Origin of the sequence: Curtobacterium sp. 18060 (assembly GCF_902706105.1) — a bacterium.
Lineage (GTDB): Bacteria > Actinomycetota > Actinomycetes > Actinomycetales > Microbacteriaceae > Curtobacterium.
Map to the genome: position 1 here is coordinate 1 of NZ_CACSJV010000004.1, position 115,343 is coordinate 115,343.

The window sequence follows — 115,343 nt, forward strand, 5'->3', positions numbered from 1 at the left end:
GGCGGGGCGCGCGCACGCGGTTTGCGACAGACCACGCGTCGATCGACTCGTGGATTGACGCAGAACGCGCTCCGGTCGTGCTACTTCGCCGCGACCACCTCGACGCTCGCCCCGGGGAACACTTTGTGCGTCTCCTCGGTCACCCGCGCCACGATCGGCGGGACGGCGGCCCCTCGCCCCGGGGTCTCGACGACGATCGACTGGTCGGCGGCGCGGTCCGACGGCGTGCCACCGCGTTCCCACGAGCAGCGGACGGCCGTGACCCCGCCGATGTGGTCGAGCGTGTCCGCCAGCACCAGGCGCTTCGCGGTCACCGTGCGCGAGTCGGAGACGCCCACCTCGAGGGCGCCGAGGTCGGCGATCGCGACGACCCGGACGCCGTTGCCACCGGCCGAGTCGGTCGCGCGGCTCAGCGTCTCGACCAGGTCGGTGCGCGCGGCAGGGTCGAGCGACGGGTCGGCCGTGATCGTCGCGGTGGCGTCGTAGCTCGCGAAGCCGGTCTTCTCGGCCGGGTGGTGGCGGACCTCGGTCACGCCCGGCACGTCGGCGAGCCGGTCGTCGAGGCGGTCGAGTGCCAGGTCCGGCCGGGGGAACACGCCGCCGATGCCGGTCTGCACGCTGCCGATGATGGTTCCGAGCACGAGGGCGATCACCCCGGCGACCACGACGGTGCTGCCGCCGATGACGAGCCAGGTGCGTGCCCGTTGCCCCATCGTGCGGGTCTGCACGCTGGCGGTCTCGGGGCCGAAGGCACGGTCGAGGTCGTCGTCCTGCTGGTCAGTGGCTTGCCAGCCACCCGGGTCGGTTCCGTCGGTCACCATGTCGCCCCCTGGTTCGGGTGCGTCGGAGCCTAGTCGCAGGACGGCCGCGCCGCCCGCTCAGCCCCGGCGTTCCAGCGGGTTCTGGTAGTCGAACGCGTACCGCCCGGGCCCGTCCGAGACGTCGTCGATCGGGTCGTCGAAGCGGACGAGCTCCGCGTGGAAGCGTTCGGGGTCCCAGCGGAACGAGTGGATCGAGCCGTTGCGGATCGGGGTGGCGTGCCGGTCGGCGGTGCCGGGCGCCGCCTCGTTGACCACGCTCCGGATCACCGCGCCGTGGGTGGCGACGACCACGACCCCGCCGTCGAAGCGCACCGCGATCTCACCGAGCGTCTCCGTGATGCGGGCGAGCAGCGCGGACCGGGATTCGCGGCCAGGGATGTCGTCGTGCGGGTACTCCGCCGTGACCTCGGTGTCGGTGAGCCCCTCGGCTTCGCCGTAGGAGCGTTCGGCCAGCCCGGCGTACGTCACGGGTGCCGCGAGCCCGAGCTGGTCGGCGATGATCGCCCCGGTCTCGGCGGCGCGGGACAGCGGCGAGGCGACGACGGCGTCGAACTGTCGGCGTGTGAGGAGTTCGGCGGCCTCGGTGGCCTGTCGCCGTCCGGTGTCGTTGAGCGGGATGTCGGTGGAACCCTGGATGCGGCGCTGCGCGTTCCAGTCGGTCTCACCGTGCCGGACCAGGTACAGGAGCGTCGTCACCCGTCGATCATCCCAGACGCCGCGGGACCGAGCCGCTCGGCCAGGTGTACCAGCGTCTCGGTCGTCCCGCCATCGAGCTTCACGGCGGCACGGCGGTCGCTGCGGGTCGCACCGCGGTTCACGATGACCACCGGGTACTTGCGGCGGGCAGCGTGGTCGACGAGCCGCACGCCGGAGTTCACCGTGAGCGACGACCCCACCACGAGCAGCGCCTCGGCGTCGGCGACGATCGACACCGCCTCGTGGAACTTCTCGGTGGGCACGAACTCGCCGAAGAAGACGACGTCGGGCTTGAGCATCCCGCCGCACACCGAGCAGTCCGGCACCACGAAGCGCTCGACGTCGGTGATCTCGACGTCGCCGTCGGGCTGCAGCTGCACCGAACCGGGCTCGTCGATCCACGGGTTGGCGCGGTCGATGGTCGTGGCGAGGTCGGCGCGGGAGAACACCTGCCCGCACGTCAAGCAGAGGGCGCGGTCCATCGACCCGTGGATCTCGACCACGCGGCGGGACCCGGCACGCAGGTGCAGGCCGTCGACGTTCTGCGTGATGACGCCCGTGACGACACCGGCATCCTCGAGGGCGGCGAGCGCCCGGTGCCCCTCGTTCGGTCGGGCGGCGGCGAAGCTCCGCCAGCCGAGGTGCGAGCCGGCCCAGTACCGCTGCCGTTTGGCGGCGTCGGCGCGGAACTCCTGGAAGGTCATCGGCTTGCGCACGACCCGCCCGGCGCCGCGGTAGTCGGGGATGCCGGAGTCGGTGCTCAGGCCGGCTCCGGAGAGCACGGCGACGCGCTTGCCGGCGAGCACCTCGAGCACGCGGTCGAGGTCCGCCGCGGTCGGCAGACCGGTCGGCTGACCGGTCGTCGCCCCGGTGGGCGGTCCGGTCGTCGACGCAGCATCATCCAGCACCCTGTTCACGGTACCCTCAACAGCCGACCGTCCCGGTCGCTTCCCCCTTCGGCGAGACGCGGCGAGACACCGGCCGGCACGCCAGCCGCGACACCGGCCAGCACGCAAGCCACGACACCGACCGGCGCCCACGAACGACCCCGAAACGAGCCCCGTGCACCCCGTCCGCATCGACTCCCTCGACGACCCCCGCCTCGACGACTTCGCCCGTCTGACCGACGTGGCGCTCCGCCGGGTGAGCGAACCGGAGGGCGGCCTGTACATCGCCGAGTCGAACACGGTCATCGAGCGCGCGGTCCGTGCCGGGCACACCCCGCGGAGCATCCTGGTGCAGGAGAAGTGGCTCGACAGCGTGCTGCCCCTGGTCGCCGACCACGACGGTCCGGTCTTCGTCGGCCCGGACACCCTGCTCGAGGAGCTCACCGGCTTCCGCATGCACCGTGGCGCGATCGCCGCCGTGCAGCGCCCCGAGCTGCCGACGGTCGCCGACGTGGTGCGGGACGCGAAGCTCGTCGTCGTGCTCGAGGACATCGTCGACCACACGAACGTCGGTGCCGTCTTCCGCAGCGTCGCCGGCCTGGGCGCGGACGCGGTCCTCGTCAGCCCGCGCTGCGCCGACCCGCTGTACCGCCGGAGCGTCCGGGTGAGCATGGGCACGGTCCTGCAGATCCCGTGGACCCGCATCGGCGAGTGGCCGGCAGCGGGCGAGGAACTGCGCGCGCAGGGCTTCCACCTCGCCGCGATGGCGCTCACCGACGAGTCGGTCGACCTCGCCGACTTCTCCCGTGACGTCCCCGGCAAGGTCGCGCTCGTCATGGGCACCGAGGGGCAGGGGCTGACGCCCGCCGCGATCGCGTCGGCCGACACCACGGTGCGGATCCCGATGGCGCACGGTGTCGACTCGCTCAACATCGCCGCGGCGAGCGCCGTCGGACTGTGGGCGGTCACCCAGGCCCAGCGGCTCGCCTCCTAGCGCCGCGACGAGCGGACCGGGAGGCGCGGCTCGCGTCAGTGCTGCAGCATCCGTCCGGCGCGGATCACCAGGGCACGGTCGGTGCCCGGTTCGCCGACCAAGCACACGCCGACGGGTGCGCCGTCCACGGTGAGGGCGGGAGCGCTGACCGCCGGCACGCCGCCGACGCTCGCGAGGCTCGTCATCGCCGTCGTCGCGGTCCGGGTGCGTTCGAGTGCCGCCGTGTCGGCGGCGATGAGCGGTGCAGGCCCGGGGACGGTCGGGAACAGCAGGGTCCGGCCGGCGAGGGCCGTGCGGATCGTCGCGCGGACGTCGGCGAGTCGTGCGACGGCGTCGGCGGTGGCTGCGGGGTCGTTCGCCCGGGCGGCGGCGAACCGGTCGCCGACGACGGTGCTCAGGCCGCCGGGGTGGGCGTCGATCCAGGCACCGTGGGCGGCGACGGCCTCGGCGGCCTGCACGAGGCGCAGCAGTTCACGCAGGTCGTCGAGGGGCGGGATCCCGAGGTCGGTGAGCTGCACGGTGCCGATCGGGCGCCCGTGCCCTGCGACGAAGGCGGTGAAGGCATCGGCGACGGCCGGCTCGACGAGGTCCAGGAGCTCGGCGGGCACGAGGAGCTCCGGCTCCGCAGGAGCGTCCGGATCCGACGGCACCGTGGCGTCGAGCGCCGCGAGCAGGACGTCGGCGCTCCGGGTGAGCCACCCCACCGTGTCGAACGACGGTGCGAGGGGGAGCAGCCCTTCGCGGGAGACCGTGCCGTGGGTCGTCCGGAGGCCCCAGAGTCCCTGGTACGAGGCGGGGACCCGCACCGATCCCGCGGTGTCCGTGCCGATCCCGATCTCGGCCGTGCCGAGACGGACGGCCGATGCGGATCCGCTGGACGAGCCTCCTGGCAGTCGGGTCGGGACCGCCCCGTTGGGCGGGGTGCCGTGGTGTTCGTTGCGTCCCGTCAGGTTGTAGGCGAACTCGTCGGTGCGCGCGATGCCGCGGACCGCGGCGCCGGCGTCGAGGAGCGCCGCGACGGCCGCTGCCGGCGTCGCCTGGACGGGGGACTCACGCAGGTAGGTCGGGTTGCCGGCGCCGACGGGCTGGCCGGGGACGGCGTAGAGGTCCTTCACCGCGACGGTGAGCCCGTCGAGCGGTCCGGACGCGGTGGGGGCGACGAGCGGGTCGCCGACGGCGCGCCAGACGGTGGTGTCGAAGGCCTTCGGGCGGCCGGTGACGTGGGCTGCCTCGATGCGCCAGCGCGGACCGGCGTCGCCGTGGTCGCTGTTGCTGTCGCTGTTGCTGTTGCTGTCGCTGTCGCTGTCGCTGTCGCGTCGCCACAGCTGCGTCTGGAGGCCCTGCCCGCCCGCCGCGAACTCGGACACCGACACGACGAGGGCGAGTCCCTCGGCCAGGGGGCGGACCTCGACGCGCGACAGCGACCGGGCCAGGACACCACCCCGTGCACCGCGGAACGCGCTGATCGCGTCGTGCCCGACGAGCAGGCCGCGGTCGTCACCGCGCATCGTGCCGGGGGCGTCGACGAACGCGGCGTCGAGCGCGTCGAGGTCGTTCGCGGCGAGGGCGGCCTCGTACGCGTCGAGCGCGTCGAGCAAGCCCTCCGGTGCCGCGGTGCTCGTCTCGTGCGTGCTCGTCTCGTGCGGGCTCATCGTGCGGGCTCCTCGAAGTCGGCCTTGCGGATGCGGGCGTGCGCGCCGGTGACCAGGTCGACCACCTGCGAGATGTTGAAGTCCGTCGCCGCCGACAGGTAGGCGTACGCCAGGTGCGGCTCCATGCCCCAGCGGGCACCGAGGATCGCGACCGCGTGCCGGACACAGGCGCGGACGGCCTCGTCGAGGTCCGGGTCCATGCCCGTCGGCACGAGGAACTCGTGGGTCTCGACGAGCGGCCAGACCAGGTCGCCGAACTGCTGCGCGGCCTCGGCGGCGGGTGTCACGTCGAACCGGACGGTCGCGCGGAGCGACGCCTCCATCGCGGTGAGCGCGACCTCGCCGTCCCCCTGCGCGAAGTGCGGGTCACCGACGAACGCGAGCGCGCCGGGGACCAGGACCGGCAGGTGCAGCTGCGCGCCGACCTGCAGCAGGTTCACGTCGACGTTGCCGCCGTGCCGGCCCGGCGGCACCGAGTGCAGCCGCTCGCCGGGGGTGGCGACGCCCATGATCCCGAGGAAGGGGGCGAGCGGGAAGTGCGCGAAGCAGTCGCCGGCACCGGTCAGGGGGATGCGGCCCCGCTGACCCGCGGCCGTCTCGACCACGTCGGCGAAGACGCTGACCGTGGTGCCGTCGACCGGGTACTCGCCGTGCAGGGCGCCGCGGCCGTGCCGGTTCGACACGACGCCGTAGTGCACCCGTGGCAGTGTCTCGAGCACCGTCATGGTCAGGACGTCGCCCGGCTCGGCGCCCGCGATGGCGATCGGACCGGAGACGACGTGCGGGCCGTCGGTGGCGGGGTCCCGGTGGCCGCTCCTGGCGATCGCGACGGCGTCGTCCAGCACGTGCTCCGCGGCGACACCGTGCGACGCGAAGTACGCGCGGGGGTCACTGCCCTGGTCGGGCAGGATCCCTTCGTGGCTGACGGTGTCGATCGTGACGTCCTCGCCGGACGCGATCGTGATGACCGGGCGGTCGTCGGCGTTCGGCAGCCGACCCCACAGGACTGTGTCCGGGTCGACGGGGAGGTAGTGGCCGGACCGGATCGGGCCGGCGCCGGGCTGCAGGGTCGGGATCGCGGGGGTGTGCGTGGTCATCGGTCGGCCTTCCGTTCGACGAGGTGGGCGACGTCGGCGAGGTGGGCGGTCATCGCGTCACGGGCGCCGTCCTCGTCGTGTCGTCGGATGCAGTCGAGGATCCGTTCGTGCCAGACGAACGACGAGCGGCGACCTTCGCTGGTGCTGTGCGACCGCGCACGGACGTCCTGCACCCACCCGCTGCTGAGCTCGCACAGGGACACCAGCAGCGGGTTGCCGGAGGTGCGCGCGACCTGTACGTGGAAGGCGACGTCCTGTGCCAGCGACTCCTCGGGACTGAGTCCCGCGTGCGTGGCGGCGAGGATGCGTTCGAGGGCGAGCAGGTCCGCTTCGCCGGCACGGACGGCGGCGAGACCGGCGACCCGGGGTTCGACCACCGTGCGGAACTCGGCGACGTGCTCGGCCCGTCGCGCCAGGTCGTCGCCGTGCGCTGCGCCCGACTGCTGTTCGAGCAGGGCGGTCGCCTCCTCGGAGCGCGGCAGCACGACGGTGCCACGGCCGGGTGTCCGGGAGACGAGTCGGCGGCGCTCGAGCTCCTGCATGGCCTCACGCACCGTGGTGCGGGACACGGCGAGGTCCTCGGCCAGGGTCCGTTCCGGCGGGAGCTTGTCGCCGGGTGCCAGGTCCTCGAGCACCAGGCGGGCCAGGTGCGCGGCGGTCGCGGCGCTCAGGGTGCGGCCTCTCTGCATGGACAGGAGCCTAGGGTCCGTTGGTCCGCTTGGTTCATTGGTACGACCAACTTTTACACGCTCGTCACACGTGGCGTCCGAGTCGGAAACACGGCGGGCGAAGGGTGGGTCACGTCCGAATCCATCCCGATCCGAGGAAGACCCCACCATGGACCTGATCCTGCGCACGGCCCGCCTGACCGACGGCCGCCTGGTCGACGTCCACGTCGCCGACGGCACGATAGTCCGGGTCGCCGAGGCGGGTACCGAGGTCGCCGAAGCGGGCACAGAGGTCGCCGAAGCGGGCACGGAGGTCGAGCCGACCGAGGCGGCGCACGTCGTGGACTGTGCCGGTCGCGTCGTGATCCCCGGGCTCATCGAGGCCCACCTGCACGTCGACAAGGCACTGCTCGACCGCGAACGGCCGAACCCCGACGGCACCCTCGCCGGCGCGATCGCGGTGACGGGGGAGCTCAAACGCGGCTTCACCCACGACTCCGTCCGTGACCGCGCCCGGACCCTGCTCGACCAGGCGATCGCCAACGGCACGACACTCGTCCGGGCGCACCCCGACGTCGACCCCGTCGTCGGACTGACCGGCGTCGAGGTGCTCCTCGCCCTGCGCGACGAGTACCGCGACGCCCTGGACCTGCAGATCGTCGCGTTCCCGCAGGAGGGCATCGCGAAGGCGCCGGGCACGCTCGCCCTGCTCCGCCAGGCGCTCGCCGCCGGGGCCGACGTGATCGGTGGCTGCACCTACAACGAGGCGACCCTGGCCGCATGCCACGAGCACGTCGAGACCGTCCTCGACCTCGCCGAGGAGTTCGCCGTGCCGGCCGACCTGCACGCCGACTTCGCCGACGACACGTCGGACCCGCGGTTCGCCCTCGCCGGGCACATCGCCGACCGTGTCGCCGCTCGCGGGCTACGGGACCGGGTCGCCCTCGGACACGTGACCTCGCTCGCCAGTCTGCCCCCGGTCTCGCGCAGCGCCGTGCTCGCGAAACTCGCCGCAGCGGGTGTCGCGGTGGTGCCGCTGCCCGCCACGGACCTGCACCTCGGCGGTCGCTCGGACGACCGAGACGTCCGCCGAGGGGTCGTCCCGGTGCGCGAGCTCTGGGACGCCGGCGTCACGAGCGCCTACTCGTCGAACAACGTCCGCAACGCGTTCACGCCGTTCGGCAACGCGGACCTGCTCGACATCGGGTTGCTGCTCGCGCAGGTGGGGCACCTGTCCGGCCCGGCCGACCTCGGGCGTGTGCTCGAGATGGCCACGTCGTCCGCGGCCCGCGTCGTCGGGGTCGCCGACACCCACGGCATCCGGCCCGGAGCCGCCGCCGACCTCGTCGTCCTGTCGACGACCGACCCCGCGGGCGTCCTGCTCGACCGCCCCGACCGGAACCTCGTGTTCAAGCGCGGCCGCGTCGTCGCGGAGACCACCAGGACCACCCGACTCACCACCGGGTCCACCACTCGATCGAAGGAGCTCACCCATGCGTGAACGGATCCCCCACGAGATCGTCGCCTCGGTCCTCGCCGGCACCACGGCGTTCATCGGCGGCAACGCGCTGCACCTGCCCACCTGGGCGATCTTCATCAGCTGGGCGGGGATGTTCCTGCTCGGGGCGAAGCCCACGCTTCGGAACGCCACCCGGCTCTGGGCGGCGATGCCGATCGGGTCCGCCTTCGGCCTCGTGATCGTGCTGCTCGACCAGCGGTTCGGCACGGTGCTCGGCGAGGGGCAGGCCGCGCAGAACACCGTGCTCGCGCTGCTCATCCTGGTCGTCAACTGCGCGCTGATGTACACGGGTCGGACGCGGCTGTTCGGGCTCGTGCCCGGCATGTTCCTCGGGTTCGCGTCCTTCTTCGCCACGTGCTTCGGCGGCTTCGGGTTCGATCCGGGCAACGCGTGGGCGGCATGGGCGTCGGTCGTCGTGATGAACGCGCTCGGTCCGGTGTTCGCGTACCTGTCCCGGCGGCTGACGTTCGCGCGGCCGACCCAGCCCGGCGCGACGACGGACACGCCCACGACGACCCCCGCCGTCGAGCAGCCGGTCGCAGCCAGGGTCTAGGCACCGACCGGTACGCTCGGTTCCCGTGTCACGAGTCGTCCGTCGCCCCCGCTCCGCCGTCCGGAGGCCCGTGACGATCTCCGTCGTCGCGGTCCTGGTGCTCGTCGCCGGGTACCTCGTGGCCGCCGCCGTCGTGCCGTTCGGTCCGGCGAGCGCCGCGACCACCACGTACTCGGCCCCGACGTCGAGCGTGCCGGCGCTGAGCTTCCCCGGCTACGGCGCCACCGCGGTCGAGGCCACCGACTTCCCGGAGAGCCTGCGCACCAGCGGTGACACGAAGCCCCGGTCGATCGCGAGCATCACCAAGATCGTCACGGCGCTCGTGGTCCTCGACGAGAAGCCGATGGCGGCGGGGGAGTCCGGGCCCGCGATCACCTTCACGCCGAAGATGGAGTCGCTCTACGCCAAGTACGCGGCGATGAACGGCGAGGTCGCGCCGATGCCCGCCGGCCTGAAGCTCACCGAGCACCAGGCGTTCCAGGTGATGCTCATGAAGTCGGCGAACAACTACGCCGGCGCCCTCGCCATCTGGGCCTTCGGGTCGATCGCCGAGTACGAGCAGGCGGCGACGAAGTGGCTCGAGGAGCACGACCTCGACGACACCACGATCCACGAGCCGACCGGTCTCGACCCGCAGAACACCTCGACCGCGACCGACCTGGTCGACCTCGGGCAGCTCGCCCTCGCGAACCCGGTGGTGAAGGAGATCGTCGGTACCAAGGACGTCACGATCCCGACGGTCGGCGAGATCGAGAACTCGAACAAGCTGCTCGGCCTGGACGGCATCGAGGGCATCAAGACCGGCACCCTCGACGAGGCCGGCGCATGCCTGCTGTTCGCCGCGACCTACGAGCGCGGCGGCCGCGACGTCACCGTCATCGGCGTGATGCTCGGCGGGGTCGACCACGACTCGCTCGACGTCGACGTGCAACGGCTGCTCCGGTCGGTCGCGGACAACTTCCAGGTCGTGCCCCTGACCCACGCCGGCCAGACCTTCGGCTCGTTCTCCACCCCCTGGCAGGACGAGGCCGACGCCGTCACCGCGAAGGCGGCCGAGGTCCTCGTCTGGGGCAAGACGAAGGTCCGGGCGAAGGCGCACCTCGACGAGGTCACCCTCGGGACGAAGGGCGAGCAGGTCGGGAAGGTCCGCTTCACGGTGACGAACCACGACCCGGTCACGGTGCCGCTCGTGCTCGAGCGGACGATCGACGACCCCGGCGTCTGGTGGCGCTGGACGAACCCGTTCCAGGGCTGACGGTGCTCGCGCGCTGACGCGCACCACCCGGAGTCCGTACTGTCGGACGGGTGACGACGACGAAGACGTTCCCCCGGACCACCCCCTCCGCCCTCGACATCGACGCCCGCGGTGTGCTCGCGTTCGTCGACGCCCTCGAGTCGACCCCCGGCGTCGAGCCGCACAGCCTGATGCTGCTCCGCCACGGCCGGGTCGTCGCCGAGGGGTGGTGGCAGCCGTACGCGGCCGACCGGGTGCACCTGCTCTACTCGCTCAGCAAGAGCTTCACCGCAGCGGCGGTGGGCATCGCCGTGCGCGAGGGACTGATCGAACTCGACGCGACCGCACTGTCGTACTTCCCCGAGCTCGACGACGAGATCACGGACGAACGCAGCCGCCGCATCCGGGTCCGGCACCTGCTCGCGATGGCGAGCGGGCACCGCGAAGAAGCACTCGACCGAGCACGCGCCGCCGACCCGACGAACCTCGTCCGCGGCTTCCTGCTCACGCCGCCGGACGAGGAGCCCGGCTCGCTCTTCACCTACAACCAGCCGTGCACGTACACGCTCGCCGCGATCGTCCGGCGGGTCAGCGGCGGTTCGCTGGTCGACTACCTGCGTCCCCGTCTGCTCGACCCGCTCGGCATCGACGACCTCGCCTGGCGCCGCGACGAGTCCGGCGGCGAGCTCGGCTTCAGCGGCTGCTACACCACGACGTCGGCGGTCGCCGCGCTCGGGCAGCTGTACCTGCAGCGCGGCGTCTGGGAGGGCGAGCGGATCCTCGACGAGGACTGGGTCGCGGCCGCCACGCGCAAGCAGATCGACAACCTCGACGAGGAGAACCCGGACTGGTCGCAGGGCTACGGCTTCCAGTTCTGGATGGCCCGCCACGGCTTCCGCGGCGACGGCGCCTACGGTCAGTTCTGCGTCGTCCTGCCGGAGCACGACGTCGTCCTCGCGATCACGGGGCAGAGCCTCGACATGCAGGCGGTCCTCGACGCGGCCTGGCAGCACCTGCTGCCCGCCGTCGACCGTCCGTCCGACACGGGTTCGGACACCGCCCTGGAGGCACGGCTCACCTCCCTGGGACTGCCCGCGGTGAGTGGCGCCGCGGTCCCCGAGCACGTGGCCGGTCGTGCGCTCCGCGTGCTGCCCGGTGCGGCGCTCGACGCCGTGGGCTTCGACCGAGGGACCCACGGGATCCGGCTGACCGTGTCGGCCGACGGAGCGTCGGCGTCGGTGCCGGTCGGCGAGGGGGAGTGGGCCGTCGAGGGTGCCCTCGCAGCGAGCGCCGCGACCCAGCCGGACGGCGCCGTGCTCGTCGCGCTCCGTTTCGTGGAGACACCACACCTGCTGTGGCTCCGCGTCGACCTCGCTGCCGGCACGGTCGGCACGACGTGGGAGACCGAACCGCTGCACGACGGCGCGCTCACGCTGCACCGGCCCGCCGACTGACCTGCGCCGACCACAGGGTGCACGACCCGGTTCGCGCCCCCGGGCCGTCATCGCGCCCTGGGGAGTCGGGGCGCGATGACCGTGGTGGGGCGCGGTCGGGAGGCGTGCGGACTCGGATGGCCCTCGTTCCGCTACGGGGTGTCGGACTTGTGCTCGACGACGTCCTGCAGTTCGGGGCGCTTGGCGGAGACACCGTCGCCCGACGAGGTGTGCTTGATGCGCCGGACGACCCACGGCACCAGGTACTCCTTCGCCCAGCCGAGGTCCTCGGCGCGGGCCTCACGCCACGGCCGCGCCTCGAGCGGTTCGGGGTTGAACGGCTCGAGGCCGTGCGGCACGCCGAGGGCGTCGAGCACCGCGGCGGCGATCGTGGCGTGCCCCGTGGGGGAGTGGTGCAGCCGGTCCGGTGCCCACATGCGCGGGTCGCGGAGCACCCGGAGCGCCCACATGTCCGCCACCAGTGCGCCGTGCTTCAGGGCGATCGCGTGCAGGTTCTCGTTGTAGATCGCCGTCTTGCCGCGCACCATGCCGAGCACCGGCGTCATGCCGACGTCGGGCCCGGTGAACAGGACCACGGTGGCGCCGTCGCTCCGCAGCCTGGACACCATGGCGTCCACCCGCTCGGCGAGTTCGTCCGGATCGGAGCCCGGCCGGATGATGTCGTTGCCCCCGGCGGAGACCGTGACCAGGTCCGGACGGAGCGCGAGCGCCGGTTCGACCTGCTCGTCGATGATCTGCTGCAGCAGCCGCCCGCGGATCGCCAGGTTGGCGTACGCGAAGTCGTCGGACCCGTGGGCGAGCACCTCGGCGACCCGGTCCGCCCAGCCACGGTTCCCCCCGGGGACGGTGGGGTCGGGGTCGCCGATCCCCTCGGTGAACGAGTCACCGATCGCGACGTACCTGGACCACGGATGACGATCTGACACGCTCCGGACCATAGTCTCGTGCCATGACGAAGGCCAACACGGGCGCAGCCGCCGGTGCGGACGCCGGCACGGACGCAGCCGCCTGGACCGTGCCGGACGACCTGCTCGCCCGCATCGCCGAACGCGCCCCCGGGTACGACGCCGCGAACGCGTTCTGCGCCGAAGACCTCGAGGAACTCCGCGCCGCGGGCTACCTGCGCATCGGGGTGCCGGTGGCGCAGGGTGGCTCCGGTCTCGGCCTCCGCGCCACGGTCGGTGTCCAGCGGACCCTCGCCCAGGCCGCACCGGCGACGGCACTCGGCCTCGGGATGCACCAGGTGTGGGTGCAGGCGGCGCGCGCCGTGACCGCGCGAGGTGCGTCGTTCCTCCAGGCCGTCACCGACCACGCGTCGGACGACCACCTGCTGGCCTTCGGGGTGAGCGAACCCGGCAACGACGCCGTCCTGTTCGACTCGTCGACGACGGCGGAGCCGGACGGCGACGGCGGGTACCGCTTCACCGGTACCAAGGTCTTCACCTCGCTCGCACCGGCGTGGGACGTCCTGAGCGTGTTCGGCAAGGACACCTCCGGCCCGGAACCGCGGCTGGTGCACGGCTTCGTGCTCCGGTCCGACGGCGACGTCGAGCACCTGGACGACTGGGACACCCTCGGCATGCGTGCCACGCAGAGCCGCACGACGAAGCTGCACGGCGTGCACGTCCCCGCCGACCGCATCGTGCGGTCGCTGCCGGTCGGGCCGAACCAGGACCCGCTCGTGTTCGGGGTCTTCGCGGCGTTCGAGCTGCTCATCGCTTCGGTGTACGTCGGGATCGCCGAACGTGCGATCACGCTGGCGGTGTCCGGCGTCGGACGTCGCGTCGCGGCCGACGGCTCGCTCCGGTCGCTGGACCCGGACGTCCGGCGTGCGATCGCGGACCTGCGCGGTGCCGTCGACGCGATCACCCTGCAGGTCGACGCGCTCGCCCGGTCGGTGGACGAACAGGACGACCTCGGCGCCCGGTGGTTCCCGCTGCTCGTCGGCACGAAGGCGCGGGCGGTGGACACCGCGCAGCACGTGGTGGACGAGGCGATGCGGGTCGTCGGGGGCTCGGCGTTCCGGTCCTCGAGCGAACTCGCCCGCCTGGCGCGCGACGTCCGGGCCGGCCAGTACCACCCGTCGTCGCGGGACTCGGCGGCGCGCACGCTCGCGGCGTCGGTGCTCGGCCCGCCCGCCTGACGCGGACGCGTGCGGCCTGGAGCGGTCGCGCGCCCGGCCTGGAGCGGTCGCGCGCCCGGCCCGGTGCGGTCGCGCGCCCGGCCCGGTGCGGTCGCGCGCCCGGCCCGGTGCGGTGCGGTGCGACGGTCGCACGGTGCAGAGCGCGTGAGTCCGTGCGAGGTTGCCCGCCTCGTGCAGCCCTGTAGCGCCGCACGGAGCGATCAACCCGGCACGGATCGGCGACGGTAGCACGGTGCTCCGGGGCCAGGGCGACGGCCGCACGGTGCGGGACTTGTGAGCCCGTGCGAGGTTGCTCGCCTCGTGCGGCCCTGTAGCGCCGCACCGAGCGATCAACCTCGCACCGAGCGCCGAAGGCCGCACCGTGCGGCCGCCGCCCGCGCAGCCGGATAGTTAGCATCCGGTACGATTGGCCTCCCGAGCGCAGAGGAGGCGGCCGACTCGTGCCGAGGACCGACACCACGAACCGGACCCCTCCCCGTCGACGGACACGCTCCCGGCGGCTCGCCGACGTGGTCCTCGCGCTCGACCCCGGGCTCGTGAAGACCGACGGTGCCCTCCGCACCCTGGTCGCGGTGCCCGCCGGCATGGCCGTGGGGTACGCCGTCGCGACCGCGTTCGGCCTGCCCGCGATCCTGGGCGTGATGATCGGCGCGATGCCCGCGTTCATCACGTGCCTGGTCATCGTCGACCCGAGCACCGGCCGGACGGCTGCCCGCACGGGAGCCGTCCTCGTGCCGTTCGTCGTCGCCCTGGCCGGCAGCATCGCCCTGCAGCCGTTCCGGCTCCTCGAGCTCGTGCTCATCGTCGTGCTGCTGTTCCTGCAGTTCGCCGCGGCCGCGTGGGGTGCGTGGGCCGCCGACGCCGCGATCGTCGGGTTCGCCGGGTACCTGTGCGGGCTGCTCCTCCCGCTGCCCGAGACGAGCGTCGTGCCGCTCGGCCTCGTCGTGGCCGCCTCGCTCGCCGCGACGGTCCTGGTCCGCTTGGTGCTCCGACCGGACGCGCACCGTACCCTGTTGCGCACCCGCCGTGGCTTCGTCGCCCGTGGCTCGGCCGTGCTCGAGGCCGCTGCCGCCGTCCTCGCCGCGGCGGACGACCCGTCCGCACGACGCCGCACCCTGCGCCGCCTCCGTCGCAGCCGCGACCGGTACCACGAGATCGCGTTGACGGTCGACGGGATGCTCGCCGCGAGCGGGGTGGACGCCGACACCACGGCGGAGGAACTCCACCGGCTCGTGTTCGACACGCACTTCGCCGTCGACGAGCTCGGGCGCGGTGCCGGTGCCCTCGTCGAGCACGGCGCGCCGTCGGACGTCCGGCACGCCGCGCTCCGTGCCGTCACGATCGTCCTGCGCCACGGCGGCGGGCACGGCGAGGACGCCGCGCAGACACTGCTCGCCCGCTACGGCATCACGGCGTCCGCCGGCGACCCCGGCTCGCGCACGACGGCCGTCGTCCGTCGGATGGCCGCCGAGTTCACCGACCTGCAGGGCGCCGGACTGCGGTGGCGCGAGCTCCGCGACGAACTGCCGCACCGCGGCGACGGCGTCGCGTTGGCAGCGCCCTTCGTCACGCCCGTCGTCCTCGCCGGCGGCCGCCCTGCCGGAGCCGTGCCGGTGCTGGCCGACACCGTCGCCGACGGCCCCTGGCGCCGCTGGCGACTCTCCGTCTCGCTGCGCACCGCGGTGCACGCCGCGATCGCCGTCGCGATCGTCGAGCCCCTCGCGCTGCTGCTCGACGGCCCGCGGTTCTACTGGGGCGTGATCGGCGTGATGATCGTCCTCGCCGGCACGAACACCACGCACGAGCGGGTCCGCAAGGGCCTGCACCGTGCCGTCGGCACGGTCGTCGGCGGCGCCGTCGGCATCGTCCTCGTGCACGTCGTCGGCACGGCGCACCCCTGGTTCACGCTCGTGCTCGTCTGCGTCCTGCTCGCGGTCGGCACGTACGGCTTCGGCGGCGTCTACTCGGTCTGGGTCGCGTGCCTGGTCGTCGTCCTGTGCCAGGTGTACGCGTTCTCCGGCAGCTTCACCGACTCGCTCGTCCCGATCCGCCTCGCCGAGAACCTGCTCGGCGCCGCGGTCGCCGTGCTCGTGAGCGCCGTCGTCCTCCCGATCGCCACCCGGGCCGTCATCCGACGGGCCGTGCGCCGGCAGCTGACCGCGGTCCGGGCGTTCGTGCTCGCGCTGGTCGGGGTCGATGCAGACGCCGAGGCGGACGCGACCGACGGTGCGGGCGCGAGCCGGGCCTCCCGGTCCGCCGACACGGCCACCGACGCCGCCGCACCCGACCTGCGCGCACGATCGCGCGCCGTCGACGCGGCCACCTACCAACTGGACGCCGTCCTGCGCCCGATGGTGCGGTTCCCGACGGGCGGACCCGCCCGCGCGGACGCCAGGACCCAGACGTCCCTGCAGGCGGCGGCGACGTTCGCGCGCGAGGCGGCCGGGAGGCTCGGCTCGCCCCCGCAGGACCCGCCCGCCGCCCTGGTCGGTGCCGCCCACCGCCTCGCCGCGTCGATCGCGGACCTGGCCGACGGCATCGTGGCCGTGCCCCGGTCCGCCGCGCCGGCGCCGGTCTGGGCGCGGGTCGGCGACCGGCTCGACACGGCGGTGGACGCGGCGGCGGGTGGTCCGGACCAGCAGACCGTCGAGGTCGCGGCGCACGCGCTGGGCCGCATCGACGAGGCGCTCGCGCTGCTGGCCGACCGACACCGGGCGACCGTGCTCGGCGAGACCGCCACGCGTTCGGCGGCCACCGGCGCACGGTGAGGCCGGCGATGTCGGTGGTCCCTGGCATCATCTCGGTGTGAGCAAGCAGGACGGAAGCAACCGGCTCGTCTCCGACGCACCGGTGGACGACGTCTCGGCGACCGTGCTGCACGTCGACATGGACGCCTTCTTCGCGTCCGTCGAACTGCTCGACCGACCCGACCTGGTGGGTCTGCCGGTCATCGTCGGCCACGACTCCGACCGCTCCGTGGTCACCGCTGCCACCTACGAAGCCCGTCGGTACGGCGTGAACTCCGCCATGCCGATGGCCATCGCGAAGCGCCGCTGCCCGAACGCGATCATCGTCGAGCCGCACTTCGAGAAGTACCGCGACCAGTCCGCCGCGGTGATGGCGGTCTTCGACCGGTTCACGCCGCGGGTCGAACGGCTCGGCATCGACGAAGCGTTCCTCGACGTCGCCGGCGCGCTCCGGCTGTACGGCACGCCGTGGGAGATCGGACGGGCCATCCGGCGCACGGTCCACGCCGAGACGGGCCTGCACTGCTCGGTCGGCGCCGCGTCGACCAAGTTCGTGGCGAAGCTCGCATCGAGCCGGTCCAAGCCGGACGGGCTGCTCGTCGTGCCCGCGGCCGACACCATCGCGTTCCTGCACCCGCAGCCGGTCTCGGCGCTGTGGGGCGTGGGCGGCAAGACGCAGGAGACCCTCGAGCGCCGCGGCATCCGCACCGTCGGCGACCTCGCGAACACGCCCCTCGGGTCGCTCGTGTCCGCGCTCGGGCCAGCCGGTGGCCAGCGCCTGCACGACCTGTCCTGGGGGCGCGACCCGCGCGTCGTCGACACCGGCGTGGGCGAGAAGTCCATCGGGCACGAGGTCACGTTCGGCCACGACCTGACCGAGCGGGACGACGTCGCGCGCGAGCTCCTGCGCCTCGCCGACAAGGTCGCCGTCCGCCTGCGCCACGCCGACGTGCAGGCCCGCACCGTCGCGCTCAAGGTCCGCTACACCGACTTCACCACGCTCACCCGGTCGCGCACCCTCGCCGAGCCCACCGACGTCGCCAAGCGGCTGCACCGCGAAGCCGTCGAGCTGTACGACGTGCTGCACCGACCGGGCAACCGGATCCGGCTCATCGGGGTCCGCGGCGAGAACCTCGTGCCGGCCGCCGCGAGCAACGCGCTCTGGGACGACGACGCGCCGTGGCGCGAGACCGAGACCACGGTCGACGCGGTCGCCGCGCGCTTCGGCGCAGGCGTGCTGCGACCGGCATCCCTGGTCCGCCGGACCCCCGACGGCCACGTCCCGCACGCCAGGCAGGACTGACGGTGGCGGTAGAATCAGGTCCAGTGAGCGCAGCGGAGTACGAACAGCAGCAGCCCGCCACGCTGTGGGCCGAGTCGGGGGACGACCACACGTCGTCGACGTCTTCGTCGTCGGTGTCCGCGCAGTCATCGGCGCACGCCGACGCCGTCGCACGGGACGAAGCCGACGCAGCCGCACTGGCCGAGGCAGCCGGCAACTCGGCCGTCCAGCACCTGTCGCCGGCGTTCCCGGACCGAGCCGCGTGGGGCACCGCGTCGAAGCTCCGGGCGTGGCAGGTCGAAGCCCTCACGAAGTACTTCGAGTCCGAGCCGCGTGACTTCCTGACGGCCGCGACACCCGGCGCCGGCAAGACGACGTTCGCGCTCCGACTGGCCACCGAGCTGCTGGCGCGCGGGACCGTCGACCGCATCGTGGTCGTCGCCCCCACCGAGCACCTGAAGCGGCAGTGGGCGGACTCCGCCGACCGCGTGGGCATCCGCATCGACCCGATGTTCAAGAACGGCGACGGCATGTTCGGCCGGCACTACCAGGGCGTCGCGATCACGTACGCCCAGGTCGGCATGAACCCCGAGGTGCACAAGAAGATCACCGAGGGCGGGCGCACCCTGGTCGTCCTCGACGAGGTCCACCACGGCGGCGACGCACTCACCTGGGGCGACGGCATCAGGGAAGCCTTCTCCGGTGCCACCCGACGGCTCTCGCTGTCCGGCACGCCGTTCCGGTCCGACACCGCGCCGATCCCGTTCGTCCAGTACGCCCCCGACGAGCAGGGCATCCGCACTTCGATCTCCGACTACAACTACGGCTACGGCCGGGCGCTCAAGGACGGCGTCGTCCGGCCGGTGCTGTTCATGGCCTACGCCGGCCAGATGCGCTGGAAGACCCGGATGGGCGACGAGATGTCGGCTTCCCTGGGCGAACAGGTCACGAAGGACATCACCGCGCAGGCCTGGCGCACCGCGCTGTCGCCCGAGGGCGAGTGGATGCCGGCCGTGCTGTCCGCCGCCGACAAGCGCCTGACCGAGGTGCGCCGTGGCGTGCCCGACGCCGGCGGTCTGGTCATCGCGACGGACACCACCACGGCCCGCGCCTACGCCCGGATCCTGCAGCAGATCACGGGGGAGCGGCCGACGGTCGTCCTGTCCGACGAAGCCGCCGGGTCCAGCCGGATCAGCGCGTTCGCCGACGACACCTCGCGGTGGATGGTCGCCGTGCGCATGGTGTCCGAGGGCGTCGACGTCCCACGGCTCTGCGTCGGCGTGTACGCCACGAGCGCGAGCACCCCGCTGTTCTTCGCCCAGGTGATCGGCCGCTTCGTGCGTGCTCGGCGCCGTGGCGAGACCGCCTCGGTGTTCCTGCCGAGCGTGCCCGGACTGATGGCACTGGCGGCGACGCTCGAGCTCGAACGCGACCACGCCCTCGACCGTCCGAAGGACGCCGACGACGGCATGTACAACCCCGAAGACGCAATGGTGGCCGAGGCCAACAAGGAAGACCGCGCGTCCGAGAGCCTGCTCGAGGTCCAGCCGTTCGAGGCGCTCGACTCGCAGGCGTCGTTCGACCGCGTCCTCTACGACGGCGGCGAGTTCGGCACCGGCGGCGAGGTCGGGTCGCTCGAGGAACTCGACTTCATCGGCATCCCGGGGCTCCTCGAACCCGACCAGGTGCGCGACCTGCTCCGGGCGCGCCAGGCGACCCAGGCGAAGCGCTCCAAGGGCCGGGCGGTCAAGGACGGCCAGCCGAAGGCCGCCGAGCCCGAGAACCGCCCGATGTACATGACCATCAAGGAGCAGCGGACCGAGCTCGCGCGACTCGTGTCGATCTGGTCCCGGCACTCCAACGAGCCGCACGGCTCCATCCACGCCGAACTCCGGCGCATCAGCGGTGGGCCGGCCGTGGCACAGGCGAGCATCGAGCAGATCCAGAAGCGCATCGACGTCCTGCGCTCCCGCATCGGCGGGCGCCGGTGACGGGTCCGGTCCGGGCGGTCTGCCCGTGATCGAGTCCGTCGACGACCGCACCTGGTACGTCAAGCGCGACGCGGAGTCCTCCCCAGAGGCGATCATCGACCGGTTCGGCGGTGGGTACCGGTTGCGACGGTTCTCGCTGACCGAGTCCCGACGCACCGCGCACGGGGTCTACATGGGTCTCGACCTCGCCGAGACGGCCTGGTGGCGACTCCGAGAGCGCTGATTCGCTCAGGAAGTGCGGCGTTCATGACGTTGACGGCCCGTATCCGGTAGACCGGAGGAATGGCAGACTCGATCCCTCACGTCCTCGTCCTCGGCGGCGGCTCCGCTGGCTACAGCACCGTCAAGCAGCTGCAGAAGCACGCCGCGACCGTGCCCATGCGCATCACGCTCGTGGACCAGAACACCTACTACACGTACCTGCCGTTCCTGCCCGAGGTCGCCGGCGGCCACATCGCCCCGAAGGACGTGACCGTCGAGCTGCGCCGTGCGCTCCGCAAGACGCGCGTCATCCAGGGCAAGGTCACCGGCATCTCGTCGAAGGACAAGACCGTCTCGATCGCGACCGCCGGTGGCGACGACCGCACGCTCGGCTACGACCAGCTCGTCGTCGCGCTCGGCTCGGTCACCCGCACCTTCCCGACCCCCGGGCTCGAGGAGTACGGCGTCGGCTTCAAGAGTGTGGAAGAGGCCGCCTACGTGCGCGCCAAGCTCCTCGACAACATCGCCAAGGCCGCTGCCACCCGTGACGAGGACGAGCGTCGTCGTCTGCTGACCAGCGTCTTCGTCGGCGGTGGCTACACCGGCGTCGAGGCGATCGGCGAGCTGTTCGACGTCTCGCAGGCCGCCATCAAGACCTACCCGTCGCTCGCGGGCGAGCAGCCCCGCTGGATCCTCATCGACGCGCTCGACCGTGTCGCGCCCGAGGTCGGCCCGGAGCTGTCCAAGTGGACGCTCGAGTCGCTCCGCGCCCGCGGCATCGACGTGCGCCTGAAGACCACCATGCCGAGCGCCGAGGGCGGCATCGTCAAGCTCTCCGACGGCGACGAGATCCCGACCGGGCTGCTCGTCTGGACCGCTGGCGTGAAGCCGAACCCGCTGCTCGACGCCTCCGACCTGCCCCGCGGACCGAAGGGGCACCTCGCCGCCAACGCGAAGCTCCAGGTCGAGGCCGAGGACACGCACGAAGTCGTCCCGGGTGTCTGGGGTCTCGGCGACGTCGCACAGGTGCCCGACCTGACCGCCGACAAGCAGCCGGCGTTCTACCCGCCGAACGCGCAGAACGCCGTCCGTCAGGCCGTCGTCGCGGCGGACAACGTCGTCGCGACGATCACCGGCAAGCCCCTCGAGGAGTACCGCCACCCCTCGATCGGCACGGTCGCCTCGTACGGTGTCGCGAAGGGTGCCGCGAACATCAAGGGCATCAAGATGACGAACCTGCTCGCCTGGCTCGCCCACCGCGCGTACCACGTGTACGCGATGCCGACGCTGAACCGCAAGGCGCGCATCGTCATCGGCTGGGTCACCGGTGCCGTCTCGGGCCGCGACGCGACCTCGCTCATCAAGGAGACGGACCCGCGCCGCAACTTCGTCGAGGCGTCGAAGTCCTAGACGCGACCACCTGACGGACGGGAGGCGCGGTGCCAGCTGGCACCGCGCCTCCCGTCCGTCCGTGCGTGCGCTGTCTTGCTCGCTGCCGGATGCGTGCGCATCTTCCGACGCTCCACTTGTCGATCGACGCGTGCCCCGTCGGAAGATGCGCACGCATCCAGTGCGTGTGCATGTTCCGACAGCACACGCGTCGTTCCCCTGGTGGTCTGTCGGAACTTGCCCACGCATCGGCCGTGAGCGAAGCGAGCTGGCGGGCGGTGGCCGTGAGCGCAGCGAACTGGCCGAGGCGGTGACGCCCTGAGCGCAGCGATGGCGGCACTCGCCGGGAGACGCAACAGAAAATGCCCCCGGACCGAAAGGTCAGGGGGCACCGCATGTTTCTGTGTCCGAAGGGGGACTTGAACCCCCACGCCCTAATACGGGCACTAGCACCTCAAGCTAGCGCGTCTACCAATTCCGCCATCCGGACTGGATGTGTGGCGATTTCCCCGGGTTTCCCCGGCGTCCCTGCCGAGAGAAAACACTAGCACGGGTCTGAACGCCCGATGAACACGGCCGCGCATCCCGGGCGCGTCCAGAGGGCTGAGTTCCGGGCGCGTCCCGCGGCGTCACCGGGCCGGGGCGCGTCGGTGCGGACCGATACCGTGGTGGCATGACGAACCCGGAGCCGACCGCGACCGAGCTCGAGGCCACCGCGGCGATCGCGCGCGACCTCATCCGCATCGACACCACGAACTGGGGCGAGGGGAAGTCGCGCGGCGAGACCGAGGCGGCGCACTACGTCGAGGACAAGTTGCGCGGGCTGGGGCTCGAGCCGCAGTTGTTCGAGTCCGAGCCGGATCGCGTCAGTGTCGTCGCGCGGGTGCCCGGCCGCGATCGTGACAAGCCGGCCCTCGTGGTGCACGGGCACCTCGACGTCGTGCCGGCCGATCCGGCGAACTGGTCGGTCGACCCCTTCGGCGGCGTCGTCAAGGACGGCTCGCTGTGGGGGCGGGGCGCCGTCGACATGAAGAACATGGACGCGATGATGCTCACGTCGCTGTCGGACGTCATCGCGGCGCAGGGGGCTCCCGAGCGGGACCTGGTGATCGCGTACTTCGCCGACGAGGAAGCCGGGGGAGTGCTCGGCTCGCACCACGTCGTCGAGCACCACCCCGAGGTCTTCGCCGGGGCCAGTGCCGCCATCAGCGAGGTCGGCGGGTACTCGATCACCCTCGGCGACCGTCGCGCCTACCTGCTGCAGACGGGCGAGAAGGCGCTGATGTGGATCAAGCTCGTCGCCCGTGGTACGGCTGCGCACGGTTCGCACGTCATCCGCGACAACGCTGTGACGAAGCTCGCCGCGGCCGTCGCCCGGATCGGCAGCGAGGAGTGGCCGGTGCGCCTGTCGGCGACGACGGACGCGATGGTCGCCGAGGTCGCTCGGTTCCTGGGCGTCGACCCGACCGTGACGGGCCCGGACGAGGTCGCGCTCGCCACCGGTTCGGCCTCGCGGTTCATCCACGCCGCGCTGCACACCACGACGAACCCGACGGTCCTGACCGCGGGCTACAAGCACAACGTGATCCCGGACACCGCCGAGGCGCTCGTCGACATCCGCTGCCTTCCCGGTGACGAAGAGTCGGTGCTGGCCCGCGTGCGGGAGCTCGCCGGCGACGAGGTCGAGGTCGTGATGTCCTTCCGCGACATCGGCCTCGAGCAGGACTTCGGCGGACCGCTCGTCGACGCCGTCCGCGACGTCCTCGGTCGCCACGACCCGGGAGCCCCGGTGCTGCCGTACCTGCTGTCCGGCGGCACGGACAACAAGGCGCTGTCGACGCTCGGCATCGCCGGGTACGGCTTCGTGCCGCTGCAGCTGCCCGCCGGCGTGGACTTCCCGGCGATGTTCCACGGTGTCGACGAGCGGGTGCCGCTCGACTCGCTGGCCTTCGGTCGGCGTGTTCTCGGGGACCTCCTGGCCACGTACTGATATTGTTCATGGTCGCCTGCGTGGCGGTGTCCTGACCGACCTCCCCCGAAAGGCCCGTGCGTGCACATCCTCGAGGCGATCTTCCTCGGCTTCGTCCAGGGGCTCACCGAGTTCCTGCCGGTGTCCTCCAGCGCGCACCTGCGCATCGTCGGGCTGTTCCTGCCCGACGCGAAGGACCCGGGCGCGGCCTTCACCGCGGTGACGCAGCTCGGCACCGAGACCGCGGTGCTCATCTACTTCTGGAAGGACATCACCCGGATCATCGGGCGGTGGTTCCGTTCCGTGTTCCGGCGCGACGTCCCGAAGGGCGACCCCGACGTGCGACTCGGGTGGCTCGTGATCCTCGGCACCATCCCGATCGGCATCGCCGGGCTCCTGCTGAAGGACTCCATCGAGACCACGTTCCGCTCGCTCTGGATCGTCGCGATCGTGCTCATCGTCTTCGGCATCGTGCTCGGTGTGCTCGACGTCGTCGGCCGCAAGGAGCGTCGGATCGAACACATGACCTTCGGTGGCGGCATCCTGATCGGGCTCGCGCAGGTGCTCGCACTCGTCCCCGGGGTCTCCCGCTCCGGTGCGACCGTGTCGATGGGGCTCGCGCTCGGTTACACGCGGCCGGCTGCGGCGCGGTTCGCGTTCCTGCTGGCCGTCCCCGCGGTGTTCCTGTCCGGTCTGTACGAGGCTGCGACGAGCCTCGGCGACCACGGAGCGCCGTTCGGACTCGCCGACACGCTCATCGCGACGGTGGTGGCGTTCGTCGTCGGGTTCGTGGTGATCGCGGCGTTCATGAACTACATCAGCAAGCGCAGCTTCATGCCGTTCGTCGTGTACCGCATCGCACTCGGTATCGTTCTCATCGTGTTGTTGTCGCTCGGAGTGATCCAGCCGTGAGGGCCTGGCAGGCCCCGTCCGTCCCCGACGTCCCCGGCGCAGCGCCGCGGCCCGTCGTGCACGACACCGCCACCGGCAAGCCGGTCGACCCGACGCAGGGCGACGAGCGCGCTGCGCTGTACGTCTGCGGGATCACCCCGTACGACGCCACCCACCTCGGGCACGCGGCGACCTACCTGGCGTTCGACACGCTCGGCCGCGCGTGGCGCGACGCCGGCCTCGACGTCGAGTACGCGCAGAACGTCACCGACGTCGACGACCCGCTGCTCGAGCGCGCCACCCGCGACGGCGTCGACTGGCGCGAGCTCGCCGCGTCGCAGATCGACCTGTTCCGTCGCGACATGGAGTCGCTGCGGATCCTGCCGCCCGACGACTTCGTGGCCGTCACCGACGAGGTCGACCGCGTCGCCGAGGCCGTCGCGTTCCTGCAGGAGACCGGCTCCGCCTACGAGGTCCCCACCCCGGACGCCGAGGGCGAGGACCTGTACTTCGACGTGAACCACCCCACCGACGCGTGGTCGCTCGGCGACGAGAGCGGCCTGGACCGCGAGACCATGCTCACGCTCGCTGCCGAGCGCGGCGGCGACCCGGAGCGCCCCGGCAAGCGCGACCCGCTCGACCCGCTGCTCTGGCGTGCGGCCCGCGACGGTGAGCCGAGCTGGGACTCCGAGATCGGCCCCGGCCGGCCCGGCTGGCACATCGAGTGCAGCGTCATCGCCGGCGACCGCCTCGGCCTGCCGATCAGCGTGCAGGGCGGCGGCAGTGACCTCGTCTTCCCGCACCACGAGATGAGCGCGGGACACGCAGCGGCCCTGGCGCACCAGCCCCTGGCACACGCGTTCGTGCACACCGGGATGATCGCCTACCAGGGCACGAAGATCTCGAAGTCGCTCGGCAACCTCGTCACCGTGCGGGGGCTGCTCGACGACGGCGCGGACCCCCGCGCGATCCGGCTCGCGCTGCTGTCGCACAAGTACTCCGACGACTGGGAGTGGTTCGACGCCGAGCTCACGAGTGCCACGACGCGCCTGGCGACCTGGGACGCCTGGGCATCGGGTGCATCCGCCGGGCACGCCGACGATGCGGCCGACGTGGCGTCCCGGATCCGGGCGCGGGTCTCCGACGACCTCGACACGCCGGGTGCGGTCGCCGCGGTCGACACTGCGATCGCCGGGGGCACTGCGTGCACGCCGGAGCTCGCCGACCTGATCGACGCGCTGCTCGGCATCCGTCTGGCCTGAGCTCGGGAGGGGTTGGGGAGCTGGCTGTCGGCCCGCCTCGACAGGTCACGACACGTCGTGTGCGGGCCGCCGGTCGGTCAGGAACTGTCGCGTTGGCGGGCGGCAACCGACAGTTCGCGACCACCTTGCGGAGGTGAGCGGGGTGCCGTGACCGTTCGCGACCCCCGGACGGGAGGCCCGTGGCGGACCCGCCCCGTGCCTCCCGTCCGCTGTGCGGTCGCAACACGTCGCGTGCGTGCCGTCGACAGGTCACGAACTGTCGCCGAGGCTGGCGGCAGCCGACAGTCCGCGACCGCTCGGCGGAAGTGAGCGGGGTGTCGTGACCGCGCGCGCCGCGCCCGCGCCGCGCTACTGCTGGGGCGGCTGCGGGGGCCGCCAGGGCCCCTCGCCACCAGCGGTACCGCCGTCCTTGCCGTCCTTGTGCTCGCGGCGCCGCAGGTACTGCTCGAACTCCTGCGCGATCGCGTCGCCCGAGGCCTCGGGGGAGTCGACGGTGTCGCGGGCCTGCTCGAGCTGCCCGATGTACGAGGCCATGTCCTCGTCGTCGGCGGCGAGGGCGTCGATGCCGTCCTCCCACTCGGTGGCGTCGTCGAGCAGGGTGCCACGGGGCACGGTGACGTCGGTGAGCTCCTCGATCTTGTCGAGCAGCGAGAGCGTGGCCTTGGGTGACGGCGAGTTGTGCACGTAGTGCGGGACCGAGGCCCAGAGCGACAGCGTGGTCAGCCCGGCCTTGTCCATCGCGTCGGCCAGGACGCCGAGGATGCCGGTCGGACCCTCGTACGAGGACTTGTCGACGTCGAACGCGGTGCGGACGCCGGCGTTCTCGCTCGAGACGAAGACCGAGATCGGGCGGGTGTGCGGCACGTCGGCCAGCATCGCGCCGACGAAGACGACGGCGTCGATCGAGTACACGTCGGCGAGGTCGATGATCTCGGCGCAGAAGCCGCGCCAGGTGCGCGAGGGCTCCGGACCGACCAGCACGAACACGTCGCGGTCGGTCGGGGAGCCGGTGGCGCCGATGACCGGACGGCCCTCGGCTCCTGGGCCGTGCAGCACGATGCGGGGCCACTGCACCCCACGGGCTCCGGTCTCGTCGGACCCCATGGTCGGACGGTTGAACTGGTAGTCGACGTACCGCTCCCCGTCGAGCTCGCGCAGCTCGTCGAGCCCGAGGGACTCGACGATGCGGCGGGCGAGTCCGCTCGCGGCTTCGCCGGCGTCGTTCCAGCCCTCGAAGGCGACGACGAGCAACCGGCCGTCGCTGAAGGGGGAGTGCTGTGGCACGGAGCGGACCTCCTGGTGGTGGAGCGGAGCGGGGCGGGCACGACGAGGCGCCCGGCCGGACACGATGCAGGCATCCACTGTAGGCCCCGGCGACGCCCGCGGGCATGCGCGTCCGCGCCCAGCGGAACGGCCAGGCCGCCCGCGCCCGCGCCGCGCCCGTCGTGTGCACGGCTCGCGCCCGCCGTGTGCACGGCCCGCGCCCGCCGTGTGCACGGCCCGCGCCCGCCGCGGCACACGGCCCCGGTAGACTCGTCGCCCGTGACCGCGCATCCTCCTGCCCTCGTCCCGCCCGCAGCCGTGCTGTGGGACATGGACGGCACGATCATCGACACCGAGCCGATCTGGCAGCGCTCCCAGGTCGACCTGACGAACCGCTACGGCGCCGAGTGGACCCATGAGGACGGCCTGTCCCTGGTCGGTTCAGGCCTCGAGCGCTCCGGCGAGCTCCTGCGCGCCAAGGGCGTCGACATGGAGGTCGAGGAGATCATCCAGTGGATGACCGACTACGTGATGGAGCACCTGCGCGCAGGTGAGCTGCCGTGGCGCCCGGGTGCCCGCGAACTCGTCGAGGAGCTCCACGCCCGCGGCATCCCCACCGCGCTGGTGACGATGTCCCGCCGCAAGATGGCACTCGTCGCCGCCGAGGCACTGGGCGAGCGCGGGTTCCGTGTCGTCGTGGCCGGTGACGACGTCGACCGTCCGAAGCCGTACCCGGACGCCTACCTCTCCGCCGCCGCCCAGCTCGGCGTCGAGCCGACCGCGTGCGTCGCGATCGAGGACTCCGCCACCGGCGTCGCCTCGGCCGTCGCCTCCGGCGCCGTCACGGTCGCCGTGGAGCACATCGTCCCGCTCTCCGAGATCGCCGGCGGTGACGTGCACCTGACCACCCTGTCGGGTGTCGACGTCGACCGCCTGGTCGAGTTGACGGGGCCGGCGCTGGCCGCGCGCGCTGCCGTGACGGGAGGCCCGGCTCCTGACCCGGCGCACGCTGCGGACACCGAGGGAGTCACCCGATGAGCCACACCGACGACCCGACAGCGGCCCTGCCGCACACCGCCGGTGGCGCACCGCACACGCCGCCGCGTGGCCCGTTCCGGGCCGGCGACCGCGTGCAGCTCACCGGCCCGAAGGGCAAGCTCACGACGCTGTCCCTCGAGACCGCCGGCGAGTACCACACGCACCGCGGGGTGCTCCGGCACGACGACGTCATCGGCCAGCCCGACGGCTCGGTGATCCGGGCCAGCACGGGCGACGAGTACCTCGCGCTCCGTCCGCTGCTCAACGACTACGTGATGTCGATGCCGCGTGGTGCCGCCATCGTCTACCCGAAGGACGCCGCCCAGATCGTGGCGTTCGCGGACGTCTTCCCGGGCGCCCGGGTGGTCGAGGCCGGCGTCGGTTCCGGTGCCCTCTCCCTGTTCCTGCTGCGGGCGATCGGTCCGACGGGGCAGCTGCAGTCCTTCGAGCGTCGCGAGGAGTTCGCCGCGATCGCACAGGGCAACGTCGGCACGTTCCTCGGCGCCGTCCCGGACAACTGGTCGGTGACCGTCGGCGACCTGGTCGAGGAGCTGCCCGGCGCCGTCGACGAGCAGAGTGTCGACCGCGTGGTCCTCGACATGCTCGCGCCGTGGGAGTGCGTCGATGCCGCAGCCGACGCCCTCGTGCCCGGCGGGCTCATCGTCTGCTACGTCGCGACCGTCACCCAGCTGTCCCGCACGGCCGAGGCCCTGCGCGACACCGGCCGCTTCACCGACCCGATGCCGAGCGAGACCCTGGTGCGCACCTGGCACGTCGAGGGGCTCGCCGTCCGACCGGACCACCGCATGGTCGGGCACACCGGGTTCCTGATCACGGCCCGTCGTCTCGCCGACGGCACCGTCCTGCCGAACCTGAAGCGCCGCGCGGGCAAGGTCGAGTTCTCCGACGAGGACATCGAGGCCTGGACCCCCGGCGCCGTGGGCGAGCGCGCGACGAGCGACAAGAAGCTCCGCAAGGTCGCACGGCAGTCGGCGGCGCAGGCCCGCAAGGTCGCCGCTGCCGAGGCCGGGTCCGCAGCCGCCGCCGCCGAGGGGTCCGAACCCGTCAGCGACGCGTCCGAGCCGACCGACGGCGAACGGTAGGCTGACGGTCGTGCCCGTCCTGCATCGAACGGAAAGAGGGTCCGTGCGCACCATCCCCGCACTCCTGGTCACCATCGGTCTCGTGGCGTCGCTCACGGCGTGCGCCTCGAACGGCGCCGGCACCACACCCTCGAGCTGCGCCGCACCCGGTGCGGCGTCCGAAGCGGTGACCGCCACCGGCGCGTTCGGCAAGGAGCCGAAGGTGTCGATCCCGAGCGGACTCACCACGAAGGGCACGCAGGTCTCCGTCCTGGAGCAGGGCGACGGCCGCACGATCGACGACGGCACCCCCGTCCTGATCGAGTACACGCTCGTCGACGGCGCCACCGGCGAGGTCGCGCAGACCAGCGGGTACTCCGGGCAGACGGCTCCGATCACCGCCGGTGCGAGCAACTACGGCGCCCTCGGCGAGTCGCTCGAGTGCGCGCAGGTCGGCGACCGCCTGGCCGTCGCGCTGCCGAAGAGCGCCCTGAGCAGCTCGGACACCAGCGCGACCACCGACAGCGGCTCGTCGACGAAGACCGAGGACGCCGTCATCGCCGTCATCGACGTCAAGCGGGCCTTCGACGCCCGCGCGACCGGCACTCCGCAGCTCGCCGGCGACAAGATGCCCGCCGTCGTGCTCGCACCGTCCGGTGCACCCGGCATCACGATCCCGTCGTGGAACGCGCCGAAGTCGAACGAGACGCACCTGCTCCGCAAGGGGTCCGGTCGCGTGCTCACCGCCAAGGACACCGCGGTCATCAAGTACACCGCCGTGACGTGGGGCGCTGACCCGTCCGTGGCCGGCTCCAGCTGGACCGACGGCTCGGGTGCGCAGACCGTGCCGCTCACCAAGGGGCAGGTCGACGAGGGCGTTCGCAACGCCATCGTCGGGCACCACGTCGGCGACCAGGTCCTGGCCGTCGTGAACCAGCAGGGCACCGCCTACGCGTACGTCATCGACGTGCTCGGAGCGATGTCGAGCTGACGCTTCCACACCGTCCACCGACCGCGGCGCGGGTGCACTCCGGTGCACCCGCGCTGCCGTAGGATCGCCTCGTGCCAGCGACCCGTGTGCCCCGTGTGCCCGCAGAGGAGCGGCTGTTCAGCCTCGTGCTCGCGCTGCTCTCGACGGAGTCCGGGCTGACCAAGGCGGAGATCCTGACCAACGTGCAGGGCTACCGCCAGCGGTTCACGCCGGGTGGGGACAACGCCTCGCTCGAGCGGCAGTTCGAGCGAGACAAGGACGACGTCCGCGAGCTCGGCATCCCGCTCGAGACCATCGAGACGCCGGGTGCCGCCGGCAACAACCAGACGCTGCGCTACCGGATCCCGAAGGGCGAGTACGACCTGCCCGTCGATGTCCGCTTCACCCCGGACGAGTCCGCCCTGCTGTCGCTGGCCGCCATGGCCTGGCGCGAAGGCGCCCTGTCCGCTGACTCACGTCGCGGGCTGTTGAAGGTGCGGTCCGCGGGCTCGGAGGACGACGACGGCGCACTCCAGCTCGGCGTCGACGCGTACGCCCCGCGACTCCGGGCCCGCGACGCAGCGTTCGAGCCGCTCCGCTCCGCCCTCGACCGCGGTGCCGCCGTCCGGTTCGACTACATCACCCCGGGCCAGCACGAGGCCCGTCGTCGCGAGGTCGCCCCGCTCGCCCTCGTGCAGCACGGCGGCCGCTGGATGCTCGCCGCACACGAGTTCGCCACGGACTCGGACAAGAACTACCTGCTCTCACGCATCGTCGGACCGGTCACGCAGTACGACGTCGGGCAGCACACCGCCCCGGTGGGCGCGGGGGAGCGCACGCTCGCCGAGCTCGAACGGATCTGGTCCGCCCGCACGGCGCGCATCGCGGTGACCCCCGGCTCCGACGCCGAGCGGCGGCTCGCCCGCCGTCGTGACACCGAGACCGACGCCGACGGCGCACTCGTGCTGCACCACGTCGACCCGCAGATCCTGGCCGAGGAACTCGCGGCGTTCGGACCCGAGGTCCGGGTGCTCGAGCCGGAGGACCTGCGGCTGCGCGTCGTCGAGCGGCTCCGTGCGCTCGTGCGCGACCACAGCGACGGAGAGGAGTCCGCCCGTGGCTGACGCCCAGCCCCTGCAGGCGCAGGACAAGCTCGCGTTCCTGCTCGCCCTGGTGCCGTACCTGATCGACCGCGAGCGCGTCTCCGTGGCCGAGGCCGCGCGCCACTTCGGCGTCCCCGAGGCCCGCATCCGCCGCGCCGTCGAGCTCATCGCGGTGTCGGGGGTCCCCGGCGAGACGATGCAGTACCAGCACGGCGACCTGTTCGACATCGCCTGGGACGACTTCGACCAGAACGAGATGATCGTCCTGACGAACCTCGTCGCGATCGACGACTCGCCCCGGCTGTCCGCACGAGAAGCTTCTGCGCTCATCGCCGGGCTGCAGTACCTCTCCGCGCTGCCCGAGGCCGCTGATCGCGACGCCATCCGAGCACTCATGGCGAAGCTGTCGCGCGGTGCCGGCGGTGCCGCGTCGACGGTCGCGGTCGGGCAGGACCTGCACGACGTCGCCCTGGCAACGATCCGTCGTGCGATGGCCGGCGGCCGCGGGTTGTCCTTCGAGTACGCCGGTCCGCGCACCCAGGGCGGCACCCGCCGGGTCGACCCGCTCCGCGTCGAGTCGATCGACACCGACTGGTACCTCCGCGCCTGGGACCTCGACCGGCAGGCGCTCCGGACCTTCCGCCTCGACCGGATGTCCGGTGCACGCGTCGACGACCGTGCGGTGGAGAAGTCGGCGGACCAGGTGGTGATCCCGGACACGCTGTTCCAGCAGTCGGCAGAGGACGTCATCGTCACCGTCGAACTCGACTCGTCGTCGCTGCCGCTCGTGGCCGACTTCCTCGCCGACACCGCGGACGCCCCTGACGCCGAGGCGCGCGTGCGCATCCGGCTCGCGGCGTCGAACGGCTTCGACGGGGTGGTCCGGCTCGTCGCTGGGCTGCCCGGCCGTGCCGTGGTGCTCGACCCGCCAGCGGCGCGGGACGCGGTGCGGGACTTCGCGGCCGCCGCCCTCGCCGCCGGCTGACGTCGCAACCCCGCCGCCGACCGCTCCTGCATGTGCGTTCGCACGGAGCGCGCCGAACTGTCGGTCCCCACCCCGTAGGATCGACCCATGGCTTCGACGACCGCGCGCGGGCGAGCGAGGCGGCAAGGGCGCCGTGACAACGACGCCGAAGGCCGCATGTCGCTCGGGCAGCACCTCATCGAGCTGCGCAACCGCCTGTTCCGCGCAGTGATCGCCGTGGTCATCGCCGCGGTCGGTGGATGGTTCCTGACCCCGTTCGTGCTGGACTCGCTCCGGGCACCGGTGGCCGAGCTCGCCAAGGTCGGCGGGCACACGGCCGAGCTGAACTTCCCGATGATCACGGGTGCGTTCGACCTCAAGCTGCAGATCGCGATCACGATCGGCATCGTGATCGCCAGCCCGGTCTGGCTCTACCAGATCTGGGCGTTCATCGTGCCCGCCCTGGTGCGGCGCGAGAAGCAGTACGTGTGGGGCTTCCTCGGCACCGCGATCCCGCTGTTCTTCGCCGGGTGCTACTTCGGGTGGTACATCCTGCCCCACGTGGTCGGCATCCTCGGCAGCTTCGTGTCGAGCCAGGACACCTCGATCGTCGACGCGAAGGCGTACTACGACTTCGTCATCAAGCTCATCGTCGCGGTCGGCATCGCGTTCGTGCTGCCGGTCTTCATCGTGCTGCTGAACTTCGTCGGCGTCCTGTCGGCGGCGGCGATCATCAAGTCCTGGCGCATCGCGATCCTGTGCATCCTGGTCTTCTGCGCGATCGTCACGCCGAGCGCCGACGTCATCTCGATGTTCCTGCTGGCCGTCCCGATGGTGGTGCTCTACATCGCCGCGTGCGTCGTGGCCTGGTTCCACGACCGCAGGGTGGCGAAGAAGCAGGCCAAGCTCGACGAAGAGTACGGCCTGTGACGGGCGCGGACCTCAGCGCGGCCGAGCGGTTCGCCGCCGCCAAGGTCCGGAACCGCTCCCGCAACCTGGAGCTGTTCCGCGCCGACCTGCGTTTCGACCTCGACCCGTTCCAGTTCGCCGCCTGCGACGCGCTCGACCAGGGCCGCAGCGTCCTCGTGGCCGCGCCGACCGGTGCCGGCAAGACGATCGTGGCCGAGTTCGCGATCTGGCTGGCGATGCGGCAGCCGACGGCGAAGGTGTTCTACACGACGCCGATGAAGGCGCTGAGCAACCAGAAGTACGCCGAGCTGGTCGAGGTCTACGGCGAGTCCGAGGTGGGCCTGCTCACCGGTGACACGAACGTGAACCCGCGGGCGCGGGTCGTCGTGATGACGACCGAGGTCCTGCGGAACATGATCTACGCCGATTCCGACCTGCTCGACGACCTGGCCTGGGTCGTCCTCGACGAGGTCCACTACCTGGCCGACCGGTTCCGCGGTGCGGTGTGGGAAGAAGTGATCCTGCACCTGCCGACCGAGGTCCGGCTGGTGTCCCTCAGTGCCACGGTCTCCAACGCGGAGGAGTTCGGCGACTGGCTGCAGGCCGTCCGCGGGGACACCGACGTCATCGTGTCGGAAGACCGCCCGGTCCCGCTCGAGCAGCACGTCCTGGTCGGTTCGAAGATGGTCGACCTGTTCGACTCGAGCGGTGCGGCGGCGACGAACCGCGTCAACCCGGAACTGCTCCGCATGGTCGGTGGAGCCTCGCGTAGCGAACGGCACGGCGGCGGCCACCGTGGCGGACGAGGGCGTGGGGGATACCACGACCGCCGTGGGCCGCGTACCGAGAAACTGCACCGCGAACGCATCGCGCACATGCTCGACGAGCGGATGCTGCTGCCCGCGATCTTCTTCGTGTTCAGCCGCGCCGGGTGTGACCAGGGCGTCCGGAACGTCCTGCGCTCCGGCCTGTCGCTCACCACGGTCCCGGAGCGCAACGAGATCCGCGAGACCGCGGAGTACCACTGCCGCACCCTGCCGGACGAGGACCTCGCCGTCCTCGGCTACTGGGAGTTCCTCGAGGGCCTGGAGCGCGGTGTCGCCGCGCACCACGCCGGCATGCTCCCCGCGTTCAAGGAGGTGGTCGAGAACCTCTTCCAGCGCAAGCTGCTCAAGGTCGTGTTCGCCACCGAGACCCTGGCGCTCGGTGTGAACATGCCCGCGCGCACGGTGGTGCTCGAGAAGCTCGAGAAGTTCAACGGCGAGGCCCGTGTCCCGATCACCCCGGGGGAGTACACCCAGCTCACCGGGCGTGCCGGGCGCCGTGGCATCGACGTCGAGGGGCACTCGGTCATCCAGTGGACCGACGGTCTCGACCCCCAGGCCGTCGCCTCGCTCGCCAGCCGACGCACCTACCCGCTGAACTCGTCCTTCAAGCCGACGTACAACATGGCCGTCAACCTGATCGACCAGTTCGGGCGGCAGCGCACGCGTGAGGTCCTCGAGACCTCGTTCGCGCAGTTCCAGGCCGACCGGTCCGTGGTCGACCTTGCCCGCAAGGTCCGCTCGCAGCAGGAGTCCCTCGAGGGCTACCGCGAGGCCATGCAGTGCCACCTCGGCGACTTCACCGAGTACTCGACGCTCCGCCGCGAGCTCTCCGACCTCGAGCGCACGAACGTGCCCGGTGGACGCGAGGCCTCGCACGGCGCGCGGCAGGAACGGCAGGCCGCGATCACGGCGGTCCGCCGCCAGATGCAGCGGCACCCCTGCCACGCCTGCCCCGACCGCGAGGCGCACGCTCGATGGGCGGAGCGTTGGTGGAAGCTCAAGCGCGTCAACGACAAGCTGCTCCAGCAGATCCGGTCCCGCACCGGTGCCGTGGCGACCACGTTCGACCGGGTCACCGACGTGCTCCTGCAGCTCGGCTACCTCGTCGACGCCGGCAACGGCGAGGCCACCGTGGCCGCTGGCGGCCGCCGACTGCAGCGCATCTACGGTGACCGCGACCTGCTCGTCGCCGAGTGCCTCGAGGCGGGTGTCTGGAAGGACCTCACCCCGGCGCAGCTCGCCGCGATGGCCGCCACGATCATCTACCAGCCCCGCCGCGACGATGCCCCCGGCACCGAGCACGCGTTGCCGCGCGGCGCGTTCCGTCCGGCGCTCGACGAGACCCTGACGATCTGGTCGCGCCTCGACGACATCGAGCGCGACGCCCGTCTGGCCGGTTCGGTGCCGCCCACCCCGGCGATGGCGGTCGGCATGTTCCGCTGGGCCTCCGGCTCGGCCCTCGACGACGTCCTCCGCACCCTCGACCTGCCCGCCGGCGACTTCGTCCGCTGGTCGAAGCAGGTCATCGACCTGCTCGACCAGATCCGGAACGCCGGTGACGACGACCTCGCCCAGACCGCCCGACGTGCGACCGACGCGGTGCGCCGCGGCATCGTCGCCTACGCCGCGGTCTGACAGGAGGCACGGTGCGGGTTCCGGAGACCGGTGTGCGCGGGGTGCCCGCGCGCGTGGGCCGCGGTGCGGTCGCGGACGGCCCGTTCGCGGCGCTCCCGCTGGGCAGCGCGCTGCCCCTGGCCGTCATCGGCGGGCTGCTCTTCGCGCTCGCGTTCCCGTCGCCCGGTTGGTGGTTCCTGGCCTTCCCGGCGCTCGCGTGCATGCTGCTCGCCGCGATGGGCCAGCGTGCCCGCAGGGCCGCGTGGCTCGGCTACGTGGCCGGTGCCGCGTTCTGGATCCCGGCCATCTCGTGGGCTGGGCGCTACCTGGGGCCCGTCCCGTGGTTCGCACTGGCGTTGTTGGAGGCGGCGTTCTTCGCCCTCGGCAGCGTCGCGATCGCCCTCGCGTACCGCTGGGTCGCGCGCGTGGTGCCCTCGACCGCCGGACGCGTGTGGGGCCTCCCGGCCGTGGTCGCCGCACTGTGGACCGGACGCGAGTGGTTCTCGGGGAGCTGGCCGTACGGCGGTTTCGCCTGGGGGCGCGTCGGCCTGTCGCAGTCGCAGGGGCCGTTCACCCACCTCGCCGCGTACGTCGGCGTCCTCGGGGTGACGTTCGTGGTCGTCTACTGCGTCGCGGTGGTCGTGTCGCTCGCCCTCGTGTCCCCGCGGGTGCCGGGCGCGACCCTGCGGCTGCCGGTCCGGGTCGCGACGGCCGGGTTGCTCGTCGCCGCCGTGCTGGCGGTGCCGGCCTGGCCGACCGCGACCTCCGGCACCATCCGGATCGAGTCGGTGCAGGGCAACGGGCCGGCCGGGTACTTCGACCGTGCGGCGCCGGGCGAGGTCCTGGCGGCGCAGGTCGCGGCGACCGACGTCGAGGCGAAGGGCGTCGACCTCGTCGTCTGGCCCGAGGCCTCCGCCGAGTTCGACCCGCGCCAGCAGCCCGTGATCGCGTCGTCGCTCGACGCCGTCGTCGACTCGGTCGGTGCGCCGCTGGTCGCTGGAGCCATCACACAGACGCCGTCCGGGGTGCTGCACAACACGTCGTTCGTGTGGACCGCCGACGGCTGGCAGTCGTCCTACGACAAGAAGCGCCCGGTGCCCTTCGGCGAGTACGTGCCGGACCGGTGGTTCTTCTCGAAGCTCGCGCCGTCCCTGATCGGCCTGCTGCAGCGTGACTACACGCCGGGCACGAAGCCGAACGTCCTGCCGGTGGCGGGGATCAACGCGGGCATCGCGATCTGCTTCGACATCGTCGACGACGGGCTGGCCCGCGACATGGTGCGCGGGGGAGCGCAGGTGATCCTCGCGCAGACGAACAACGCGGACTTCTCCGGCACCGACGAGAACCTGCAGCAGCTCGAGATCGCACGGATGCGGGCGATCGAGACCGGTCGGTCCCTCGTCAACATCTCGACCGTCGGCGCCTCGCAGGTCATCGACCCGTCCGGACGCACCATCGACCGGGTCCCCGAGTACACCGCGACCTCGATGGTGACCGACGTGCCGCTCGGTACCTCGACGACCCCGGCGTCGCTCGCTTCGGGGTCGATCGCGTTGTTCCTGTCGCTCGGCGGACTCCTCGTGCTGCTCGCCTGCGCACCGTGGGGACGTCGCAAGCGCTCCTGATCCGCCGCCGCGTCCCTGTGCGTCCGAGACCGTGATCCTGTGCATCGGGGCCACGCACTGGGAACGGACTGTGAATGCGCCCAGTCGGGAACGACGGGGCGTGGGACAGTGTTGTGGAGGGCAGACGAGCGAGAGGAGCACACACATGGCTGATCGGAGTCTCCGCGGCATGCGGCTCGGGAGTCAGAGCCTCCAGAGCGAAGAGGGCGTCGAGCTCTCGGACCGCAAGCGCGCGGTCTACCAGACGGATTCGGGGGAGACCTTCGACATCGTCTTCTCCGCTGACGCAGACGTGCCCCAGACCTGGTCGGAGCCACGCTCCGGCCGCGAAGGCCGCCTGCTCGGTGACGACGGCATCCCCGTCGAGGTCGCAGCAGAGGACGTCAAGGCGCCCCGTACCCACTGGGACATGCTGCTCGAGCGTCGCTCGCGCGAGGAACTCGAGGAGCTCCTCGAAGAGCGCCTGCAGGTCCTCCGTGCACGACGCGGTGCCTGACACCACCACCTGACGAACGACGATGCCCGCCCCGGTTCCCCGGGGCGGGCATCGTCGTTCGTGGTGGTGCGGGTCAGCGTCGGCCGGAGCCGTCGCTGGTGCGGTGCCCCGACGCTTCGTCGTTCGGGTGCTGCGCGGCGTCGGCCTGCGGAGCCGGTGCGTCGTCGACCTTCTCGGCGGTCGCGTCGTCGGCGGCTGCGAGGTGCGCGTCGACGCTCCGGTTCGACTCGGCCAGTCGTGCGTCGAGGTCGGACTCGGGGACGATGTCCGCGGCGGTCGCGTCCGCACGCGGCATGGTCGTGCCGGCGGACCCGGCAGCGGCGGTGTTCGCCAGGCTCTCGTTCGCGAGCTTGGAGATGCGGGAGAGGAAGTCCCCGCCCGAACCGGCGCCGGCGACCGGGCCGCTGCCGCTCCGTCCGCCGGAGAAGCCCTTCGCGATGCCGGACAGCGCCTCGGTGAACTCGCTCGGGATCATCCAGAGCTTGTTCGCGGTGCCCTCGGCGATCTTCGGGAGCATCTGCAGGTACTGGTACGAGAGCAGCTTGTCGTCGGGGTCACCGGTGTGGATGGCCTCGAAGACCGTGGCGATGGCGGAGGCTTCACCCTCGGCGCGGAGCACCTGGGCCTTGGCGTCACCCTCGGCCGCGAGGATGGCGGCCTGCCGCTGCCCCTCGGCCTCGAGGATCTGCGACTGCTTGGTGCCCTCGGCCTGCAGGATCGCGGCACGACGGCTCCGCTCGGCACGCAGCTGCTGCTCCATGGCGTCCTGGATGGACACGGGCGGCTCGATCGCCTTGAGCTCGACACGGCCGACGCGGATGCCCCACTTGCCGGTCGCTTCGTCGAGCACGACGCGGAGCTGACCGTTGATGTTGTCGCGGCTGGTCAGGGCCTCTTCGAGGTTGAGGCCACCGACGACGTTGCGGAGCGTGGTGGTGGTGAGCTGCTCGACGGCGCCGAGGTAGTTCGCGATCTCGTAGGTCGCCGCGCGGGCGTCGGTGACCTGGAAGTACACGACGGTGTCGATGGAGACCACGAGGTTGTCCTCGGTGATCACCGGCTGCGGCGGGAACGACACGACCTGCTCACGCATGTCGAGCAGGGGCCGCAGGCGGTCGATGAACGGCACGAGCAGGTTCAGGCCCGGCGAGAGGGTCTTGTGGTACTTGCCGAGGCGTTCCACGATGCCCGCGGTGGCCTGCGGGACGATGCGGATCGCCTTGGCCAGGACGACGATCACGAAGATGACGACGACGAGGATCAGGACGAGCAGTGCGATCGTCCCGGGTGTGATGGTCACGAGGTGGCCCTTTCTGCGAGGCGCACGACCGCGGTCGACCCCTCGATCGACTCGACGACCACGGGGGTGCCGAGTGGCGGTGTGCGGTCGATGGCGCCCACGGCGAACCGTGCGCTCCAGGTCTCGCCGTTGGCCAGGCGGACCTGGCCGGGAGCAGATGATGTGAACGCGACGGCGACGGTACCGGGGAGCCCGATGAGCCCCTCGATGTTCGTGCGGTGCGGGTCGGCGCCTCGGCCGAGCATGAGCAGCAGGCGCGGTCGCACGAGCGACAGCAGCACGAGCGCGAGCACGGCGGAGATGATGGCGGACAGCCACCACGGGGCGCCGAGCAGGGCAGCGATCAACCCACCGGCGGCTCCGGCCGCGAGCATGATGAAGATGAAGTCGAGGGTGAAGATCTCGACCACTCCCAGCAGCAACACGAGTCCGATCCAGACGATGGTCTGGATCCAATCGATTCCGTTCACGCGATCTCCCTCCCTCGGTCGCGCGCCGTGGCTCGCAGCGTCGCGACGGCCGGTACAACTCCGTTCAACATATCAGGAGGGTCGGTCGGCCGTGCAGGCGATTGGTAGGCTCGGTGCGGCCGACCGGCCGGAACACGACCTGGAGAACACGACTGTGAGCAACCCCCTCGCCCCCGGATCCCTCACCGACACGCGCGCCGTCGTCACCGGCTCGTCGCGCGGCATCGGCGCCGACACCGTCGGGTACCTGGCCGAGGCCGGCGCCAAGGTCGTCGTGAACTACCGCAACAAGGCCAAGCGCGCCGAGCAGATCGCCGAGAAGGTCGTCGCAGCCGGTGGCTCCGCCCTGGCGATCGGCGCCGACCTGACCGACCACGAGTCGGTGCAGGCGCTCGTCGACACCGTCGTGCAGGAGTGGGGCGGCATCGACCTGCTCGTCCTGAACGCCTCGGGCGGCATGGAGTCCGGCCTCGGCGAGGACTACGCGCTCCGCCTGAACCGCGACGCGCAGGTCGACATGCTCCAGACCGCCGTGCCGCACATGCCCGCCGGGTCGCGCGTCGTGTTCGTCACGAGCCACCAGGCCCATTTCGTCGAGACCGCCGAGACGATGGACGAGTACGTCCCGGTCGCCAAGAGCAAGCGCGCCGGCGAGCTCGCCCTCCGTGAGCTCATCCCGCAGCTCGAGGCCGCGGGCATCGAGTTCGTCGTCGTCTCCGGCGACATGATCGAGGGCACGATCACCGCGACCCTGCTGAACCGCCTGAACCCCGGCGCGATCGAGGGCCGCCGGCAAGAGGTCGGCAAGCTCTACAGCGTGTCGGAGTTCGCCGCCGAGATCGCCCTCGCCGCGATCGAGCCGATCCCCGCCGACCACACCAAGCTCGTCGGCGACGTCAGCGGCTTCGTCGGCTAGCGTCGGGCGGGTGACTGCCAAGCCCGGCCTGCGCCGAACCTCCCGCATCATCCTGCTCGACCCCGAGGGTCGCGTGTTCCTGATGGACACGAACTCGCCGTCGTCGGACGGTGCACACCGGTGGATCACGCCGGGTGGCGGGGTCGACCCCGGCGAGGACCACCGCGACGCGGCGATCCGCGAGCTGCGCGAGGAGACCGGCATCGTCATCGACGACCCGGGCGAGCCCGTCTGGTCCTGGGACTTCACCGTCGAGTGGGACCTCGCCGACCACGACCGCGGTCACAGCGAGTTCTACGTCGTGCGCACCCCGGGCTTCGAGTTGTCGGACGCCGAGTGGACGGACGACGAGCGGGTCGACATCCTCGCGTCGCGCTGGTGGACCGCCGACGAGCTCGAAGCCACCGATGAACCGTTCGAACCGGCGGAGCTGCCGGAGCTGGTGCGTCGGTTCGCCGTGAGCTGACCCGGCCGCCGCCTGACCCGGCCGTCGTCTGACCCGGCCGTCGTCTGCACGGTGCCGGGTCCGTCGGTCGGTGCGGGGTCGGTGGCGTGGTGCGCGCTTGTGGCGCTGCACGGTGCGTGGAACCGCGCACGGGGTGAGAAGGTGCGCACGGTGCTGACGGGAGGCACGGTGCGGGCGTGACCCGTGCCTCCCGTCCGGTGGTGGGGTGCGTCCACCGCACGGTGCCGGGTCCGTCGGTCGGTGCGGGGTTGGTGGCGTGGTGCGCGCTTGTGGCGCTGCACGGTGCGTGGAACCGCGCACGGGGTGAGAAGGTGCGCACGGTGCTGACGGGAGGCGCGGTGCGGGCGTGACCCGTGCCTCCTGTCCGGTGGTGGGTTGCGTCCACCGCACGGTGCCGGGTTGTCTTGTCGGTGTCGGTACCCGTCGGTACGCTGATCGACATGCATACCAGTTCCGGCGACGACGGCGTTCCGAGCCGGAGCGTGCACGCCGCTGACGGCCACGACCGGATCCGCGTGCGCGGTGCCCGCGCCAACAACCTGCAGGGGATCGACGTCGACCTGCCGAAGCGTCGACTCACGGTGTTCACCGGTGTGTCCGGGTCCGGCAAGAGCTCGCTCGTGTTCGGCACCGTCGCCGCCGAGTCGCAGCGGATGATCAACGAGACGTACAGCGCCTTCGTGCAGGGCTTCATGCCGTCGCTCGCACGACCCGACGTCGACCTGCTCGACGGCCTGACCACCGCGATCGTCGTCGACCAGGAGCGCATCGGCGCCGACCCGCGGTCGACCGTCGGCACCGCCACCGATGCGAACGCGATGCTGCGCGTGCTCTTCAGCCGTCTGGGCGACCCGCGCGTGGGTGGTCCGAACGCATTCTCGTTCAACCTGGCGACGGTCACCGCCGGGGGAGCGATCACCGTGCAGAAGGGCAAGGACGCCAAGGCCGAGAAGGTCTCGTTCACCCGGCTCGGTGGCATGTGCGCCGACTGCGAGGGGCGCGGACTCGTCAACGACATCGACCTGACGCAGCTGTTCGACGACTCGAAGGCGCTCGGCGACGGGGCGATCACGATCCCCGGCTACGGCACCGACGGGTGGAACGTCCGGATGTACGCGGAGTCCGGGTACTTCGACAAGGACACCCCGATCCGCGACTTCACCGAGCAGGAACGCGCCGACTTCCTCTACCGCGAGCCCACGAAGCAGAAGATCGCCGGCATCAACATGACGTACGAGGGGCTCGTCCCCCGGGTGCGCCGCTCGATGCTGCAGAAGGACCGCGAGGCGATGCAGCCGCACATCCGCGCCTTCGTCGACCGTGCGGTGACCTTCACGACGTGCCCGGCGTGCGGTGGCACCCGGTTGAACGACATCGCCCGCTCGTCGAAGATCGCGGGCCGGAGCATCGCCGACGTCTGCGCGATGCAGATCACCGACGTCGTCCCGTGGCTGCGGGCCATCGACGACCCCGGCGTCGCGCCGCTGCTCGACGGCCTCCGCGACCTGCTCGAGTCGTTCGTCGAGATCGGTCTCGGCTACCTCTCGCTCGACCGCCCGACCGGCACGCTGTCCGGGGGAGAGGGGCAGCGGGTCAAGATGGTGAAGCACCTCGGGTCGTCCCTCAGCGACGTCACGTACGTCTTCGACGAGCCGAGCACCGGGTTGCACCCGCACGACATCGAGCGGATGAACGGCCTGCTGCTGCGGCTGCGCGACAAGGGCAACACCGTCCTCGTGGTCGAGCACAAGCCCGAGGTGATCGCGATCGCCGACCACGTCGTCGACCTCGGCCCGGGCGCCGGCTCCGGCGGCGGGACGCTCTGCTACCAGGGTCCGGTGCAGGGGCTGCGGGGGAGCGGGACCATCACCGGTCAGCACCTCGACGACCGCGTCTCGGTGAAGACCGCCGTCCGCCGGTGCGACGGGGCGATCGCGATCCGCGGTGCGTCGGCACACAACCTGCACGACGTCGACGTGGACGTCCCCACCGGGGTGCTCACCGTCGTGACGGGCGTCGCCGGGTCCGGCAAGAGCACGCTGATCCACGGTTCGCTCGCGCATCGCGAGGGTGTCGTGGCCATCGACCAGAGCGGGATCCGCGGCTCCCGACGCAGCAACCCGGCGACCTACACCGGGCTGCTCGAACCCATCCGCAAGGCGTTCGCGAGGGCCAACGGCGTGAAGCCCGCGCTGTTCAGCGCGAACTCCGAGGGCGCGTGCCCCGCGTGCAACGGCGCCGGTGTCGTCTACACCGACCTCGGGATGATGGCGGGCATCGCCACCCCGTGCGTGGAGTGCGACGGCAAACGGTTCGACCAGTCGGTGCTCGGGTACCAGCTCGGCGGCAAGGACATCAGCCAGGTCCTGGGCATGTCCGTCGCCGAGGCCGTGGCGTTCTTCGCCGACGGTCCTGCCGCGCTGCCTGCTGCGCACACGATCCTGGCGCGCCTGGCCGACGTCGGACTCGGTTACCTGACCATCGGGCAGCCGCTCACGACGCTGTCGGGCGGAGAACGGCAGCGCCTCAAGCTCGCGACGCACCTCGGCGAGCCGGGCGGCATCGTCGTGCTCGACGAACCGACCACCGGACTGCACCTGGCGGACGTCGCCCAGCTGCTCGGGCTGCTCGACCGCTTGGTGGACTCGGGCAAGACCGTCGTGGTGATCGAGCACCACCAGGCCGTGATGGCGCACGCCGACTGGATCATCGACCTCGGGCCCGGCGCGGGGCACGACGGCGGCCGGATCGTGTTCGAGGGCACGCCCGCCGACCTCGTCGCAGCCCGCTCGACACTGACCGGCCAGCACCTGGCGACCTACGTCGGCGCCTGAAGCAGGGGACAGGTTCGTGCACGGAACCTGAACGTTGCCGGTGCGATTCGGATAGCGTTTGATCGACGCTCACGATCGGCTACCCGGCCTGGATCGGCGTCCTGATCGAAGGAGCTCTCATGTCCAACCCCGGCAACGCGCCCGCTCAGTCCAACACCTTCGGTGTCGTCTCCCTGGTGCTCGGCATCGTCGGCGTCGTCGGTGGCATCTTCATCGCCCTGATCGGCATCATCGCCGGCATCATCGGGCTCGTGCTCGGCATCCTGGCGCGCAAGCGCGGGGGCAGCCGCGGCACCGTCCTCGCCGGCATCATCCTGTCGGCCGTCGCGATCGTCATCGGTATCGTCGGCTACATCCTGACGGCGGTCATCCTCACCCAGTCGTGATGGAGCCCGTTCGCGGGCGCATTCGGTGCGTCCGCGGGCGTGCATCGTGAGCAGAAGAGGTCGAGTCCGTCATCCGGACTCGACCTCTTCTGCTCACTCGACGGCTTCGCGTCCGGTCCGGTCACCGGCGGTTCGCCCTTCGACAAGGAACCCGGTGAAGGCAGCGCGCACACGGTCGAGATCGGGCTCGAGCCCGGTGATGTGTCGGAGGCTCGCGACCGCTTGCCCGACGGCCATCCAGCCACCGTCGACCACCCGGCATCCGGCCGCACGTGCCGACCGGACGAGCGGCGTCTCGAGCGGGAAGTAGACGGCGTCGGAGACCCAGGCGCCTCGGGGGAGCAGCGCGGGGTCGAAGGCCTGTCGCGGGTCGTCGTTCATGCCGAGCGGTGTCGCGTTGACGGCTCCGTCCGCCGTCGCGAGCACCTCGGCGGCATCGGTCATCTCCAGGACACGGGCGTCGACGGGGGAGTCGATGGGTGGCTCGAGCGTCGCGACGAGGGCCTCCGCGCGGCCGACGTCCGCATCGACGACGTCGAGCCGCCGGGCACCGAGTCCGACGAGCGCGTGGGCGATCGCCGAGCCCGCACCACCGGCACCGAACTGCACGACGTGCTGCCCGGCGACCGAGCCGAGACCGCGTTCCACGGCGATCCGGAAGCCGGTCTCGTCGGTGTTGTACCCGATGCGGCGGCCGTCGCGGAACAGCACGAGGTTGACCGCACCGATCCGGGCAGCCCGTGGGTCGAGCGCATCGAGCAACGGGACGACGGCCTGCTTGCAGGGGTGCGTGACGTTGACCGCGCGGTACCCCTCGGCCTCGGCGGTGGCGAGCAACTCCGGCAGATCGGCCGCAGTCCGGCCCACCACGTCGAGGTCGAGCAGACGGTACTCGTAGTCGAGTCCGAGCAGCCGGCCTTCCGCCTCGTGCATCAGGGGAGTCAGCGACCGCTGCAGTCCGGCGCCGATCAGCCCGACGAGCGTGTGCGGCATCGTTCCTCCCGTGGCGTCGACCGGCCATCCGACAGTAGCGCGCCGTGCACGGAGTCCCGATGCGTCCTCAGCGCGTTCGGCGTACCGTCCGGCGCATGAGCTACAGCCAGCCAGACCCAGCCGAAGAGACCACCCAGAGCGAGACACCGGAGCAGCCGGACACCGACCAGGAGAACCTGGAGGAACAGGGCGGTGAACCGGCGGCGCTCGAGATCGACGCCGACGACGTCCCGACGAAGCCCGTCGACTAACGCTGTCGCCCGGCGATGTGCTTCGTGAGCAGGAAAGGTCGGGTCCGAGAGTGGGACCCGACCTTTTCTGCTCACGAAACGCTCTGGTGCCGCTCGTACCTGTGCGCCGATAATGCATATTATGTCAACTCGGATCCGGACAGGGGCTCCCCGTGCGTGAACTCGTCCTGAAGATGTCGATGTCGTTGGACGGCTTCGTGGCCGCTCCCCGAGCTGAGTCGGACTGGATGTTCCGCGGCGGGAGTCCGGACTCGATGGCCTGGGTGCTCGACGTCGTCGCTGGTGCGGGCGTGCACGCCTTCGGCCGCAAGACCTTCGAGTCCATCTCAGGTTTCTGGCCGACGGCACCCGGGCCGATCGCCGAACCGATGAACCGGATCCCCAAGGTCGTCTTCACCACGCAGCGAGACTTCGATCCGCGAACACTGGCAGTCACCGACCCCGAGTCCCCCGCGGCGGCGACCTGGACGGGTGCACGCGTCGCCGCCGGACCGCTCGAAGCCGAGGTGACGGCGCTGAAGCAGGAGTCGGGTGGGTACGTCCTCGCGCAGGGCGGGACGGAGTTCGGTCGCAGCCTGGTCCGGGCCGGTCTGGTCGATGAGTACCGGCTGGCAGTCCTGCCTGTTGCGCTCGGGTCAGGCGATGGCGTGTTCGCCGCTCTGACGGGCGAGCTGGATCTCGAACTGATCAGTTCTCGAGCCTTCGCAGGCGGCGTGCTCGGGCTGGTCTACCGACCGAAGCGCTGAGCAGTTCAGACGGCGACGTCGTCTGAGCGTCGAGCCGCTCGGACACTGACGGGGTCTCGTGCGTAGCGTCTCCACCATGAGCCTCAGCGATGCCCAGATCGGCCGGAACCTCCGGGGCGTCCGCGAACGACTGGCCGGCTCTGATCAGGACGACCTGGCGTTCCGGATGCGGCTGCGCGGCTGGCACTGGGACGCCGCGACCGTGGAGTCGGTCGAGGACGGCGCACGTCCCCTGCTCCGGTCCGAAGCCGAGGACCTCGTGGGGGTCCTCGGGTACTCGGACGCTTTCCTGACGGCCGAGAGCGACGCCGAGCACGAGGCGGACATCGCTGATCAGATGGTCCAGCGAGCCGAGGGGCACCTGCGGCAGGCGACGAAGTGGTGGCACGAGGTCGCGGACCGCTACCGGGTGTCGGGGTTGACTCCCCCGACCGACATCGACTCCGTGGTCGCGGAGGCGCATCGTGCCCACCAGGCCCCTGACGCTGCGCTGGGGGTCCCGACGATCGAAGATCGCACCACGTTGGCGGACTGGGCGAACCGACCGGAACGGCCCGTACACCCGCTCGACGCGATCGAGGTCGGCGTGCCGTGGACGGACGAGCAGATCGCGATGCAGCTCGACCACGCTCTGCGCGAGGCATCGGACGCCGTCCGGTACGCCACCGTGCAGCTGCTCCGCGTCAGCGCAGACGCCTAGGAGACCGCGGCGGTCAGAAGACGGCGACGGTCATCCCGGTCGACGTGGCGGGACGGTCCATGGCGACGATCGCCCCGGGCAGATCGTCGAAACCGATCGTCCGACCGATCGAGTCGTCCGGACGCAGTCGCCCGGTGACGACGTCGGCGAGCATCGCCGCGTACTCCCCCACGGAGATCCCGTGGCTGCCGAGCAGTTCGAGCTCGTCAGCGATGACGCGGCCCATCGGGATCACCGGCTCGGCCTCGTCGTCGAGCAGCAGGCCGACCTGCACGTGGCGTCCCCGAGGGCGCAGGGAGGCGACCGCTGCGACGGAGGTCGCTCGGCTGCCGAACGCGTCGATCGAGACGTGCGCGCCGCCGTCGGTGCGAGCGCGGACTGCGGCGACGGCTCCGTCGTCCATCGGCACGGTGACGGCACCGAGTGCCGCGGCACGTTCGAGCGCCGCCGACGAGACGTCCACCGCGACGACCTGTGCGCCCGCCGCGACCGCGACGATGATCGTCGACAGGCCGACGCCGCCGCAGCCGAACACGACCACCCACTCCCCTGCTGCGACCCGACCTCGGGCGTGCAGGGCGTGGTACGCCGTCCCGAACCGGCACCCGAGTGCTGCGGCCTCGGCGAAGCCCACGGCGTCCGGGAGCGCGACCACGTTGACGTCGGCGTGCGGGATGACGACCGACTCGGCGTGGGAACCGGGCAGCGTGAACCCGGGTTGCTGCTGGCGCGTGCACACCTGGGTGGCGCCGTCGACGCACTCCGGGCACGTCCCGCAGGCGAACACGAAGGGTGCGGTCACCCGGTCACCGACCGACACCCGGGTCACCGCGTCCCCGACGGACGTGACGACACCGGCGAACTCGTGCCCGGGGACGTGCGGCAGCGAGACGGAGTCGTCGTGCCCCTTCCAGGCGTGCCAGTCACTGCGGCACACCCCGGTGGCCGCGACCCGGACGACGACACCGCGGTCCGGTGCCACCGGATCGGGCAGGTCGACGATCGACGGGGCGGATCCGAACTGGTCGTACTGGACTGCGCGCATCCCGCCATCGTCCCAGACGGTGGTGCCGCGTTGTCCACAGGCGACGGATTGGCCGTTGCCCGCCGATGGCGACCGCCGGTTCACTGGTCCCATGGACGAACCGACCGCACTGCACTTCTCCGCCGACCCCGCCGACCTCGACGTCGACCGCGTGCACCGCTGGCTCAGCGAGCAGTCGTACTGGGCACGGGGTCGCAGTCGTGCCACCCAGGACGCGATCATCGCCGGGTCCCGGAACTTCGGCATCTACGACAGCGCGACGGGTGCGCAGCTCGGGTACGCCAGGGTGATCACCGACGGGGTGACGTTCGGCTGGCTGGCCGACGTGTTCGTCGATCCGGACGCTCGTGGCCGTGGTGTCGGCATCGCCCTCGTGCAGGGCGTGACCGAGGCGATCGAGCAACTCGGGTTGAAGCGGTTCGCCCTGTTCACCGCGGATGCGCAGGCACTGTACGAGCGGTTCGGGTTCCGTCCGCTCCCCGACCCGGAAGGCTGGATGATGCGCCCCGGGCCGGGGTTCGGCGCCGACGTGCACGACTGAACCGGACGCCGTGACCTCAGTACTCGATGCGGCCGTCCCGGTTGTGGAACTCTCCCGTGGGCCCGTCCGGCCCGACGGTGGCGAGCGCGACGGTCGCGTCCGTGCCCTCGGTGATCGTCTGGTGCCCGCCGAACCCGTTGAACTCGGTGGCGGTGTACCCGGGGTCGCTGACGTTGACGCGGAACCCCGGCAGGTTCTTCGCGTACTGCACGGTCAACGCGATCACCGCGGCCTTCGACGCGGCGTAGGGCACCGCCGGCACCGCGTACTCGTCGTGGCCCGGGGTCGTCAACCACCGGGCGAACCCGACGCCCGAGGCGACGTTCACGATGACGGGGTGGTCGGACGCCCGCAGGAGCGGGAGCGCCGCCTGCGTGACCCGGACGATGCCGGTGACGTTGGTGTCGAGCACGGCGGACATGGCCGCGGCGTCGAGGTCGTCGACGCCGAACGACGTCCCGAGGATGCCGGCGTTGTTCACGAGCACGTCGAGGACGGGGATGGTCGCGATCGCGGCGTCGATGCTGTCCTGGTCGGTCACGTCGAGCTGGACGACCTCGGCGCCGAGGGCGCGTGCTTCGTCGCCCGTGGCGGGGTCGCGCATGCCGGCGTACACGGTGTGGCCCGCGTCGACCAGGCGGCGGACGGTCTCGAGCCCCAGGCTGCGGTTGGCTCCGGTGATGAGTGTCGTTGTCATGCCCCCACTCTCCGCCCGAGCGGCTGACTCCCCCAGGCACCGTGCGACGGTGGGACCAGCAGTACCAGGACGGACAGGAGGCGCGGGGCCAGGATGGTGGGCATGAGCGAGTTCGCGAGTGTGTTGCGTTCCTGGCGCGACCGCGTCCGTCCCGAAGAGGTCGGCCTGCCGGCCGGGCCCGGCCGACGCACGCCGGGTCTCCGACGCGAGGAACTCGCCGCGCTCGCCGGGGTGAGCGTCGACTACGTCGTCCGCCTCGAGCAGGGCCGCGCGCTGAACCCCTCACCGCAGCTCCTCGGCGCCCTCGCCACGGCGCTCCGGCTCACCACGGCCGAGCGCGACCACCTGTGCCGGGTCGCCGGCGTCGCTCCCCCGTCGCTCCAGGTCGTCCCGCGGCACATCACCCCCGGGGTGCAGCGGCTCGTCGACCGCCTCGGCGACGTCCCGATCGCGGTGTTCACGGCGACGCACGACATCGTGCTGTGGAACGACCTGTGGGCTGCGTTGAACGGTGACCCGTCCCGGGCGGTCGGGATCGAGCGCAACCTGGTGTGGCGGCACTTCATGCACGCCCACGACGGTGTCGAGTGGGACGACGAGCACCAGGAGGAGTTCTCGAGCGACCTCGCAGCGGACCTCCGGCAGGCATCCGGCCGCTACCCCGCCGACCGCGACCTGGCCGAGCTCGTCGCGCGGCTCCGCCGGGAGTCACCCGAGTTCGAACGCCGCTGGGACACCGGTCGCATCGCCGAGCACCGGGCGAGCCGCAAGCAGGTGCACACGCCCGTCGGCCCGATCGAGATCGACTGCGACGTGTTGACGGTGCCGGGCGGCGACCTGCGGATCGTCGTCTACACCGCGGTTCCCGGAACCGAGGACGCCGCCAAGCTCGACCTGCTGCGCGTCACCGGCCTCCAGCAGTTCACGACGGCGCCGTGACCGCGATGGGCGAGCACGACCGCTGACGTCCGGACGGCGGCTGGTCCCCTGGCTAGTGGTCCGAACGAACGACTGCCGGAGCGGTCCACGCTCGGCTCAGGACGGCGTCGTCCGGTTCGTACATCCGGAGGATCGGGCGGAAGTCCCCGGCGGGGCTCGGGAGCCAGTTGGCGTCCGGGTCCGCTGGCCGCTCGTGGCTGATCGTGATCGTGAGTGCGCCGTCCGGGTCGCGGACGATGCCGGGTGTCCGGTCGCCGACCGAGTAGCGGTCGATGGGGTTCGTGACGAGGTAGAAGTCGGGCATGGAGTACATGGTCAGCGACCAGAACCCGCCGACGGGAGGGGTCGGATCGAGACGGAGCGTGTAGGTCCGGGAACCCGTGAGCTGCTCACCCTGGTCGTCGACATACGTCATGATGTACGCCGCCTCGTACGCGTGGTTGCCCCACAGACCACCGAGTGCCGCTGCGGCACGTTCGACGATGCGCAGTTCCGGATCGGTGATCGTGAATCGGTCGTCGTCGAGCGCACCCACCTCGAAGAAGTCGAGGTTGTAGTCGAAGGCGTGCAGGGTGAGCTTCCAGCCGTTCACCTGCGGGCTCGCACCCGAGGTGAGCGCGTGCTCGAGCGCCGCTCGTCCGGCGTCGAGACCGGCGGCGAGCCTCTCGTGCGCGGTGGTGGACAGGTCGAGGTACGGGCTGGTCGGCGCGGTGGTGCCGGCGGGAGCCAGCGACCGCTGCAGTTCGCGGTCGCGTGCCGCGGGCGGGAACTGCTGGGACCAGACGCGGAACTGCTCGAGGAAGACCAGGTCCTCGGGAACGGCTGGGTCCGGTTCGGCGAGGCCGATCGGACGGGCAGCGGTGTCAGCGTCGTCGCGTCCTGGAGCGCGTGCACGGCGGGCAGGTCGTCGTCGCTGCTCACCGCCCAGCGGCCGACGATGGACGCCACCGTCGTCGGGAAGTGGATGACGGTCGTGCCCGACGGTGCGGAGTCGTCCCACGTCGGCGGCACGAGGACGAACTCTGCCGCATGGGTGCCGGTCGCACGGTGGCCGACGTAGGCGAAGTTGTCCGTCCACGCGGACACGAACTGCAGCACGTAGTACCGCCCCGCCGTGTCGGGCACGCGCAACCGGACCGGTCCGACGCTGAGGTCGATCTGGGCCATCGTACAACGTGTCGTTGTTGATGGTGACGAACGTGTCGTCCGGCCCGGCGAGGGTACGGGCGTGTCCGAAGGAGTTCCACGGTGCCGCAGGAACCGCACCGACACCGGTCTCGACGTACCGCGCGACCTGCGCGAGGTTGAACACCAGCGGGAAGCCGTACAGGTACGCCTTCGTCAGGAGTGCTCGGTCGGCATCGCTGCTCACTGCTGTGTCGGTCATGCAGCGATCCCACCCCGAACCGCCGCCAGTGGCTTCACCCCGAACGGGTGAGCAGGCTGCGATGCGACTTCCGGCATCCCCCTGATCAGAGCTCGTGCCTCACTGCGACGAGCTCGGGCTCAGCGCTTCCTCGTCCGCCGCGACGTCCTTCTGCACGGCGAACTGGGTCCGGTGCAACTCCTCGTACCGTCCGCCGACGGCCAGCAGTTCCTCGTGGGTCCCACGCTCGACGATCGAGCCGTCCTCGACCACCAAGATCAGGTCCGCGCTGCGGATGGTCGACAACCGGTGGGCGATCACCATCGCCGTCCGCCCTTCGAGTGCCTCGCTGAGGGCAGCCTGCACGGCCGCCTCGGACGTCGAGTCCAGCGCGGCGGTGGCCTCGTCGAGGATGACGACGCGCGGCTGGGCGAGCAGGAGCCTGGCGATGGTCATCCGCTGGCGCTCGCCGCCGGACAGCCGGTAGCCGCGCTCGCCGACCATGGTGTCCAGCTGGTCCGGCAGGGAGCGGATGAGCGGTTCGAGCCGCGCGCGCCGGACGGCGTCCCACACTTCGTCCTCGGTCGCCTCGGGCCGTGCGAGGCGCAGGTTGGAGCGGATGGTCTCGTGGAACAGGTGGCCGTCCTGCGTCACCATCCCCATGGTGTGTCGCATGGAGGCGAACGTGACGTCGCGGACGTCCGACCCGGCGAGTCGTACGGCGCCGCTGTCGACGTCGTACAGGCGGGAGAGCAGCTGCGCGATCGTGGACTTGCCGGCCCCGGAGGTGCCGACGAGGGCGACGGTCTGCCCCGGCTCGATCCGGAACGAGACACCGTGCAACACCTCGTCACCGCCGCGGGTGTCCAGCGTGGAGACCTCCTCGAGCGAGGCGAGGGAGACCTTGTCCGCAGCGGGGTAGGCGAAGCGGACGTCGTCGAACTCGACCGCCACCGGGCCGTCCGGGACGGTGCCGGCGTCGGGCTTCTCCTGGATGAGTGGTTCGAGGTCGAGGACCTCGAAGACGCGCTCGAAGCTGACCACCGCGCTCATGATCTCCACCCGGGCGTTCGCGAGGCTGGTCAGCGGCGCGTACAGGCGGGTGAGCAGGAGGGCCAGCGTCACCACATCGCCCGTGTTCAGCTGGCCACCGAGTGCGAGGGCGCCGCCGACCCCGTAGACGAGCGCGAGGGCGAGCGCGGAGACCAGGGTGAGGGCGGTCACGAAGACGAACTGCAGCAGGGCACTCCGCACCCCGATGTCGCGGACCCGGGCGGCGCGGACGCGGAACTCCTCCGCTTCCTCGTCGGGCCGGCCGAACAGCTTCACGAGGGTGGCACCGGGCGCGGAGAAGCGCTCGGTCATCTGCGTGCTCATGGCGGCGTTGTGGTCGGCGGCCTCGCGACGCAGCGCGGCGAGGCGGCTGCCCATGCGCCGCGCGGGGACGAGGAAGATCGGGAGCATGACGATCGCCAGGACCGTCACGAGCCAGGACGTGCTGAGCATGACGGTCAGGGTGAGGATCAGCGCCACGAGGTTCGTGACGACGCCGGACAGCGTGCCGCTGAAGGCCTGCTGCGCGCCGATCACGTCGTTGTTGAGGCGGCTGACGAGGGCACCCGTGCGTGTGCGGGTGAAGAAGGCGATCGGCATCTTCTGCACGTGGTTGAAGACGGCGGTCCGGAGGTCCAGGATCACGCCTTCGCCGATGCGTGCGGAGAACCAGCGCGTGGCGAGCGACACGCCTGCGTCGCCCACGGCGACCAGGGCGATGACGACCGCGAGCCAGGTGATCGTGCCGAGCGCGCCCCGGGCGACGATGACGTCGACCACCCGGCCGGCGAGCACCGGTGTCGCGACCGCGAGGACGGCGCCCACGACGGAGAGGACGATGAAGACCACCAGCTTGGCCCGGTAGGGCACTGCGAACGTCATGATCCGCCGCACGGACGCGCGCGAGATGCCGTGCTTGCCGTCCTTGGCGGTCGAGATCTTGTACAGCGAGCTCCAGGCCACGCCTTCCATGCTCATGGCAGTCAGGATACGTCGGTCCTCGCGCCCCTCAGACCGCGGTGAACACCAACGAGGCGTTCTGCCCACCGAACCCGAACGAGTTGTTCAGCGCCGCACGCATGGCCGCGGTCCGAGCCGTCCCCGCCACCACGTCCAGGTCGATCGCCGGGTCCTGGTGCTGCAGGTTCAGCGTCGGCGGCACGACCCCGGTCTCGAGTGCCCGGACCGTCAGGATCGCCTCGACTGCTCCCGCCGCACCGAACATGTGCCCGATGGCGCTCTTCGGCGCGGTGACGAGCGCACCGGTCCCGACAGCACGACCGATCGCCGCTGCCTCACCGACGTCCCCGACCGGGGTCCCGGTCGCGTGCGCGTTGACGTGGTCGATGTCCGCACCGGTGAGCCCGGCCATCCGGATCGCCGCCGTCATCGCGCGCTCCTGCTCGCTACCGTCCCCGAGCGGGGCGGTGATGTGGAACGCGTCCGACGTGATCCCCCACCCGGCGAGCGTCCCGTGCGACCGCTGTGCGCGGGCGGCGGCGTGCGAGGCTCGTTCCAGGACGACGAACCCGGCACCCTCGCCGAGCACGAACCCGCGGCGGTCGGCGTCGAACGGTCGCGACAACGTGGTGGGGTCGTCACCGTCGGGCTTCGCGAGGGCCTGGGACTGCGCGAACGAGGCCATGGTGACCGGGGTGACCGCCGCTTCGGTGCCGCCCGCGATGACGACGTCGGCCTCCCCCGTGACGATGAGCCGCGCGGCCGTCGCGATCGCCTCGGCACCGGACGCGCACGCCGAGACGGTCGTGTACGCACCGGCGCGGGCGCCGTACTCGATGCTGATCTGCGCCGCGGCCCCGTTGGCCATGAGCATCGGGACGGTCCGGGGCGACACCCGACGCGCGCCCGAGGCGCCGAGCACGTCGTGTGCATCGAGCAACGTCTCCACTCCCCCGATGCCGGTCCCGACGACGACGGCCAGGCGGTCGCCGTCCACCGCGGGCGCGCCGGCGTCGGCCCAGGCCTCGCCGGCGGCGACGAGCGCGAGCTGCTGGCTGCGGTCGAGTCGGTTCGCCCGGACGCGACCGAGTGCGGAATCGGCGTCGAGTGCTGCGTCGGCGCCGACCATGATCGGCACCCGTTCCCAGAGCTGCCCGTCGCGGTGCAGCTCGTGCACGCCGGAGCGTCCGGCGACCAGGGCGTCCCACAGCGGCGCGACGCCGTGACCGAACGGGGAGACCGCGCCGTAGCCGGTGATGGAGATGTCCACGAGTGCTCCTTCTTGTACGTTGAACAAGTTGAGTTGTACCACGTACAATTCAGAGATGGCAACCACCGACGGCGCCCGGACGACCCGCGGCGCAGCGACCCGGGCGAGGATCCTCGCCGCGACCGCCGGACTCCTCAGCGCAGGTGCAGCCGGTGGCGCGGGCGGAGCGAGCACCGCACGCGCCAGTGACGCGGGCGGAGCGAGCACCGCACGCCACGCCGTCACCGTCAGCGAGATCGCCCGTGCGGCCGGGGTCTACCCGAACCAGATCACGCACCACTACGGCTCGAAGGACCGCCTCGTCCTCGACGCCGCCTTCGCGCTCTTCCTCCGCGACACCACGCGCCTGCAGGCAGCCGGTCGGCGCGCCGGGTCCGCCGACGCGTTCCGTCAGGTGCTCGCACGCACCGCGCTCGCCATGCCGTCGACACTCCTCGTCGTGCGCGCGCTGGCCGCCGCCGGTGACGACGACGCCCAGCGCGAGCGCGTGCGACTCCTGCTCGCGGTCCTGTTCCGGCAGTCGGAGCGCTACCTCGAGCGCGTCGTCGCCGAGCACGGCTGGACGAGTCCGAGCGGTGTCGGCCGTGATGCCCGGACGTTCTGGAGCGCGGTGTTCGGCGCGACGCTCCTGGCCGACGCGGGCGTCACCGGCGGGCCGTCGGACCTCGACCTGGCCGGCACGGTGTCCATCCGCTGAGCGCGGGACGACGACCGGCGAGGGCTACTCGCCGAAGCCGCTCCGCACCAGCTCCACCAGTGCGTCGACCGCGATCTGCGCATCGGTCCCGCGCGCCTCGATCGACACGGTGGCACCCTTCGGCAGCGCCAACGCCATGATCGCCAGCAGGCTCTTCGCGTCCACGCCGTTCACGCGCACCGCTGCGTCGTACTTGGCTGCCGTCTTCACGAACTCCGCCGCGGGGCGGGCGTGCAGGCCGGTCTCGTTCACCAGTTCGACGCTCTCGGACGCGGCCACGTCGTCGACGCTGGCCGCCCCGTCACCCGGCCCCGTGCCTCCCGGCTGGTCACCGGACGGACGGGAGGCACTGCTCGCGTCGTCCGCGGACCCTGCGGCGGACGCCGCAGCAGCGAGCACTGCCTCGGCGTCACCACCCGTCTGGGCCGCGACGGCCGCGGCGACCGTGCCCTCGACGAGGGGAGCCTGCGAGACGTGCACGCGTGCACGGACGTCGTCGTCGAGGAAGTCGAGCGCCGTGTCGGTGGTCAGGTAGGCCGAACCGAGGTCGCACAGGACGACGACGGCGTCGGCGTCGCCGAGCTCCTCGATGCCGGCGGTGATCGCCTCGAACGACGTGCCGATGCCGCCGTCGTCGGTCCCGCCGGCCGCGACGAGCGGTACGTCGGCCGCCATCTGTCGGGCGAGTTCGACGGTGCCGGAGGCGATCGCGGCGCTGTGCGAGACGATCAGGATGCCGACGGTCACGCGGCGGAGCCCGTCGTCGCGTCCACCGCGGCGCGCAGGATGTACGCCGTCGACTGTGCACCCGGATCGCGGTGCCCGACGGCGCGTTCGCCGAGGTAGCTCGCACGCCCCTTGTGGGCGACGAGCGGTTCGGTGGCCTCGGCGCCCGAGGCGGCGGCGTCGGCCGCGGCGGCGAGCACCGCTGCCGGGTCGTCACCGGCGGCGGCGGCAGCGGTGGCGGCGTCGACCGCGGGGGTCCAGGCGTCCACCATCGTCTTGTCGCCGACGGCGGCCTTGCCGCGCGAGACCACGCCGTCGCGGGCTGCGGCGAGCACGGCGACGAGCGTGTCGGCGTCGAGCTCGGTCGCGTCGCCAGCAGCCTGGGCTGCCTTCAGGTACGCGGTGCCGAACAGCGGGCCGGCGGCGCCGCCGACGGTCGAGATGAGCTTCGTCGCGACCGTCTTGAGCACGGCGCCGGGCGTGTCGAAGGACCCGCCGTCGATGGCCTCGAGCACGGCGCGGAAACCGCGGTCGAGGTTCTCGCCGTGGTCCCCGTCACCGATCTCGCGGTCGAGTGTGACGAGTTCGGCCCGGTGTTCGTCGATCGTCGCAGCGGTGCGACGGACCCAGTCGATGGCCCATGCGGTGTCGAGCGCCAATGCGGTTCCCTTCGTGTTTCCGGCCCGGTGGGCTCGGTGTCGTGGTCGGTGGTCGAGCGGCCGTACTCGGCCGCTCAGCGGCCCCAGCGCAGTGCCGGGGTCTCCACCGGTGCGTCCCAGAGTGCCGTGAGCTCCTCGTCGAGCACCGTGACGGTGAGCGAGAACCCCTGCATCTCGAGGGACGTGACGTAGTCGCCGACCAAACTACGCGTGACGTCGTACCCGCGGTCCGTCAGCACCTCGGCGGCGCGGCGGTAGGCGATGTACAGCTCGGACAGCGGGGTGCCGCCCATGCCGTTGACGAGCAGGAGCAGCTTCGAGCCGGCCGGGGCGTCGAGGTCGGTCAGGATCGGTTCGAGCACACGGTCGACGAGCTGGTCGGCCGGTGCCATCGGGATGCGCTCGCGCCCGGGCTCGCCGTGGATGCCGATGCCGAGTTCGACCTCGTCGTCGGCGAGCGTGAAGGACGGCTCCCCCGCGTGCGGCACGGTGCCGGATGCCAGGGCCAGGCCCATCGACCGCGTGACGTCGTTGACGTGGCGGGCGACCGCGGCGACGGCGTCGAGGTCGTCACCGCGCTCGGCCGCGGCACCGGCGCACTTCTCGACGACCACGGTGCCGGCCACGCCGCGGCGACCGGCGGTGTAGAGCGAGTCCTGCACGGCGACGTCGTCGTCGACCACGACGGCCTCGACGCGGATGTCGTCCATCTCGGCGAGCTCGGCGGCGGTCTCGAAGTTCAGGACGTCGCCGGTGTAGTTCTTCACGATGTGCAGGACGCCCGCCCCGCCGTCGACGGCCTTGGTGGCCGCGACGATCGGGTCGGGGGTCGGACTCGTGAACACCGGGCCCGGGACGGCGGCGTCGAGCATGCCGTACCCGACGAAGCCCGCGTGCAGCGGCTCGTGTCCGCTGCCGCCGCCACTGACGATGCCGACCTTGCCGGCGACGGGTGCGTCGGCGCGGTGCAGGTGGATCGGGTCCTCGACCAGGACGACGTGTCCGGCGTGTGCCCGGGCGAATCCCCGGACGGTCTCGTCGACCACGGCTTGCGGGTCGTTGATGAGCTTCTTCATGCGCGTGCCTCCACGGGTACGGGGCCGAGCCGAGGCGAACTGCACACCGCCGTCGTCGACCGGAGTGCGCCCAATCTACATCCGACGCCCGGGCGCTCGTTCGTCCGGTCTGCACGTTCGTGCAGTGCGACGGGGACGCGTCACCGGCTCGCGATCCCCCGCAGCGCACGCCGGTTGCACGTTCGTGCACGATCCCGGACTTCCCTCAGGAATTCATCGCCGCGTCGTTCGCCGCGTCACTAGGCTCGGCCTCAATCACTCAACGGGGAGTGCGGCGCAGCACCACCGGACCCCCACCTCACGCACTGGAGGTCACCGATGGACGACATCGGCGTCAAGTTCCTGTCCGAGCTCGTCGGGACGGCGATGCTCATCATCCTGGGTGGCGGTGTCGTCGCCGCCGTCTCCCTCACGAAGTCGAAGGGCTTCGGGGCCGGCTTCCTCATGGTCACGATCGGTTGGGGCTTCGCGGTCTTCGCCGGCGTCCTCGTGTCCTACAAGTCGGGCGGCCAGCTCAACCCGGCCGTCAGCCTCGCCCAGGCCATCCTCGGCAACATCAGTGTCGGCACGATGCTCATCTACTGGCTCGCGCAGATGATCGGCGCGGTCATCGGTGCCGTCATCGTCTGGCTCGCCTACAAGCAGCACTTCGACGAGGAGCCCGACGCCGCTGCGAAGCTCGGCGTGTTCTCCACCGGCCCCGCGATCCGGTCGTACGGCTGGAACGTCGTGACCGAGATCATCGGCACCTTCGTGCTCGTCTTCGTCATCCTCGCGATGACGAACGGCAAGGCACCTGCCGAACTCGGCGCCGTCCCCGTCGCCTTCCTCGTGATCGCGATCGGTGTCAGCCTCGGTGGCCCGACCGGCTACGCCATCAACCCGGCCCGTGACCTCGGCCCGCGCATCGCCCACGCCTTCCTGCCCATCAAGGGCAAGGGCTCGAGCGATTGGTCGTACGCCTGGGTGCCGGTCGTCGGACCGCTCGTCGGCGGTGCACTCGCCGCCGTGCTGTCGCTCGCGCTGCTGCCCGTCGTCAGCTGAACCCACCCAACCCCGGGGTGAGCGGCCCGCGATCGCGGGCCGCTCACCGCACCGAACACCCGTAAGGAGCACCAATGGCCGACTACATCGTCGCCATCGACCAGGGCACGACCTCCACCCGAGCGATCGTCTTCGATCACTCCGGCTCGATCATCTCGACCGGGCAGAAGGAGCACGAGCAGATCTTCCCGCGCGCCGGGTGGGTCGAACACGACCCCGCCGAGATCTGGGACAACACCCGCGAGGTGATCGGTCAGGCGCTGTCGCGTGCCGACATCACGCGTCACGACGTCGCCGCCGTGGGCATCACCAACCAGCGCGAGACCGCCGTCGTCTGGGACAAGACCACCGGCAAGCCGATCTACAACGCGATCGTCTGGCAGGACACCCGCACGCAGTCGATCGTCGACAAGCTCGCCGACGGCGACACCGATCGCTACAAGGCCATCGTCGGCCTCCCGCTCGCGACGTACTTCGCCGGCACCAAGATCATGTGGATCCTCGAGAACGTCGAGGGTGCGCGTGAGAAGGCCGAGGCCGGGGACCTGCTCTTCGGCACCACCGACACCTGGGTCCTCTGGAACCTGACCGGTGGCGTCGACGGCGGCGTCCACAAGACCGACGTCACGAACGCGTCCCGCACGCTGTTCATGGACCTCGAGACGCTCCAGTGGCGCGACGACATCCTCGCCGACTTCGGTGTGCCGAAGTCGATGCTCCCCGAGATCGTCAGCTCCTCCGAGGTCTACGGCCACGTCGAGTCGTCCAACCTGCTCCGCGAGGTCCCGATCGCGGGCATCCTCGGCGACCAGCAGGCCGCGACCTTCGGCCAGGCGGCGTTCGACCAGGGCGAGTCGAAGAACACCTACGGCACCGGCAACTTCCTCATCTTCAACACCGGTACCGAGATCGTCCGCTCCGAGAACGGCCTGCTCACCACCGTCGGCTACAAGCTCGGCGACCAGGCGACGCACTACGCACTCGAGGGCTCGATCGCCGTGACGGGCTCGCTCATCCAGTGGCTCCGCGACAACCTCGGTCTCATCGGCAGTGCCCCGGAGGTCGAGGCGCTGGCCAAGACCGTCGAGGACAACGGCGGCGTGTACTTCGTGCCGGCGTTCTCCGGGCTGTTTGCGCCGTACTGGCGTCCGGACGCTCGCGGTGCCATCGTCGGCCTGACCCGCTACGTCAACAAGGGGCACATCGCACGTGCGGCCCTCGAGGCGACGGCGCTGCAGACCCGCGAGGTCCTCGACGCGGTGAACGCCGACTCGGGCGTGGACCTGACCGAGCTCAAGGTCGACGGCGGCATGACCGCCAACAACGAGCTCATGCAGTTCCAGGCCGACATCCTCAACGTGCCGGTGGTGCGTCCGGTCGTCGCCGAGACGACGGCGCTCGGCGCGGCCTACGCGGCCGGTCTCGCGGTGGGCTTCTGGGCCAACCTCGACGAGCTCCGTGCCAACTGGCAGGAGGACAAGCGCTGGGAGCCGCAGCTCGACGCTGCGGAGCGCGAGCGCACGCTCCGTCTCTGGAAGAAGGCCGTCACGAAGACCTTCGACTGGGTCGACGAGGACGTCCAGTAGCGACGCACGCGCACGCTGACCGCGTGCACTGAACGCACCGACGGGAGGCCCGGTGCCGGTTCCTGGAACCGGCACCGGGCCTCCCGTCAGTTGCGTCTACTCCGCGTCGGTCGCGGTCGGGACCGCGATCCAGTCCGCCAGCTTGCGGGTGCCAGCGCCGGAGTCGATCGCCTCGGCGGCCACCGCGAGTTGCTCGCGGAAGCGCTGCAGGATCGGTCGGTCGGACTCGGCCGGGTCCTGCGCCAGACGGAAGGAGACCAGCCCCGCCGCGGCGTTGAGCAGCACGATGTCGCGCACCGGGCCCGTCTCCCCCGACAGCACGCGGTGCACGACGGCTGCGTTGTGCTCGGGGTCGCCACCGAGCAGGTCCTCGGTGCGTGCACGTGCGATGCCGAGGTCGCGCGGGTCGAGGTCGTGCTCGATGATGCGCCCGCCGGTGACCTCCCAGATGTGGCTGTGGCCGGTGGTGGTGAGCTCGTCGAGGCCGTCGTCCCCGCGGAACACCAGGGCGGTCGCGCCGCGGGTCTGGAACACGCCCGTGATGATCGGCACGAGGTCGAGCTGCGCGACGCCGACCGCGTTCGCTTCGCACCGTGCGGGGTTGACGAGCGGCCCGAGGAAGTTGAACACCGTGGGCACGCCGATCTCGCGGCGGACCGGCCCGGCGTGCGCGAAGCCCGGATGGAACGCGTTGGCGAACGCGAAGGTCAGTCCGACACGCCGGAAGGTGTCCGCGACACGCGCGGCGTCCATCGTGAGATCGAGCCCGAGTGCGGCGAGCACGTCGCTCGAACCGGACTTCGACGAGCTCGCCTTGTTGCCGTGCTTCACGACGGGCACCCCGGCGGCGGCGATGACGATCGCCGCCATGGTCGAGACGTTCACGGTGCCGACGACGTCCCCACCCGTCCCGACGATGTCCAACGCCATCGGGTCGACGTCCAGCGGAACGGCGGCGTCGAGGATCGCGTCGCGGAACCCGACCACCTCGTCGACGGTCTCGCCCTTCGCACGGAGCGTCACGGCGAACGCGGCGATCTGTGCCTGGGTGGCGCGCCCGTGCACGATCTCCTCCATGGCCCATGTGGATTGCCTGATCGTCAGGTCCTCGCGCGCCATGAGCGCGCTGATCACTGCAGGCCAAGAGAGTGCGTCAGGCATGGCTCGATCGTAGTGAATTCGAGAGACCCGCCAGTCTCCTGCGAAAACACTGTCTGGGGTTTCGGCCATAATGGAGGACGTGACTAGCACCCCTCTCTCCAGATCCGCCAGCGGTCCGGCCCTGAACAGGCCGAACGCCGTTGCCGTGGGGACGATCGTGTGGCTGGGCAGCGAGGTCATGTTCTTCGCCGGCCTGTTCGCGATCTACTTCACGCTGCGCAGCACGTCCCCCGAGCTGTGGGCGGCCGAAACCTCCAAGCTCGAGGTGCCCTTCGCCTCGGTGAACACGATCATCCTGGTGCTGTCCAGCTTCGCGTGCCAGTTCGCCGTGTTCGCTGCAGAGCGCTTCCAGGTGCACCGCACGAGCTGGAACCCGCGCCACTGGGGCATGACGGAGTGGTTCTTCGTCACCTACGCGATGGGCGCGATCTTCGTCTGCGGCCAGATCTTCGAGTACGCCAATCTCTGGCACGAGGGCGTCACGCTCTCCTCCAGCGCCTACGGCTCGGCCTTCTACATGACGACCGGGTTCCACGGCCTCCACGTCACGGGTGGCCTCATCGCCTTCCTGCTGACGCTCGGTCGCGGCTTCGCCGCGAAGAACTTCGGTCACAAGGAAGCGACCACCGCCATCGTCGTGTCGTACTACTGGCACTTCGTCGACGTTGTGTGGATCTTCCTCTTCGCCGTCATCTACCTTCTCAAGTAGGAACTGGACACCCCCGAGCACATGTTCAACAGAACCAAGACCAAGAAGGGCCGCCGTTCACCGATGGCGACCGTCTCGCTCATCGTCGTCGGCCTCATGACCACCGGCGGTGCGTACGCGCTCTTCAGCTCCACGGCCAACGCCGACGACAGCACGAGCACCGTCGCGGCGACCAGCCAGTCGAAGGTGAACGAGGGCCAGAAGCTCTTCGCCTCGAACTGCGCGACCTGCCACGGCCTCTCCGCCCAGGGCACGAGCGAGGGTCCGTCCCTCATCGGTGTCGGCGCCGCCTCGGTCGACTTCCAGGTCGGCACCGGCCGTATGCCGATGGCCGCCCAGGGTCCGCAGGCCGAAGAGAAGCCCGCGCAGTTCACGGACGAGCAGGTCGACGCCCTCGCCGAGTACGTCGCCTCGCTGGGCCCCGGCCCGGCCGTCCCGTCCACCGAGCTCACCAACGGTGAGGACGGCGACGCGGCCGAGGGTGCCGAGCTCTTCCGCATCAACTGCGCCATGTGCCACAACGTGGCCGGCGCCGGCGGTGCCCTGACCGAGGGCAAGTACGCCCCGAACCTGTCGACGGTCTCCGGCAAGCACATCTACGAGGCGATGCAGACCGGCCCGCAGAACATGCCGGTCTTCAACGACCTGAACCTCACGCCGGAGCAGAAGGCCGACATCATCACGTACCTCAAGTACGTGCAGGACAACAAGTCGCCCGGCGGGTTCGCACTCGGCTCCCTGGGCCCGGTGGCCGAGGGTCTGTTCATCTGGATCTTCGGACTCGGCGCGGTCGTCGCGATGACCGTCTGGCTGACCGCGAAGTCCAACTGATCGTCCGTGTCGAACGACACTGAAGGGAACACCATGGCAGAGCACGACGACGAGACGCTGAACTCGTCCTCGGCTGTCGAGAAGCACGGCACGACCACCTCCCCCGGGATCGCGGTGCTGCCCACCGACCCGTTCGAGAACCCGGGTGAGCCGCCGCACCGCGCGCGCCGCACCGACGTCGACCCGAAGAAGCAGCGCCTGGCCGAGCGTCAGGTCGCGACCTTCTTCTACCTCTCGATCGTCGGCAGCGTCCTCTCGATCGCGGCCTACGTCGCGTTCCCGATCGACTCGAACGACTTCGGGACGGTCCGCACCGCGAACCTCTTCCTCGGCCTCTCGATCGCCCTCGCACTCATCGCGCTGGGCCTCGGCGCGGTCTACTGGTCGAAGTCGCTCGTCGTCGACCGCGAGATCACCGAGCTCCGCCACGGCACCCGCGGCACGGACGCGACGCGCGCCAAGGCCGTCGAGGCCTTCCAGCTGGCCGACAAGGAGTCCGGCTTCAGCCGTCGCAAGCTGATCCGCAACTCGATGATCGGTGCGCTGGCTGCGTTCCCGCTGCCGGGCATCGTCCTGGTCCGCGACCTCGCCCCGGCCGAAGACCCGAACGAGCTCCTGCGCCACACCTTCTGGAAGCAGGGCCTGCGCCTGACGAAGGACCCGACGGGTCTGCCGATCAAGGCCTCGGACGTGACCATCGGTTCGGTGTTCCACGTCATCCCGGACGGCATGCTCGACTCCGAGCACATGCTCGAGGAGAAGGCCAAGGCCTCCGTCCTCCTCATGCGTCTCGACCCGAAGGACCTCAACCCGTCCAAGGGCCACGAGAACTGGGGCTACGACGGCATCGTCGCGTACTCCAAGATCTGCACCCACGTCGGATGCCCGGTCGCGCTCTACGAGCAGCAGACGCACCACCTGCTGTGCCCGTGCCACCAGTCCACCTTCGATGTCTCGAACAACTGCGAGGTCATCTTCGGTCCGGCCGCACGCCCCCTCCCCCAACTTCCGATCGCGATCGACGACGACGGCTACCTGGTTGCCCAGAGCGACTTCCACGAGCCGGTCGGACCGTCCTTCTGGGAGCGTGAACGCTGATGACCAGCACCCCCACCACCACGGCACCGAGCAGCACGGCCAACAAGCCGGCTCCGGAGCGCGGATCCCGCATCATCGGCGGGGTCGCCAACTACATCGACGAGCGCACCAGCATCTCGGGGCTCGTCAAGGAAGTCGGCCGGAAGATCTTCCCGGACCACTGGAGCTTCATGCTCGGCGAGGTGGCGCTGTACAGCTTCGTCGTCGTCCTGCTCTCCGGCACGTTCCTGACGTTCTTCTTCCAGGCCTCCATGGCCGAGGTCGTCTACAACGGCACGTACGTCCCGCTCAAGGGCGTCGAGATGTCGACGGCGCTCCAGTCCACGCTGGACATCTCGTTCGACATCCGCGGTGGGCTCTTCGTCCGCCAGGTCCACCACTGGGCGGCCCTGCTGTTCGTGGCGTCGATCATGCTGCACATGGCCCGCGTGTTCTTCACCGGTGCCTTCCGCAAGCCGCGTGAGCTCAACTGGGTCTTCGGCTTCCTGCTCTGGGTCCTCGCCATGGGTGAGGGCTTCACCGGCTACTCGCTCCCCGACGACCTGCTCTCCGGAAACGGTCTGCGGATCATCGTCGGCATGATCGAGGGTGTCCCGGTGATCGGCGTCTGGATCGCCTACCTGCTCTTCGGTGGCGAGTTCCCGGGCACCGACATCGTCGGCCGCCTGTACACGCTGCACATCCTGCTGCTGCCGGCGATCCTCGTCGCGGTGCTCGGTGTCCACCTCGTGCTCGTCGTGATCAACAAGCACACCCAGTTCGCCGGCCCGGGCAAGACCAACGACAACGTCGTCGGTGTCCCGATCCTCCCGGCGTTCGCCGCCAAGGCCGGCGGGTTCTTCTTCATCGTCGCGGGCATCATCGCCCTCATCGCGTCGATGTTCACGATCAACCCGATCTGGAACTACGGCCCGTACGACCCCTCGCCGGTCTCCGCCGGTACCCAGCCCGACTGGTACATCGGCTTCGCCGACGGCGCACTGCGTCTGGTGCCGCCGCACTGGGAGGTCGTGTGGTTCGGCTACACGGTGTCGTTCAACATCCTGGCGCCCATCGCGGTCCTGGTGCTGCTCATCCTCGCGATCCTGCTGTACCCGTTCCTCGAGTCGTGGATCACCGGCGACAAGCGCGAGCACCACATCCTGGACCGTCCGCGCAACGCCCCGACCCGCACGGCGATCGGTGCCGCCGGCATCACGCTCTACGCCAGCCTCTGGGCTGCGGCGTCGTCGGACATCATCGCGACCCACTTCCTGGTGTCGATCGAACACGTGATCCACGTGATCCAGGCAACGACGGTCCTCGGCCCGTTCGTCGCCTTCTGGATCACGAAGCGCGTGTGCCTCGCACTCCAGAAGAAGGACCGCGAGATCGTCCTGCACGGCTACGAGTCCGGTCGCATCGTCCGACTCCCCCACGGTGAGTACATCGAGGTGCACGAGCAGCTCGACGAATACGAGCGCTGGAAGCTGCTGCAGTTCAACGAGTACAAGCCGCTCATGATCCGCCCGAACGCCAAGGGGCAGATCACCGTGGTCCAGAAGGCCCGTGCGAGCGTCTCCCGCTTCTTCTTCGAAGACCGCATCGAGCCGGTCTCGAAGGCCGAGCTCGAGGCAGCGCACGCCGCCCACCACGGCCCGGACCTCGAGGGCAGCCACCAGGCCCCGCAGGTCGAGGAAAAGCACTAAGCACGACGACAGGAACCCCCGCCACCACGTGGCGGGGGTTTCTTCGTGCGATGGGCGAAACGCCGCCCCCAGTTCACGGCTGGTTCACCGACACGTGCTGGACTCATCCAGGACGGTGTGGCAACGTGTTGCACCACGCATCCGCCAACGGAATGAGACCCCGATGGACAGCCGGACGGCCGAACACCCCAGGCCGAACCACTTCCTCCTCCACCTCAGCGACACCCACCTCGTCTCCGGCGACGGTGATCTGTACGGCGGGGTCGACTCCGCCGCACGGCTCACCGAGATCGTCGCGGACATCGAAGCATCAGGCACCCGGCCGGAAGCGATCGTCGTCACCGGCGACGTGGCCGACAAGGGCGAACCGGGTGCCTACGCCCGCGTCCGCGAGATCGTCGAGCCAGCTGCCCGCCGGATCGGTGCCCAGGTCATCTGGGCGATGGGCAACCACGACGAGCGCGGCGCGTTCCGTCAGGAGCTCTTCGGGTTGCACCCCACCGACCGTCCTGTCGACTTCGTCTACGACGTCAACGGTCTCCGGGTGATCACCCTCGACACGAGTGTCCCGGGCCACCACCACGGCGAGGTCTCCCCCGAGCAGCTCGACTGGCTGGCCGAGGTCCTGTCCGAGGCTGCGCCGCACGGCACCATCCTGGCGATGCACCACCCGCCCGTGCCGAGCGTGCAGGACCTGACCGTCCTCGTCGAGCTCCGCGACCAGCAGGCCCTGGCCGAGGTGCTGGAGGGCAGTGACGTCCTGTCCATCATCGCCGGCCACCTGCACTACTCGACCAGCGCGGTCTTCGCGGGCATCCCCGTGTCGGTCGCCAGTGCCACCTGCTACACGCAGGACCTCACCGAGTTCCAGGGCGGCACGCGTGGGCGGGACGGCGCGCAGTCGTTCAACCTGGTGCACGTCTACGGCCACAACGTCGTGCACTCGGTCGTCCCGATCGGGCACTACTCCACGGTCGGCGAACCGGTGTCGGCCGTCGAGACCGAGGCCCGACTCGCAGCGCACGGGGTCACGATCCCGCCCGCGGTCGAGCCGGCTCCGGTGACCTCGAGCATCCCGGTCTTCACGCTCGACTCGGTGCCGGTCTCCCCCGTCCACCGGTAGGTCGCCGCACTTCGTGAGCAGCAATGGTCGGGTCCGCAGTGCGGACCCGACCATTTGTGCTCACCATGTGCGGTGGGCGTGCGCCCACGGCGGACGGGAGGCGCGTGGCGGGGCCGCCACGGGCCTCCGCCGTCCGGCCGGTGGTCATGACCCACCGCGAGACGTGTGTCGAGCGGTCAGCTAGCGTCGTCTGCCGGGGCGGGCGCCGACAGGCCGTGACCGGTCGGCGGACGGCGGTCGGCGCCGAGCCCGGAGCCGTGGCTGGGCTTCGGCGCCGGGCTCGCGGGCTCGCCCGGAGCGCATGGCTGGGCTTCGGCGCCGGGCTCGCAGGCTCGCCCGGAGCGCGTCGCTGGGTTTCGGCGCCGGGCTCGCAGGCTCGCCCGGAGCGCCCCGGCAGGACGCTGGCGCGTCCTAAGCGCCGGGGCGCTCCCACGGCGCGGGGAAGGGGAAGTAGCGCTCGAGGAAGTCGGTCACGCGCTGCGTCCGCTCCTCGTCGCTGACCTCCGGGAAACTGCCGTCGTTCAGGCAGAAGAAGTCCGCGTTCCGCTTCTTGAGCAACTCGTCGAGCGACCGCAGCCCGGACTGCATCGTGGTGTCGATGTAGCGGACGTCGGCGTTCTCCTGCGTGATCGCTCGACCCGTGAGCAACGAGTAGTAGTGGTAGAGCGAGTTGGTCACCGAGATGTTCTCGGCAGCACGGAAGCGCGACGCCGCCGTGGCACGGAACTCGTCGGCGAACTCGTGCTCCATCTCCGTCATGATCGACGAACGGAGCGGGGTGGGCGCGTGCTCGAGGTGCCGGGTGGTGACCGCGCCGAACCGCTGCTGCAACAGGCGACGGTTGACCCGTGCGGAGTTCTCGAACCCACTGCGCGCGGCGTTGTTCACGCCGAGCCCGATGCGGGTGGTGGCGAGGATGAACTTCGACACCGACCCCGGGCTGAAGAACACCGAGGGGTCGACGGTGCGGCCGAAGAACATGTCGTCGTTCGAGTAGATGAAGTGCTCGCTGATGCCCGGGATGTGGTGCAGCTGCGACTCGACGGCCTGCGAGTTGTGCGTCGGCAGCACGGACGGGTCGGCGAAGAACTCCTCGCTGCGCACGATGCGGACCTTGGGATGGTCAGCGAGCCAGTGCGGAGCGGGTGAGTCGGTGGCGATGTAGATCTGGCGGATCCACGGTGCGAACGTGTGCACCGAGCGGAGTGCGTACTTGAGCTCGTCGATCTGGCGGAACCGTGCGGGGGCGTCGTCGCCCTCGCCCAGGACGGCCGTCGCCTGCGCAGCCTGGCGGGCGCGCTGGTACTCGATGGCGTTGCCGTCGACCCACGAGAAGACGATGTCGATCGGGAACCGGATGTCGGAGACGTGGTCGTCGAACATGTGCTCGACGGTGCGCCAGGTGCGGCCGTAGCGCTCGATGTCGACGAGCACGAACTCGTCCACCGGCAGGCTGCGGCGCATCAGGGCGTTCTCGACGGGCGCGAGCACCTCGGTGTCGGTGAGTCGCCAGAACTCGAGCTGCACGCTCGTCTCGGCGCCGTAGCGCAGACGACCGAGGGGCTCCAGGCGCGGGCGGAACACGCGCAGCACCGGCTCGTCGACCGGCCCGAGGCCGTCGTCCTGCACGAGCACGGCCGGCTCCCCCGGCGGCTTCGCGTAGAACGGCTCGTTGACGGCGGCGGCCATGACGGCGCTCTCCGCACGCTGGCGGTCGCGCTCGTCGATCGCGATGACCGGACGCTCGTCGTTGCCGCGGATGAGCAGGTGGTCGACGTCGGACTCGGTCAGCGCGTCGTCGAGGAACAACAGGTCCTCGATCATCGACTGCTGCGGCGTCAGGTGGCCGTTGAGCAGCGTCAGGCGCCCCTTGCGGACGACGACGTCGGGCCGGTCGAGACCGCCGGAGGACGGTCGAGGGGTCAGCAGAGGACTCTCGGTCACCGGCTCGGTCTCGTCGTTCATCCATGCCCTTCGGGTCGTGCTGCCGGGTCCTGTACCCGACCCTGCGATCCTACCGTCCGCCCGCCCGGTCGGTTCCGCAGGCGGTCAGCGGAGCCGGTCAGGAGGCCCGGGGTGCGTCCGCCTCGCGCGGCACCTTGACGGCGATGCCCACCACGATGAACAGGGCGGCAGCCAGGATCTGCAACGCGGCCCACACCTGGCCGGGGATCGGCACCGTGACCAGGGGGTTCCAGCAGACGGCGACGGCGGCCATCAGCACGGCGGCCCACCACGTCTTCCCGCGCACCGCGAAGACGAGCACGATGAGGGACAGCACCGTGATGCCCCAGCGGGCGAAGACGAAGCCGGACGAGTCGATGATCGCCACGCAGGCGAGCAGGACGATCGCGGCGATGAGCGACGGCGCGAGTGCCGGCCGGGTGAACCCCGGGGTGGCACGGGTGTTCGTCGTCCCCGCAGTCGGTCGGACCGGTGTAGCGGGCACGCCGTTCTGGGACGACCCCACCGGGGGTCGTCCCTTGCGGGTAGCCATCAGGCGGGGGCCTCGTCGAGGTCGATGGCCGTGAAGGACCGGGACATCGGCGGGAGACCCCGCACACGCTCGAGCGCGGGGACCAGCTCGCCGAGGTAGGCCCGGTAGCCCTCGTCGGTGAGGTGCAGGCCGTCGTCGGTGAAGCGGTCGTCGAGGTGGTCGCCGTCGGCCAGCGCGGGCCAGGCGTCGAGGTACTGCGCGTGGCAGGTCGCGACGAACTGCCGCAGGTGCCGGTTCGCCTCCTCGATCTTCGCCGTGTACTCGGCCTGGCGGGGCAGGACGGAGACGAGCAGCAGCCGGACACCCGGCAGCTCGCGCCGCAGGGTGACGAGGATCGTCTCGACGTTGCGGACGACGTGTTCCGCGCTCGCCCGGTGGTTGCCGAAGTCGTTCGTGCCGATCAGCAGCACGATCACCTCGGGCTGTTCGGCGACGACCGCGTCGAGCCGTGCGAGCACGCCGTCCGTCGTGTCGCCGCTGATGCCCTGGTTCAGGGTCTGCTCGTCGGGGAGCCAGCTGTCCCACGACCCCTGGGCCGTGATGCTGTCCCCCAGGAACAGGACGGGACTGCGTTCCTCGGTCATGCTGCCTCCTCGTTCGCCGGTTCCGGACTCCCATTGTGCTGGGTCCGGTTGCGCTGCGTCGACTCGGTGTTGTCCGACTCGCGCTCGGCGGCCGCGGTGATGCGCTCGACCATGCCGGGGAAGATGATCCCGTGGAAGGGCAGGATCCCGTACCAGTACAGCCGGCCGGGCAGGCCCTGCGGGAAGTAGATCGCCCGCTGGTGGTAGTCGCTGCCGCCCTCGGGGTTCGGGGTCACGGTCATCTCGAGCCAGGCGCGCCCGGGTGACTTGAACTCGGCGCGGAGCCGCAGGTAGTGACCGCGCTCGAGGCGTTCGACGCGCCACCAGTCGAGGGCGTCGCCCTGCTCGAGTCGGTCCTGGTCGCGACGACCACGGCTGAGCCCGACACCACCGGCGACCTTGTCCATCCAGCCGCGGGCGACCCAGGCCAGCGGGAACGAGTACCAGCCGTTCTCGCCGCCGATCGACTCGACGACGCGCCAGACGTCCTCCGCCGAGGCGCTCGAGTGGCGCTTCCGGTCGTCGACGTAGACGGTGTGGCCGGCCCAGTCCGGGTCGGTCGGCATCGGGTCGGCCGAGGCGCTCGACAGGGTGGCGCTCCGCCAGCTCGTCTGCACCTCGCCGGAGCGCATCTTGTTCAGGGCCAGCCGGACGGCGCGGCGGTACGACGTGAGCCCGCCCTCGGGCTGCGGGACGACGTCGTCGATGTCGTGCTCGCGCTGGACGCACTCGAACTGCAGCGACTCGATGATCGGCGTCGCGAGCTTGCGCGGGATCGGGGTGACGGCGTTGAACCAGTGTGCGGCGAGGCGGGGGGTGAGCACCGGCAGGACCGTGATCGGGCGCTGCCGCAGCTTCGCCTCGACCGCGTAGCCGTTGAGCATCTGCCCGTAGCGCAGGACGTCCGGCCCGCCGATGTCGAAGGTGCGGTTGACGTCGGCGGGGACGTCGAGCGCCGCGACCAGGTAGTACAGGACGTCGCGCACGGCGATCGGCTGGATGCGGTTGCGCACCCACCGCGGTGCTGGCATCCACGGCAGGACGTCGGTCACGTGCCGGATCATCTCGAACGAGGTGCTGCCGGAACCGATGACGACGCCTGCCTGGTAGGCGATCGTCGGCACGCCGGAGTGGAGCAGGATCTCCCCCACCTCTTTCCGGCTGCGCAGGTGCTTCGACAGGTCGCCGTCGGGGTGCAGGCCGCCCAGGTAGACGAACCGGCTGACGCCGGCACGCTTCGCCTCGTGCGCCATCGTCTCGGCCGCCTGCCGTTCCGCGGACTCGAAGTCGCCGTCGGCACCCATCGCGTGGGCGAGGTAGTACACGGCCTCGACGCCGTCGACCGCGGCGCGGACCGCGTCGGCGTCCTGCAGGTCTCCTTCGGCGACGTCGACGTCGCTGCTCCACGGGACGTCCTGGAGCTTCCGGGGGTTGCGCACGAACACGCGCACGGAGTGTCCGGCTTCGAGGAGACGGGGGACGAGACGACCGCCGATGTACCCGGTGGCGCCGGTGACGAGGACCTGCATGCCCGGAACGCTACGCGGCACGCCTGACGGGTAGGCTTGCCGGGTGGACAACGCAGCCTTCCCCGTCACCGCCGATGCCGTCCGCGGCCTCATCGACCACGCGATCCTGAAGCCCGAGCTCACCCGCTCGGACGTCGACGCCCAGCTCGACGAAGCCGCCGCGTACCGGGTCTTCAGCGTGTGCGTCCGGCCCAGCGACGTCGCCTACGCCGTCGAGCGTCTCCGGGGCACCGGCGTCGGCGTCGGCACGGTCATCGGCTTCCCGCACGGCACCACGTCCACCGCGGCGAAGGTCGCCGAGTCACTGCAGGCCCTCGCCGACGGGGCGTTCGAGCTCGACATGGTGCAGAACATCGGCGCCGCGAAGTCCGGCGACTGGGAGCGCGTCGAGCAGGACGTCCGGGCCGTCGTCGACGCCGCCGGGTCCACCGTCGTCAAGGTGATCCTCGAGACCGCGTTCCTGACCGACGACGAGATCGTCGCGGCCTCGCGTGCCGCGCAGTCCGCCGGTGCCGCGTTCGTGAAGACCTCCACCGGGTTCGCCGGCGGCGGGGCGACGACCGAGCACATCGCGCTGATGCGGCGCACGGTCGGTGCTGACACGGGCGTCAAGGCCTCGGGCGGTGTCCGCGGGCTCGACACCCTGCTCGAGATGGTGGACGCCGGGGCCAACCGCATCGGCACGAGTGCGTCCGCACGCATCCTCGACGAGGTCGCGCACCGCGTCGAGACCGGTGCCGCGTCGTCGCAGGGCGACGACACCAGCTCCTACTGACCCACCGCGACACGACCTGATCCACCGCACGACGACCTGACCCGACCGACCCACCACCTGCCAGGCCGGGGCCCACCGGACGCGACGCCGCGTCCGGGAGCCTCCACGGGCCTCCAGACCGCCGCATCGGAGCGCGCATGTCCAGCACCGCACCCCAGTCCCCCGCCCTCGCACTCGCCGTCGACCTCGGAGGCACCAAGGTCGAGGCCGCCCTCGTCACCGACCAGGGCGTCGTCCTGCCGGGCACGCGCTTCCGCAGCCCCACCGGGCCGCAGCGCACGTCCGACGAGCTGCAGGCAGCCGTCGACGAGGTCGTGACGAGCACGCTCGCCACGGTCCCGACCGACGCGACCCTGGTCGGAATCGGGGTCGGCTCGGCCGGCCCCGTCGACGAGGAGCACGGCCTCGTCTCCCCGCTCAACATGCCGGTGTGGCGCGGCCACCCGCTGCGCGACCGCATCGCCGCGCTCGTGCCCGAGGGCGTGCCGGTCACGCTGCGCATGGACGGCCTGGCGATCACGCTGGCCGAGCACTGGGTCGGTGCGGCCCAGGGGTACGACCACGTCATGGGCATGATCGTGTCGACGGGAGTCGGCGGTGGCCTCATCCTGCACGGCCGCACCGTCAGCGGCCCGACAGGCAACGCCGGGCACATCGGGCACGTGGAGTGCGGCGGCTACGACGACCCGTGCGCCTGCGGCGGCACCGGCTGCCTCGAGGCGATCGCCAGCGGCCCGAAGACCGTTGCCTGGGCGCAGCGCCATGGGTTCGACGGGTCCACCGGCGAAGAACTGTCCGCGGCGTACGCGGCCGGCGACGAGATCGCGGTCGCCGCGGTCAAGCGCAGCGGCCGGGCGCTCGGGCAGGCGATCGCAGCGGCGACGAGCCTCGTCGACCTCGAGGTCGTGGCGATCGGCGGCGGGTTCTCCCACGTCACACCGGACCTGTTCGAGTACGCACGCGAAGCGGTTGCGGAGCGCGTCGAGTTCGGGTTCGTGACGAAGGTGCGCATCGTGCCGACGGCGCTGTCGCAGGACGGCCCGCTCATCGGCGCCGCGGCACTCGTGCACCGCGCCGACGTCCTGCGCTGAGCGGACCGCGCCGACGCCCTGCGCCGACGCCCTGCGCTGACGTCCTGCGCTGACCGGCGCTGCCGACGCCGACGTGCCCGGCCTCTCCACAGGGGGTGTCGGCCGGGTGTCGGTGTCCGGCAGGATGACGGGGTGCCCGGTTCCCGTCTCCTGACCACGGACGACTGGCCCGAAGCGGAGCTGCGCGCTGCCGTGCTCGCGGGCGAGTTGGTGCCCGTCGGGCCGTGCTGGGCCTCCCCCGCGACGCCGCAGGACCCGGCGCTGCGCGCGACCGCGGCATCGTGGGTCTTCGGCGACGCGCGGCTCGTCGCCTCCGGCCGGACCGCTGCGTGGGTCTGGGGCGCGGCGTCGCGGCCACCGGACCCGATCGAGGCGAGCGTCCCACCGCAGCTGCGCATCGCGGTCGGGCCGGGCCTGCACCTGCGCGAGGTCGCGCTCCAGCCCGTCGACGTGGTCCGGTTGGGGTCCGTGCAGACCGTCGTGACGACGCCGGCGCGCACCGCCGTCGACCTGCTCCGCACCCCGGGTGACTGGGATCTCGAGCGGGCAGCGGCCGTCGACGGCCTGCTGACGATCGGGGCGGTGTCCGTGGACGAGCTGCACGCGCGCCTGAGCGGCCTCGGGACCATCCCGATGGCGCGGCAGGCCGAACGGCGGCTGCGCGGGCTGCTCAGCGCACGCTGACGCGGGCTCGGGCCGTGCTCACCGCGCGGCGACGCGCGCTCGGGTCCTGCTCAGCCCGAGGCGACGCGTGCTCGGGCCGTGCTCAGCCCGCGCTGACGCGGTAGACGTCGTAGACGGCGTCGATGCGTCGGACCGCGTTCAGCACCCGGTCGAGGTGGATGGTGTCACCCATCTCGAACACGAACCGACTGAGCGCCAACCGGTCGGACGAGGTCGAGACCGTCGCCGACAGGATGTTGACGTGGTGGTCGGTGAGCACCCGGGTGACGTCGCTGAGCAGCCCCGACCGATCGAGCGCCTCGATCTGGATCTGCACGAGGAACACCGACTTCGACGACGGGGCCCACTCGACCTCGATCATCCGGTCGGGCTCGTTCATCAGGGACTTGACGTTCGTGCACGACGACTGGTGCACCGAGACGCCCTGGCCGCGGGTGATGAACCCGACGATCTGGTCGCCCGGCACCGGCGTGCAGCACTTCGCGAGCTTCACCAGGATGTCCGGCGCACCGCGCACCAGCACGCCGCTGTCGCTCGTGCGCAGCTGTCGGCTCGTGACCTGGCGCGGGAACGTGAGCTCCGGCTCGTCGGTCTCGGTGTCGCTCTGGACGCTGCCCAGGACCTTCTCGATGACGGACTGCGTCGAGACGTGCCCCTCGCCGACCGCGGCGTACAGGGCCGAGACGTCGTCGTACCGCATCGACGAGGCGACCTCGGCGATGGTGTCCTGGCTCATGATCCGCTGGAGCGGCAGGTTCTGCTTGCGCACGGCGCGGGCGATGGCGTCGCGGCCCTGCTCGATCGCCTCTTCGCGGCGCTCCTTGGTGAACCACTGCTTGATCTTGTTCCGCGCCCGGGGGCTCTTGACGAACTTCAGCCAGTCCTGCGACGGACCGGAGTCGGGGTTCTTCGACGTGAAGATCTCGACGACGTCGCCACTCGACAGCGAGCTCTCGAGCGGGACGAGGCGACCGTTGACCTTGGCGCCCATGGTGCGGTGCCCGACCTCGGTGTGCACGGCGTACGCGAAGTCCACCGGGGTGGCGCCGGCGGGCAAGCCGATGACCTTGCCCTGCGGCGTGAAGACGTAGGTCTCCTTCGCGCCGATCTCGTAGCGGAGCGAGTCGAGGAACTCCCCCGGGTCGCTCGTCTCGGCCTGCCAGTCGGTGATGTGCGCGAGCCACGCCATGTCCTGGTCGTCGGTGGTCGACGAGGTCCCGACGTCTCGGCCGGCGGCACGCTGCTTGTACTTCCAGTGCGCGGCGACACCGAACTCGGCGCGCTGGTGCATCTCGTGCGTGCGGATCTGGATCTCGACCGGGCGCCCCTGCGGCCCGAGCACGCTGGTGTGCAGCGACTGGTACAGGTTGAACTTCGGCGTCGCGATGTAGTCCTTGAACCGGCCGGGCAGCGGTGTCCACCGCGCGTGCACCGAACCGAGCATGGCGTAGCAGTCGCGCACCGTGGGCACGAGCACCCGGATGCCGACGAGGTCGTAGATCTCGTCGAACTCGCGACCCCGCACGATCATCTTCTGGTAGATCGAGTAGTACTGCTTCGGCCGCCCCATGACCTCGCCGCGGACCTTCGCGGCCTTCAGGTCCTTCTTGAGCGTGCCGATGACGTTCTGGACGAACTGCTCGCGCTTCGGCTGCCGTTCCTTGACCAGGCTGTCGATCTCGACGTAGAGCTTCGGGTGCAGGACCGCGAAGGACAGGTCCTCGAGCTCGAGCTTGATCATCTGGATGCCGAGCCGGTGCGCGAGGGGCGCGTAGATCTCGAGCGTCTCCTTCGCCTTGCGGGTGGCGGAGGTGGACTCGACGAAGCCCCAGGTGCGGGCGTTGTGCAGCCGGTCGGCGAGCTTGATGACCAGCACGCGGATGTCCTTCGACATCGCGATGACCATCTTGCGGACCGTCTCGGCCTGGGCGCTGTCGCCGTACTTGACCTTGTCGAGCTTCGTGACGCCGTCGACGAGCATGGCGATCTCGTCGCCGAAGTCGACCTGCAGCTGGTCGAGCTGGTAGTCGGTGTCCTCGACCGTGTCGTGGAGCAGCGCGGCGGCGATCGTGATCGGCCCGATGCCCAGGTCGGCCAGGATCTGGGCGACCGCGACGGGGTGCGTGATGTACGGCTCGCCGGACTTGCGCTTCTGACCGTCGTGCGCGCGCTCGGCGACGGAGTACGCGCGCTCGATGAGCGTGACGTCGGCCTTGGGATGGTGCGAGCGCACCGTGCGGATCAGGGTGTCCACGGCACCGGCCGGCTGGGCGCGGGAGAACAGGCGCGGCAGCAGCGACCGGAGGGAACCGAGGTTGCCCGTCGTGTTCGGTCCGAGGGGGCTGGTCGGCCGCTGGGCGGAGCCGGGGCGGCTCGGCGCGGACGGCTCTTCGCGGGTGTCCGTCATGATGCGCCTCCCAGGACTCGGTCCGAGAGCTCGATCCGAGCTCGATCCGCCAACACTACGCGTGTCCGGTCAGTGCTCGTGACCCGGTTCGCCCTGGGCGTCGCGGACCACCGGTGCGCCGGACTGCTCCCAGGCGACCATGCCGCCGGTCAGGTTGACCGCGGAGACACCGGACTGTTCGAGTGCCGCGACCACCCTGGCCGAACGAGCACCCGAGTGGCAGACGATGATCGCGGGTTCGCCGCCGCCGTCGATCTCCTGCCAGCGGTTCACCAGCTCGGACATCGGGACGAGCGTGGCCTCGGGAGCGTGGACCTCGTCCCATTCCCCCTGCTCACGGACGTCGAACAACCGCGACCCCGACTCGAGCCGGCGACGCGCCTCGGCGACGTCGACCTCGGTGATCTCGATCGGCATCAGGCGGTCGCCTTCGCGTCGGCGTCGGCGTCGACCTCGCGCTGGCGCTTCTCGGCCGCCTGGATCTTCTTGGCGTCGGCCTGCTTGATCTTCGGCTCGTTCTCGCGCAGCTGGGCGTACATCGGCGACGCGATGAAGATCGTCGAGTAGGTGCCGACGATGATGCCGATGAACAGTGCGAGCGAGATGTCGCGGAGCGTGCCGGCACCGAGCACGTACGACCCGATGAACAGGATCGCCGCGACCGGCAGCAGCGCCACGACCGAGGTGTTGATCGAGCGGACGAGCGTCTGGTTCACCGCGAGGTTCACCGACTGCTTGAACGTGCGGATCGACTCCTGAGAGGTGTTCTCACGCACCTTGTCGAAGACCACCACGGTGTCGTAGAGCGAGTACCCGAGGATCGTCAGGAAGCCGATCACCGCCGCGGGCGTGACCTCGAGCCCGACGATGCCGTAGACACCGGCCGTGATCAACAGGTCGTGGACCAGCGCGGCCATCGCGGAGAGCGACATCTTCCAGGTGCGGAAGTACAGCGTCATGAAGACGGCGGCCAGGGCGAGGAAGATCACCAGACCGCGGATCGCCTGGGCGAGCACGTCGGCACCCCACGTGGCACCGATGAACGTCGCCGCGACCTGGCTCTCCGGCACGTCGTACGCCTCGGCCAGGGCGTCCTGCACCTCGGTCGTCTGACGGTCGGTGAGCTGGCCGGTCTGCACGCGGATGCCGTGCGTCCCGAGCTGGGAGACGCGCGGGATCTCGTCCGAGACGACCCGCTCGACGGTGTCCGTCGCGATGCTCTGGTCGGTGTTCTCGACGTCCGACAGGGTGAACTCGGAACCACCGGTGAACTCGATGCCGAGCTGGTACCCGCCGCGCAGCCACGGGGTGGCGAGCGAGATCACGATCATGATGAGCGCGATGAGGTACCAGGTCTTGCGTCGCCCGATGATGTCGTACGACCGCTTCCCCGTGTAGAGGTCGCTACCGAACTGGCTGAAGCTGGCCATCAGTCGTCCTTCCCGTCCGGCGTCGAGCCGTTGTCGCCGGAGGCCTGCTGGGCCTTCCGCTCCGCGATCGTCTGTCGGCGCTGCGCCTCACCGGCACTGCGCTGGCGCTTACCGTCCACCACGGGGGCGCGGAACTGCGCACGCCCCTTGTAGACCGCACCGAGCGCCGCTGGGTCGAGCCCGCTGAACTTGTGCCCCTCGCCGAAGAACCGGGTGCGGGAGATGAGCTGCATCATCGGGTGAGTGAAGAGCGCGACCACCACGATGTCGATCAGCGTCGTGAGGAGCAGCGTGAACGCGAAGCCCTTGACGTCGGCGACCGCGAGCACGTACAGGGTGACGGCGGCGAGGAAGTTCACCGCGTCGGACGCGAGGATCGTGCGGAGTGCGCGCTTCCAGCCGGACTCGACCGCACTCTCGAGTGCACGACCGTCGCGGAGTTCGTCACGGATGCGTTCGAAGTAGACGATGAACGAGTCCGCGGTGATGCCGATCGCGACGATCAGACCCGCCACACCCGCCAAGGACAGGCGGTAGTCGACGCGCCAGGACATGATCGCGATGACCAGGTAGGTCAGGACGGCTGCCACCCCGAGCGAGAGCACCGTGACGAACGCGAGCGCCCGGTACTGGATGACGGAGTAGATGATCACCAGGCCGAGGCCGATCAGGCCCGCGACGAGACCACCGATGAGCTGCGCCGTGCCGAGCGTCGCCGAGATGTTCTCGTTCGACTGCACCTGGAAGTTGATCGGCAGCGCACCGTACTTGAGCTGGTCGGCGAGCGTCTTCGACGACTCGGCCGTGAACGACCCGGTGATCTGCGCCTTGCCGTTGGTGATGGCGGAGTTCGTGGACGGGGCCGTGATGACCGAGCCGTCCAGCACGATCGCGAACTGGTTCTGCGGTGCCTGCAGCGAGACGAGGCGGTTCGTGACGGTGCGGAAGTCCTTCGTGCCCTGGCCGTCGAAGGTCAGGTTGACGGCCCACTGGCCCGTCGACGTGCCCTGCGAGTCGGTGGCCAGACCCGAGGTGGCGTTGCTGATGTTCGCACCGGAGACCTCGACCGGGCCGAGGATGTACTTCGACGCACCGTCGGCGTCACACGTGACGAGGGGCTCGTCGTCCGGCGCCGAGGTGACGTCGTCCGGAGCCGCGCAGTTGTAGTTGGTGTACAGGTCCTGCAGCGCCGGGGTGATCCAGTTGACGTCGCTGGCGTTCGTCGGCTTCGCGCTCGGCGTCGCTGCGAGCGATGCGGGCGGCGAGTACGGCGTCGGCGAGGCGGTGGACTTCCCGTCGTCACCGACGGCGGAGTTCGTCGCGGCCTCGGTGAAGAGCACGGGGCGGAACGTCAGCTTCGCCGCTGCCTCGATGCGGTCGATCGTGGCCTTGTCGGGCCGACCGGGGATCGACACGACGATGTTGTTCGCACCCTGCGTGTTGATCTCGGTCTCGGAGACGCCGGTGGCGTTGATGCGCTGGCGGATGATCTCCACCGCCTGCTGCAGCTGCTGCGAGGTGACCGAGTCGCCCTCGGTGTTCTGCGCCGCAAGGGTCAGCTGCGTGCCGCCCTGCAGGTCGAGTGCGAGCTCTGGTACCCAGCTCGCGCCCTGGTACCACTTGTCCGTGTCGTCCTTCGAGCTGCCGGCGAGGATCGTCGCGGCGGTGTTCAGGCCGGCGAGGATCGCCATCAGGATCACCAACCAGGTGAGCGAGCGCAGCGCCTTCTTGACGGGTGTCGATCGTGCCACCGGTCGTCTCGTCTTTCTGTTCAGGACCATCGGCGCTCAGGCACGACGGCAGAGGGAAGCCGCCGGGTCAGACGACCCGGCGGCCGAGGGCGTCAGTCGTCGGACTTGCGCTTCGAGTCGGTCTCGTCGAGGCGGTCGTTGTCGACCCGCTCGCCGTAGACCGGCTCCCCGTTGAGTTCGGCGACGGGCTTGGCCTCGTCCTCCGGCGTCGCGGTGGTCTCGATGTCGGAGGCACTGTCGTCGACGACGCGCGACAGGGTCTGGCGGTGCACGGTGACGACGGTGCCGGGGGCGATCTCGACGTCGGCGGTGACCTTCTCGTCGTCGACGGAGAGGAGCGTGCCGTACAGGCCGAAGGACAGCATCACGCGAGCACCCGGCACCATCTTGGTGGCGAGCTCGCCCTGCTGCTTCTTGCGCTTGCGGCTGTTGTAGAACATGAAGGCCGCGAACGCCACGACGATGACGATGAGGATGACTTCTTGACCCATGATGCAGTTGCCTTCTCTGGTTGCTCGGTTTCGGGCCGTAGCAGTCTAGGGCACGCCACTGTGCGTGGCATGTCACCCGACCGATCGGCCGCTAGTCGGTGGTGTCGGTGTCGTCGAACAGGCCCGGGAGCGGCCCGACGCCCTGCCCGGGGGTGAGGCCGAGGTGCCGCCACGCGACCGGGGTCGCGATGCGGCCGCGCGGGGTGCGCGTGACCAGACCGACCCGGACGAGGAAGGGTTCGACGACCGACTCGATGGTCTCGGACTCTTCTCCGACCGAGACCGCGAGGGTGTTCAGCCCCACCGGTCCGCCGTCGAAGCGCGTCAGCATGATCTCGACCACGGCGCGGTCGAGGCGGTCGAGCCCGAGCTCGTCGACGTCGTACAGGTCGAGTGCGCCCTGGACGGCCGCCATGCCGTCGGTGGTGCGGTGCACGAGGGCGTAGTCGCGGACCCGGCGGAGCAGCCGGTTCGCGATGCGCGGGGTGCCCCGGGAACGCCCGGCGATCTCCCGCAGCGCCGATCGGTCGATGTCGAGCTCGAGCAGGTGCGCGGCGCGGATCAGGACCTGTTCGAGTTCGTCCTTCTCGTAGAACTCGAGGTGCGCCGTGAAGCCGAAGCGGTCGCGGAGCGGGTTCGGCAGCAGGCCGGCGCGGGTGGTGGCACCGACCAGGGTGAACGGCGCGAGGTCGAGCGGGATGCTCGTCGCGCCGGCGCCCTTGCCCACCATGACGTCGATCCGGAAGTCCTCCATCGCCAGGTAGAGCATCTCTTCCGCCGAGCGCGCCATCCGGTGGATCTCGTCGATGAACAGGACCTCGCCCGGCACGAGCGACGACAGGACGGCAGCCAGGTCGCCCGCGTGCTGGATCGCCGGACCGCTCGACATCCGCAACGGACGCCCGGTCTCGTGCGCGACGATCATCGCCAGCGTGGTCTTGCCGAGGCCGGGAGGACCCGCCATCAGGATGTGGTCCGGCGTGCGGTCCTGCATGCCCGCCGCCTTGAGCAGCAGGTCGAGCTGCCCGCGCACCTTGCGCTGGCCGACGAACTCGTCGAGCGACCGCGGACGGAGTGCACCTTCGAACGCGAGTTCTTCCTGCGACTCGGCTCCGGCTGACGTGATGCCGCTCATCGACCGGCACCGGCGGGCCGGAGCGCACCGAGCGCGGCGCGGAGGAGCGCCTGCGTGCCCATGGCTGCGGCCCCTGGCTCGCTCGCGACGGTCTCGTCGACGGCGGTCTGTGCTGCGTCCTCGCGCCAGCCGAGGCCGATCAGTGCGGAGACGACGTCGGTCGCGGCCGGGTGGGCAGGAGTGCCACGACCGGCGGTGACCACGGCGGCCTGCTCGAACGCCGCGAGCTTGCCGGTGAGCGCGAGGATGATGAGCTTCGCGGTCTTCGGGCCGATGCCGGAGACCTTGCGGAAGGCGCCGTCGTCGTCCTTCGCCACGGCGTTCGCGACCTGCGACGGGTCCATGTGGGCCAGGACGCCCATCGCGGACTTCGGCCCGACGCCCGTGACGCTGCGCAGCAGGTCGAACACCTGGAGGGCGTCGGTCGACTCGAAGCCGAAGAGCAGGTGCTCGTCTTCGCGCACGATCATCGCGGTGCGGACGAACACCTCGGACCCGTGGCGCATCGTCAGTGCGTGGGCCGGGGTCACGGTGACGGCATACCCGACTCCCCCGGCCTCGATCACCACGCCGGAACCGGCGATGTCGATGCAGGTACCCCGGAGACTCGCGATCATGCCCCGAGCCTACGGCCGCCCACCGACGCGGCCGACGAGCCACGCGGTCGGGCCGCGGCAGCGGCCGCTCGGGCGAGCGGGGAGTCGACGGTGCCGCCCTGTGCGTCGCGCCACGCGCGTTGTGCCGGGGTGAGGTTCGTGGCACGTTCGCCGGCGACGTCAGGTGATCCGAGCCTCCAGGCATGGCACACGGCCAGCGCGAGCGCATCGGCGGCGTCGGCCGGCTTCGGGGCCTCGGCGAGACCGAGCACGCGCGCGATCATCGTCTGCACCTGGCGCTTGTCGGCGTTGCCGTAGCCGGTGACGGCCGCCTTGACCTCGGACGGCGTGTGCAGGCCGACGGGCAGCCCGCGGGCCGCCGCGGCGTGCAGCGCGAGCCCGGCCGCCTGGGCGGTGCCCATCACGGTGCGCACGTTCGCCTGCGCGAACACGCGCTCGACGGCGACCGCGTCCGGGTGGTGCTCGTCGATCTCGGCGGCGATGCCGTCGGCGATGCGGAGCAGCCGCTGTTCGAGCGGCATGTCCGCCGGGGTGCGCACGACCGTCACGTGGACGAGCCGTGCGCGCCGGTTCGGTGCGACCTCGACGACGCCGACGCCGCACCGGGTGAGCCCGGGGTCCACCCCGAGCACACGGAGCACGGCTACTCGCCCTCGTCCTCGTCGAGCTCGGCCTGGACGTCCGCCGGCACGTCGAAGTTGGCGTAGACGTTCTGCACGTCGTCGCTGTCCTCGAGCGCGTCGATCAGGCGGAAGACCTTGCGGGCGGTCTCGGCGTCGACCGGCACCTTGAGGCCGGGGACGAACTCGGCGTCGGCCGAGTCGTAGTCGATGCCGGCGTCCTGCAGCGCGGTGCGGGCCGCGACGAGGTCGCTCGCCTCGGTGATGATCTCGAAGCCGCCGCCCTGGTCGATGACGTCCTCGACACCGGCGTCGAGCACGGCGGTCATGACGGTGTCCTCGTCGAGGCCGTCGGTCTTCGTGACCGAGATGACACCCTTGCGCGAGAAGTTGTAGGCGACGCTGCCCGGGTCGGCCATGGTGCCGCCGTTGCGGGACATCGCCGTCCGGACCTCGGCCGCTGCGCGGTTCTTGTTGTCGGTGAGGCACTCGATCAGCATCGCGACGCCGTTCGGGGCGTAGCCCTCGTACATGATCGTCGTGTACTCGATCGACTCACCGGTCAGGCCGGCACCGCGCTTGACGGCGCGGTCGATGTTGTCGTTCGGGACCGAGGTCTTCTTGGCCTTCTGGATCGCGTCGACCAGCGTCGGGTTGCCCGACAGGTCGGCGCCGCCCATCTTCGCGGCGACCTCGATGTTCTTGATGAGCTTGGCGAACGACTTGGCACGGCGGCCGTCGATGACGGCCTTCTTGTGCTTGGTCGTCGCCCACTTGGAATGCCCGGACACGGTTCTCCTTGCGTCTTGCGGAAAGTCGGGGTCAGTTTACCCAGCCGGGAGGCCCGGCGCCGCCCCGCCCCGCCGGTGCGGGCACGCAGGTGGCCGGGCCCAGGGCCCGCGGGCGGTCGTGCCCAGAGCCCGGGGGCCGCGTCAGGCGCTGCGCACCATGGCGAGGAAGCGGCGGTGGAAGCGGTCCTCGCCGGCGACCTCGGGGTGGAACGCACTGGCGAGGACGTTGTCCTGCTGCACCGCGACGACCTGCCCGTCCGCCAGCGCGCCGACGACCTGGACACCGGGGCCGTGCTGCTCCACCACCGGGGCGCGGATGAAGACCGCATGCACGGGGGCGTCGCCGAGCTCGGGCATCGGGACGTCGACCTCGAACGAGTCGTTCTGGCTGCCGAACGCGTTCCGACGAACCGTGGTGTCGAGCACGTCGAGGGTCTGCTGGCCGCTGATGCCGTCGGTGATCCGCGACGACAGCATGATCATGCCGGCGCACGTGCCGTACGTCGGCAGGCCGTCGCGGATGGCAGCAGCGAGGGGCTCGGCGACGCCGAACGCCCGGGACAGTTTGTCCATCACGCTCGACTCGCCGCCGGGGATCACGACGCCGTCGAGCGCCGCGATCTCCTCGGGGCGACGGAGCGGCACCACGTCGGCGCCGAGCTCCGTCAACGAGGCGATGTGCTCGCGGAAGTCACCCTGCAGTGCCAGGACCCCGATGCGGGGCCGAGCACTGCTCGTCGTGCTACCAGCCACGCTCGGCGAGGCGGTGCGGTGCGGGGACGTCGGCGACGTTGATGCCGACCATCGCCTCGCCCAGACCACGCGAGACCTCGGCGATGACCTTGGGGTCGTCGTGGAAGGTGACGGCCTTGACGATCGCCGCGGCACGCTTCGCCGGGTCGCCGGACTTGAAGATCCCGGAGCCGACGAACACGCCGTCCGCGCCGAGCTGCATCATCATCGCGGCGTCGGCCGGGGTGGCGACGCCACCGGCGGTGAAGAGCACGACGGGGAGCTTGCCGGTGCGGGCGACCTCGCGCACGATCTCGAACGGCGCCTGCAGTTCCTTGGCGGCGACGTAGAGCTCGTCTTCCTTGAGGTGGCGCAGCGCCGCGATCTCCTTGTTGATCGTGCGGATGTGCTTCGTGGCCTCGGACACGTCACCCGTGCCGGCCTCGCCCTTGGAACGGATCATCGCAGCGCCCTCGGTGATGCGACGGAGCGCCTCGCCCAGCTCGGTGGCACCGCAGACGAACGGCGTGGTGAAGTTCCACTTGTCGATGTGGTTGACGTAGTCGGCGGGCGAGAGCACCTCGGACTCGTCGATGTAGTCGACGCCGAGCTCCTGCAGGATCTGCGCCTCGACGAAGTGGCCGATGCGGGCCTTCGCCATGACGGGGATCGACACGGCCGCGATGATCTCCTCGATCATCGACGGGTCGGACATGCGGGCGACGCCGCCCTGTGCGCGGATGTCGGCGGGGACACGCTCGAGGGCCATGACCGCGGTCGCGCCGGCTTCTTCCGCGATGCGGGCCTGCTCGGCGTCGACGACGTCCATGATGACGCCGCCCTTGAGCATCTCGGCGAGGCCGCGCTTGACGCGGTCGGAGCCGGTGATCGAGGTGCCAGGGGTGCCGGAGGTGCTGGTGCTGTCGCTCATGATGCCGATCAGTCTAGTCCGCTGCCGGCCAGCCCTCGGCGACCAGTCGGCGGGTGTCCCCGAGCATCTGGGACATCGACTTCGTCCGCGCGATGATCGGGAAGAAGTTCGCGTCGGACTGCCACCGCGGCACGATGTGCTGGTGCAGGTGTGCGGCGATGCCGGCCCCCGCGACCTCGCCCTGGTTCATGCCGATGTTGAAGCCGTCGCAGTGCGACACGGCGCGCAGGACCCGCATCGCGGTCTGGGTCAGCTCGCCCATCTCGCGCAGCTCGTCCGGCGTGGCCTCGTCGTACAGCGGCACGTGGCGGTACGGGCAGACCAGCAGGTGTCCGTTGTTGTACGGGAACAGGTTGAGCAGCACGTAGGCGTGCTCGCCCCGGGCGACGATGAGGGCGTCCTCGTCGGACTTCCGCGGTGCCTCGCAGAACGGGCAGTCGTCTGCGTGCCCGCGGCCCGTGCCCTCGCGCCCGGCGTCGATGTACGCCATCCGGTGCGGGTTCCACAGGCGCTGGAAGGCATCCGGGACGGCCGCACCGGTGGCGGCGTCCCGGATGACCAGCGGGTCCTGCTCGTCCGTCATCAGACCTGCGCGCGCTCGCGGATCGCCGTCAGGATGCGGTCGACCGCTTCGTCCACGGGTACGGCGTTGTCCTGGCGCCCGTCACGGAAGCGGAACGACACCGCACCGGCGTCGCGGTCGTCGCCGCCGGCGATGAGCTGGAACGGCACCTTCGCCTTGGTGTGCGTGCGGATCTTCTTCTGCATGCGGTCGTCCGAGTGGTCGACCTCGGCGCGGACGCCGTGCGACCGGAGCTTCGCGATGACCTCGTCGAGGTAGTCGCCGTACTCGGCCGCGACGGGGATGCCGACGACCTGCACCGGCGACAGCCAGGCCGGGAACGCGCCGGCGTAGTGCTCGGTCAGCACGCCGAAGAACCGCTCGATCGAGCCGAACAGCGCGCGGTGGATCATCACCGGGCGCTGGCGGGAGCCGTCGGCCGCGGTGTAGTCGATGCCGAAGCGCTCGGGCAGGTTGAAGTCGAGCTGCACGGTCGACATCTGCCACGTGCGGCCGATGGCGTCGCGGGCCTGCACCGAGATCTTCGGGCCGTAGAAGGCGGCTCCGGCGGGGTCGGGCACGAGCTCGAGGCCGGACTCCTCGGCGACCTCGCGCAGGGTGTTCGTCGCGACGTCCCAGACCTCGTCGTCACCGACGTACTTCTCCGGGTCCTTCGTCGAGAGCTCGAGGTAGAAGTCGTCGAGGCCGTAGTCGCGCAGCAGCGACAGCACGAACTCGAGGGTGGTGGTCAGCTCCTCCTTCATCTTCTCCTGCGTGGTGAAGATGTGCGCGTCGTCCTGGGTCATGCCACGGACCCGGGTGAGGCCGTGGATGACGCCGGACTTCTCGTTGCGGTAGACCGTGCCGAACTCGAACATCCGGAGCGGCAGGTCGCGGTACGAACGCGGCTGCGACCGGTACGCCAGGATGTGCATCGGGCAGTTCATCGGCTTGAGGTAGTAGTCGGCACCCTGGCGCGTGACGTTGCCGTCCTCGTCCTTCGCCTCGTCCATGTGCATGGCCGGGAACATGCCGTCCTTGTACCAGCCGAGGTGCCCGGAGGTCTCGAACAGGTCGCCCTTGGTGATGTGCGGCGTGTAGACGAACGAGTAACCGTTCTCCTCGTGCCGACGGCGCGAGTAGTCCTCCATCTCGCGGCGGATGATGCCGCCCTTCGGGTGGAAGATCGCCAGGCCGGAACCGATCTCGTCGGGGAACGAGAACAGGTCGAGTTCGGCACCGAGCTTGCGGTGGTCGCGCTTGGCGGCTTCTTCGAGGCGCACCAGGTACGCCTTGAGCTGGTCCTTGTCGGGCCAGGCGGTGCCGTAGATGCGCTGCAGCTGCGGGTTCTTCTCGGAGCCGCGCCAGTAGGCAGCGGCGACGCGCATGAGCTTCGCGGCGTTGCCGATCCAGCGGGTGTGCGGCACGTGCGGGCCCCGGCAGAGGTCCTGCCAGACGACCTCGCCCGACTTCGGGTCGACGTTCTCGTACACGGTGAGCTCGCCGGCGCCGACCTCGACGCTCTCGCCGGAGTCGCCGTCGGTCGCCGCACCCTTGAGCCCGATGAGCTCCTGCTTGTACGGCTCCCCCGCCATCAGCTCGCGTGCCTGCTCGTCGGTGACGACCACGCGGCGGAAGCGCTGGGCCTGCTTGACGATGCGGTCCATGCCCTTCTCGATCGCCTTGAGGTCCTCGGGGGTGAAGGGCTCGGCGACGTCGAAGTCGTAGTAGAAGCCGTCGGTGACGGGCGGCCCGATGCCGAGCTTGGCCTCGGGGTTGATCTGCTGGACGGCCTGCGCGAGCACGTGCGCGGCCGAGTGACGGAGGATGTCGAGCCCGTCCTGCTCCTGCAGGGTGACGGCCTCGGCGGTCTCGCCGGCGGCGACGTCGGCAGCGAGGTCCTTGAGGACACCGTCGACGCGGATCGCGACGACGCCGCGCTCACCGTCGAAGAGCTCGGTGCCCGTCGTGGTCGTCGTCGCGGTGCGGGGCTCGGGTGCCTGGGGCACGGCTGCGGGCTCGGCGCTCTCCGGCGCTGCGGCGACTGACTCGGTCACGATGATGGGACTCCTCGATCGAAATGGTGCGTCAAGACTAGTGCGCGCGTGGGGCTCAGGCGGGCACGGCGCCGAGCGTGGTGACGGGCAGGCGCGGCTCGAGACGCTCGCGTCCGTTCAGCCCGTCGAGCTCGAGCAGCGCGGCGAACCCGACCGCCTGGTAGCCCGCGCGTTCGAGCAGCGTGATGGTGGCGGCGCCGGTCCCACCGGTGGCGAGGACGTCGTCGACGACGAGGACCCTGGTGCCCGCGGGGAGCTGGCCCGGACGCAGCTCGAGCTCGGCCTCGCCGTACTCGAGTGCGTACTGCTCGCTGAGGACCTCGCCCGGCAGCTTGCCGGCCTTGCGCACGGTGAGCACGCCCACCTGGTGCTGGGCGGCGATCCCGCCGGCGAGGGCGAAGCCCCGCGCCTCGATGCCGGCGACGGCGTCGAACCCGGCACCGACGGCGAACGGCGCGGCGAGTGCCTCGCACACGCGGCCGAACGCGACGGCGTCCGAGAACACCGGCGTCACGTCGCGGAACAGCACCCCCGGCTTCGGGAAGTCCGGGACGACGGCGGTCAGGCGTTCGACGAGTGCAGCTGCGGTTTCGGTCACCCGCCAACGGTACGGGAGGCCCGGGGTGCGTCCGACACATCGGCGCACGGTGCGAGGTCGGTCGCGCCGTGCGCCGTCGTCGGTGCGGCGCACAGTGCGGGTTGCGTCAGACGGGGTGCCGAAGGTGGCTCGGTGCGAGGCTGTCCCCTCGCACCGAGCCACCAAGCGGGCACGGGACGGCGACGGTCGCACGGTGCGACGGTCGGGTGTCCGATCCGGCTCAGCGCCAGGCGCGCATGAGTGCGGCCTGCAGGAGCAGGTCGTTCTCGCGCTGCTGACGCTCGCGGTCGAGCTGCAGCCGTGTTGCGTGGTCGATCACCGGGTGGACCCGGCGGGTCCGCCGGCTCCAGATGATGAGCGACATGCCGATGCGCAGCGCGATGCGGTCGGTGAGGGAGACCCGGTGGCGCGCTGCGCGGGTATCGGGAGGACGGGTGGCGGTCTTCGATGACACGGTGATCCCTTTCAGGGCATGACGGAGCTGCCCGGCACACGGGCAGGAGTGGACTGCCCGGAACACGGGCAGGACGAAATGAATGCGTGAGAATGCATTCCGCGGTCACCGGAGGAATGTCCGACGACGCGGTACTGAATGACTTCCGGTACCGAGAGCGTCGCACCGACCGCCGACATTCTCCGGCGACGATCGACGCAGTCCGATCGCGTGCGCGGAGCACACGGGTCGGGACCGATCGGCGATCGACGGAGCCGGTTCGACGCGAGCCAGAACGGCTCAGCGCGAGGTGTCAGGCGACGGACTCGTCACGAGACGAGGATCGAACGACACAGATGTCGGCAGAAGGCGGAACGCTCCGGGTCAGCGGACGCGGAACGGGGTGCCGACGCGTCCACGGATTCCACGGAACGGAGTGGTTGCGGTGATCATCATGGTCGGCCCCCTTTCGGTCTCGAGCTGTCGGAGTCGTCCCCCGCTGCGCTGCAGCGGTTCGCGACGAGTGAACACTATCGGCACCGTAATTCGCAGCGCAACCCCTTTCTCCGATTTCTCCGGAATTGCATTCCCGAACACCACGCTGTCGTACCCGGACGCCACGAAGGCCCGGTACCGAATCGGTACCGGGCCTTCGTGGGCGAACGGCTGCTACAGCGTCGCGGGTTCCACCACCGCTGCCGTCAGCACGCCGTCGACGACGTCGATCCGCACGGTGTCCCCGGCGGTCACGCCACCGTCGACCACGAGCGTCGCGATGCGGTCGTCGACCTCGCGCTGGATGAGCCGGCGGAGCGGACGGGCGCCGTACTCGGGCTCGTACCCGTGGTCGGCGAGCCAGTCGACCGCTGCGTCGGACACGGAGAGCACCATGTCCTGCGCGACGAGCCGGAGCGCCGTGTCCTGCAGCAGCAGTGACACGATCGACGTGATCTGCGACCGGTCGAGCTTGCGGAAGAGCACGATCTCGTCGATGCGGTTGATGAACTCCGGCCGCATGGCCTCGCGGAGCTTGCCCATCACCCGGGCGCGGAGGTCGTCCTCGCCGTACCCGTCAGTGGAACCCACGGGCGCGAAGCCGAGGGCACCCGACCGCGAGGCCAGGAACTCCGAGCCGATGTTCGACGTCATGATCACGACGGTGTTCCGGAAGTCCACCGTGCGCCCCTGGCCGTCGGTCAGTCGACCGTCGTCCAGCACCTGCAGCAGCAGGTTGAACACGTCGGGGTGCGCCTTCTCGACCTCGTCGAGCAGGATCACCGAGTACGGGTTCCGACGCACGCGTTCGGTGAGCTGCCCGGCCTCGTCGTAGCCGACGTACCCGGGAGGAGCACCGACCAGCCGCGAGACGGTGTGCCGCTCGCCGAACTCGCTCATGTCGAAGCGGAGCATGGCGGACTCGTCACCGAACAGCGACGACGCCAGGGCCTTCGCCAGTTCGGTCTTGCCGACGCCGGTCGGGCCGAGGAACAGGAAGCTGCCGACGGGTCGACGCTGGTCGCCCATGCCGGTCCGGCTGCGTCGGACGGCCTTCGCGATCGCCGCGACGGCGTCGTCCTGGCCGACGACGCGCTCGTGCAGTTCCTGCTCGAGCACGGCGAGCCGCGAGCGGTCGCCCTGGGTCAGGCGCGTCGCCGGGATGCCGGTGGCACGCGACACCACACCGGCGATGTCGCGTTCCGTGATCGAGGTGCCCACGGATTCGGGACGGGTGGGCCCACGCCGCCGGTCCCGCGGCGACGCGTCAGCGGCGTCGCGGCCGTGCCGGTGGGGAGCGCGGGGAACGTCCGCCGACGTGGCGGCGGCGATCCGGGCCTCCAGTCCGACCGTCTCGTCGCGCAGGCGCGACGCCTCTTCGTACAGCTCCTCGGCGACCGCTCGGTCCTTCTCGGCCAGCAGCTCGGCGACCTGGTCGCGGAGGGCCTCGACGTCCACGTCGCCCGAACGGGCGAGCCGGCGCCGTGCACCGGCTTGGTCGATGAGGTCGATGGCCTTGTCCGGCAGGTGCCGGTCGGTGACGTACCGGTGCGAGAGCTCGACGGCGGCGCGCAGCGACTCCGGCGTGTAGACGACGCCGTGGTGCTCCTCGTACCGGGGTGCGAGGCCGGTCAGGATCGCGACGGCGTCCTCGACGCTCGGCTCCCCGACCGTGACCGGCTGGAAGCGACGCTCGAGTGCGGCGTCCTTCTCGATCCGGCGGTACTCGTTCAGGGTCGTCGCGCCGACCAGGTGCAGGTCGCCGCGGGCGAGCCGGGGCTTGAGGATGTTGCCGGCGTCCATCGAGCCGCCCTCACCGCCACCACCGGCGCCGACGACGGTGTGGAGCTCGTCGACGAAGACGATGAGCTCGTCGGCGTGTGCCGCGATCTCGTCCATGGCCTTCGTCAGGCGCTCCTCGAAGTCGCCCCGGTACCGGGTGCCGGCGAGCATGCCGGGCAGGTCGAGGGCGACGACGCGCTTGCCCTGCAGCAGCGACGGGACGTCGCCGTCCACGATGCGCTGGGCGAGTCCCTCGACGATGGCGGTCTTGCCGACGCCGGGCTCGCCGATCAGGACGGGGTTGTTCTTGGTGCGACGGAGCAGGATCTCGACCGCCTGCTCGATCTCGTCGGCACGACCGATGACGGGGTCGATGCGACCGTCACGGGCCCGCGCGGTGAGGTCGGTACCGAACTGGTCGAGGGTCGGGGTGTCGCTGTCGCTGTCGGTGTCGGCCGTTCCGGCCGTTGCACCGGTTCCGGGCATGGGGCGCCCCTCTCGTGCTGCTGCCGCGGCCTGCTGGGCGTAGTCCTGCATGGCCTGCGGGGTGACACCGGCGCTGGCGAGCAGCTGCCCGGTGACGGTCTCCTGGTCGGTCACGAGCGCGAAGAAGAAGTGCTCGGGGTCGGTGTAGGTGCTACCGAAGCCCCGCGCGGCCTGGGTGGCCTCGACGAGGATGCGCTGCGCCGTGCCGGTCAGGGCCGGGCGGCCGGTCTGCTCGGGCTGCGGCTCGCGGGCCATCGGCAGGCGCTGCTCGATCTCGGCGGCGAGGCGCTCGGGGTCGACCCCGGCGGAACGGACGACGGCGTCGAACGGCTCGGTGCGGACGAGCACGTGCAGCAGGTGCAGCGCGTCGAGCTCGTGCTGCCCCTGCGACACCGCGTACTCGGCGGTGTGCTGGAGCAGCTCGTGGGTACGGCGGCTGAGGAGCCGCGTGATGTCCACCGGTCGGCCGAACGCACGGGGGCGCTGCGGGTCACCGGTGTTCTGCGCCGCGAGGAGGCGGGCGAGGAACTCGTCGAACGAGTCACTGCCGCCGGTCGGGCCGAACGTCTCTGGCAAAGGGACCTCCTGGGGAACTTGAGTGCCTTCGACTCAATGCAACGCAGGAGTGCCGGGGTCATTCCCGACGACGAAAAAACTTGCGGCGACTCGGCTCAGGTCCGCGCGATCGCTGCCGAGATCGCCTCGGTGACCCGCGCGAGGTCGGCCGGAGCCACCTCGATGTCGAACCCGCGGCGCCCCCCGGAGACGAAGATGCTGTCGTACGCCAGGGCCGACTCGTCGAGCACGGTCCGGATCCGGGACTTCTGGCCGACCGGGCTGATGCCGCCGACGACGTACCCGGTGCGCTTCTCGGCGAGGGCCGGATCGGCCAGCGTCGCCTTCTTCCCGCCGACAGCGGCCGCGATGGCCTTGAGGTCGAGCCGGTTCGCCACCGGCACGATCGCCACCGCCAGTGCGCCGTCGACCGAGACGACCAGGGTCTTGAAGACCTGCTCCTCGCGGAGGCCGAGTGCGGCGGCGGCCTCCTCGCCGAAGTTCGTGGCGCTCTCGTGGTGGTCGTACACGTGCGGCGTGTACGACACCCCGGCTCGGTCGAGCGCGACGGTCGCTGGGGTGCTCGGCGAACCTGCGGTCATGCGGCGATCCTCTCCCGCGCTGCCGCCCTGTCCGTGGCGGCACGCGGGCGTTACGCTGAACCGACCATGACCGTCACTCTGCTGATCCTCCGCGCCGCCGCCGCGCTGGTGCTCGGTGCGCCCACAGCGGGCGACCCCGCAGCCGGCGTCCTGCCGCTGCTGGCAGTGGCCGCGCTCGGCCTGACGGCCGTCGCCGTGGCGGTCGTCGTCGCGCAGGTCATCGCCACGGTGCTGGCGACGGTCCTCGGGCTGCGGTCGATGGGCGTCGAACACGCTGCGGTACCGGACCTGGTCACCCGCATCGCGTGGAGCCACCCCGATGCCGACGGGCACGTCCGATCGCGTGCTCCGGGAGTCGTCGCCCCGGCCTGACCACCGACCGGTGGCCGGGCCCCTCGTGACCCCTCCTGCGAACCACCAACGATCGGAACCGTCATGGACCTGTCCACCCTGCCCCTCGTCGGCCCGCTGCTGCACGGCGGCGCGGACCTCGTCGCCGCCCTGACCGCGGCCCTCTCCCCCGCCACCGGATCGTTCGCCGCGGCGATCGCCGTCGTGCTCCTGACCCTGGCCGTCCGGGCCGTGCTCGTGCCGCTGTCCGTCCTGCAGGTCCGAGCGGAGCGCGACCGACGTCGGCTCGCGCCGCAACTCGCTGCCCTGCGGAAGCGCCACGGGAAGAACGCCGAGCAGCTGCAGCGTGCGGTCCAGCAGCTCTACACGAACGAGAAGGTCTCACCCCTGGCCGGCTGCCTGCCCGTCCTCGCGCAGGCCCCGGTGCTGTCCCTCGTATACGCCCTGTTCACGCACGCGTCGATCGGCGGCACGGTCAACGCGCTGCTCGAGGCGACCCTGGTCGGGGTCCCGCTCGGGCACTCGCTCGTCGTCACGCTGACGTCGCCACTGTGGGTGCACGCCTGGGTCGTCGTCCTGCTGCTGGCCGTGCTCGCCGTCGTCGTGGAGCTCAGCCGCCGCGCGAACCTGCGCTGGAACCCTGTGCCGACGCCCGAGCCGGGCGCACAGGTGCCCGGTGCGGCAGCGACCGCCGCGCTCGGGCGGTTCGCCCCGTTCGTCACGGTCGTGTTCGCCGCGATCGCCCCGATCGCCGCCGCGCTGTACGTCGTGACGAGTGCCGCGTGGACGGCGGGCGAGCGGGCCGTGCTGCGCCGGGTGATCCGGTAGCGCGGGCGCGCGGCGTCGGGCCCGGCGTCAGCCGCCCTGGCCCTCCTGCTGCGGCCCCTGGTCCACCGGGTCGTACTCGGTGCCGCGACCCTGCTCCTCGTCGGCGGTCGGCACGTGGCGCTCCGTGCCGGTCCCACCGGGGCTCGTCGCCACGTAGTCGGCCTCGCCGGACTGGGAGTCGTGGCTCAGCGGCTCGAGGGTCTCCGGGTCGGCGTCGTGCCGCGGTTCGGGTTCGGTGCTCATGCGTCACGCCTACTCCCCTCGTTCTGGGTGCGCGCCGCCGCCCCGGCAGTGCCACGATGAAGGGAGTCCACGCGACCGGCAGATCGGGAGTGCGCATGGCCCACGACGACGTGGCAGCGGAACGGGCACGGCTCGAGGCCGTCGCCTGGGGAGCGGCATCGAGCCCCGCCGACGCGGCGCGCGCCCGGATCGCGCTGCAGGACCTGACGAGCGGGCGGCGGTCCGGTGGTCGGCGAGCGGGCGCGGGTGTCGCCTCCGCATCGGGGCAGGACGAGCGGCCGGGAGGCACGGCCCCGGCCAGCGGGCAGGTCGCGTCCCCGGAACGGTCGGCTCCACTGCCCGGCTCGTCGCCGGAACTGACGGCTCCACCGTCCGTGCCCTCGCCGGAGCGGTCGGTTCCGGAGCGCGCGACGGTTGCTGCCGAGCCGGATCCATCGCTGCGAACGGACCCGACCCCGCGAACGGAAGCCGGATCGTGGGCGGCGACCGAAGCCCGAGAACCCGACCGTCCCGACGACGCGGGTGACGACGGCGGGGGTGAGCCGGGCCTCCCGGTCGGGCCGACGCGACGGTCCCGGTGGCGCACGCTGCTCTGGACGGAGCGGCCACGCGTCTGGATCGCGCTCGGCGCGGCAGCGGCGGTCGGTGTGGCGTTCGCCGCCGGCACCGTCGTCGGGCCCGTGCGCGAGGACGTCGCAGCGGCACCGAGCGTCACGCCGACGGCGGGCACGGTCACGCTCGAGCAGCTGCTCGACGTGCCGCAGACCTACGCCGACCAGCTGCCGGGGCCGGTGGAGGCACCCGTGAGCCTGCACTCCACGCGGCTCGTGTTCACGAACCGTGCGTTGGACGGCGGCTCGTTCGACACGCCGTGGGCCGTGTGGGCCGGGGTCGGCACGGACCGGTCGACGATCTGCCTGGTGGCGACGGCGAACCGGATCGAGTCGTCGACGGCGTGCTTCCCGCGCGAGGCAGCGCTGCACGGCTCGGTGTCGATGTCGGCGCAGTCGATGAGCGGGACGTTGACGATCGCGCTCCGGGGTGGCGGCGTGCAGGGTCGGGTGACGAACGAGAACTGAGGCGCTGATTGTTGGAGCGCTCCGAGAATCTCCGCTGACCCCCTCGCGGGCTGCGGTCCATCGTGCAACACTGGATGAGCGCACTCGCCGTGGAGTCGTACCCACATCACCCACATCCACAGCGAGCGCGCCCCGCAGACCTCCCGGTCATCGTCGTTCCCCCGAACGGCACCGTCGCGCGTTCGCCCGTGCCCCGGAGGAGGTCAGCAGCGTGTCCACCAACACCACCACCTCGGCCGTGTCGACGAACACGCGGCCGATCACCGTCACCACCCAGTCCATCGTCGGCATCGCCGTCCTCGGGCTGGCGACGTTCTTCGCCATCACCACCGAGCTCATGCCCGTCGGGCTGCTCGGCACGATGAGCGCCGACCTCGGTGTGTCCGAGGCCACCATGGGCATCGTCGTCACCGTGTACGCGGGCGCCGTGGCACTCCTGGCGCTCCCGCTCACCGCCTTCACCGCGAAGCTCCCCCGCAAGGCCGTGCTCGTGTCGACGCTCGTCGGCTACACGGTGTCGAACCTCATGATCGCGTTCGCACCGTCATTCGCCGTCGTCTGCGCCGGCCGGGTCGTCGGCGGCATCGCGCACGCGCTGTTCTTCTCGGTCGCCTCGGCGTACGCCACCCGGATCGTGCCACCGCGCCTGGCCGGTCGCGCCATCGCGTTCGTGTACTCGGGCAGCTCGCTCGGCTTCGTGCTCGGCGTGCCCGTCGCCACCTGGGTCGCGCAGCACATCGGCTGGCGCCCCGCCGTGTTCTCGATCGGTGTCGCCGCCGCCGTGCTCGCCGCCGTGGCGCTGCTGTTCCTGCCCGCCGTCAGTGGTGCCTCGTCGCCGCACATCGGGTCCCCGAAGGCCTGGGCGCGCACCGGGCTGCTGTCCGTCGTGATCGCCGACCTGCTCCTGTTCGCCGGGCACTACGTCGTCTACACCTACGTCGGGCCGTACGCGATCGACGCCGGACTCGACGCCTCGATGGTGAGCGGCGCGCTGCTCGTCCTGGGCGGCACCGGGGTGATCGGCCTCTGGCTCGCGGGCATGTTCGTCGACCGGGCACCCCGGCAGACACTCATCGCCGCCGTCGCCGTGATGGCCGTCGCGTTCGCCGCGATGCCGTTCGTGCACGGCTCCCTGGTCGGCACGATGGTCGTCGCCGGCGTGTGGATGGCAGCGAACGGCACGACGGGCACGCTCTTCATGGCGGCCGCGATCCGCTCCGGAGGCGTCTCCCCCGACATCGCCGGCGCGCTCATCAACGGTGCGTCGAACATCGGCATCGCGGGCGGTGCTGCCATCGGTGGGCAGGCGCTCGGGATCGTGGGACTGCAGTACCTGCCGTTCGCTGGTGGTGCCGTACTGCTCGGGTCGCTCGGGGTCGTCGTGCTGGCGCGTCGGGGCTTCCCGGTGCACACGGTCGGGCAGGAGCACCTGTCGACGTCGTCGATCGAGGCGATCACGTCCTCGCTCGCGGTGGTCACCACGTCGGTGCCCGTCGTCGGTCGGGCGATCCAGACCCTGACGGGCTCGGTCGCGACGGTCACGGGCTCGCACCGCACGCAGTAGCGCGGCGCGCGGGCGGCGCGGCGTCGGGTGGCGTCGTCGTCGTCGTCGTCGTCCTCGTCGGCCTCGCGCTGCGCCGAGGTTCCGAAATCTCGGCATCTCGGCGGCCCTGGCGGCGATCCGTGGAACCTCGGCGGTGGGGCGGCGGCATGTCGTGGAACTCCAGCGGCGAGGTCCGGGCGTGGCGTCGTCGTGGCAGAGTGACGCGGAGCGTGGCGGCGTGTGGCGAGGGGCCGCGGCGACATGCCGTGCGCGCGGCGTCGAGGTTCCACGAACTGCCGTTCGCGTTGCGCTGAGGTTCCACGAACTGCCGTTCGGGACGCCGAGATGGGCAGATTTCGGAACCTCGGGGGTGGGGCGGCGGCGTGTCGCGGGCGGCGGCGCAGACCAACGACGAAGGGCGGGCCGGCATCGCGCCGGGCCCGCCCTTCGTCGTGACCGATCAGTCCTGCAGGTGGCTCCGGCGACGGTTGCGCACCGCGCGGTAGGTCAGCAGCGCCGCACCGAGCAGCACGAGCACCCCGGCCGCGATGAGCCCGGGCTTCAGGTCCGCACCGGTGTAGGCCAGCGGCCCACCGTTGCCCACGTCACCCGAACCGGCGGCCGGCGCGTTGCCCGAGCCTCCGGCAGCCGGCACGGTCGGCACCGCGGTCGGCGAGTTGCTCGGCGTCGGCGCACTGGGCGACGGCGACGGAACCGGGGTCACCGCGGCCTCGACCACGAAGGCGAGCGGGGTCGCAGCACCCTCCTCGGGCGTGACGACGGTCACCGGAGTGGCGCCGTCGACGTCGACCGTGATCGTGTACTCGGTCGTCGGCTGCAGGTCGACCAGGTCGAACGCGCCATCGGAGTCGGTGGCCACGGTCACCGGCGGGCCGGCTTCCGGGTCGGTCGGCGTCGCGACGACGTCCACGCCGGCGACCGGGTCGCCGTTCGTGTCGACCACGGTGCCGGGCTGGTCGGTCGTGACGACCTCGGGCGCGGCGGGGGTCTCGAACGGCAGGTCCGACGTGACGCTGGTGCCCGCGACCGCGGCGATGCCGGTGTTCGCGGTGTCACCGGTGGCACCCGCAGCGGGGACCACCGTGCGGACCGTGTAGGTACCGGCGGACGTGGCGAAGGTGTAGCGACCGTCGGCGTCGGTGGTGTCCGATCCGACGACGGCGCCGCTCTCGTCGAGGAGCTCGACGACCACGCCGGCGGGCACGGGCGTGCCGTCGAGGGACACGACACCGGTCACGGTGGCGATCACGGCGGGCGGCGCAACGATCGGCTCGGGCTCGACCGGTGCTGCACCGGCGTCACCGGTGGTGATCGACACGGGCGGCTCGTCGGCGACGGAGACGTCCAGCTCGGTGCCGGCGGGCAGGTCGGAACCGGTGTAGACGCCGTCGCTGTTCGTCGTGGTGTCGACCAGCGTGTCGCCGGTGTCCGGGTCGGTGATGACGACCGGGATGTTCGAGACCGGGTTGCCGTCGTCGTCGGTCACCGTCCCGATCACCGCGACGGTCTCCGGTGGTGATGTGAACGCGAAGTCGGCGACCCCGTCGACGCCGCCTGGGGTGCCGTCGACAGCGAGCGACACGCGCTGCGGCTGCTCCGGGCCGTCAGCACCCGCCGGCGGGGTGATCTCGACGCGGTAGTTCGCGATCACCGGCAACTGCGGGAACACGTAGTTGCCGTCGGCGTCGGTGGTCGTCGTGTACACGGTGCCGCGCGGTGCGGTCACGGTGACGGTGGCTCCCGGGATCGCTGCTCCGTCGAGCGTCGCGGTGCCGCTGATCGCCGCGGTGCGGTTGGCGAACCAGGTCTGGTAGACGGGGAACCCGCTGCGCTGCTGGTACGTGATGGTCAGGCTGGTCAGCGACACGGTCGGCGTGAACCACGCCGTGGCGCCCGCGGTGTCCGACGCGGCGGCGTTGCCGGTCAGGGTGCGCGTGGCCTCGTCCCACGTCGGCTTGTCCTGGCCCGTCGTGCCGTCGGGGTCCGGCGTGCAGGACCAGCCGCCTGCCACAGCAGCGGAGCAGGAGTTGTACCCGGTCGTGCCACCGGCCCGGCCGTTGAACCCCAGCTGCTCCCCGGTCGCCGCACCGCCGCCGGCCACCGTCGCCGAGATCGTCGCCTGGTCGGCGTCGATGTCGCCGAGGACGAACGACCAGCTCTCGGCGCCGGGCGTCGCGCCGTCGAACGTGTAGGTGGTGGTCGACGCCGAGTCCCCGTTGGGACGATCAGCCTGCGGCCGCTGGTTCATGTACGTCTGCGCACGACTCGTGCCGTAGACCCCACCGACCGGCGTCCCCGCCGACTGCCACGTCGACGCCCCGCTGATCACGGTCGACTGCCGCGAGTTCGAGGTGAACGTCGTGGCGGGGAACCCGGGCAGCGTCATCGTGCCCGTGTACGCCTTCGACGCGCCGCTCAGGGTGAACGTGCCCCAGTTGCCCGCGGGCTCCGCCGAGGCGCTCGTCGCGCCGCCGATCGCGAGTCCCGCTCCGAGTGCAAGGGCGGTGAACCCTGCTGTGACCGTGCGCCAGCGCCGCATCTGTACTCCCCTGGTGAGGACGTCGGCGTGCCCCGACGTCCGTGCAGGCTATCCAGACGGCGCGGACCCGGTCCACACCGACACCACATCGTGACTCAGGCGGGTCCATCGAGCAGCACGAGCAGCGCGCCCACCGCGGCGACCTGGCCCGCGACGAGCAGCTCCCGCGCTTCGGCGACCGGCACCCACCGGGCGTCGTCGACCTCCGGCACGTCGACGAACCGTCCCGAGCCGCGTGGCAGCTCGAGCCGGACGGTGTTGCTCCGCACGACGGCGACCTCGAACGCGGGCGCCGGGGCGGCGAACACCCGGACGCGCTTGCCCGAGGCCTGCCGGAACTCGCCCAGGTCCCTGACGTCGTCGGCGGCCACGGGCGCGGGGACCCCGATCTCCTCACCGAACTCACGCATGGCAGTCTCGAGCGGGTCCTCGCCGGGTTCGACGAGTCCCTTCGGGATCGACCAGGCACGTGGCCGGTTCCGCCAGAACGGCCCGCCCATGTGCGCGACGAAGACCTCCGGCCCGGCCGGACCGGTCCGGTGCAGCAACAGTCCGGCGCTCACCACCACGCCCGCGAGACTACGCGGCGCCGGACGGGAGGCCCGGCCCACGTCCGCCACCCGCGGTCACCGCTGCGCACGGCCGGTTCCACCGCCCCCGACCGGAGTACCGTGTGGCGCACGGAGCGCCAGGTGACGCCCCCGAAGCCTGCGACGGAGGAGGCCGATCGGGATGGACGAGCGATGGACGACGGTGACGTTGGCCGCCGATGCGGCGATGCCCCACGACGAGGCCCTGCGGTGGATCGTGGCCCGCGCCGGTGCCGGTGTCGAGCGGCTGCGGATCATCGGCGCCGACCACGCGCTGGAGGGCCGGACGCCGGTCGCCGACCAGCTCGCCGAGGCCGCGCGGACCGCTCTGCCCGGTGTGGCGGTCGAGGTGCACCGGCACGCGGGCCCGTTCGCCGCAGCCCTGGTCGAGGAGTCGGACGGCGGCGACCTGCTCGTGATCGGGAGCTTCCGCCACCGGCGCGGATCGACGGCCGGCGGTGACCCGGCGCGGGTCGCCGAGCGTGCTGCCGTCCCGACCGTGGTCGTGCCGGAGGGTCCGCACCCGATCGACGGTGACGTGGTGCTCGCGGTGGAGGACCCGATCGACGAACGTGCGGTGTCGATCGCCGTCGACGAGGCCGTCCGGCGGAACCGACGGCTGACGCTGCTGCGCGCGTGGGAGATGCCCGTGCTCACCCGGACCGGGCTGACCGACTTCGCCGAGGACCCGCTCCGGTGGCGTACGAGCAACGCCGAACTGCTGCAGCGGGTGACGTCCGTGCTGGCCGCACGGTACCCGTCACTCCGCCTCCGTCCGCTGCTGGTCGAGGGCCACCCGGGTCACGCGATCGCCTCGCACACCCGCCGGGCGTCGCTGGTGGTGCTCGGTCGCGGGCACGTGCGCGCGCTCTCGGGCTCGTTGCTCCACGACGTCGTGCGCGAGACCGCCGCCCCGGTCTGCGTGGTCCCGCCGGCGGCGCACCCGGACAGCCGAGCGGCCACGGCGACCGAGACCGCCGGTGGGATCAGCCGGCGAGGGCGCGGATCGCGGCGGCCATCCGCGCGGTCAGGTACGTGACGCCGCGCTCGTTCGGGTGCAGGGCGCCGGCCTTCAGGTCGATCTTCCGCAGGTCGCCGGAACCGGTGAGCGTCACCCCGGCCACGTAGCGCTTCGACGCGGCGCACGGCGAGTGGTCCTGCGTGCTCGCGAAGACGTCGACGAACCGCACCCCGGCGGCGGCGGCAGCGGACCGGGAGACCTCGTTGAGCTCGTCCTGGACACCGTGCAGGTACTCGACGTCGGTGTCCGTGAACGGGTAGGTGTCCGACGGGAACGAGCCCGCCAGGGTGCCGAGGTCGAGTGCGGACCGGAAGCAGCCCTTCGCGGGGGTGTCCTCGGCGTCCGGGAAGATCGCCGGGTACCCGAGGAACACGACGACGGCGTTCGGGGCGGCCCGCTGCACCGCGCCGAGGGTGTCGGCGATGCCGAGGGCCACGCGCGACTGGATCTTCACGGCGAGCTGGTCGACGCCGTCCTGCACCAGGGTGCTCTCGCACGACGGGGCGTCGCGGCCCGAGAACACCGGGCCGTTCGCGGAGATCGCCAGGCACGAGGCCGCCGTGCCGAACAGGTCGGCGTCGTTGCCGCCGATCGTCAGGGTCACCAGTCGGGTGCGGTCGGACAACGACTCGATCTGGGGTGGGACGCCCTTGAACTGGTGGCCCGTGGTGACGTCGTCGCTCGTGGCGCCGGCGCAGGTGACGTCGGTCAGGGTGAGCCCGAACTGCGCCGCGAGCCGGTGCGGGTAGTCGCGCGCCGACTGCACGCAGGCGTTCGTGGGCAGCCCGGTGCGGTCCCCCAGGCCGTACCCGGCCGAGTAGGAGTCGCCGAGCGCCACGTACTCACTGCCCGGCGGGACCGCGTCGAGGGTCTCGGTGGGGTCGGCGGTCACGGGGTACGGCTCGGGCACCGGCCACATCGGTGCCGCGGACGCCGGCGGCGCGCCGACGGACCCGCCGAGGCCCGCCGCCACGAGACAGACGGCGCCGACCACCGCCAGGGCAGCGCGCAGTGGCCGGCGGGCGATCCGGAGCAGTTCCGGCCTCAGCGGCGTCCGAGGCGACGCTCGCCGCCGCTGCCAGTGCGGTACTCGAGGCCGTAGTGCTGGAACAGCTCGGGCTCGGTCGCGGCGTCGAGCTCACCGTCGGTCGCGATGGAGGGTGCGTCCTTCACGAGCTTCTTCGGGAAGGTCACGCGCAGGTGCTTCGGTGCGACGGTCGCCCCGACGAGGGGGACGAACACGAGCTTCTGGAAGCCGACCATCCCGGTCGTGAGCGCACCGAACGCCGGCTCGGACGTGGCGGTGTCGTAGTAGATGCTCTCGAGCGTCCCGACCTTGTCCTCGGCCTCGTCGACGACCGGCAGGCCGATCCAGTCACGGATGTTGGCGGCTTCGAACACGAAGGACTCCTTCCGAGTGCCCGGTGGGTCCGGGTGGCTCTCGGTTGACGCTACCGGTCGGTCGCCTGTGCGGTCACCCCGAGCACGTCGAGCCGGTCCACCGCGGCGAGCACGTCGGCCGCGCTGACCGCCAGGATCGCCGGGTCGGGGTCCTCGGCGAAGACGTCGCCGCGCCGGACCGAGGCATCGGTGAGGACGATGTGCGGACCCGACGCGGGCGGCCCCCAGGCCTCCGGCGGCGCCGGGCCGAAGAGCACCACCGACGGCACGCCGTAGGCGGTCGCGAGGTGCGCCGCACCCGTGTCGACGGTGACGACGAGCCGCGCCGCGGCGATGACGCCCGCGAACTCCTGCAGCTCCAGGGAGCCGGCCAGGACCGCCCCCGGCGCCAGGCCGGCCGCGTCCGCGACGGCACGTGCACGGACGACGTCGTCCGCGCCTCCCGTCAGGACCACGTCGGCACCGCGCTCCCGCAGTCCGCGCACCACGTCGGCGAAGCGGTCCGTGGGCCAGTGCCGCGCCCCGTGGAAGGCACCGACGTGGACGACCGCGGCGTCGGCGACGACGGGCGGTGCCGAGGGGCGGTCGACGGCCACGTCGTCGGCGTCGGCGGGGACGCCGTGCCAGGTGAGCAGGTCCACCCAGCGGTCGCGTTCGTGCACGTCGGACGGCCACTCCGGACCGTCGTACCCGTGGGTCGGGTCGGCGTGCCCGATGACCCGTCGGGGCTGCAGGGCGGCGATCAGGTCGGACGACTCGGGGCCGGCGCCGTGCAGGTTCACCGCGACGTCGACCGTGCCGGCGGGGGCGTTGATCGGGTGGTCGAGGCCGTGCTGCGCCAGGTGGACGTCGACGGCGGGGACGAGCTCGACGACGGGCGCCAGCCACGCCGTCGTCGCCAGGGTGATGCGGTGGTCGGGGAAGGCCCGTCGCAGGGCGCGGAGCGCGGGGACGGCGACCAGGAGGTCGCCGAGCTTGATGGCGCGGAGGACGACGAGTTCCGGGCGTCCGTCGGTGGCGGGCAGGGTCTCGAGTGCGGTCACGGGCGCGACGGTAGGCGGTGCCCGCTGGTGGCGTCGGCAGCGGGCGCGTTCCCCGGCTGTCCTGAGCCGGCACGCGGCCGCCGACCGGTACTCCGGTGCCATGCCCCTCGCACCGGACCGCGCGATCCGCGGCCTGCTCTTCGACCGCGACGACACCCTCGTCGTGGACGTCCCGTACAACGCCGACCCGCGCCTGGTGGTGCCCGTCCCCGGTGCCCGTCGTGCCGTGGAGCGGGCTCGTGCAGCCGGGCTGCTGCTCGGTGTGGTCACGAACCAGTCCGTGGTCGCGAAGGGCCTGGCGACGCGCGAGCAGGTCGACGCGACGAACGCCCGCGTGGACGCGCTCGTCGGGCCGTTCGACGTCTGGTGCGTCTGCCCGCACGACGCCGGCGACGACTGCGCGTGCCGGAAGCCGCGGCCGGGCATGGTCTTCGACGCCGCCGAGCGACTCGGGGTCCCGCCGGACGCGCTCGTGCTGGTCGGCGACATCGGCGCCGACGTGCAGGCGGCGCGGGCCGCGGGAGCGCAGGGCGTGCTCGTGCCGACCCCGCGCACGCGGCCCGAGGAGGTCGACGACGCCGAGACCGTCGCGGCGACCCTCGCCGAGGCCGTCGACCTGGTGATCGCCGCGGCCGGACCGTCGACCGTCAGGACGGACCGCACGTGAGCCGTCCCCGCGTCCTGGTGGCGCGCCTCGACTCGTTCGGTGACGTCCTGGTCGCCGGCCCCGCCGTCCGCGCCGTCGCCGCCGGTGCCTCGCACGTCACGATGCTGTGCGGACCGCAGGGCGCCCCGGCCGCCGACCTGCTGCCCGGCGTCGACCGCGTCCGGGTGTGGGCAGCGCCGTGGGTCACCGAGACCGCGCGGCCGATCGACGACGCCGTGCTCGCCGAGTTCCGCGCGCTCGTCGCCGAGGAGCGACCCGACGAAGCGGTCGTCCTCACCTCGTTCCACCAGTCGCCGCTGCCCCTGGCGCTGCTCCTCCGCCTCGCCGGTGTCCCCCGCGTCTCCGGGGCCTCGGTCGACCACCCGGGGTCGCTCCTCGACGTCCGCCTGCGACCCGGCGAGGACCTGCCCGAGGACGTCCCCGAGCCCGAGCGCGCGCTCCGGATCGCCGACGCGGCCGGGTTCCGGCTGCCGCCGGGGGACGACGGGAGGCTCGTGGTGCGTCACGACGCCGTCGCACCCCCGTCCGTGGCCGGGCTGGGACGGTACGTGGTCGTGCACCCCGGCGCCAGCGTCCCCGCCCGGTCGTGGCCGGCATCGCACCACCGGGAGCTCGTCGCCGCGTACGCCGAGCGTGGCGTGCCCGTCGTCGTCACCGGCTCCCCCGGTGAACGCGACCTCACCGCGGCCGTCGCCGGCGCCACCGGCATCGACCTCGGCGGACGGACCACGCCCGCCGAGCTCGCCGCGGTCCTGGCCGGTGCGGAGGTCGTCGTCGTCGGCAACACCGGGCCGGCGCACCTCGCCGCGGCGGTCGGCGCACCGATCGTCAGCCTCTTCTCGCCCGTCGTCCCCGCCGTCCGGTGGGCGCCGTACGCACCGCTGGTCGAACTGCTCGGGGACCAGGCGGCTCCCTGCCGGCTCAGCCGTGCCCGCGAGTGCCCCGTCCCCGGCCACCCGTGCCTGTCCACGGTGCGCATCGAGGACGTGCTCGCGGCCCACGAACGGCTGCTCGACCGCGCTTCGCGGATGGAACCGAGAAGTCTGCGGAGCGCGCCAGAAGGTGCTGCGTAGCGTCCGCCACTGCTCCCCCTTCTCCTCGTGCCCGACCGACCGAAAGGCCCCGCATGCGCATCCTCGTCTGGCACGTGCACGGCGGCTGGATGGACGCGTTCGTCCGCGGCCCGCACGAGTACCTGATCCCCACCACGCCGGCGCGCGACGCCGGGGGCCTCGGTCGTGGCGGGCGCGCCTGGCCGGCGTCGGCGATCGAGATCGACCCCGCCGACGTCGCCGACGCCGAGGTCGACGTGGTCGTCCTGCAACGCACCGAGGAACTCGACGCGGCGAAGCGCCTGCTGGCCGGTCGCGACGTGCCGATCGTCTTCGTCGAGCACAACGCGCCCCGCGTCGACGTGCCGAACAGCCTGCACCCGTTCCGCGACCGCGACGACCTGACCATCGCGCACGTCACGCACTGGAACGCGCTGATGTGGGACTGCGGCACCACGCGCACCACGGTCGTCGAACACGGCGTCGTCGACCCCGGCCCGCGCTACACCGGCTCGCTCGACCGCCTCGGCGTAGTCATCAACGAGCCCGTGCGTCGGGATCGCGTCGTCGGCACCGACCTGCTCCCCCGCTTCGCGGCCGTGGCGCCCGTCGACGTCTGGGGCATGGGCACCGAACGGCTGCCGGAGCTCGGCTTCGGCGACGCCGTGGTCGCCCGCGGTGACGTGCTCTCCGACCCGATGCACGCGGCCCTCGCCGAACGCCGTGCGTACGTCCACCCGAACCGGTGGACCTCGCTGGGCCTGTCCCTCCTCGAGGCGATGCACCTGGCGATGCCGGTCCTGGTGCTCGCGACGACGGACGCGGCCCGCACGGTGCCGGGCGAGGCCGGCGCGATCGCGACGGACGTCGAGGAGCTGGTGCGGGCCTCCCGGATCCTCGTCGAGGACCCCGACGAGGCGCGCCGACGGGGTGCCGTGGCGCGGGAGGCCGTGCTCGCACGACACGCGCTCGGCCGCTTCACCGCCGACTGGGACGACCTGCTCGACGACGCCGTGACCCGCGGCGCCGGACGCGACCGGGCGGCCTCGGCCGCGACATCGGCCCCGGCTTCGGCTTCGACTTCGGCCACGACCCCGGCCACGTTCGAGGGGAGCCTCCGATGAAGATCGCGATGGTGTCGGAGCACGCGAGCCCGCTCGCCGTGCTCGGCGGTGTCGACGCCGGTGGACAGAACGTCCACGTGGCCGAACTGTCCGGGGCGCTCGCGGACCGCGGGCACCAGGTGACCGTCTACACCCGGCGTGACGACGCATCCGCGCCGGTCCGGGTGCCGCTGCGGCCGGGGGTCGACGTCGTGCACGTCGACGCCGGTCCGGCGCGGCAGGTGCCGAAGGACGAGCTGTTCCCCTTCATGGGGACGTTCGCGTCGGTGCTCGCCGCGGAGTGGTTCGTGGACCGACCCGACGTCGTGCACGCCCACTTCTGGATGTCCGGTCACGCGGCACTCGACGCCGTCGCGCAGGTGCAGGCCCGGACCGGCGGCACCCGCATCGCCGTCGCGCAGACCTTCCACGCGCTCGGCGTCGTGAAGCGTCGACACCAGGGCTCGGCCGACACGAGTCCCGCGGAGCGCGAGTGGCTCGAACCGGCCGTCGGACGGAGCGCCGACCAGGTCGTCGCGACGTGCTCCGACGAGGCCTTCGAGCTGAAGGCCCTCGGTGTCCCCCTGCAGCGCATCTCCGTCGTGCCGTGCGGTGTCGACGTGGCGCTGTTCCGCCCCGACGGACCGGTCGAGGAGCGCGGCCGTGCGCAGCGGGTGCTCACCGTGTCGCGGCTGGTCCGGCGCAAGGGCGTCGGCACGACCATCGCCGCGCTCGCCGCCCTGGTCGCCGAGGGGCGCGACGTCGAACTCGTGGTCGTCGGCGGTGCCGGTGTCGCCGGGGCCGACCTGGTGGACGACCCCGAGTACCAGCGGCTCGACGCCCTCGCCCGGTCGCTCGGGGTCCGTGACCACGTGACCTTCCGCGGACAGCTGGCGCAGCACGAGATGCCCGCCGTGTACCGGAGCGCCGACGTCGTGGTCTGCGCACCCTGGTACGAGCCGTTCGGCATCGTCCCGCTCGAGGCGATGGCCTGCGGTCGACCCGTCGTCGCGTCGAGTGTCGGTGGGCTCATCGACACCGTCGTCGAGGACGGCACGGGCCTGCACGTCCCGCCGCGCGACGAAGCCGAGGTCGCCGCTGCCGTCGGCGCCCTGCTCGACGACCCGGACCGCCGCGGATCCCTCGGCCGGGCCGGCCGTGCACGCGCGGAGTCGCGGTACACGTGGCAGAAGGTCGCCGCGGACAGCGAGCGCGTCTACGAGCGGCTGCTGGCCGGTGCCGTCGCCGTGGCCGCACCGACCACCACGGCGGGCGCACCGCAGCGCACCACCACGGCGGGCGCACCGACGCGCACCGCCACCCACGCCGGACGGGTCCCGCGTGCTGCACAGCCGACCGAGAGGACCGCCCGATGACCATCGACCAGCAGCCCGGCATCGACGAGCACACCACCGCGACTGCACGCATCGTGTTCGACCACGTCGCCGCCTCGGTCCCGGTGATCGCCTCGCTCGTCGACCACCACGACCACATCGCCGCCTGGGCCGACGACATCGCGGCCCGACTCGTCGCGGGTCGCCGCCTGCTCGCCGCGGGGAACGGCGGGTCGGCCGCCGAGGCGCAGCACCTGACCTCGGAGCTCACCGGACGGTTCGACGGCGACCGCCCCGCCTACTCCGCGATCTCGCTGCACGCGGAGTCCTCGGCGGTCACGGCGATCGGCAACGACTACGGCTTCGACCAGGTCTTCGCCCGACAGGTGTCGGCGCACGCCCGGGCGGGTGACGTCGTCGTGCTGCTGTCGACCAGCGGCAGGAGCCCGAACCTGCTCCGCGCCGCCGAGGCCGCCCGAGCCGTCGGCGCCCGGACGATCGCCATGACCGGGCCCCGGCCGAACCCCCTGGCCGAGGCCGTGGACGACGCGATCTGCATCGCGGGCCCGTCCGCCAACGTGCAGGAGGCGCAACTCGTGCTCGTGCACGCCCTGTGCCGGGCGATGGAGCCCGCACTGCGCCGCGGGGTCCGGCGATGACGCCCCAGCAGCCGGCCGCGCAGCGACCGGCCGGGCCGCACCGCGCGGCGGTTCGTCGCCTGCGGATCGTCGTCGTCGGCGACACGTTGCTCGACGTCGACGTGGCCGGCACCAGCGATCGGCTCAGCCCGGACGCACCCGTGCCCGTCGTCGACGTCACGACCGACGACCGCCGCGCCGGGGGTGCCGGTCTCGTCGCCACGATGCTGGTGCGTGACGGGCACGACGTCACCCTGGTCACCGTTCTGGGCGACGACAGCCGCGCACAGGAGCTCCGCGACCTGCTCCCCGACGTCACCGTGGTCGCCGGACCTTCCGGTGCCCCGACGCCGGTGAAGACCCGCGTGCGCGTCGTCGACCACGCGCTGGTCCGCATCGACGAGGGCTGTGCCACTCCGCCCGTGCCCGAGGCCACCGACGCCATGACGGCCGCGCTCGACGACGCCGACGCGATCGTCGTCGCCGACTACGGCCGCGGGGTGGCCGCCGCTCCGGCGCTGCGGGAGGCCCTCGCACGCGTCGCCGAGCACACCCCGGTGGTCTGGGACCCGCACCCGAAGGGCGCCGCACCCGTTCCCGGCATCACCGTGGCCACCCCCAACGCCGCCGAGGCCCGCCGGTTCACCGACGTCGAGGGCCACGGCGCGCCCGTCGCGACCGTGCCCTTCGCGACCGTGGCCTTCGCGACCGTGGCCGCGGCGGCCCTCGTCGAGCAGTGGGGTGTCGGCGCCGTCGCGGTGACGCTCGGCGACCGCGGAGCACTCCTCGCCGACGACCGTTCGGACAGCCGCTTCGTGCCGGCACCCTCCGTCACCGCCTGCGACCCGTGCGGCGCCGGCGACCGGTTGGCGGCCGGTGTCGCCGTCGCACTGGCCGGTGGAGCGGACGTCCCCGACGCCGTCGCCGCCGGCGTGGTCGCGGCCTCCGAGTACCTGGCCGCCGGCGGCGTCACCGCGCTCTTCGCCGACGACGGCCCCGCGCCGCTCCGGGTACCGGGCGCCGACCGCGACGCGCTGCGCACCGTGCACGAGGTCCGGAGCGCCGGCGGCACCGTCGTCGCGACCGGCGGCTGCTTCGACCTGCTGCACGCCGGGCACGCCCGCACCCTGTCGGCCGCGCGGGCACTCGGCGACTGCCTGGTCGTGTGCCTCAACTCCGACAGTTCGGTCCGCGCGCTCAAGGGTCCGGAACGGCCGATCATGACCCAGGACGACCGCGTCGAACTCCTGCTCGCCCTGGACTGCGTCGACGCCGTCGTGGTGTTCGACGAGCACACCCCCGACGAAGCACTCCGCCGGTTCCGCCCGGACGTCTGGGCGAAGGGCGGCGACTACACCGCGAGCGAGCTGCCCGAGGCCGCGACCCTGGCCGAGTGGGGCGGACACGTCGTCACCGTCCCGTTCCACCCCGGCCGCTCGACGACCCGCCTGGCCGCGGCCCTCGAACACGTCGGCTGAGCCCGACGGATCCACGCCCCTACGGAAGGAAGTCCATGCCCGTCCCCACCACCCCCATCGGCCGCGTCCTCGTCACCGGCGGCGCCTCCGGACTCGGCGCGGCGGTCGTCGCCGCGGTCGTCGAGGCCGGCGGCACCCCGATCGTCCTCGACCTGCGCGTCGACGCGGTGTCCGAGGGCATCGACGCCGTGGCCGTCGACGTGTCGGACACCGACGCGGTCGAGCAGGCGGTCCGCCAGGCGGCCGAGCGTCACGACGGACTCGACGCGGTCGTGACGGCCGCGGGGATCGACACCCCCGCACCGATCGACGCGATCTCCTCCGGCAACTGGGAGAAGATCGTCGCGGTCAACCTCATCGGCACCGCCTCGGTCGTCCGCGCCGCACTGCCCGCCCTCGAGGCAGCGCACGGACGTGTGGTCACGATCTCGTCCTCGCTCGCCCTGCGCGGCGTCGGCGACGGCACCGCCTACTCGGCCTCGAAGTTCGGCGTCCGCGGCTTCTCGCAGGCCCTGGCCGCCGAGACCGCCGGCCGCATCGGTGTCACCAACGTGATCCCGGCCGGCATGCGCACGAACTTCTTCGCCGACCGCACCGAGCAGTACAAGCCGGGTCCGGACGCGCAGCTCATCGAGCCCGAGTACGTCGCGAACGCGATCCTCTTCGCGTTGTCGCAGCCGGCCGGCTGCGAGATCCGGGAGCTGTCGATCATGCCCGCGACGGAGCCGAGCTGGCCGTAGACGCTCGCTGCGCGTCGCGCCGGTGCCAGGCGCGTTGGTCGTTGCCACGGGGCGGACGGGAGGCGCGGTGCCGGTCGTGCGCCGTGCCTCCCGTCCGTCCTGCTTGTCACGTTGCCTGCGCGGTGCGGCTTGCGTTGTCTGGTGCGGGGTTGACGGCGTGGTGCGCGCCTGTGGCGCCGCACGCAGCGGTCAACCGTGCACGGGGTGGGGACGTGCGCACGGTGCGGACGGGAGGCGCGGTGCCGGACGTGCGCCGCGCCTCCCGTCCGTCCTGCTTGTCACGTTGCCTGCGCGGTGCGGCTTGCGTTGTCTGGTGCGGGGTTGACGGCGTGGTGCGCGCTTGCAGCGCCGCACGCAGCGGTCAACGGCGCACAGGGTGGGGACGTGCGCACGGTGCGGACGGGAGGCGCGGTGCCGGACGTGCGCCGCGCCTCCCGTCCGTCGGTCTTGTCACGTTGCCTGCGCGGTGCGGCTTGCGTTGTCTGGTGCGGGGTTGGCGGCGTGGTGCGCGCTTGCAGCGCCGCACGCAGCGGTCAACCGCGCACAGGGTGGGGACGTGCGCACGGTGCGGACGGGAGGCGCGGTGCCGGGTTGGCACCGTGCCTCCCGTCCGTCCTGCTTGTCACGTTGCCTGCGCGGTGCGGCTTGCGTTGTCTGGTGCGGAGTTGACGGCGTGGTGCGCGCTTGCAGCGCCGCACGCAGCGGTCAACCGCACCGGGTGGTGACGTGCGCACGGTGCGGACGGGAGGCGCGGTGCCGGTCGTGCGCCGGGCTTCCCGTCCGTCCTGCTTGTCACGTTGCCTGCGCGGTGCGGCGTGCGTTGTCTGGTGCGGAGTTGACGGCGTGGTGCGCGCTTGCAGCGCCGCACGCAGCGGTCAACCGCACCGGGTGGTGACGTGCGCACGGTGCGGACGGGAGGCGCGGTGCCGGTCGTGCGCCGGGCTTCCCGTCCGTCCTGCTTGTCACGTTGCCTGCGCGGTGCGGCGTGCGTCGTCTGGTGCGGAGTTGACGGCGTGGTGCGCGCTTGCAGCGCCGCACGCAGCGGTCAACCGTGCACCGGGTGGGGACCTGCGCACGGTGCGGACGGGAGGCGCGGTGCCGGTCGTGCGCCGGGCTTCCCGTCCGGCGGTCTTGTCACGTTGCCTGCGCGGTGCGGCGTGCGTCGTCTGGTGCGGAGTTGACGGCGTGGTGCGCGCTTGCAGCGCAGCACGCAGCGGTCAACCGCGCACAGGGTGGGGACCTGCGCACGGTGCGATCAGACGGTGCTGTCAGACGGTGCGGAGCAGGTCGGCGACGTCGTCGAGGACCAGTTGCGGGTCGACCTCGTCGACGTAGGACGGGTCGTGCGCGCAGCGCTCGGCCGTCCACCCCACCTGCGTGACGTCGATCCCGCAGACCGGGCAGCGCGTGACGTAGGACAGGTGCACGCGGTGGCGTCCGCGGTCGAACGGCCCGGCGTTGACGACGTTGCCGAACCAGAACACGCCGACGGTGGGCGTCCCGACGGCGACCGCCAGGTGCCGCGGGCCGGAGTCGTCGCCGACCATGACGTCGGCGGCAGCGAGCACGGCGGGGAGCTCGCGGAGCGGCACGGCACCGGTCAGGTCGTGCACGCGTCCGGCGAGGTCGGCGGGCAGCGCGTCGACGATGGCGGTGGACGCCGGCACGTCGGACGCGTCGCCGACGAGCACCACGTCGTCCCCGGCGGCGAGCCGGACGCGGGCGACCTCGGCGAAGCGCGAGGGGCTCCATCGGCGGCGCGGATCCGTCGCCCCGGGGTGGATCGCCAGGAGTCGGGTGCCGTCCCCGGCGACGCCGAGCCGCTCGCGGACCGCCGCCCGCTCGTCGTCGGACACGTGCACCCGCGGATCGAGCGTGACGGGGGCGGCCCCCGCGAGCGACACGACCTCGAGGGCACGCAGGACCTCGTGCTGGTAGTACACGTAGCGCACCCAGCGCTCGAGGACCTCGGCGTCCTCGGTCGCGGTGCCGACGGTGTGCCGGGCGCCGAGACGGAGCAGGAACGGGTTCGAGTTGCGACCCCCACCGTGCAGCTGCACCGCGAGGTCGAACCGGCCGGACAGCCGCGCGAAGAAGTCCTCGGCATCAGGAGCGTCGTCGCCGGCGTCGCGGACACCCGGTGCGACCGGGAGTTCCTCGAAGGCGTGCACGGCGTCGGTCCGGCCGCCCAGGACCGCTGCCGCGGCGGGCGTGCCGAGGAGGGTGATGCGCGCGTCCGGGTAGGCGGCGGCGAGGGCCTCGAGGGCCGGCACGGCGAACATCAGGTCGCCGAGGCCCCCGCCGCGGAGCACCGCGATCTCGGTCACGCCGTCGAACCGTTCTCCGCCCACACCGATCTGCTGCACGCCTCTCGTCTACCGGTCGGGTGCCGGTGGGACGTCCAGCACCGGGCGGCGGACGGGCACCGATGGACACGAAGCGCGGAGTCGAGTCGGCACACAGCGGTGTCCGAGCACCGTCTGACCCCCGCCCGCCCTCCGGAAGGACACCATGACGATCGCACCCGCTGCTGCCGACGCCGCCACGGACCTGGTGGTGACCGACCCCGTCGACGGGACGGTCGCGTCGACTGTGCCCCGTGCCTCCGAAGCCGAGGTCCGTGATGCCGTCGCCCGTGCCCGGGCAGCTGCCGGCGCCTGGGCGCGCACGGCCCCGGCCGAGCGCGGCGCACTGTTGCACGCGGCGGCCGAGCACGTGCGCGCACACGCCCAGGAGCTCGCCGACCTGAACACCCGCGAGACCGGCAAGGTGCCGGGTGGCGCACTCGGTGGGGTCGAGGCCGGCGTCGGAACGCTCGTGCAGTACGCCGAGCTCGGACCGGTGCACCGCGGCGAGGCGCTGCGCGGGCAGTTCGGGGCCGCCGACTGGGCCGTCCCACACCCCCGCGGGGTCGTCCTCGCGCTGACGCCGTGGAACGACCCGGTCGCCGTGGCCTGCGGGATCCTCGGTGCCGCGATCGTCACCGGCAACACCGTGGTGCACAAGGGCAGCGAGCGGTCCCCCGCCACCATCGCACGCCTGAACGCGCTGCTCGCCGAGGTCCTGCCCGACGGCGTGCTCGTCGGCGTGGACGGGGACGGGTCCACCGGCGAGCTGTTGCTCGCCCAGGAGGGCGTCGACGCGTACGCGCACGTCGGGTCCACCGCGACCGGTGACCGGCTGTCCGAGGTCGCCGTCGCGACCCGAGCCCACGTGGTCCGTGAGAACGGCGGGAACGACGCGGTCGTCGTCGACGCCGACGTCGACCCGGCGTGGGCCGCCGCCCAGGTGGCCCTCGGTGCGTTCGCGAACACCGGGCAGATCTGCACCAGCGTCGAACGCGTCTACGTGCACCGCGACGTCGCCGAGCCCTTCGTCGCCGCCCTCGTGGCCGAGGCGGAGCGCCGCACCGCCGCACCCGCGACGACCTACGGCCCGTTGGTCGACGACCGGCTGCGCAGCACCGTGCAGTCCCACGTCGACGACGCCCTGCAGCGCGGTGCCTCGGCACGGGCCGGTGGGGTCACCCCGGACGGCGTCGGATCCTTCTACCCGGCGACCGTGCTCACCGGGTGCACCGACGACATGCTCGTGATGACCGAGGAGACCTTCGGCCCGATCGCGCCGGTCCGTGTCGTGGCCGACTTCGACGAGGGGCTCCGGCTCGCGGCCGCCGACCGGTACGGCCTGGCCGCCACCGTCCTGACGAACGACACCGGTCACGCTCTGCGCGCCGCCGCGGAGCTGCCGGTCGGCACCGTGAAGGTCAACGCGGTGTTCGGTGGTGCGCCGGGCGGCAGTGCCCAGCCGCGAGGTGCCTCCGGAGCGGGTTTCGGGTACGGCCCGCACCTGCTCGACGAGATGACCACGACCACGGTCGTGCACCTCGAGCCCGCCCCCGCACGCACCGCCGGCGGCACACGATGAGCGTCGACGTCCGGCTCGTCCGCGACCTGGTCGCCACGATCGACGACCGCGAACCGCTCGTCGTCGTGATCGGCGACTGCATCCTCGACCGGTGGACCGTGGGCGAGGCCGAGCGGGTCTCGCGCGAGGCCCCTGCACCCGTCGTCCGGGTCACCGAGACGATCGCGGTGCCCGGTGGCGCCGCGAACACCGCGGTGAACGCCCGCGCGCTCGGCGCCCGGGTCCGGCTCGTCGGACTCATCGGCGACGACGAGGCCGGTGGCGTCCTGCGCGAACGGCTCGAGACCGCGGGCGTCGACACCGCGTTCCTGGTCGAGATCGCCGGAGCGCGCACCACCACGAAGTCCCGCGTGGTCGGTGGCGACCGGGTCGTGGTCCGGGTCGACGACCTGGCCGGAACCCCGACCGCCGACCACAACGAACGGCTGGCACGCGCCGTCGCCCGAGCGGTCCGGTGCGCCGACGCCGCGGTCGTCTGCGACTACGGACTCGGCGTCCGTGCCGAGGACGTCGTCCCGGTACTCGACCGCGACCGCCCCGGGTCCATCGTCGTCGACGCGCACGACCCGCCCCGCTGGGCCTCGTTGCGACCCGACCTCGTCACACCCAACGCCGGCGAGGCCGCAGCACTGCTCGGACGCGACCTCGGGACCGGCGCCGACCGGGTGGCCGCCGTCCTGGGCGCACGCGCCGACGTCCTCGCCCGGACCGGTGCCCGCGCGGCCGTCGTCACGCTCGACCGCGACGGCACCGTGCTGCTCGAGCGCAGCACGGACGAGGGTTTCCGCACCCGTGCGGTGCCGGCCTCGGAGCAGCAGGCGTCCGGAGCCGGGGACACGTTCTGCGCCGCCGCGACGGTGGCGCTCGCGGTCGACGCGTCCGTCCGCGACGCCGTCTCCGTGGCGCAGGCCGCCGCCGACGTCGTCGTCCGCGAAGCCGGCACGTCGGTCTGCAGCGCCGCCGCCCTGCTCGACTCGGTGACGGCACCGGCAGCCACCGTCGTCGACCACGACGAACTCGCGATCGCCGTCGAACGGGCCCGCCAGGCCGGTCGGCGCGTGGTGTTCACGAACGGCTGCTTCGACGTCGTGCACCGTGGGCACACGACGTACCTGCGCCAGGCCCGGGACCTCGGTGACCTGCTCGTCGTGGCGCTGAACGACGACGACTCGGTGCGACGGCTGAAGGGCCCGGAGCGCCCGATCAACCCGGCCGAGGACCGCGCCGGGGTGATCGCCGCCCTGGCCTGCGTCGACCTGGTGACGGTGTTCGCGACCGACACCCCGATCCCGCTCATCGAACGGCTGCACCCCGAGGTCTACGTCAAGGGCGGTGACTACTCGCCCGAGATGCTCCGCGAGACGGCGGTCGTGCGCGGGTACGGCGGCGAGGTGGTGATGGTCGACTACGTCCCCGAGCACTCCACGACGGCCGTGGT

General features: G+C 71.7%; 106 protein-coding genes and 1 tRNA gene (1 of these 107 running past the window's edge). 57 read left to right on the top strand and 50 right to left on the bottom strand.

Annotated elements, in window-relative coordinates:
- Positions 1–80: 80 nt before the first annotated feature.
- From GVL05_RS03370 to GVL05_RS03380, 3 genes are read right to left on the bottom strand one after another with little or no spacing between them, the layout of a single operon-like run.
- Positions 81–821 (bottom strand): hypothetical protein, encoded by a 741-nt coding sequence (locus GVL05_RS03370; RefSeq protein ID WP_131847421.1) that lies wholly within the window; start codon positions 819–821, stop codon positions 81–83.
- A 57-nt stretch (positions 822–878) separates the two neighbouring features.
- The gene (locus GVL05_RS03375) at positions 879–1,517 is read right to left on the bottom strand and encodes a histidine phosphatase family protein (protein ID WP_159571306.1); all 639 of its coding nucleotides are present in this window, start codon (positions 1,515–1,517) and stop codon (positions 879–881) included.
- Complete coding sequence (locus GVL05_RS03380) at positions 1,514–2,359, bottom strand: Sir2 family NAD-dependent protein deacetylase (protein ID WP_235035834.1); 846 nt, start codon at positions 2,357–2,359, stop codon at positions 1,514–1,516. Before GVL05_RS03380 ends, GVL05_RS03375 begins: the two co-directional genes overlap by 4 nt.
- Positions 2,360–2,579: 220 nt before the next feature.
- Here GVL05_RS03380 and GVL05_RS03385 point away from each other — a divergent pair, with 220 nt between their 5' ends.
- Positions 2,580–3,398, top strand: coding sequence for an RNA methyltransferase (locus GVL05_RS03385; RefSeq protein ID WP_159571312.1), 819 nt, complete (start codon positions 2,580–2,582; stop codon positions 3,396–3,398).
- 35 nt (positions 3,399–3,433) lie between these two features.
- Here GVL05_RS03385 and GVL05_RS03390 read toward each other — a convergent pair whose 3' ends face one another.
- Genes GVL05_RS03390 through GVL05_RS03400 form a run of 3 tightly spaced genes read right to left on the bottom strand, consistent with a single transcriptional unit; the run spans position 3,434 to position 6,836 of the window.
- A complete protein-coding gene (locus GVL05_RS03390; RefSeq protein ID WP_159571315.1) occupies positions 3,434–5,050 on the bottom strand; it encodes an AtzH-like domain-containing protein in 1,617 nt (538 codons plus the stop codon).
- Complete coding sequence (locus tag GVL05_RS03395) at positions 5,047–6,147, bottom strand: acetamidase/formamidase family protein (protein ID WP_159571318.1); 1,101 nt, start codon at positions 6,145–6,147, stop codon at positions 5,047–5,049. Before GVL05_RS03395 ends, GVL05_RS03390 begins: the two co-directional genes overlap by 4 nt.
- Entirely contained in the window at positions 6,144–6,836 is a 693-nt protein-coding gene (locus GVL05_RS03400) for a FadR/GntR family transcriptional regulator (RefSeq protein ID WP_159571321.1), read from the bottom strand. The genes GVL05_RS03395 and GVL05_RS03400 overlap by 4 nt, the downstream gene beginning before the upstream one ends.
- A 148-nt stretch (positions 6,837–6,984) precedes the next feature.
- On the opposite strand from GVL05_RS03400, the gene GVL05_RS03405 reads away from it, so the two are divergent.
- Genes GVL05_RS03405 through GVL05_RS03420 form a run of 4 tightly spaced genes read left to right on the top strand, consistent with a single transcriptional unit; the run spans position 6,985 to position 11,575 of the window.
- The gene (locus GVL05_RS03405) at positions 6,985–8,316 is read left to right on the top strand and encodes an amidohydrolase family protein (RefSeq protein WP_159571324.1); all 1,332 of its coding nucleotides are present in this window, start codon (positions 6,985–6,987) and stop codon (positions 8,314–8,316) included.
- Complete coding sequence (locus tag GVL05_RS03410) at positions 8,309–8,887, top strand: DUF1097 domain-containing protein (protein ID WP_235035823.1); 579 nt, start codon at positions 8,309–8,311, stop codon at positions 8,885–8,887. Before GVL05_RS03405 ends, GVL05_RS03410 begins: the two co-directional genes overlap by 8 nt.
- Positions 8,888–8,912: 25 nt before the next feature.
- Positions 8,913–10,142 carry a D-alanyl-D-alanine carboxypeptidase family protein gene (locus GVL05_RS03415; protein ID WP_159571327.1) on the top strand — a complete coding sequence of 410 codons (1,230 nt, stop codon included), beginning with the start codon at positions 8,913–8,915 and terminating at the stop codon, positions 10,140–10,142.
- Positions 10,143–10,192: 50 nt separating this feature from the next.
- Positions 10,193–11,575 (top strand): serine hydrolase, encoded by a 1,383-nt coding sequence (locus GVL05_RS03420; protein ID WP_159571330.1) that lies wholly within the window; start codon positions 10,193–10,195, stop codon positions 11,573–11,575.
- A gap of 131 nt (positions 11,576–11,706) precedes the next feature.
- Here the strand turns inward: GVL05_RS03420 and GVL05_RS03425 are convergent, their stop codons facing one another.
- Positions 11,707–12,501: an SGNH/GDSL hydrolase family protein gene (locus GVL05_RS03425; protein WP_111084173.1), complete on the bottom strand. Its 795-nt coding sequence runs from the start codon at positions 12,499–12,501 to the stop codon at positions 11,707–11,709.
- Positions 12,502–12,524: 23 nt separating this feature from the next.
- On the opposite strand from GVL05_RS03425, the gene GVL05_RS03430 reads away from it, so the two are divergent.
- The 6 genes from GVL05_RS03430 to GVL05_RS03455 all read left to right on the top strand — a co-directional run bounded on the left by GVL05_RS03430 (position 12,525) and on the right by GVL05_RS03455 (position 21,349).
- Positions 12,525–13,718 carry an acyl-CoA dehydrogenase family protein gene (locus GVL05_RS03430; RefSeq protein WP_159571333.1) on the top strand — a complete coding sequence of 398 codons (1,194 nt, stop codon included), beginning with the start codon at positions 12,525–12,527 and terminating at the stop codon, positions 13,716–13,718.
- A 440-nt stretch (positions 13,719–14,158) separates the two neighbouring features.
- Positions 14,159–16,486 carry an FUSC family protein gene (locus tag GVL05_RS03435; RefSeq protein ID WP_159571336.1) on the top strand — a complete coding sequence of 776 codons (2,328 nt, stop codon included), beginning with the start codon at positions 14,159–14,161 and terminating at the stop codon, positions 16,484–16,486.
- Between the two features lie 37 nt (positions 16,487–16,523).
- On the top strand, positions 16,524–17,768 hold the full coding sequence (dinB, locus tag GVL05_RS03440; protein WP_111083991.1) for a DNA polymerase IV: 1,245 nt from the start codon (positions 16,524–16,526) through the stop codon (positions 17,766–17,768).
- A 176-nt stretch (positions 17,769–17,944) separates the two neighbouring features.
- Positions 17,945–19,738 (top strand): DEAD/DEAH box helicase, encoded by a 1,794-nt coding sequence (locus GVL05_RS03445; RefSeq protein ID WP_123294459.1) that lies wholly within the window; start codon positions 17,945–17,947, stop codon positions 19,736–19,738.
- Between the two features lie 25 nt (positions 19,739–19,763).
- Positions 19,764–19,961: a hypothetical protein gene (locus GVL05_RS03450; protein ID WP_123294394.1), complete on the top strand. Its 198-nt coding sequence runs from the start codon at positions 19,764–19,766 to the stop codon at positions 19,959–19,961.
- Between the two features lie 59 nt (positions 19,962–20,020).
- A complete protein-coding gene (locus GVL05_RS03455; RefSeq protein WP_111083993.1) occupies positions 20,021–21,349 on the top strand; it encodes an NAD(P)/FAD-dependent oxidoreductase in 1,329 nt (442 codons plus the stop codon).
- A 383-nt stretch (positions 21,350–21,732) separates the two neighbouring features.
- Here GVL05_RS03455 and GVL05_RS03460 read toward each other — a convergent pair.
- Positions 21,733–21,818: transfer RNA gene (locus GVL05_RS03460), tRNA-Leu, on the bottom strand.
- A 183-nt stretch (positions 21,819–22,001) separates the two neighbouring features.
- On the opposite strand from GVL05_RS03460, the gene GVL05_RS03465 reads away from it, so the two are divergent.
- From GVL05_RS03465 to mshC, 3 genes are read left to right on the top strand one after another with little or no spacing between them, the layout of a single operon-like run.
- Positions 22,002–23,318, top strand: a complete 1,317-nt coding sequence (locus GVL05_RS03465; RefSeq protein ID WP_123937896.1) for a M20/M25/M40 family metallo-hydrolase — start codon at positions 22,002–22,004, stop codon at positions 23,316–23,318.
- A gap of 60 nt (positions 23,319–23,378) precedes the next feature.
- A complete protein-coding gene (locus GVL05_RS03470; RefSeq protein WP_111083996.1) occupies positions 23,379–24,209 on the top strand; it encodes an undecaprenyl-diphosphate phosphatase in 831 nt (276 codons plus the stop codon).
- On the top strand, positions 24,206–25,450 hold the full coding sequence (gene mshC, locus GVL05_RS03475; protein ID WP_159571339.1) for a cysteine--1-D-myo-inosityl 2-amino-2-deoxy-alpha-D-glucopyranoside ligase: 1,245 nt from the start codon (positions 24,206–24,208) through the stop codon (positions 25,448–25,450). The genes GVL05_RS03470 and mshC overlap by 4 nt, the downstream gene beginning before the upstream one ends.
- A 348-nt stretch (positions 25,451–25,798) precedes the next feature.
- On the opposite strand, the gene GVL05_RS03480 is transcribed toward mshC, so the two are convergent.
- Positions 25,799–26,734 (bottom strand): proteasome assembly chaperone family protein, encoded by a 936-nt coding sequence (locus tag GVL05_RS03480; RefSeq protein WP_123312593.1) that lies wholly within the window; start codon positions 26,732–26,734, stop codon positions 25,799–25,801.
- 258 nt (positions 26,735–26,992) lie between these two features.
- Here GVL05_RS03480 and GVL05_RS03485 point away from each other — a divergent pair, with 258 nt between their 5' ends.
- The 9 genes from GVL05_RS03485 to GVL05_RS03525 all read left to right on the top strand — a co-directional run bounded on the left by GVL05_RS03485 (position 26,993) and on the right by GVL05_RS03525 (position 37,341).
- Positions 26,993–27,751, top strand: coding sequence for an HAD family phosphatase (locus GVL05_RS03485; RefSeq protein WP_235035824.1), 759 nt, complete (start codon positions 26,993–26,995; stop codon positions 27,749–27,751).
- The gene (locus GVL05_RS03490) at positions 27,748–28,854 is read left to right on the top strand and encodes a tRNA (adenine-N1)-methyltransferase (RefSeq protein WP_235035825.1); all 1,107 of its coding nucleotides are present in this window, start codon (positions 27,748–27,750) and stop codon (positions 28,852–28,854) included. The genes GVL05_RS03485 and GVL05_RS03490 overlap by 4 nt, the downstream gene beginning before the upstream one ends.
- 43 nt (positions 28,855–28,897) lie before the next feature.
- A complete protein-coding gene (locus GVL05_RS03495) occupies positions 28,898–29,824 on the top strand; it encodes a hypothetical protein (protein ID WP_131920149.1) in 927 nt (308 codons plus the stop codon).
- Positions 29,825–29,895: 71 nt separating this feature from the next.
- Positions 29,896–30,927, top strand: a complete 1,032-nt coding sequence (locus GVL05_RS03500; protein WP_111084001.1) for a YafY family protein — start codon at positions 29,896–29,898, stop codon at positions 30,925–30,927.
- Positions 30,920–31,891: a YafY family protein gene (locus GVL05_RS03505; protein ID WP_123937905.1), complete on the top strand. Its 972-nt coding sequence runs from the start codon at positions 30,920–30,922 to the stop codon at positions 31,889–31,891. Before GVL05_RS03500 ends, GVL05_RS03505 begins: the two co-directional genes overlap by 8 nt.
- Before the next feature lie 156 nt (positions 31,892–32,047).
- On the top strand, positions 32,048–32,800 hold the full coding sequence (gene tatC / locus GVL05_RS03510) for a twin-arginine translocase subunit TatC (RefSeq protein WP_111084003.1): 753 nt from the start codon (positions 32,048–32,050) through the stop codon (positions 32,798–32,800).
- On the top strand, positions 32,797–35,241 hold the full coding sequence (locus GVL05_RS03515; RefSeq protein WP_123339651.1) for an RNA helicase: 2,445 nt from the start codon (positions 32,797–32,799) through the stop codon (positions 35,239–35,241). Before tatC ends, GVL05_RS03515 begins: the two co-directional genes overlap by 4 nt.
- An 11-nt stretch (positions 35,242–35,252) precedes the next feature.
- Complete coding sequence (lnt, locus tag GVL05_RS03520) at positions 35,253–36,845, top strand: apolipoprotein N-acyltransferase (protein ID WP_235035826.1); 1,593 nt, start codon at positions 35,253–35,255, stop codon at positions 36,843–36,845.
- Positions 36,846–36,990: 145 nt separating this feature from the next.
- Positions 36,991–37,341, top strand: a complete 351-nt coding sequence (locus GVL05_RS03525) for an RNA polymerase-binding protein RbpA (RefSeq protein WP_111084006.1) — start codon at positions 36,991–36,993, stop codon at positions 37,339–37,341.
- A 73-nt stretch (positions 37,342–37,414) separates the two neighbouring features.
- Here GVL05_RS03525 and GVL05_RS03530 read toward each other — a convergent pair whose 3' ends face one another.
- Together GVL05_RS03530 and GVL05_RS03535 are read right to left on the bottom strand one after the other, a co-directional pair.
- The gene (locus GVL05_RS03530; RefSeq protein WP_123339650.1) at positions 37,415–38,641 is read right to left on the bottom strand and encodes an SPFH domain-containing protein; all 1,227 of its coding nucleotides are present in this window, start codon (positions 38,639–38,641) and stop codon (positions 37,415–37,417) included.
- Positions 38,638–39,111, bottom strand: coding sequence for an NfeD family protein (locus GVL05_RS03535; protein WP_235035827.1), 474 nt, complete (start codon positions 39,109–39,111; stop codon positions 38,638–38,640). Before GVL05_RS03535 ends, GVL05_RS03530 begins: the two co-directional genes overlap by 4 nt.
- Positions 39,112–39,265: 154 nt before the next feature.
- On the opposite strand from GVL05_RS03535, the gene GVL05_RS03540 reads away from it, so the two are divergent.
- The 4 genes from GVL05_RS03540 (at position 39,266) to GVL05_RS03555 (ending at position 43,713) form a co-directional block, all read left to right on the top strand.
- On the top strand, positions 39,266–40,027 hold the full coding sequence (locus GVL05_RS03540; RefSeq protein ID WP_111084008.1) for an SDR family oxidoreductase: 762 nt from the start codon (positions 39,266–39,268) through the stop codon (positions 40,025–40,027).
- A gap of 10 nt (positions 40,028–40,037) precedes the next feature.
- Positions 40,038–40,493 (top strand): NUDIX hydrolase, encoded by a 456-nt coding sequence (locus GVL05_RS03545; protein WP_159571342.1) that lies wholly within the window; start codon positions 40,038–40,040, stop codon positions 40,491–40,493.
- A 440-nt stretch (positions 40,494–40,933) separates the two neighbouring features.
- Positions 40,934–43,327: an excinuclease ABC subunit UvrA gene (locus tag GVL05_RS03550; protein ID WP_159571345.1), complete on the top strand. Its 2,394-nt coding sequence runs from the start codon at positions 40,934–40,936 to the stop codon at positions 43,325–43,327.
- Between the two features lie 119 nt (positions 43,328–43,446).
- Positions 43,447–43,713: a hypothetical protein gene (locus tag GVL05_RS03555; protein ID WP_123294405.1), complete on the top strand. Its 267-nt coding sequence runs from the start codon at positions 43,447–43,449 to the stop codon at positions 43,711–43,713.
- Between the two features lie 93 nt (positions 43,714–43,806).
- On the opposite strand, the gene GVL05_RS03560 is transcribed toward GVL05_RS03555, so the two are convergent.
- Positions 43,807–44,706 carry a shikimate dehydrogenase gene (locus GVL05_RS03560; RefSeq protein WP_159571348.1) on the bottom strand — a complete coding sequence of 300 codons (900 nt, stop codon included), beginning with the start codon at positions 44,704–44,706 and terminating at the stop codon, positions 43,807–43,809.
- 95 nt (positions 44,707–44,801) lie between these two features.
- Between GVL05_RS03560 and GVL05_RS03565 the strand changes: the two genes are divergently transcribed.
- The 3 genes from GVL05_RS03565 to GVL05_RS03575 all read left to right on the top strand — a co-directional run bounded on the left by GVL05_RS03565 (position 44,802) and on the right by GVL05_RS03575 (position 46,403).
- Complete coding sequence (locus tag GVL05_RS03565) at positions 44,802–44,957, top strand: hypothetical protein (RefSeq protein ID WP_159571359.1); 156 nt, start codon at positions 44,802–44,804, stop codon at positions 44,955–44,957.
- Between the two features lie 152 nt (positions 44,958–45,109).
- A complete protein-coding gene (locus GVL05_RS03570; protein ID WP_159571362.1) occupies positions 45,110–45,703 on the top strand; it encodes a dihydrofolate reductase family protein in 594 nt (197 codons plus the stop codon).
- 76 nt (positions 45,704–45,779) lie between these two features.
- On the top strand, positions 45,780–46,403 hold the full coding sequence (locus GVL05_RS03575) for a hypothetical protein (RefSeq protein WP_131920160.1): 624 nt from the start codon (positions 45,780–45,782) through the stop codon (positions 46,401–46,403).
- A 13-nt stretch (positions 46,404–46,416) separates the two neighbouring features.
- On the opposite strand, the gene GVL05_RS03580 is transcribed toward GVL05_RS03575, so the two are convergent.
- On the bottom strand, positions 46,417–47,448 hold the full coding sequence (locus GVL05_RS03580; RefSeq protein ID WP_159571365.1) for an alcohol dehydrogenase catalytic domain-containing protein: 1,032 nt from the start codon (positions 47,446–47,448) through the stop codon (positions 46,417–46,419).
- A gap of 91 nt (positions 47,449–47,539) precedes the next feature.
- Between GVL05_RS03580 and GVL05_RS03585 the strand changes: the two genes are divergently transcribed.
- Positions 47,540–47,989, top strand: coding sequence for a GNAT family N-acetyltransferase (locus GVL05_RS03585; RefSeq protein ID WP_159571367.1), 450 nt, complete (start codon positions 47,540–47,542; stop codon positions 47,987–47,989).
- Positions 47,990–48,005: 16 nt separating this feature from the next.
- On the opposite strand, the gene GVL05_RS03590 is transcribed toward GVL05_RS03585, so the two are convergent.
- Positions 48,006–48,686 (bottom strand): SDR family NAD(P)-dependent oxidoreductase, encoded by a 681-nt coding sequence (locus GVL05_RS03590; RefSeq protein WP_159571370.1) that lies wholly within the window; start codon positions 48,684–48,686, stop codon positions 48,006–48,008.
- 102 nt (positions 48,687–48,788) lie between these two features.
- Between GVL05_RS03590 and GVL05_RS03595 the strand changes: the two genes are divergently transcribed.
- On the top strand, positions 48,789–49,625 hold the full coding sequence (locus GVL05_RS03595; protein ID WP_159571373.1) for a helix-turn-helix domain-containing protein: 837 nt from the start codon (positions 48,789–48,791) through the stop codon (positions 49,623–49,625).
- Positions 49,626–49,677: 52 nt separating this feature from the next.
- Here the strand turns inward: GVL05_RS03595 and GVL05_RS20085 are convergent, their stop codons facing one another.
- From GVL05_RS20085 to GVL05_RS03610, 4 genes are all read right to left on the bottom strand, one after another.
- The gene (locus GVL05_RS20085) at positions 49,678–50,217 is read right to left on the bottom strand and encodes a DUF1214 domain-containing protein (RefSeq protein ID WP_268839260.1); all 540 of its coding nucleotides are present in this window, start codon (positions 50,215–50,217) and stop codon (positions 49,678–49,680) included.
- Positions 50,214–50,792: a DUF1254 domain-containing protein gene (locus tag GVL05_RS20090; RefSeq protein WP_235035828.1), complete on the bottom strand. Its 579-nt coding sequence runs from the start codon at positions 50,790–50,792 to the stop codon at positions 50,214–50,216. The genes GVL05_RS20085 and GVL05_RS20090 overlap by 4 nt, the downstream gene beginning before the upstream one ends.
- 319 nt (positions 50,793–51,111) lie before the next feature.
- Positions 51,112–53,022 carry an ABC transporter ATP-binding protein gene (locus GVL05_RS03605; RefSeq protein WP_159571376.1) on the bottom strand — a complete coding sequence of 637 codons (1,911 nt, stop codon included), beginning with the start codon at positions 53,020–53,022 and terminating at the stop codon, positions 51,112–51,114.
- A 31-nt stretch (positions 53,023–53,053) separates the two neighbouring features.
- Entirely contained in the window at positions 53,054–54,274 is a 1,221-nt protein-coding gene (locus GVL05_RS03610; RefSeq protein ID WP_159571379.1) for a beta-ketoacyl synthase, read from the bottom strand.
- A gap of 55 nt (positions 54,275–54,329) precedes the next feature.
- Between GVL05_RS03610 and GVL05_RS03615 the strand changes: the two genes are divergently transcribed.
- Positions 54,330–54,971: a TetR/AcrR family transcriptional regulator C-terminal domain-containing protein gene (locus tag GVL05_RS03615; RefSeq protein ID WP_159571382.1), complete on the top strand. Its 642-nt coding sequence runs from the start codon at positions 54,330–54,332 to the stop codon at positions 54,969–54,971.
- 24 nt (positions 54,972–54,995) lie between these two features.
- Here GVL05_RS03615 and dhaM read toward each other — a convergent pair whose 3' ends face one another.
- The 3 genes from dhaM to dhaK form a co-directional block, all read right to left on the bottom strand.
- Complete coding sequence (gene dhaM, locus GVL05_RS03620; protein ID WP_159571385.1) at positions 54,996–55,718, bottom strand: dihydroxyacetone kinase phosphoryl donor subunit DhaM; 723 nt, start codon at positions 55,716–55,718, stop codon at positions 54,996–54,998.
- Entirely contained in the window at positions 55,715–56,356 is a 642-nt protein-coding gene (dhaL, locus tag GVL05_RS03625) for a dihydroxyacetone kinase subunit DhaL (RefSeq protein ID WP_159571388.1), read from the bottom strand. The genes dhaM and dhaL overlap by 4 nt, the downstream gene beginning before the upstream one ends.
- 74 nt (positions 56,357–56,430) lie before the next feature.
- Entirely contained in the window at positions 56,431–57,432 is a 1,002-nt protein-coding gene (dhaK, locus tag GVL05_RS03630) for a dihydroxyacetone kinase subunit DhaK (protein ID WP_131846800.1), read from the bottom strand.
- 318 nt (positions 57,433–57,750) lie between these two features.
- On the opposite strand from dhaK, the gene GVL05_RS03635 reads away from it, so the two are divergent.
- Together GVL05_RS03635 and glpK are read left to right on the top strand one after the other, a co-directional pair.
- The gene (locus GVL05_RS03635) at positions 57,751–58,476 is read left to right on the top strand and encodes an MIP/aquaporin family protein (RefSeq protein WP_123294418.1); all 726 of its coding nucleotides are present in this window, start codon (positions 57,751–57,753) and stop codon (positions 58,474–58,476) included.
- 74 nt (positions 58,477–58,550) lie between these two features.
- A complete protein-coding gene (glpK, locus tag GVL05_RS03640; protein ID WP_159571391.1) occupies positions 58,551–60,062 on the top strand; it encodes a glycerol kinase GlpK in 1,512 nt (503 codons plus the stop codon).
- 96 nt (positions 60,063–60,158) lie between these two features.
- On the opposite strand, the gene trpD is transcribed toward glpK, so the two are convergent.
- The gene (gene trpD / locus GVL05_RS03645) at positions 60,159–61,223 is read right to left on the bottom strand and encodes an anthranilate phosphoribosyltransferase (protein WP_133936619.1); all 1,065 of its coding nucleotides are present in this window, start codon (positions 61,221–61,223) and stop codon (positions 60,159–60,161) included.
- 70 nt (positions 61,224–61,293) lie between these two features.
- Between trpD and GVL05_RS03650 the strand changes: the two genes are divergently transcribed.
- The 5 genes from GVL05_RS03650 (at position 61,294) to GVL05_RS03670 (ending at position 66,672) form a co-directional block, all read left to right on the top strand.
- Entirely contained in the window at positions 61,294–61,932 is a 639-nt protein-coding gene (locus GVL05_RS03650; RefSeq protein WP_111084027.1) for a heme-copper oxidase subunit III, read from the top strand.
- 21 nt (positions 61,933–61,953) lie between these two features.
- The gene (locus GVL05_RS03655) at positions 61,954–62,763 is read left to right on the top strand and encodes a cytochrome c (protein ID WP_123294420.1); all 810 of its coding nucleotides are present in this window, start codon (positions 61,954–61,956) and stop codon (positions 62,761–62,763) included.
- Positions 62,764–62,796: 33 nt separating this feature from the next.
- Positions 62,797–63,861: a ubiquinol-cytochrome c reductase iron-sulfur subunit gene (locus GVL05_RS03660; RefSeq protein ID WP_111084029.1), complete on the top strand. Its 1,065-nt coding sequence runs from the start codon at positions 62,797–62,799 to the stop codon at positions 63,859–63,861.
- Positions 63,861–65,549, top strand: a complete 1,689-nt coding sequence (locus GVL05_RS03665; protein ID WP_159571394.1) for a ubiquinol-cytochrome c reductase cytochrome b subunit — start codon at positions 63,861–63,863, stop codon at positions 65,547–65,549. The genes GVL05_RS03660 and GVL05_RS03665 overlap by 1 nt, the downstream gene beginning before the upstream one ends.
- A gap of 163 nt (positions 65,550–65,712) precedes the next feature.
- A complete protein-coding gene (locus GVL05_RS03670) occupies positions 65,713–66,672 on the top strand; it encodes a phosphodiesterase (protein WP_123938020.1) in 960 nt (319 codons plus the stop codon).
- 411 nt (positions 66,673–67,083) lie between these two features.
- Here the strand turns inward: GVL05_RS03670 and GVL05_RS03675 are convergent, their stop codons facing one another.
- From GVL05_RS03675 to GVL05_RS03690, 4 genes are all read right to left on the bottom strand, one after another.
- Entirely contained in the window at positions 67,084–68,637 is a 1,554-nt protein-coding gene (locus GVL05_RS03675; protein ID WP_159571397.1) for a stealth conserved region 3 domain-containing protein, read from the bottom strand.
- A gap of 97 nt (positions 68,638–68,734) precedes the next feature.
- A complete protein-coding gene (locus GVL05_RS03680; protein WP_200849147.1) occupies positions 68,735–69,169 on the bottom strand; it encodes a DUF6804 family protein in 435 nt (144 codons plus the stop codon).
- A complete protein-coding gene (locus GVL05_RS03685) occupies positions 69,169–69,753 on the bottom strand; it encodes a GDSL-type esterase/lipase family protein (protein WP_123294424.1) in 585 nt (194 codons plus the stop codon). The genes GVL05_RS03680 and GVL05_RS03685 overlap by 1 nt, the downstream gene beginning before the upstream one ends.
- The gene (locus GVL05_RS03690; protein ID WP_159571400.1) at positions 69,750–71,282 is read right to left on the bottom strand and encodes an SDR family oxidoreductase; all 1,533 of its coding nucleotides are present in this window, start codon (positions 71,280–71,282) and stop codon (positions 69,750–69,752) included. The genes GVL05_RS03685 and GVL05_RS03690 overlap by 4 nt, the downstream gene beginning before the upstream one ends.
- A 43-nt stretch (positions 71,283–71,325) precedes the next feature.
- On the opposite strand from GVL05_RS03690, the gene deoC reads away from it, so the two are divergent.
- The 3 genes from deoC to GVL05_RS03705 all read left to right on the top strand — a co-directional run bounded on the left by deoC (position 71,326) and on the right by GVL05_RS03705 (position 73,832).
- A complete protein-coding gene (gene deoC / locus GVL05_RS03695; protein WP_131880096.1) occupies positions 71,326–72,057 on the top strand; it encodes a deoxyribose-phosphate aldolase in 732 nt (243 codons plus the stop codon).
- 137 nt (positions 72,058–72,194) lie between these two features.
- A complete protein-coding gene (locus GVL05_RS03700; protein ID WP_159571403.1) occupies positions 72,195–73,148 on the top strand; it encodes an ROK family protein in 954 nt (317 codons plus the stop codon).
- A 132-nt stretch (positions 73,149–73,280) separates the two neighbouring features.
- The gene (locus tag GVL05_RS03705; protein WP_159571406.1) at positions 73,281–73,832 is read left to right on the top strand and encodes a type IV toxin-antitoxin system AbiEi family antitoxin; all 552 of its coding nucleotides are present in this window, start codon (positions 73,281–73,283) and stop codon (positions 73,830–73,832) included.
- Positions 73,833–73,914: 82 nt separating this feature from the next.
- Here the strand turns inward: GVL05_RS03705 and GVL05_RS03710 are convergent, their stop codons facing one another.
- The 17 genes from GVL05_RS03710 to ybaK all read right to left on the bottom strand — a co-directional run bounded on the left by GVL05_RS03710 (position 73,915) and on the right by ybaK (position 92,307).
- Positions 73,915–76,239 carry a bifunctional (p)ppGpp synthetase/guanosine-3',5'-bis(diphosphate) 3'-pyrophosphohydrolase gene (locus GVL05_RS03710; RefSeq protein ID WP_228505676.1) on the bottom strand — a complete coding sequence of 775 codons (2,325 nt, stop codon included), beginning with the start codon at positions 76,237–76,239 and terminating at the stop codon, positions 73,915–73,917.
- Between the two features lie 69 nt (positions 76,240–76,308).
- Positions 76,309–76,656: a rhodanese-like domain-containing protein gene (locus GVL05_RS03715; protein ID WP_123671778.1), complete on the bottom strand. Its 348-nt coding sequence runs from the start codon at positions 76,654–76,656 to the stop codon at positions 76,309–76,311.
- Entirely contained in the window at positions 76,656–77,669 is a 1,014-nt protein-coding gene (gene secF, locus GVL05_RS03720; protein WP_159571408.1) for a protein translocase subunit SecF, read from the bottom strand. The genes GVL05_RS03715 and secF overlap by 1 nt, the downstream gene beginning before the upstream one ends.
- A complete protein-coding gene (secD, locus tag GVL05_RS03725) occupies positions 77,669–79,420 on the bottom strand; it encodes a protein translocase subunit SecD (protein ID WP_123292812.1) in 1,752 nt (583 codons plus the stop codon). The genes secF and secD overlap by 1 nt, the downstream gene beginning before the upstream one ends.
- A gap of 92 nt (positions 79,421–79,512) precedes the next feature.
- Positions 79,513–79,911 (bottom strand): preprotein translocase subunit YajC, encoded by a 399-nt coding sequence (yajC, locus tag GVL05_RS03730; RefSeq protein WP_111084040.1) that lies wholly within the window; start codon positions 79,909–79,911, stop codon positions 79,513–79,515.
- 91 nt (positions 79,912–80,002) lie between these two features.
- The gene (gene ruvB / locus GVL05_RS03735) at positions 80,003–81,046 is read right to left on the bottom strand and encodes a Holliday junction branch migration DNA helicase RuvB (RefSeq protein WP_111084041.1); all 1,044 of its coding nucleotides are present in this window, start codon (positions 81,044–81,046) and stop codon (positions 80,003–80,005) included.
- Positions 81,043–81,663: a Holliday junction branch migration protein RuvA gene (gene ruvA / locus GVL05_RS03740; RefSeq protein WP_159571411.1), complete on the bottom strand. Its 621-nt coding sequence runs from the start codon at positions 81,661–81,663 to the stop codon at positions 81,043–81,045. The genes ruvB and ruvA overlap by 4 nt, the downstream gene beginning before the upstream one ends.
- On the bottom strand, positions 81,660–82,304 hold the full coding sequence (gene ruvC, locus GVL05_RS03745) for a crossover junction endodeoxyribonuclease RuvC (protein WP_111084043.1): 645 nt from the start codon (positions 82,302–82,304) through the stop codon (positions 81,660–81,662). The genes ruvA and ruvC overlap by 4 nt, the downstream gene beginning before the upstream one ends.
- Before the next feature lie 2 nt (positions 82,305–82,306).
- Entirely contained in the window at positions 82,307–83,074 is a 768-nt protein-coding gene (locus GVL05_RS03750) for a YebC/PmpR family DNA-binding transcriptional regulator (protein WP_111084044.1), read from the bottom strand.
- A gap of 141 nt (positions 83,075–83,215) precedes the next feature.
- Complete coding sequence (gene pdxT / locus GVL05_RS03755) at positions 83,216–83,827, bottom strand: pyridoxal 5'-phosphate synthase glutaminase subunit PdxT (protein WP_159571414.1); 612 nt, start codon at positions 83,825–83,827, stop codon at positions 83,216–83,218.
- On the bottom strand, positions 83,817–84,737 hold the full coding sequence (gene pdxS / locus GVL05_RS03760) for a pyridoxal 5'-phosphate synthase lyase subunit PdxS (protein ID WP_123292809.1): 921 nt from the start codon (positions 84,735–84,737) through the stop codon (positions 83,817–83,819). Before pdxS ends, pdxT begins: the two co-directional genes overlap by 11 nt.
- 13 nt (positions 84,738–84,750) lie before the next feature.
- Positions 84,751–85,320, bottom strand: coding sequence for an HIT domain-containing protein (locus GVL05_RS03765; RefSeq protein ID WP_123671781.1), 570 nt, complete (start codon positions 85,318–85,320; stop codon positions 84,751–84,753).
- Positions 85,320–87,308: a threonine--tRNA ligase gene (thrS, locus tag GVL05_RS03770; protein WP_123292876.1), complete on the bottom strand. Its 1,989-nt coding sequence runs from the start codon at positions 87,306–87,308 to the stop codon at positions 85,320–85,322. Before thrS ends, GVL05_RS03765 begins: the two co-directional genes overlap by 1 nt.
- Positions 87,309–87,411: 103 nt before the next feature.
- On the bottom strand, positions 87,412–87,954 hold the full coding sequence (locus GVL05_RS03775; RefSeq protein ID WP_123292807.1) for an adenine phosphoribosyltransferase: 543 nt from the start codon (positions 87,952–87,954) through the stop codon (positions 87,412–87,414).
- Positions 87,955–88,174: 220 nt separating this feature from the next.
- Positions 88,175–88,408 carry a hypothetical protein gene (locus tag GVL05_RS03780; protein WP_159571417.1) on the bottom strand — a complete coding sequence of 78 codons (234 nt, stop codon included), beginning with the start codon at positions 88,406–88,408 and terminating at the stop codon, positions 88,175–88,177.
- 648 nt (positions 88,409–89,056) lie between these two features.
- Positions 89,057–91,726 (bottom strand): ATP-dependent Clp protease ATP-binding subunit, encoded by a 2,670-nt coding sequence (locus GVL05_RS03785; RefSeq protein ID WP_159571420.1) that lies wholly within the window; start codon positions 91,724–91,726, stop codon positions 89,057–89,059.
- Between the two features lie 95 nt (positions 91,727–91,821).
- On the bottom strand, positions 91,822–92,307 hold the full coding sequence (gene ybaK / locus GVL05_RS03790) for a Cys-tRNA(Pro) deacylase (RefSeq protein WP_111084051.1): 486 nt from the start codon (positions 92,305–92,307) through the stop codon (positions 91,822–91,824).
- A gap of 66 nt (positions 92,308–92,373) precedes the next feature.
- On the opposite strand from ybaK, the gene GVL05_RS03795 reads away from it, so the two are divergent.
- Together GVL05_RS03795 and GVL05_RS03800 are read left to right on the top strand one after the other, a co-directional pair.
- Positions 92,374–92,679, top strand: a complete 306-nt coding sequence (locus tag GVL05_RS03795; protein WP_159571423.1) for a DUF6412 domain-containing protein — start codon at positions 92,374–92,376, stop codon at positions 92,677–92,679.
- Between the two features lie 63 nt (positions 92,680–92,742).
- Positions 92,743–93,486 (top strand): membrane protein insertase YidC, encoded by a 744-nt coding sequence (locus GVL05_RS03800; RefSeq protein ID WP_159571426.1) that lies wholly within the window; start codon positions 92,743–92,745, stop codon positions 93,484–93,486.
- 27 nt (positions 93,487–93,513) lie between these two features.
- Here GVL05_RS03800 and GVL05_RS03805 read toward each other — a convergent pair whose 3' ends face one another.
- Entirely contained in the window at positions 93,514–93,729 is a 216-nt protein-coding gene (locus GVL05_RS03805; RefSeq protein ID WP_131846816.1) for a hypothetical protein, read from the bottom strand.
- A gap of 95 nt (positions 93,730–93,824) precedes the next feature.
- On the opposite strand from GVL05_RS03805, the gene GVL05_RS03810 reads away from it, so the two are divergent.
- Both GVL05_RS03810 and GVL05_RS03815 read left to right on the top strand, forming a co-directional pair.
- Positions 93,825–94,808: a hypothetical protein gene (locus GVL05_RS03810; RefSeq protein WP_159571429.1), complete on the top strand. Its 984-nt coding sequence runs from the start codon at positions 93,825–93,827 to the stop codon at positions 94,806–94,808.
- Between the two features lie 211 nt (positions 94,809–95,019).
- A complete protein-coding gene (locus tag GVL05_RS03815) occupies positions 95,020–96,372 on the top strand; it encodes an MFS transporter (RefSeq protein ID WP_131880076.1) in 1,353 nt (450 codons plus the stop codon).
- Positions 96,373–96,811: 439 nt separating this feature from the next.
- Here GVL05_RS03815 and GVL05_RS03820 read toward each other — a convergent pair whose 3' ends face one another.
- Positions 96,812–98,911, bottom strand: a complete 2,100-nt coding sequence (locus tag GVL05_RS03820) for a collagen binding domain-containing protein (protein WP_159571432.1) — start codon at positions 98,909–98,911, stop codon at positions 96,812–96,814.
- Positions 98,912–99,006: 95 nt separating this feature from the next.
- Positions 99,007–99,480, bottom strand: coding sequence for an NUDIX domain-containing protein (locus GVL05_RS03825; protein WP_235035829.1), 474 nt, complete (start codon positions 99,478–99,480; stop codon positions 99,007–99,009).
- 163 nt (positions 99,481–99,643) lie between these two features.
- Here GVL05_RS03825 and GVL05_RS03830 point away from each other — a divergent pair, with 163 nt between their 5' ends.
- Positions 99,644–100,540 carry a universal stress protein gene (locus tag GVL05_RS03830; RefSeq protein WP_131846820.1) on the top strand — a complete coding sequence of 299 codons (897 nt, stop codon included), beginning with the start codon at positions 99,644–99,646 and terminating at the stop codon, positions 100,538–100,540.
- Here GVL05_RS03830 and GVL05_RS03835 read toward each other — a convergent pair.
- The 3 genes from GVL05_RS03835 to GVL05_RS03845 all read right to left on the bottom strand — a co-directional run bounded on the left by GVL05_RS03835 (position 100,488) and on the right by GVL05_RS03845 (position 102,966).
- A complete protein-coding gene (locus GVL05_RS03835) occupies positions 100,488–101,432 on the bottom strand; it encodes an SGNH/GDSL hydrolase family protein (protein ID WP_235035830.1) in 945 nt (314 codons plus the stop codon). The genes GVL05_RS03830 and GVL05_RS03835 overlap by 53 nt on opposite strands.
- A 134-nt stretch (positions 101,433–101,566) precedes the next feature.
- Entirely contained in the window at positions 101,567–101,923 is a 357-nt protein-coding gene (locus tag GVL05_RS03840) for a PRC-barrel domain-containing protein (RefSeq protein WP_111084060.1), read from the bottom strand.
- 50 nt (positions 101,924–101,973) lie between these two features.
- Positions 101,974–102,966, bottom strand: a complete 993-nt coding sequence (locus tag GVL05_RS03845) for a glycosyltransferase family 9 protein (RefSeq protein WP_159571438.1) — start codon at positions 102,964–102,966, stop codon at positions 101,974–101,976.
- 100 nt (positions 102,967–103,066) lie between these two features.
- On the opposite strand from GVL05_RS03845, the gene GVL05_RS03850 reads away from it, so the two are divergent.
- The 7 genes from GVL05_RS03850 to GVL05_RS03880 are packed head-to-tail and all read left to right on the top strand — an operon-like array spanning position 103,067 to position 109,978.
- Positions 103,067–103,633 (top strand): HAD family hydrolase, encoded by a 567-nt coding sequence (locus tag GVL05_RS03850; protein ID WP_159571441.1) that lies wholly within the window; start codon positions 103,067–103,069, stop codon positions 103,631–103,633.
- Positions 103,630–104,706, top strand: coding sequence for a glycosyltransferase family 9 protein (locus tag GVL05_RS03855; RefSeq protein WP_235035831.1), 1,077 nt, complete (start codon positions 103,630–103,632; stop codon positions 104,704–104,706). Before GVL05_RS03850 ends, GVL05_RS03855 begins: the two co-directional genes overlap by 4 nt.
- A gap of 53 nt (positions 104,707–104,759) precedes the next feature.
- Positions 104,760–105,809, top strand: coding sequence for a glycosyltransferase (locus GVL05_RS03860; RefSeq protein ID WP_159571444.1), 1,050 nt, complete (start codon positions 104,760–104,762; stop codon positions 105,807–105,809).
- Positions 105,806–107,164 (top strand): glycosyltransferase, encoded by a 1,359-nt coding sequence (locus tag GVL05_RS03865; protein ID WP_159571447.1) that lies wholly within the window; start codon positions 105,806–105,808, stop codon positions 107,162–107,164. Before GVL05_RS03860 ends, GVL05_RS03865 begins: the two co-directional genes overlap by 4 nt.
- On the top strand, positions 107,161–107,781 hold the full coding sequence (locus GVL05_RS03870; protein WP_159571450.1) for an SIS domain-containing protein: 621 nt from the start codon (positions 107,161–107,163) through the stop codon (positions 107,779–107,781). Before GVL05_RS03865 ends, GVL05_RS03870 begins: the two co-directional genes overlap by 4 nt.
- A gap of 59 nt (positions 107,782–107,840) precedes the next feature.
- Complete coding sequence (locus tag GVL05_RS03875; protein ID WP_159571525.1) at positions 107,841–109,238, top strand: PfkB family carbohydrate kinase; 1,398 nt, start codon at positions 107,841–107,843, stop codon at positions 109,236–109,238.
- Positions 109,239–109,273: 35 nt separating this feature from the next.
- Positions 109,274–109,978, top strand: a complete 705-nt coding sequence (locus GVL05_RS03880; protein WP_111084066.1) for an SDR family oxidoreductase — start codon at positions 109,274–109,276, stop codon at positions 109,976–109,978.
- A 1,268-nt stretch (positions 109,979–111,246) separates the two neighbouring features.
- Here GVL05_RS03880 and GVL05_RS03885 read toward each other — a convergent pair.
- Entirely contained in the window at positions 111,247–112,344 is a 1,098-nt protein-coding gene (locus GVL05_RS03885; protein WP_159571453.1) for a glycosyltransferase family 9 protein, read from the bottom strand.
- 145 nt (positions 112,345–112,489) lie between these two features.
- Between GVL05_RS03885 and GVL05_RS03890 the strand changes: the two genes are divergently transcribed.
- Entirely contained in the window at positions 112,490–113,905 is a 1,416-nt protein-coding gene (locus GVL05_RS03890) for an aldehyde dehydrogenase (protein ID WP_159571456.1), read from the top strand.
- Positions 113,902–115,343, top strand: the 5' portion of a protein-coding gene (gene rfaE2, locus GVL05_RS03895; RefSeq protein WP_159571459.1) for a D-glycero-beta-D-manno-heptose 1-phosphate adenylyltransferase. Its footprint extends 154 nt past the window's final position; only the first 1,442 of its 1,596 coding nucleotides appear in the window; its start codon is at positions 113,902–113,904; the stop codon falls past the right edge of the window. The genes GVL05_RS03890 and rfaE2 overlap by 4 nt, the downstream gene beginning before the upstream one ends.

Coding starts and splice junctions, on each gene's coding strand:
- GVL05_RS03370 (WP_131847421.1), bottom strand. CDS start 821: ATGGTGACCGACGGAACCGACCCGGGTGGCTGGCAAGCCACTGACCAG.
- GVL05_RS03390 (WP_159571315.1), bottom strand. CDS start 5,050: ATGAGCCCGCACGAGACGAGCACGCACGAGACGAGCACCGCGGCACCG.
- GVL05_RS03395 (WP_159571318.1), bottom strand. CDS start 6,147: ATGACCACGCACACCCCCGCGATCCCGACCCTGCAGCCCGGCGCCGGC.
- GVL05_RS03400 (WP_159571321.1), bottom strand. CDS start 6,836: ATGCAGAGAGGCCGCACCCTGAGCGCCGCGACCGCCGCGCACCTGGCC.
- GVL05_RS03405 (WP_159571324.1), top strand. CDS start 6,985: ATGGACCTGATCCTGCGCACGGCCCGCCTGACCGACGGCCGCCTGGTC.
- GVL05_RS03410 (WP_235035823.1), top strand. CDS start 8,309: ATGCGTGAACGGATCCCCCACGAGATCGTCGCCTCGGTCCTCGCCGGC.
- GVL05_RS03430 (WP_159571333.1), top strand. CDS start 12,525: ATGACGAAGGCCAACACGGGCGCAGCCGCCGGTGCGGACGCCGGCACG.
- GVL05_RS03455 (WP_111083993.1), top strand. CDS start 20,021: ATGGCAGACTCGATCCCTCACGTCCTCGTCCTCGGCGGCGGCTCCGCT.
- GVL05_RS03465 (WP_123937896.1), top strand. CDS start 22,002: ATGACGAACCCGGAGCCGACCGCGACCGAGCTCGAGGCCACCGCGGCG.
- GVL05_RS03490 (WP_235035825.1), top strand. CDS start 27,748: ATGAGCCACACCGACGACCCGACAGCGGCCCTGCCGCACACCGCCGGT.
- tatC (WP_111084003.1), top strand. CDS start 32,048: ATGTCGCTCGGGCAGCACCTCATCGAGCTGCGCAACCGCCTGTTCCGC.
- GVL05_RS03525 (WP_111084006.1), top strand. CDS start 36,991: ATGGCTGATCGGAGTCTCCGCGGCATGCGGCTCGGGAGTCAGAGCCTC.
- GVL05_RS03550 (WP_159571345.1), top strand. CDS start 40,934: ATGCATACCAGTTCCGGCGACGACGGCGTTCCGAGCCGGAGCGTGCAC.
- GVL05_RS03555 (WP_123294405.1), top strand. CDS start 43,447: ATGTCCAACCCCGGCAACGCGCCCGCTCAGTCCAACACCTTCGGTGTC.
- GVL05_RS03560 (WP_159571348.1), bottom strand. CDS start 44,706: ATGCCGCACACGCTCGTCGGGCTGATCGGCGCCGGACTGCAGCGGTCG.
- GVL05_RS03565 (WP_159571359.1), top strand. CDS start 44,802: ATGAGCTACAGCCAGCCAGACCCAGCCGAAGAGACCACCCAGAGCGAG.
- GVL05_RS03575 (WP_131920160.1), top strand. CDS start 45,780: ATGAGCCTCAGCGATGCCCAGATCGGCCGGAACCTCCGGGGCGTCCGC.
- GVL05_RS03580 (WP_159571365.1), bottom strand. CDS start 47,448: ATGCGCGCAGTCCAGTACGACCAGTTCGGATCCGCCCCGTCGATCGTC.
- GVL05_RS03585 (WP_159571367.1), top strand. CDS start 47,540: ATGGACGAACCGACCGCACTGCACTTCTCCGCCGACCCCGCCGACCTC.
- GVL05_RS03590 (WP_159571370.1), bottom strand. CDS start 48,686: ATGACAACGACACTCATCACCGGAGCCAACCGCAGCCTGGGGCTCGAG.
- GVL05_RS03595 (WP_159571373.1), top strand. CDS start 48,789: ATGAGCGAGTTCGCGAGTGTGTTGCGTTCCTGGCGCGACCGCGTCCGT.
- GVL05_RS20090 (WP_235035828.1), bottom strand. CDS start 50,792: ATGGCCCAGATCGACCTCAGCGTCGGACCGGTCCGGTTGCGCGTGCCC.
- GVL05_RS03605 (WP_159571376.1), bottom strand. CDS start 53,022: ATGAGCATGGAAGGCGTGGCCTGGAGCTCGCTGTACAAGATCTCGACC.
- GVL05_RS03615 (WP_159571382.1), top strand. CDS start 54,330: ATGGCAACCACCGACGGCGCCCGGACGACCCGCGGCGCAGCGACCCGG.
- dhaK (WP_131846800.1), bottom strand. CDS start 57,432: ATGAAGAAGCTCATCAACGACCCGCAAGCCGTGGTCGACGAGACCGTC.
- GVL05_RS03635 (WP_123294418.1), top strand. CDS start 57,751: ATGGACGACATCGGCGTCAAGTTCCTGTCCGAGCTCGTCGGGACGGCG.
- glpK (WP_159571391.1), top strand. CDS start 58,551: ATGGCCGACTACATCGTCGCCATCGACCAGGGCACGACCTCCACCCGA.
- trpD (WP_133936619.1), bottom strand. CDS start 61,223: ATGCCTGACGCACTCTCTTGGCCTGCAGTGATCAGCGCGCTCATGGCG.
- GVL05_RS03650 (WP_111084027.1), top strand. CDS start 61,294: ATGGAGGACGTGACTAGCACCCCTCTCTCCAGATCCGCCAGCGGTCCG.
- GVL05_RS03655 (WP_123294420.1), top strand. CDS start 61,954: ATGTTCAACAGAACCAAGACCAAGAAGGGCCGCCGTTCACCGATGGCG.
- GVL05_RS03660 (WP_111084029.1), top strand. CDS start 62,797: ATGGCAGAGCACGACGACGAGACGCTGAACTCGTCCTCGGCTGTCGAG.
- GVL05_RS03665 (WP_159571394.1), top strand. CDS start 63,861: ATGACCAGCACCCCCACCACCACGGCACCGAGCAGCACGGCCAACAAG.
- GVL05_RS03670 (WP_123938020.1), top strand. CDS start 65,713: ATGGACAGCCGGACGGCCGAACACCCCAGGCCGAACCACTTCCTCCTC.
- GVL05_RS03675 (WP_159571397.1), bottom strand. CDS start 68,637: ATGAACGACGAGACCGAGCCGGTGACCGAGAGTCCTCTGCTGACCCCT.
- GVL05_RS03680 (WP_200849147.1), bottom strand. CDS start 69,169: ATGGCTACCCGCAAGGGACGACCCCCGGTGGGGTCGTCCCAGAACGGC.
- GVL05_RS03685 (WP_123294424.1), bottom strand. CDS start 69,753: ATGACCGAGGAACGCAGTCCCGTCCTGTTCCTGGGGGACAGCATCACG.
- GVL05_RS03690 (WP_159571400.1), bottom strand. CDS start 71,282: ATGCAGGTCCTCGTCACCGGCGCCACCGGGTACATCGGCGGTCGTCTC.
- GVL05_RS03700 (WP_159571403.1), top strand. CDS start 72,195: ATGTCCAGCACCGCACCCCAGTCCCCCGCCCTCGCACTCGCCGTCGAC.
- GVL05_RS03710 (WP_228505676.1), bottom strand. CDS start 76,239: ATGACGGACACCCGCGAAGAGCCGTCCGCGCCGAGCCGCCCCGGCTCC.
- GVL05_RS03715 (WP_123671778.1), bottom strand. CDS start 76,656: ATGCCGATCGAGATCACCGAGGTCGACGTCGCCGAGGCGCGTCGCCGG.
- secF (WP_159571408.1), bottom strand. CDS start 77,669: ATGGCCAGCTTCAGCCAGTTCGGTAGCGACCTCTACACGGGGAAGCGG.
- yajC (WP_111084040.1), bottom strand. CDS start 79,911: ATGGGTCAAGAAGTCATCCTCATCGTCATCGTCGTGGCGTTCGCGGCC.
- ruvB (WP_111084041.1), bottom strand. CDS start 81,046: ATGAGCGGCATCACGTCAGCCGGAGCCGAGTCGCAGGAAGAACTCGCG.
- ruvA (WP_159571411.1), bottom strand. CDS start 81,663: ATGATCGCGAGTCTCCGGGGTACCTGCATCGACATCGCCGGTTCCGGC.
- pdxS (WP_123292809.1), bottom strand. CDS start 84,737: ATGAGCGACAGCACCAGCACCTCCGGCACCCCTGGCACCTCGATCACC.
- GVL05_RS03765 (WP_123671781.1), bottom strand. CDS start 85,320: ATGACGGACGAGCAGGACCCGCTGGTCATCCGGGACGCCGCCACCGGT.
- ybaK (WP_111084051.1), bottom strand. CDS start 92,307: ATGACCGCAGGTTCGCCGAGCACCCCAGCGACCGTCGCGCTCGACCGA.
- GVL05_RS03795 (WP_159571423.1), top strand. CDS start 92,374: ATGACCGTCACTCTGCTGATCCTCCGCGCCGCCGCCGCGCTGGTGCTC.
- GVL05_RS03800 (WP_159571426.1), top strand. CDS start 92,743: ATGGACCTGTCCACCCTGCCCCTCGTCGGCCCGCTGCTGCACGGCGGC.
- GVL05_RS03805 (WP_131846816.1), bottom strand. CDS start 93,729: ATGAGCACCGAACCCGAACCGCGGCACGACGCCGACCCGGAGACCCTC.
- GVL05_RS03810 (WP_159571429.1), top strand. CDS start 93,825: ATGGCCCACGACGACGTGGCAGCGGAACGGGCACGGCTCGAGGCCGTC.
- GVL05_RS03820 (WP_159571432.1), bottom strand. CDS start 98,911: ATGCGGCGCTGGCGCACGGTCACAGCAGGGTTCACCGCCCTTGCACTC.
- GVL05_RS03830 (WP_131846820.1), top strand. CDS start 99,644: ATGGACGAGCGATGGACGACGGTGACGTTGGCCGCCGATGCGGCGATG.
- GVL05_RS03850 (WP_159571441.1), top strand. CDS start 103,067: ATGCCCCTCGCACCGGACCGCGCGATCCGCGGCCTGCTCTTCGACCGC.
- GVL05_RS03860 (WP_159571444.1), top strand. CDS start 104,760: ATGCGCATCCTCGTCTGGCACGTGCACGGCGGCTGGATGGACGCGTTC.
- GVL05_RS03865 (WP_159571447.1), top strand. CDS start 105,806: ATGAAGATCGCGATGGTGTCGGAGCACGCGAGCCCGCTCGCCGTGCTC.
- GVL05_RS03870 (WP_159571450.1), top strand. CDS start 107,161: ATGACCATCGACCAGCAGCCCGGCATCGACGAGCACACCACCGCGACT.
- GVL05_RS03880 (WP_111084066.1), top strand. CDS start 109,274: ATGCCCGTCCCCACCACCCCCATCGGCCGCGTCCTCGTCACCGGCGGC.
- GVL05_RS03890 (WP_159571456.1), top strand. CDS start 112,490: ATGACGATCGCACCCGCTGCTGCCGACGCCGCCACGGACCTGGTGGTG.